The sequence below is a fragment of the Synechococcus sp. FACHB-909 genome, assembly GCF_014698945.1.
Taxonomy (GTDB): Bacteria; Cyanobacteriota; Cyanobacteriia; order PCC-6307; family Cyanobiaceae; genus Cyanobium.
This window is the reverse complement of sequence record NZ_JACJTY010000003.1, coordinates 163,256-272,779: the sequence shown is the minus strand read 5'-3', so window position 1 is coordinate 272,779 and position 109,524 is coordinate 163,256. Positions and strand designations below refer to the sequence as shown.

Genomic DNA, 109,524 nt, shown 5'->3' with positions numbered 1-109,524 from the left:
GGATCCGGCGGGGTGATGGCGGGCGGTTCGGGTTGGTCGCTCATGGCAGGCGGGGGGGCAAGGCGGCGGAGGGCTCGGGCGGGGTGCGCGGTCACGGGGACCCGGGTTGAGGGGGAGCGGGCTCAGGGGGGGACGGGGGCGGCAGACGCCGCTCCAGCTCCTCCCGCAGGGCCGTGGCGTCGAAGAGCATCGGCAGCAGGTGGATGCTCTTCTGCTCCCGGAAATAGAACAGCACCGGCAGGGCCGGCCACCAGACCCGCCAGCCGATCCAGGCGTCGTAGGGGAAGCGGCGGATCACGGTGTCGCCGCGGGACACCAGCAGGGCGTCGGCCGCAAAGCGCAACCGCAGCAGGGCCGTCTGCAGCAGCAGGAACAGCCCCATGATCCCCATCGCCAGGGCCGGCCAGAGCGCGGCGCTCCACAGGGGCCGCAGGCCCAGGACGGCGCCCGCCAGCGTCAGCAGCCCGAGCGGCACCCAGGCCCGGGGGCTGAGCACCACCGCGTCCGCGTCGCTGCCGCCGGGGGCGGCGCTGGCCGGAGGGGGGGAGGGGGCGAAGGTCATTGGCCGAAGAGCAACTGGGTGAGCAGCACGTCCACCAGGGCGACGCTGACGAGAATCATGACCACCGCGCCGGTGGTGCTGGCGCCCACCTCCTTGGGCCCCCCCCGGGTGGTGAGCCCCCAGCCGCAGGCGATGACGGCGATCATCAGGCCGAAGACCACGGCCTTGAGCAGCATCGAGGGCAGGTCGTCGGGTTCCATCCAGACCCGCACCGAGTTCCAGAAGACGGAGGGAGGAATGCTGTACAGCAGGGTGCTGCTCACCTGGCCCGACCAGATCGCCATCCAGAAGAACAGCAGGCACTGCACCGGCGCCATCACCACCATGGCCAGCACCCGCGGCACCACGAGGTACTCCACCGGGTCGGTGCGCAGCATCGTGATGGCGTCGATCTGCTCGGTCACCTTCATGGTGCCCAGCTGGGCGGCGTAGGCGGTGGCCACCTTGCCGGTCAGCAGGGTCGCCGTGAGCAGGGGGGCGATCTCCCGTGAGAGGCCAAGGGCGAGCAGTCCCCCCACGGCGGCGCTGGCCCCCTGCTTGGAGAGTTCGGCCGCCACCTGGATGTTGAACACCGTGCCGGCCGCCAGGGCCGTGATCAGCACGATCAGGAAGCTGCCCGGCCCGGCCTCCAGCAGCTCCTGGACCAGGTCGACCATGCCGATGCGGCCGCGGGCGATGGCGCTCACGGCCTGACCGCCGATCATCAGGCTGGCGCCCAGCCGCTGCAGCCAGCGCGGCGCCTTCATGGCGCCGAGGGCGTCAGGGTCTCCGGCTCGGGGCCCCGCTCCGGCCAGCGGCGCATCACCACCAGGCCCAGCACCACCAGCAGCGCCGGGATCAGGCCCATGCACATCCGGATCGCCAGCAGGGCGCTGTCCGGCTGCAGGATGCCCTTGGCCGCCTGGTAGCCGCTCAGGCTCATCAGGTTGCCGAAGAAGAACAGGGCCAGGCTGATGCAGATCTTCTGGGTGAACACCATCCAGGCGCTGTAAAGCCCGGCGGGCTTCTCCGGATCGGCATCGATGGCATCCGGCAGCAGGGCCCAGGGGATCAGGTAGGCGGTGGAGGCCCCCAGGCCGACGATCAGGATCGTCACCACCAGGGCGGTGAGACGCACCAGGTTGGAGGCCGAGGCGGTGGGGCCGATGGCGGCATCGAGGGGCACCAGCAGCATCGCCATCACACAGGCGGCGATCCAGAGGGCGGTGCCCCAGTGCAGGGCCGTCAGGCGACCGCGGTGGCGGGCGATGGCGGTCCAGAGCTGGAGCCCCACCAGGGTGCTGACCTGGAACGGCAGCAGGATCCAGTTGCTCCAGCCCTCCGGCAGCCGCATCACCACCGGCAGGAAGATCAGCGCCGCCGTCTGCATGATCTGCAGGGCGCACCAGAGCAGCAGGTACAACCCCAGGACCATCTGGAAACGACCGTTGCTGCCCACCCGGGCCAGGAGCCGCCGGGTGGTGCCCCGCTGGCTGGTGGGTCGCTGGCAGTGCCGCGCCGCCGGGGCGATGCCCCAGCCGCAGAGCAGGGTGGAGCAGGTGATCAGCACCCCCGAGAAGATCCCCACCTGCAGGTAGCTGTCGGGGTTCTGGTGATCCTTGAGCAGCACGCCCCCCAGCACGATCCCCACCAGGCCGGCGATGATCGATCCGGTGAAGCGGGCGCTGTTGAGCCGGGTGCGCAGGTTGACGCTGGTGGTCAGTTCCGCCGCCAGGGCGGAATAGGGAAGGTTGACGCAGGTGTAGAGGGTGTTGGCCACCATCGAGATCGCCACGAACACGGCGAACCGGACCCAGAGCCCCCCCGGCGGCAGCCACCACATCAGGGCCATGGCGAAGCCGAGCGGAACGGCGCTGCCCAGGATCCAGGGCAGCCGGGGCCCCCAGGAGCTGCGGGTCTTGTCGCTCAGCCAGCCCACGACCGGGTCGTTGATGGCATCCCAGAGCCGGGCCGTCATCAGCACCAGCCCGGCCATCCAGGCCGGCAGCCCCGCCGCCGAGGTGTAGAAGATGAAGAGGTAGAAGCCGATCAGGGAGGCCGCCATGCCGGTGCCGGCGTCCCCCATGCCGTAGGCCAGCAGCACCCTGCGGCGTTCACCGGCGGGAAGGTCCGCCGTATCCACTACGCCATCCGCCACACCCGACGGCAGGCCCGGCGCTGCCGGTGGCGGGGAGGACGGTGTGGGGGTGGTCAAACCTGGAGGGGCTCCGGTGGTGGTCGTCCGGTTGTGATCGTCCGGCGGAGGTCGGCCGCAGCAGGTCGGCCGGTGCAGGTCATAATGCTGCAGCCGGTTCCAGGGAGCCAGTTCCAGGGAACCAGTCGCCAGTACTTCTGTACTGCTGCGGGCGTAGTTTAGTGGTAAAACCTCAGCCTTCCAAGCTGATGATGCGGGTTCGATTCCCGCCGCCCGCTTGCTCCTCCGCCGGAGCCCCCACGGCAGGCCCAGCCTGAGCTTCCGTGTCCTCCAGCAGCGGGGTTGCCACCAGCAGCATCAGGCTGCGGCTCTCCAGGGGCGCCGTCGGCAGCAGCCAGGGATCGGCTTTCGCCGGCAGGTCGTGGTCGCCCGGGATGGCCGTGTCGATCACCCGCCGCCAGCCCGCGGCCTGGGCCGGCAGCTGGAACTGCATCGGCTGGTAGTAGGCGTTCATTCCGCACCAGAGCAGGGGGCCGAGGCTGGCGTCATGGAGGCTCCAGGCCAGGCAGTGGGACCAGCTGGCCCAGTCGGGTTTGCCCAGCTCGAGGCCGTGCCACTCCCGCCAGAGGGGCAGGCTGCCGGCGCCCCGGGCCGGGCCGGCAGGGGCCGGGGCCAGGGGCAGTTCCTGGTTGAGCAGGGGAGCGAGCCGCTGACGCAGCTGGATCAGGCGCCGCAGGAAGCGGCGCAGGGCCATGTCCCCGGCGTCCGGCTGCCAGTGCATCCACCCCAGGGGGTTGTTCTGGCACCAGGTGTTGTTGTTGCCCCCCTGGCTGCGTCGCACCTCATCGCCCATCAGCAGCATCGGCACCCCGGGGGCCAGCAGCAGGGAAGCCAGCAGGTTGCGCAGCTGCCGGTCCCGCAGGCCATTCACGCCGGCGTCGCTGCAGGGACCCTCCACGCCGTGGTTCCAGCTGTTGTTGTGGTTGTCCCCGTCGCGGTCGTTCTCGCCGTTGGCCAGGTTGTGCTTGCGGTCGAAGCTGACCAGGTCCGCCAGGGTGAAGCCGTCGTGGGCGGTGAGGAAGTTGATCGTGCGGCCCACCGGAGAGGGCTGGCCGTTGAACAGATCCGGATTGCCTGACAGGCGCTGGCTCAGGGTCCAGGTGCTGCGGTCGTCCCCCTTCCAGAAGCGGCGTACATCGTCGCGGAAGCGGCCGTTCCAGCTGGCCACCCGCCGGGCCGGGAAGTCGGCGAGCCGGTAGAGGCCGCCGCAGTCCCAGGGTTCGCTCACCACCTTCAGATCGCTGAGATCGGGATCCGCCTCCATCTCCTCGAACAGGGGGGGCGCATCGAGGGGGGCCAGGGCCTCGCCCCGGGTCAGGGCGATGCCCAGATCGAAGCGGAAGCCGTCGATGCCCAGCTCCGTGCTCCAGCAGCGCAGGGACTCCAGGATCAGGCGCCGCACCAGGGGGCGGTTGGCGGCGATCGTGTTGCCGCAGCCGCTGACATCGAGGTAGTCGCCCCTGGCCGTCTGGTGGTAGTAGAGGGCGTCGCCGAACCCCCGCCAGCTCAGGGTGGGGCCCTCCTGGTTGCCTTCGCTGGTGTGGTTGTAGACCACATCCAGAATCACCTCCAGGCCGGCCTGGTGGCAGGCGGTCACCAGCTGGCGCACCTCGTTCCGGCCCTGCAGCGGGTCGCCGTCGACCAGGTAGGCCGGATGGGGGGCCATCCAGCTGACGGGGCTGTAGCCCCAGTGGTTGAACCGCCCGGCGGGGGCATCCTGGGGATCGAAGGCCATCACCGGCAGCAGTTCGATCGCCGTCACCCCCATCGACTGGAGGTAGGGCAGGGTGTCGATCAGCCCCAGCAGGGTTCCCTGCCGTTCCGCCGGCACCGGACAGCCGGCGCCCCGGGTGAAACCGCCCACGTGCAGCTCGTAGATGACGCTCTTCTGCCAGGAATGGCGCGGCCGGGGGGCGGCGTCGAAGTCGAACCGGTCCCGCTCGGTGACCACCCCCTTGAGGCAGGCGGAGGCATTGGGGACGGCGCCGACGGCGGCGCCCCGCTGGTAGACGTCCCAGCCGGTGATCGCCCTGGCGCAGGGATCGAGCAGCACCTTGGAGGGGTTGAAGCCATGGCTCCCGGGCTGGATCGGGCCGAACACCCGGTAGCCGTAGCAGCAGCCGATGCCGAGCCCTTCCACCTCCACATGCCAGTGCTCACCGGAGCGGTGGGCGGGGTCGAGCTCGATCACCTCCAGGGGCTCCCGGGCGGCCCCGTCCGCGAAGATCAGCAGCTCGATGCGGGTGGCCAGGGGGGCCACCACGGAGAAATTGACGCCCCGGCGGGTGACGGAGGCCCCCAGTGGCCAGGGATGTCCGATCCGGGTCGCCGACAAATCACTGGCCTGGGTTCCGCCCAGGCTACGCCGGGCCTCCGGAAGCTGCCGCCGGGGGTTCAATGGGGCGATGAACCCTTCCCCCGCCGCTCTGCTGCCGTCCGAGGAGGGCCGTCCGCCCCTGCCGGTCCGGCCGGGGCTGTGGCTGTTCGCCCCCAGCCGCGAGAGCCAGGGGGGCAGCGCCTGGCTGCTGGAGGCCGCCGGCGCCGACCTGCTGATCGACTGCCCCGCCTACACCCGGGCCAACCTGCGCTTCCTGGCCGGGCGCCCCCGCCATCGGACGGCCGGGAACGGGCCGCCACCGGCCTGGATCGTGCTCACCGGCCGCGGCGGCCACGGCCGCTGCCGCCGCCTGCAGCAGGCTCTTGGATGGCCGGTTCTCGTCCAGGAACAGGAGGCCTACCTCCTGCCCGGTGTGGATCCGCTGCACACCTTCGCCGCGGAACACCGGCTGGAGCCCGACGTGCGGCTGCTCTGGACGCCGGGGCCCTCCCCGGGCGCCTGCGTCGTGCATGTCGCCCCGGCGGCGGGGGACGGCCTGGGCGGGCTGTTCTGCGGCCGGCTGCTGGTTCCGGTGGCGCCGGCCCGCGTCGCGCCCCTGCGGCAGCGGGGCACGTTCCACTGGGGGCGCCAGCTTCGCAGCGTCGAGCGTCTGCGCCGCTGGCTGCCGCCCGGCTCCCCCGGCTGGATCGCCAGCGGCGCCGGACTGGGGGCCCTGAGGGGGCCGAAGCTGGTGGAGCAAGGTGCCGCCCTGCTGGGGGACCTGGATCTGGAGTCCCTGACGCTGCAGCCCCCGGGGGGCGGGCTGGAGGTCGCCCCCATTACCACGGAACACCCCACTGCGGGCCTCCCGCCCCCCAAACCGCTGTCATGAGTGGACTTCTCCTGTTGCGGCCCTGCCGCAACGCCCATACGATTGGCGCGCTGAACGCACCGGGCGGTCGGGGACTTCCGATTCGCCTCCACCACTCGACGACCCGAACCCCGCCATCGCCACCTACCCGGAGGCTTCCCCCGAACAATGAACAAAGCTGATCTCGTCAACATCGTCGCTGCCCGCACGGAGCTCACCAAGACCGACGTCTCCCTCGTCGTCGATGCCGCCATCGAAACCATCGTCGATTCGGTGGTCGAGGGCAAGAAGGTGTCCATCCTCGGTTTCGGCTCCTTCGAGCCCCGTGAGCGGTCCGCCCGTCAGGGTCTGAATCCCAAGACCGGCGAGAAGATCAAGATCCCCGCCAAGCGCGTGCCCGCCTTCACCGCCGGCAAGCTCTTCAAGGACAAGGTCCAGGGCTGATCCCCAGCGGCCGCACTCCTGGCATGACGACGGCCTCAGGGGTTTCCACACCTCCCCTGCGGCTGCCCCTCCATCTCCAGGAACGCCTCGCCGCGGGACTGGAGCTCAGGCGGCAGGGCTACCGCACCCGTTTCGCCCCCTCCCCCACCGGTCCCCTGCACCGGGGCAACCTCCGCACCGCCCTGATCGGCTGGCTCGAAGCCCGGCTGAGGGGCGGTGTTTGGCTGTTGCGCATCGATGATCTCGACGGGCCCCGCAACCGGCCGGGCGCCGAGGCCTCGATCCTCGACGACCTCCGCTGGCTCGGTCTGGAGTGGGATGGTCCCGTGGCCCGGCAGAGCGACCACCGCGGCATCTACGCCACCGTTCTCTCGGCCCTGCGCCAGGCAGGACGGCTCTATCCCTGCCGCTGCAGCAGGCGGCTGCTGGCCGATGTTTCCGCGCCCCACGGGGCGCTGGCGGTGTATCCGGGCTACTGCCGGAATCGCCCGCCCCTGTGGGGCCCCCAGGCCGGGCGGCTGCCCAGCTGGCGTCTGCACCTGGAGCCCGGCGCCCTGCGCTGGCAGGAACGCTGCGGGTCCGCTGGCGGCCAGGACGGCCCCGCCGACGTGGGAGACGTGGTGCTGCGCCGGGCCGACGGGGTGGTGGCTTACCACCTGGCCACAGCCGTGGATGAGCTGCTGATGGGCATCAGCGAGGTGGTGCGAGGGGAGGATCTCTGGCCCTCCACCGGGGCCCAGGTGGCCGTGATGGCCGCCCTCGGCGCCGACCCGCCGTCCTATGCCCATGTGCCCCTGTGGCGGGATGGCCAGGGGGAGCGGCTGAGCAAGCGGGAGGGGGCCGAGGGGCTGGCCGGTCTGCGGCGCCGGGGCCTGGATGCCCCCGGGGTGATCGGGGCCCTGGCCGCCAGCCTCCACCTGGTGCAGACGGGCAGCCGGCTCAGTGCCCGCGAGCTGGCGGACGGCCTGAGCCTCGAGGTCCTGCAGGGTTGCCTGCGCCGGGGGCAGGGCGCCAAGGCTTAAGGAAGATTTCGGGATCCAGGGGGTCTGGGCGAGGCACAGTGAGGAGATGAAAACAAACCCCTGCGAACCGGCCACGGCTGCCCAGGTTCCTGCCCCCGTGTCGAGGGGCCAGTCCCTCGGTCAGAGCCGATGTCCCCAGTGCGGCGGCAGCGGCCTGCTGCGCATCGATGATCAGCGTTACCGCACCTGCCTCGACTGCCTCGGCCAGGGCCGCTCCCCGGCCATGGGGGGCGAAGGGGTCCTCTTCCGGATGGTCACTTCGAGGTCCGTTTCTTCCGCCAGATGAAGAAAGCGGCGGTGGCCACCACCACGGCCAGGGGCGCCGCCGTCAGCAGCAGCAGGATCACGGCCGTCCAGTCGGTGTACATCGGTGCGGGTGTTGAAGCGGTGCCATCATCCCAGCAGATGCCCCCTCCGGTGATGGCCGACGCTCCCCAGCCCAGCGACGTTTCCCGGCCCGGCTTCGGGGTCCGGGCGGGCTCCCTGGCCGGCTTCCTGCTGCTCGTCCTGGTGGGGGGAGCGGGCAGGGCCCTGGCGAACGTGCAGTTCGAGAATTGCGTCACCGGCGCCGATGGGTCGATCACCTGCGACACGGTGCCCACCGGCAACACCCTGATGAATGACGTGGACGCACGCTACGGCTTGCTGCAGAACGCCAGTCCCGGCTGGAGTGAATTCGAGCCCTACCAGGGCTATGACGATGACTTCGGTGGCAATGAGACATGAGCGGCCGGAACGGTCAGGTTGCAACGACATGTGGCGCCCCCTCGCGGCCAGCGGGTCCTCTGGAGTAGTTCAGAAGGGTCACTCACGGGGGTTGTGATGCATTTCTGGGCGCCCGAGATCGATCCGGCCCATCCCCTGGAATGCACCCAGGCCGAGCGCTATGTGCTGCAGCGTCTCTCTGACGGTTCCTACGTCTCCATCCGTCCCGACGACCAGGGCCTCGGGGACGTGAGCGAACCGACCTCGGCCTATCTGTTCCATACCCACGAGGCGGCCGTGCGCGCCGCCGGTGAACTCAATCGCCTCGGCGGTGACGACTTCGACGTGGTGAAGGTGGAGTGGCCCATCGCCCTCTGCTGAAGCCGCCACGGGTTGGCGTTGGTTCGTGGCATCAATCGGCAGGGCGCCATGGGCAGATCCTCCAATGGCGACAAGCGACGAAACCTTTATAGTGTGAGTCGAAAGGTCTTTCCTACTTCCGATGCTTACCGGATCTGATCTCCTGGCCAAGGTCAAGGAACTGGGCGATGTCTCGAAATCCGATCTGGTGCGTGGTTGCGGCTACGTCAGCACCAAGAAGGACGGGGCGGAACGTCTGAATTTCACGGCCTTTTACGAGGCTCTGCTGGAAGCCAAGGGCGTCAGCCTGGGCGAAGGCGGTGGCAAGGGTGCCTCCAAAGGTGGCCGCAAACTCAGCTACGTGGCCACCGTCCAGGGCAACGGCAATCTTCTGGTGGGCAAGGCCTACACCGCCATGCTCGATCTGCAGCCCGGCGATGAATTCGAGATCAAGCTCGGCCGTAAGCAGATTCGCCTGATTCCCGCCGGCTCCACCGAAGACGACGACTGAAGCTTCAGCCCGTCCCGGCGGGTGATGACCGTTTTCTCTGGCGATCGCAGGCCACCAGGAACGCCGTCACCCGTTCGCCCCAGTTCACCACCACCAGCAGGTTTCGGGGTGATCGCGCAAACCCCTGCTGTGACAGCACGGCGAACTGGTTGAGGTCGTCGTGGCTGACCAGGGGCCGCTGACCCTCCAGGCCCTTCCAGGCGCCCAGGAAAGTCTCCCCCTCGAGGGCGCGGCAGCGGGCATAGGCCTCGCCCACGTCGACCCCCCGGCGTCGCAGCCGCACGAAGGCATCCAGATCCGGCCCGAGATGCTCGATCCAGCGTCCCAGGTCCCCGACGGCCACCACCTGGCTGCGGTCCTGGCCTGCGGCCTGCAGCAGCAGGGCCGTCGTCGCCAGCGACCATGCCGGCTCCGCCAGCAGGCGTTCGGCGGCCAAGCAGAGGGCCCCGTGGTGGCTCTCAAGCAGCCGTTCATGCCGGGCCTTCAGATCATCCATGGCCGTTCAGGGCAGCGCTGGAGTGGCCAACGATGGTGGGGAGATCCCGTCGCCGCAAGCGGGCGCGTCGGAAGGCTCAGGACCGCCGGCTGGCAACGGGAGCGAGGGGAGCGAAGAAGCCGGTGATCGGATTTGAACCGACGACCTACTGATTACGAATCAGTTGCTCTACCCCTGAGCTACACCGGCATCGGCCAAGAAATTAGCATTCGTCGGATCACCACCTGCTGGGCACCACTCCATGGGATCCGACCCGAACAGATCCCTGGATCCGGCGCTGCGCCAGCGTCTGCTCAACGAAGCGAGGACGCCCTGGCGGGGGCTCAGGCGGGCCCTGTGGTTCGCCCTGGTGGCCTCCGCCGGGCTGGGTCTGGCCACCATGGCCCTGCGGGCCTCCGCCGGCTCTGAGGTGGCCTCAGCCGATCTCCTGATCCAGGTCGGCGCCTTCGGCCTCTTCGGGGGGCTGCTCTGGTTCGACCGCAACCGCTCCGACAGCTGAGGGCTCGACGGCTGAGGGCTCGGCGTCTGGGACCTCGGGCGCCTGGGTTTCCGGTGGCGGCTCAGGCGTCTGCGCTTCCGGTGGCGACTGGGCTGGGGGTGGCTCCTGGGCTTCTTCTGGCGGCGTCGCTTCGGGCGGCATCACCGCCTCGGCCAGCTTCAGGGGCTCGGGCAGCAGCAGGGGCAGGCCCAGGCAGAGGCGCTGCTGCTCCAGTTCCTCCAGGCTGAGGGGGCGGGTGGCGGCCACGACCTCGGGGCTGCGGCTCAGCAGCCACAGGGACTGGATCAGCTGCTGCCACTGCCACAGCATCACCACCAGCAGCAGGGCCGCCAGCAGCAGGGCCACCAGGCGCGGGCAGGAGGCGAAGGGGGTGAGGGGCGCGGCCACGGCGGCATGGCCATCGATCCACCACAGCAGGGGCAGGGCGAGGGCGGCGCCTCCGGCGGTGGCCAGGGCCAGCCCCGGGGCCGCCTGGAGCCGGCTCAGCCGCCGCTGCAGCTCCCGGCGGCCCCGCAGCGGGGTCTGCAGCAGCAGCAGCGACCAGACGTCGGCGGGACGGCGGGCCAGCAGCAGGGAGGGGGCCAGGGCGCCGATCGCCCAGCAGAGCAGCCGCTCCAGGCCCGGCAGGGGGCCCGGGTCGCTCCCGGCCAGGATCAGCAGCAGCAGCAACGCCTCGAGCGGCAGCACCCCGAGGGCGATCAGCTGGAGCCAGAGCAGCGGCTCGCCGCGGGGCGTCACGGGATCAGGTGCTGAGGGTCCGGCGCTGGGTGACCAGCTTGAAGGCCTCGACCCGATCCTTCTCCTGCCAGCCGGTGAACCGATCGCAGCCGATGCCGCATTCGAAGCCGGTGGCCACCTCCTTGACGTCGTCCTTGTTGCGCCGCAGCGAGTCGAGGTCGCCTTCGTAGACGAGCTCCTTGCCGCGGTGGACGCGGATGCGGCAGTTGCGCTGCAGCTTGCCGTTGGTGACGTAGCAGCCGGCCACGGCGCTCTTGCCGATCGTGAACACGGCCCGCACCTCCGCCTCGCCCAGGCTCTCCTCCACCATCTCGGGCTCCAGCAGGCCCTCCATGGCCATCTGGATGTCCTCCAGGAGCTTGTAGATGACGTCGTAATCGCGCACATCCACCCCGGTGGCATCGGCGGCGCGCTTGGCACCGGAGGCCATCGAGGTGTTGAAGCCCACGATCACGGCGCCCGAGGCGGCCGCCAGGTCGACGTCCGTTTCGGTGATCTCGCCCGGTGCCGACAGCAGCACCCGCACCTGAACCTCCTCCTGGGGCAACTGCTCAAGGGATCCGAGGATCGCCTCGACGCTGCCCTGCACATCGGCCTTGAGGATCAGGTTGAGCTCCTTGAGCTCGCCTTCGCTGGCCTGGCCCGACATCGACGCCAGGGACACCCTTCGGGAGGCCATCTGCTGGGCCAGGCGGGTGGCCCGGGCCTCGGTGGCCCGGTCGCCGACGACCGCCCGGGCGCTCTTCTCATCGGCGTAGACCTCGAACTCGTCGCCGGCGGTGGGCACCTCGCTGAAGCCCAGGGCCTCCACGGCGCTCGACGGGCCGGCCTGCTTCACCCGCTTGCCGGTGTCGTCGACCATCGCCCGCACCTTGCCGAGGATCGGACCGGCCGCCAGCACGTCGCCGGCCTTGAGGGTGCCGTTCTGGATCAGCAGGGTGGCCACCGGACCCTTGGCCTTGTCGAGGTGGGCCTCGATCACCGTGCCGCGGGCCATCCGGTCGGGGTTGGCCTGCAGGTCCTCCACTTCGGTGACCAGCAGGATCATCTCCAGCAGCTTGTCGATGTTCTCCCCCTTGATGGCGCTCACGGGGACCATGACGGTGTTGCCGCCCCAGTCCTCGGCCACCAGATCGAGACCGGAGAGCTCCTGTTTGACCCGGTCGGGCTGGGCCCCTTCCTTGTCGATCTTGTTGATCGCCACCACGATCGGCACCTCGGCGGCGCGGGCGTGGCTGATCGCCTCCAGGGTCTGGGGACGGACGCCGTCATCGGCGGCCACCACCAGCACCGCCACGTCGGTGACCTTGGTGCCGCGGGCCCGCATGGCGGTGAACGCTTCGTGGCCCGGGGTGTCGAGGAAGGTGATCTTGCGGTGCTCGTCGCCGTGGGGCACATCGACCTGGTAGGCGCCGATGTGCTGGGTGATGCCGCCGGCTTCCCCGGCCGCCACGCGGGTCTTGCGGATGGCGTCGAGCAGGCTCGTCTTGCCGTGGTCGACGTGGCCCATCACGGTCACCACGGGCGGGCGCCGGATCAGGTGCGCCCTGTCGCTCTCCTCGATCATCTCCACGGTCTTCTTGGCCGCGGCCTCGACGTCGTCCTCGAGGACGGGCACGCCGAACTCCTCGGCCACCGTCTCGATCGTGTGCAGGTCGAGGGTCTGGGTGACGGTGGCGCTGATCCCCTTGAAGAACAGGGATTTGATGATCTCGGAGCTCTCCACGCCGAGGCGGTCGGCCAGCTCCTGCACCGTGAGGTTGCCCTCCGGCACGATCAGCATCTCGGGCCGCTGGGCCTTGGCTTCGCGGGAGGCCCGCAGCTCCATCGCCCGGCGCCGCTGGCGCTGGCGGGTGGTCTCCTTCTTGCGCTTGCGCACGGCCACCGTGGGCTTGGCAGCGGTGCCAGGAGCGGAGCGGGGCTTGGCCGGGCGGGCCAGGCTGGCCTGGAGCACCAGGGCTTCCTGCTCGCCGGCGTAGCCGCCGGTTTCGGCGGTGAGGGCATCATCGTTTTCGCCGATGATGTGCACCTTGGTGCGCTGTTTCTGCGGGGTGCGGCTGCGCAGGGCCTCGAGCTTGGCGCTGTCGTCCCAGTCGGGCCGCCGGGCACCGGGGGCACGGGCGCCGGCCGGCGTGGGCGGCCGGAAGCCGGGGCGGCGGGGGGCCGCCGGCGGGGTGGCGGTCGGGCGGGTGACGCCCTCCGTCTCACCACCGGCCTCGGTGCCGCCTTCGCTGCGGTCGGGCCGGCGCGGCGGCGGAGCGGTGGGGCGACCGGTGGGCTTCTGGAGCTGCATCAGCTCGCCGGGGGCCATCGGCTTGCGCATCCCCGCGGGGATGCCCGGGCGGCCGGGGGCCGCCGGACGACCCGGGGCCGAGGTGCCGGGACCCGCCGAGTCGCGGCGGATCGGCTTGCCGACCAGTTCGAGCGGGGTGGGGCCGGGCCGTCCTGGGGCCGAGCCGGCCCTGGCGCCGGCGCTGCCGGGACGGATCGGTGCCGGGGCACCGGGCCGTTGGGGACGGGCCGAGGGTGGGGCGGGCCGGCTGCTGGTGGGGCCGCCCTGGCCGGGCTGTGGCCGCCCGACGAGCTGGGGCCGGGTGGCGGGCGGCCGGGTCGGGGTGCCGGCCTGGACGGGCCGGCCCGGAGCCGGGGCCGGGGGACGCTGGGGCGAGGCGACCCGGACCGGGGGCTGGGAGGTGCGGTTGACCGGGGCCGGACTGGTGGGCTTCGGTGCCGCCAGGGGCTTGGCCGGTGGGGCCACGGAGGCCGGGCGGGCGGGTGCCGCCGGGACCGGTCGGGCCGGTGGGCCGCCGGGGGAGGGCGGCGTCGCCGCCGGGCCGGAGGCCGGGGGTGCGGCGGCGGGTTTGCCCATGATCGTGGGCGGCCGGCCGGCCGGTTTGCCGGCCTCGACAGGCCGTGGGCGCGCCGGGGCGGGTGCCGGGGCCCCAGCGGGCCTGGGCCGCGCCGCCGGGGGCTCGGGGCGGGACGGGGCCGGGGCCGGTGGCGAAGTAGCGGCCACCGGGCGGGGCGCGGGGGGCCGGCTGGCGGGGGGAGCCGGGGGTGCGGCGGCTGAAGCGGCGTTGGCCGGAGCTGGGGACGCAGCGCTGGCCCTGGGGGCGCTCACCGGAGCCGGAGCGGCCTTCTTCACCGCCAGGATCGCCTTGGCCGGGGGGGTGGGCGCCGGCGGTTCGGGCCGTGCCGGTGACGGGGTGGTGACGGTCACAGCGATCAGGGAACGGATCCGGGAGGCCTCGTCATCACTGATGGAGCTGCTGTGGCTCTTGGCCGCAATGGAGAGCTTCTCGGCGGCATCGAGCACGTCCTTGTTGTCCAGGCCCAGGTCCTTCGACAGCTCGTAGATTCTCACTTTGCCGCTGCTGGTCATTCAGAAAGGTCTCCGTACGGTGGGGCCGAAAGGACCCCGGGGCCGCACGCACGTGGCGACCATGGTTCATCTTGCCTCAGAGGTCGCGGGGCCGATCGCTCGAGACGTGCCTCGAGGCTGGCGAGGATGGCCTCGCTGACGGCGCAGCGCAGGCCGCGCTGGAGACGGCGACGGCGGCGGGCTTCCTCCAGGCAGCTCGGTTGCGGGCAGAGATAGGCCGATCGGCCCATCCCCCCATCCAGGCTCACCGTCCCGTCGGCCTGGCGCACCACACGCCAGAGCTGGGTGCGGTCGCACAGGCGGCGGCAGGAGACGCAGCGCCGCAGCACCGGCCGCCCGGTCGGCGCCGTCACCGGACGTCCTCGCCAGGGGTCTCCTCGGTGGCCTCGTCGACGGCCTCGTCGATGGGGGGCTCCGGCTGGTCGTCCGCCTCGGCTTCGGATGGGGCGACGTCCTCGCCGCCCTCTACGCCTTCCTCGCCATCACCCTCGCCGTAGGACTCATCGTCTTCCGGCAGGGGGTAGAGCTCCCGCAGGCGGGCGTCCTCCTCGGCGCGGGTGGCCTGTTCGGCCTCCAGACGGGCCTCGGCCTCGGCCTGCAGGGCCTCCTCCTCTTGGCGCTGGGCGATCAGGGTCGCCACCCTCTCGTCCTCGCTGACCTGGTCGTACTCCTGGGCATCCTTGATGTCGATCTTCCAGCCGGTGAGGCGGGCCGCCAGGCGCACGTTCTGGCCCTCCCGGCCGATGGCCAGGCTCAGCTGATCGTGGGGCACGAGCACATGGGCGTGGTGCCCTTCGGGATCCACCAGGCGCACCATCTCCACCCGCGCCGGGCTGAGGGAGTTGGCCAGGTACTGGGCCGGGTCCGGGGACCAGCGGATCACGTCGATCTTCTCGCCCCGCAGTTCGTTCACCACTTGCTGGATGCGGGAGCCGCGGGCACCGATGCAGGCCCCCACCGGATCCACTTCCCGTTCGACGCTGTCGACGGCCACCTTGGTGCGGGGGCCGACGGCGCGGGAGGGGGGGTTGGCCTCACGGGCCACGGCGACGATCCGCACCGAACCCTCCTGGATCTCGGGCACTTCGTTCTCGAACAGATAGACCACCAGGCCCGCATTGGCCCGGGAGACGAACAGCTGGGGACCGCGGCGGGGCACCTCGCTGACCTCCTTGAGGAACACCTTGAAGGTGGCGTTGGCGCGGTAGTTGTCGTTGGGCAGCTGGTCGCGGCGGGGCAGTTCCGCCTCCACCTCCGGCCGGCCCAGGCCGCTGCTGACGGCCATGATCACGCTCTGACGCTCGAACCGGATCACCCGGGCGGTGAGCACCGGATCCTCCAGGTCGGCGAATTCCTCCTGGATCATGCGGCGCTGCTGGTCCCGCAGCTTCTGGGCCAGCACCTGCTTGGTGGTGGATGCGGCCATGCGGCCGAAGTCGTCCTTCTCCGGGGTCACATCCAGCACCACCGTGTCGCCGATCTGGGCGTCCTCCGCCACCTGGCGCACTTCCTCGATGGCGATCTGGTGGTCGTCGCTCTCCACCTCCTCGACGATGATCTTGCTGGCCAGCACCCGGTAGCCCTCCTCCTCCAGATCGAGGGCCACATCGAAGTTGCTGAAGTAGTCCTCTTCGAAGGGGTCTTCGCTGATGCCCAGATAAAGGGTGCGGCGGTAACGCTCGTAGCCCTTCAGCAGCGCCTCCCGCAGGGCCGCCTCCACCACCTGGGGAGCCAGCTTCTTCTCGTCGCTGATGTCCTCGATCAGGTTGTTGAGACCGGGGAGCAGAACCAGGGCCATGAACTCGGGGGCGTGGGGGCAGGAAAGGGAACGGGGGGTGAACCGAGCGGTTCAGGAATCGGGAGGCGCCTGGGTGAGCCGCACCCGCAGCACGTCGTCGCGGGGGATGCGCAGGATGCGGCCGCGCTCGTTGAGCTGCACCACTTCGGCATCGCGGCCGAGCAGGAGGCCCATTCGCCGCACTTCTGCACCGTCAGCGTCCCGGCGGATCACCTCCACCGGAAAGCCCCGGAAGCTGACGAAATCCCGGTCGGAGTGGAGATCCTCCCCGATGCCGGGGCTGCTCACCTCCAGGACGTAGGCCATCGTCAGCAGCCCGGAGGCCTCGATGGCCTCGGCGAGGGGACCGCTCACGGCGGCACACTCATCGAGATTGACATCGCTCCCGTCGGCCCGCTGCACCCGCACGACGACCGTCAGGGGGATGCGGTGGGCCAGCACCTCGACCGACTGCACCTGGAGATGCGCCGCCTCGACCACCGGCCGAGCCAGCGTCTCCAGGTCGTCAGTGAGGGGATGGGGCAAGGACGGGCGGCGTAGGGAGAGGTCTCCCGCTGGCGGGATGGTCCGCCGCGCGCTGCAGTGTTCACTGCCCCCAACCGCCAGGCTGCCTCCCGTCAGGGGGAAGGCCGTGCGGAACAAGGGTGAGGCCCGGCGGGCACCAATTCACCCTAGAGGATTGGCCTCCGGTGGCCTCGGAATCTCCAGGATGGGAGCCTCGGCGTAGTAGTCGTTGGCGGTGACTTCGCCCCGCAGGCTGAGGTCCTGGTTGAGGCACTGGCCGCACTGGTCGGGCGTGCGCAGGTACTGACACACCCGGGCCCAGAGCTTGGCGCGGCTGCCCGGGGCCCCCTGGCTGAAGTGGACCAGGTCGTTGCCTCCGGCCATCCCCTGGATCTCCACCTTGCAGAGGGTGCAGCGCTGCCGCGTGCCGGGGGGGATCGGGGCCATGGCCTCGGGGAGGAGTGGGGGCAAAGTTAAGCCGATTCAGGTCGCGTGGTCCCGCCCCGGGCCGGCCGGAGCCGTCTCCGATGCGAATTCTTCAACTCAGCGATCCCCATCTGCTCGCCGATCCCGCCGGTCGCTGCCACGGCCGGCCGGCGCTGGCCCTGCTCCGCCACGGGCTCCGCGAGGCCCTCGGCCAGCTCCGCAGCGCCGGCGAGGCCCCTGATCTGCTGCTGATCAGCGGCGATCTCTGCGATGACGAGAGCTGGGGCGGGTACGCCCGCCTCGGGGAGCTGCTGCAGGAATTCCCGCTGCCGGTGGCCCTGCTGGCGGGCAACCACGACCACCCCGCCCTGCTGCGGGCCGACCTGGGGCGCCGCGCCGTGGTGGCTCCGGCCCTGATCCGCTGCGGCAGCGGGCAGCTGCTGCTGCTCGACAGCCACCGCAGTGGCGACACAGCCGGCGAGCTGGGCCGGCTCCAGCTGGACTGGGCGCGGCGCCGCCTGGCCGCCGGATCGGCCGATGGGGAGCGGCCCCTGGTGGTGGCGGTGCACCATCCCCCGGTGCCGATCGGCGATGCCGAGATGGATGCGATCCGCCTGCGGGACGGTGAGGCCCTGCTGGATCTGCTGCGGCCGGTGGCCGCCCTGCGGGGGCTGGTCTTCGGCCACGTCCACCAGCACTGGCAGGCGGGGTTGCCCGGGCGCCCGGCGGTGCCCCTGCTGGGCTGTCCTTCCACCCTGCGCAGCTTCGGGCCCGTGCAGCCCTGTCCCCTGGGGCGGCCGGCCGATCCCGGCGGGCGCTGGCTGGCGCTGGGGGACGACGGCGTCCTGGGGCAGCGGTTGCTGCGCTGGGCGCCATGCGACGGCCCTAGCCTCCCCTGATGCAACGTCCCTTCCCCCTGTCTTCCCTGCTCCGGCGGCTGCGGGGCCTGATGGCGGTGGCCCTGCTGCTGGTGTTCGCCGCCCTGCCCCTGCCGGCGGCGGCCCTCGAGGAGGCCCCCCCGCTCCTGACCCCCCACAGCTTCGTGGCCGACGCGGCCCGGCGGGTGGGGCCGGCGGTGGTGCGGATCGACACCGAGCGCAACGTGGCCCGGCCCCCGTTCGATCCGGCCCTGCTGGATCCCCTGCTGCGGGATCTGTTCGGCGATCCCTCCGGCAGCACGCGCGAACGCGGCCAGGGCTCGGGGGTGGTGATCGACAGCCGCCGCGCCCTGGTGCTCACCAACGCCCACGTGGTCGACAGCGTGGACCGGGTCACCGTCACCCTGGCCGATGGCCGCCAGCTGGACGGGACCGTGGTGGGCACCGACCCGGTGACCGACCTGGCGGTGGTGCGCCTCACCGGCCAGGGCAGCCTGAGCGCCGCCCCCCTGGGGGATTCCGAGGCCCTGGAGGTGGGCGACTGGGCCATCGCCCTGGGCAGCCCCTACGGCCTCGAGCGCACCGTCACCCTGGGGATCGTCAGCAGCCTGCATCGGGACATCAACAGCCTGGGCTTCGCCGACAAGCGCCTCGACCTGATCCAGACGGATGCAGCCATCAATCCGGGCAACTCCGGTGGCCCCCTGATCAACGCCGCCGGCGAGGTGATCGGCATCAACACCTTGGTGCGCTCCGGCCCGGGGGCCGGCCTGGGCTTCGCCATCCCCATCAACCTGGCCAAGAAGGTGGCCGACCAGCTCGGCGAGGGTGGCAGCGTTGTTCACCCCTACCTCGGCCTCCAGCTGGTGCCGCTCACGGCCCGGATGGCCCGCGACAACAACAAAGATCCGGATGCCCTGCTGCAGCTCCCCGAGCGGGACGGCGCCCTGGTGCAGCGGGTGCTGCCGGAAAGCCCGGCGGAGGCGGCCGGGCTGCACCGCGGCGACCTGGTGGTGGCCATCGCCGACCAGCCGGTCAATACCCCCTCGGCCCTGCTCCAGCAGGTGGAGCGGTCCCAGGTGGGACAGCCCCTGCCGCTGAAAGTGGTGCGCGGCCAGCGGGAGCTGCAGCTCTCGATCCGGCCGGCGGCCCTGCCCCAGGCGGGCTAGGAGCCAGGGGGGGCTGGACTGTCCCCCTTGCTACGGTCTGCGCCATTTCCGGCAGACCCCGATGTCCGATCTTCAGGACCGAATGAAGGAGGCCGTGGCCACGGCGGCGGTGGATCAGATCCGTGACGGCATGGTGGTGGGGCTGGGCTCGGGCTCCACGGCGGCCCTGATGATCCGGGCCCTCGGCCGCAAGCTGCAGCAGGGCGAACTCAGCGGCATCGTCGGGGTCACCACCTCTTTCCAGGGGGAGGTGCTGGCCGCCGAGCTGGGCATCCCCCTGCAGACGCTGAACGCCGTGCAGCGCATCGATCTGGCCATCGACGGCGCCGATGAGGTGGATCCCTCCTTCCAGCTGATCAAGGGGGGTGGGGCCTGCCACGTGCAGGAGAAGCTGGTGGCCCGCCGGGCCGACCGCTTCGTGGTGGTGGTGGATGCCACCAAACTGGTGGAGCGCCTCAACCTGGGCTTCCTGCTGCCGGTGGAGGTGCTGCCCGGGGCCTGGCGCCAGGTGCGGGATGAACTCACTGCCATGGGCAGCCGCGTCGAGCTGCGCATGGCCGTGCGCAAGGCCGGTCCGGTGGTCACCGACCAGGGCAATCTGGTGCTGGATGTGGCCTTCGACGGGGGCATCGACGATCCCGCCGCCCTGGAGGCAACGATCAACAACATCCCCGGGGTGCTCGAGAACGGGCTGTTCGTGAACCTCGCCGATCAGGTGCTGGTGGGTGAGGTCGTGGACGGCGAGGCCGGGGTGCGCGACTTGGCGAGGCGCTGAGCGGCTCTTCTGCTGGGCTGCCTGGCGGTTGGCCCCCAGAATGGGGCGATCCTCTGTGGGCTGGGCGAGCGGTGCCCCACGGCGACCTCAGCAAGCCGCTGCTCCAGCTTCTGGCGGAGACGGCAGAGGCGTTCATCGTCGAGCCCACGAGTGAACTGGACGCCACGATTGATCGCACCCTGGCGTCCATCGGCGGCCTGTTCGATGTGGATCGGGCCTATGTGTTCTCCCTGACGCGCTATCCGGGTTTCGCCAGCAACACCCACGAATGGTGCGCGCCCGGGGTGGAACCGCAGGTCCAGCATCTCCAGCACGTGTCGGAGGTGTCCATCGCCTGGTTGATGGGGGAAATGCGGGCGGGGCGGGCGATCAATCTCGAGTCGCTGGTCGATCTCCCCGTCGGGGCCGATGCCGAGCGTGCCCATCTCAGCTCCCAGGGCATTCAGTCGCTGCTGGTTCTTCCCCTGGTGCGGCGAGGCGAGCTGGAGGGGTTCGCGGGCTTTGACCACATCCGCGGCTGCCGCCGCTGGAGCGAGCAGGAAGTGGCCGTGCTCTCGATCGTGGTGAGCGGCTTCGCCCAGGGATTCGAACGTCGTCTGATTGACCAGCAACTGCGTCAGCTGGCCTACGAGGATCCGCTCACTCGCCTGCCCAATCGCTCCCTGCTGAGTCAGCGTCTCGGCGAGGAGCTGGAGCGGGCCAGGCGCAACGGCACCCACCTGGCGGTGGGCTACCTCGATCTGGACAACTTCAAGCCCATCAATGACAGCCACGGCCATGCCGTCGGAGACCAGTTGCTGGTGGCCGTCGCCGAGCGCCTCTGCCGTTGCCTGCGACCCGGCGACACGGTGGGCAGGCTGGGGGGGGACGAATTTGTGGTGATCCTTCCCGGCCTCAGCAGCCTGGCCGAGCTGGAGTCGCTGGGGGAACAGCTGCTCAGCGCGGTGGCCGAGCCCACGCTCATCGGCGAGACGCTCTGCGTGGCCTTGAGCACCAGCATCGGCTTCCGGCTGGTGCCTCCCGACGATGCCGATCCGGATACCTTGCTGCGCCAGGCCGACCAGGCCATGTATGCCGCCAAGCGAGATGGTCCGGGGCGGATGCACCACTTCGACGTGGAGCTGGAACGGCGCCAGTCGCTGCAGCGCTTCCGTCTGGAGCGGGTGCGCCAGGCGATCGAAGAGCAGCAGCTGCGCCTGTTCGTGCAGCCGGTGATCGATCTGGCCACCGGGCAGCTGTGCTTTGCCGAAGCCCTTGTGCGCTGGCAGCACCCCCAGCAGGGGCTGCTGTTGCCGGAGGCCTGGCTGGGCTGGATCGAGGATCAACCGGAGATCAGCCGCCTCGGAGACTGGGTGCTGGAGCAGGCCCTGCGCCACTGCTCCGCCTGGATGCGGGCAGGGCTGGCTGTGGCGGTGAGCGTGAACATGTCGGCCCGGGAGCTGCGCGATCCAGGTTTCGCGGAGCGGATCGGCGCGGCCCTGGCCCGCCATCCCGATCTGCCTGCCTCGGCGTTGAGGCTGGAGGTGCTGGAAACAGCCGCCCTGGAGGATCTGGAGCAGGTGGCCCAGAACATCGCCCACTGCCGCGAGCTGGGTGTGAGCTTTGCCCTCGACGACTTCGGCACCGGCTACTCCTCGCTCACCTACCTGCGCAGGCTGCCGATCTCCACGATCAAGATCGACCGCTCGTTCGTGGCCAGGATGTTGGTGGACCCCGCCGATCGGGCCATCGTCAAGGCCGTGGTGGATCTGGCCCATGCCTTCGGCCGCACCTGCGTGGCCGAAGGGGTGGAGACGCCTGAGCACCTGCAGGCGTTGCGGGCGATGGGCTGTGAACTGGCCCAGGGGTTCGTCATCGCCCGGCCGATGCCGGCGGAGGACCTGCCCGGCTGGAAGCTCCCGCCCTCCGCAGGCGGATGAGCAGCGGTTCGCTCAGCTGTCCGGGGCCCCGAGCCGCTGGCGCACCGATTCGGCGTGGCTGTGCAGCCCCTCGCTCTCGGCCAGGGTGACCACCGCCGGACCGGTGGCCTCCAGGGCCGCCCGGTTGAAGTGGATCAGGCTGGTGTGGCGCAGGAAGGTCTCGACGCTGAGGGCGCCGGCGAACCGGGCGGTGCCCGAGGTGGGCAGGGTGTGGTTGGGGCCGGCCAGGTAGTCGCCCACCGCCTCGGGCGACCAGGGGCCGAGGAAGATGGCGCCGGCATGGGTGATCCGATCCGCCAGGGATTCGGGATCGTCCACCAGCAGCTCGAGGTGCTCCGGGGCGAACCGGTCGCTGAGGGCCGCCGCCTCGGTGAGATCGTCGCAGACCACGATCAGGCCCCAGTCGTTGAGGGCCTGCAGGGTGATGGCGGCCCGGGGGTGCCGCTCCAGCTGGGCTTCGATGGCGGCCGGCACGGCCGCGGCCAGCGCCTCGCTGGTGGTGATCAGGATCGCCGCCGCCAGGGGATCGTGCTCCGCCTGGGCCATCAGGTCGGCGGCCACCTGGGCGGGCCGGGCGGTGTGGTCGGCGATCACCAGCACCTCGCTGGGGCCGGCCAGGGAATCGATGCCCACCGTCCCGTAGACCGCCTTCTTGGCCAGGGTCACGTAGAGGTTGCCGGGGCCGCTGATCACATCGACCGCAGGGATCGTTTCGGTGCCGTAGGCCAGGGCCCCGACCGCCTGGGCGCCCCCCACCCGGTAGACCTCCTCCACCCCGGCGCGGTGGGCGGCGGCCAGAACGGTGGCGTTCGGCTCGCCGCCGGCGCCGGGCGGGGTGACCATCACCAGCCGTTCCACACCCGCCACCCGGGCGGGAATCGCATTCATCAGCACCGTGCTGGGGTAGGAGGCCCGGCCGCCGGGGACGTAGATCCCCGCCCGCTGCACCGGGCGCCAACGGCGCCCCAGCCGCTCGCCATGGGGGCCGGTCACGGCCAGATCCGCCGGCATCTGGCGGCGGTGGAACTCCAGGATCCGGTCGTGGGCCAGGTCGAGGGCCCGGCGCAGGGGTTCGGGACAGTCGTGCCAGGCCTGGGCCAGCCGCTCGGGGGGCACCCGCAGGGGATCGGGCCGCAGGCCGTCGAAGCGCTCGCTGAAGTCGAGCAGGGCCGCGTCGCCGCGCTCCCGCACCTCGGCCAGGATCGCCGCGACCCGCGCCTCCTCCTCGCGCATCCGGCCACCCTCGGTGCGGGCGGCGATCGCTTCGAGCCGTTCGCCGGCCCGCTGGCGGTCCCGCAGGCAGGTGATCCGCAGCGCCGGCCGGACTCCATCGGCGTCACCGGTGGCGGCAGGGGCGACGGCACGGGCGGGGGTGGTGCCGGCAGGGCTGCTGCCGGTTGGGGTGGAAGCGACCACGGGGCTGTGCCGGAGGCGGAGGGCTGCCTTGAAACTAGGGCCTGGAAACGGCCGGGGCCCACACGGTAGGATCCGCGTTTGCCGAGTCAGCGCCCCTACGCCTGTGGCCAATAACAAGTCTTCGAAGAAGCGCATCGAGATCGCCGAACGCAATCGCCTGCGCAACCGCACCTACAAGTCCGCCCTGCGCACCCTGATGAAGCGCTGCCTCACCGCCTGCAGCGCCTATGGCCAGCAGCCCGGCGAGGAGGCCAAGGCCGCTGTCCAGTCCAGCATGAGCGCCGCCTTCAGCAAGATCGACAAGGCGGTCAAGGTGGGTGTGGTGCACCGCAACACCGGCGCCAACCAGAAGTCGCGTCTGAGCGTGGCGGTGAAGAAGGTGCTCGAGCCCGCCGCCGGCAGCACCAGCGCCTGAAGCCCTCCCCATGGCCGTGAGCTCCCAGCAGGCCGCCCCATCCCTGGTCGACAGCCACTGCCACATCGTGTTCCGCAACTTCGAGGCGGATCTCGACGAGGTGGCCGGCCGCTGGCGTGAGGCGGGGGTGAAGGCGCTGGTCCATGCCTGCGTGGAGCCGGCGGAGATTCCGGCGATCCGGGCCCTGGCCGATCGCTTCCCCGAACTGCGCTATGCCGTCGGGGTCCACCCCCTCGACACCCAGCACTGGCATGGCGACACCGCCGCCACCCTCGAGGCGGCGGCCCGTTCCGACGACCGGGTGGTGGCGATCGGCGAACTGGGTCTTGATCTTTTCAAGGCCACGAACCTCGACGAGCAGCTGGCGGCCCTGGGGCCCCAGCTGGACCTGGCGGTGGCCCTGGATCTGCCGGTGATCATCCACTGCCGGGATGCGGCCGAACCGATGCTCGCCGAGCTGCGCCGGCGCGAGTCTGAGGGCCGCTGCCCCCGTGGGGTTATGCACTGCTGGGGGGGCACCCCCGAGGAGATGGCCGGCTTCCTCGAACTCGGGATGTTCATCAGCTTCAGCGGCACGGTCACCTTCCCCAGGGCCGAGCCCATCCATGAATGCGCCCGGCTGGTGCCGGCCGACCGCTACCTCGTCGAGACCGACTGCCCCTTCCTGGCGCCGGTGCCCCGCCGCGGCAAGCGCAACGAGCCCGCCTACGTGGCTTCGGTGGCCGCCCGGGTGGCCGAACTCCGGGGCGAGACGCTCCACGAGGTGGCGACGACCACCACTGCCAATGCGGCCCGTCTTTTTAGGCTGCCCCTCCAGGTTGTATGATGTCTTATTGGCCTGGAAGCGGAAGCGCTCCTTTTGTCCACGACGGCATCAATTGAGTCGGCAAACCAGCAGCGAGCCCTGTAAGCGCCCCCGCCGGATCGTTCGTCCCTGTTCCAGGGGCGGACGTTTCGGCTGAGCGCCTGTTGGCATGGCCCGTCCCGCCGTCCGTCCCCGTCCAGGTCCGCCCCACCACCTCGTTCCTGCAGGTTCACCGCATGAGCAGCGCGATCCAGGTCGCCAAGACCGTCACTTACCTTCCCGATCTCGTGGAGGTACAGAGGGCGAGCTTCAAATGGTTCCTGGAGAAGGGCCTGATCGAGGAGCTGGACAGCTTCTCCCCGATCACCGACTACACCGGCAAGCTGGAGCTGCATTTCATCGGCGATCAGTATCGCCTGAAACGCCCTCGCCACGACGTGGAAGAGGCCAAGCGTCGCGATGCGACCTTCGCCTCCCAGATGTACGTCACCTGCCGCCTGGTCAACAAGGAGACCGGTGAGATCAAGGAGCAGGAGGTCTTCATCGGGGAGCTTCCCCTGATGACCGAGCGCGGCACCTTCATCATCAACGGCGCCGAGCGGGTGATCGTCAACCAGATCGTCCGCAGCCCCGGCGTCTACTTCAAGGACGAGCAGGACAAGAACGGCCGCAAGACCTTCAACGCCAGCCTGATCCCCAACCGGGGCGCCTGGCTCAAGTTCGAGACCGACAAGAACGACCTGCTGCACGTGCGCGTCGACAAGACCCGCAAGATCAACGCCCACGTGCTGATGCGGGCCATCGGCCTGTCCGACAACGACGTCCTCGACAAGCTGCGGCACCCGGAGTACTACCAGAAGTCGATCGAGGCCTCCAACGAGGAGGGCATCTCCTCGGAAGACCAGGCCCTGCTGGAGCTCTACAAGAAGCTGCGTCCCGGTGAACCCCCCTCGGTGAGCGGCGGCCAGCAACTGCTGCACAGCCGCTTCTTCGATCCCAAGCGCTACGACCTGGGCCGGGTGGGTCGCTACAAGATCAACAAGAAGCTGCGTCTCACCATCCCCGATGCGGTGCGCACCCTCACCGCCGAGGACGTCCTCTCCACGATCGACTACCTGATCAACCTGGAGCTCGATGTGGGCGGCGCCTGCCTCGACGACATCGACCACCTGGGCAACCGCCGGGTGCGCTCGGTGGGCGAGCTGCTGCAGAACCAGGTCCGCGTTGGCCTTAACCGCCTGGAGCGGATCATCAAGGAACGGATGACCGTCGGCGAGACCGAATCCCTCACCCCCGCCCAGCTGGTCAACCCCAAACCCCTGGTGGCGGCGGTCAAGGAGTTCTTCGGCTCCAGCCAGCTGAGCCAGTTCATGGACCAGACCAACCCCCTGGCCGAGCTGACCCACAAGCGCCGCATCAGCGCCCTCGGCCCCGGCGGCCTCACCCGGGAGCGGGCCGGCTTCGCCGTGCGCGACATCCACCCCTCCCACTACGGCCGCATCTGCCCGATCGAGACCCCCGAAGGACCCAACGCCGGCCTGATCGGCTCGCTTGCCACCCACGCCCGGGTGAACGAGTACGGCTTCATCGAAACCCCTTTCTGGCGCGTCGAGAACGGCATCGTCCTCAAGCAGGGCGATCCCCTCTACCTCTCCGCCGACCTCGAAGACGAGTGCCGGGTGGCCCCGGGTGACGTGCCGACCGACGCCACCGGACGCATCACCGTCGATCTGGTGCCGGTGCGCTACCGCCAGGACTTCGAGAAGGTGCCCCCCGAGCAGGTGGACTACGTCCAGCTGTCACCGGTGCAGGTGATCTCGGTGGCCACCTCCCTGATCCCCTTCCTCGAGCACGACGACGCCAACCGGGCCCTGATGGGCTCGAACATGCAGCGCCAGGCCGTGCCCCTCCTGCGCCCCGAACGGCCCTTGGTGGGCACCGGCCTGGAAACCCAGGTTGCCCGCGACTCCGGCATGGTGCCCATCACCAAGGTGAACGGCACCGTCTCCTTCGTCGATGCCACCGCCATCGTCATCCGTGACGACCAGGGCCGCGACCACACCCACTTCCTGCAGAAGTACCAGCGCTCCAACCAGGACACCTGCCTCAACCAGCGGCCGATCGTCCGCCAGGGCGATCCGGTGATCGCCGGCCAGGTGCTGGCCAACGGCTCCGCCTGCGAAGGCGGCGAGATCGCCCTCGGCCAGAACGTGCTGATCGCCTACATGCCCTGGGAGGGCTACAACTACGAGGACGCCATCCTGGTGAGCGACCGACTGGTCCAGGACGACCTCTACACCTCGGTGCACATCGAGAAGTACGAGATCGAAGCCCGCCAGACCAAGCTCGGTCCCGAGGAGATCACCCGGGAAATCCCGAACGTGGCCGAGGAGAGCCTGGGCCACCTCGATGAGATGGGCATCATCCGCATTGGCGCGTATGTCGAATCCGGCGACATCCTGGTGGGCAAGGTGACCCCCAAGGGCGAGTCGGATCAGCCGCCGGAAGAGAAGCTGCTGCGCGCCATCTTCGGTGAGAAGGCCCGCGACGTGCGCGACAACTCCCTGCGGGTGCCCAGCACCGAACGGGGCCGGGTGGTCGACGTGCGCATCTACACCCGCGAGCAGGGCGACGAACTGCCGCCGGGCGCGAACATGGTCGTGCGGGTCTACGTGGCCCAGCGCCGCAAGATCCAGGTGGGCGACAAGATGGCCGGCCGCCACGGCAACAAGGGCATCATCAGCCGCATCCTTCCCCGGGAGGACATGCCCTACCTGCCCGACGGCACCCCCATCGACATCGTGCTCAACCCCCTGGGGGTGCCGAGCCGCATGAACGTGGGCCAGGTGTTCGAGTGCCTGATGGGCTGGGCCTCCTCCCACCTCGACTGCCGCGTCAAGGTGGTGCCGTTCGATGAGATGTACGGCCCCGAGAAGTCGAAGCAGACGGTGCAGGCCTACCTCGAGGAAGCCGCCAAGCTGCCCGGCAAGGACTGGGTCTACAACCCCGCCAACCCCGGCAAGATTCAGCTGATCGATGGCCGCAGCGGCGAACCCTTCGACCAGCCGGTGACCGTGGGCTACGCCCACATCCTCAAGCTGGTGCACCTGGTGGACGACAAGATCCACGCCCGCTCCACCGGCCCCTACTCCCTGGTGACCCAGCAGCCCCTGGGCGGCAAGGCCCAGCAGGGCGGCCAGCGACTCGGGGAGATGGAGGTGTGGGCCCTGGAGGCCTACGGCGCCGCCTACACCCTGCAGGAGCTGCTCACCGTCAAGTCCGACGACATGCAGGGCCGCAACGAGGCCCTCAACGCCATCGTCAAGGGCAAGCCCATCCCCCGGCCGGGCACGCCGGAGTCGTTCAAGGTGCTGATGCGGGAGCTGCAGTCCCTCGGCCTCGACATCGCCGTCTACACCGATGCCGGCGAGGAAGTCGACCTGATGCAGGACGTCAACCCGCGTCGTAGCACCCCCAGCCGTCCCACCTACGAATCCCTCGGTGTCGCGGATTACGACGATGACTGATCGCTTGATTCACCGGCTCTGATTTCTCCGTCTCTCTCGATCACCCTGCGTCCCCGCCATGTCCAACAGCAACCTCCGCACCGAAAACCACTTCGACTACGTGAAGATCACGCTCGCTTCCCCCGAGCGGATCATGCAGTGGGGGCAGCGCACGCTGCCCAACGGACAGGTGGTGGGTGAGGTCACCAAGCCGGAAACGATCAACTACCGCACCCTCAAGCCCGAGATGGACGGGCTCTTCTGCGAGAAGATCTTCGGCCCGTCCAAGGACTGGGAATGCCACTGCGGCAAGTACAAGCGGGTGCGGCACCGCGGCATCGTCTGTGAGCGCTGCGGCGTCGAAGTCACCGAGAGCCGGGTGCGGCGCCACCGCATGGGCTTCATCAAGCTGGCGGCTCCGGTGTCTCACGTCTGGTACCTCAAGGGCATCCCCAGCTATGTGGCGATCCTGCTCGACATGCCCCTGCGGGACGTCGAGCAGATCGTCTACTTCAACTGCTACGTGGTGCTCGACAAGGGTGACCACAAGGACCTCACCTACAAGCAGCTGCTCACCGAAGACGAATGGCTGGAGATCGAGGACCAGATCTTCGCCGAGGATTCCGAGATCGAGAACGAGCCCATGGTGGGCATCGGCGCCGAGGCCCTCAAGCAGCTGCTTGAGGACCTCGACCTCGAGAAGGAGGCCGAGCAGCTCCGCGAGGACATCAACAACTCCAAGGGCCAGAAGCGGGCCAAGCTGATCAAGCGCCTGCGGGTGATCGATAACTTCATCGCCACCAACGCCCGTCCCGAGTGGATGGTGCTGGATGTGATCCCGGTGATCCCCCCCGATCTGCGCCCCATGGTGCAGCTCGACGGCGGCCGTTTCGCCACCAGCGATCTCAACGACCTTTACCGGCGGGTGATCAACCGCAACAACCGCCTGGCGCGCCTCCAGGAGATCCTCGCCCCCGAGATCATCGTCCGCAACGAGAAGCGGATGCTGCAGGAGGCCGTCGATGCCCTGATTGACAACGGCCGCCGCGGCCGCACCGTGGTGGGGGCCAACAACCGGGCCCTCAAGTCGCTCAGCGACATCATCGAGGGCAAGCAGGGCCGCTTCCGCCAGAACCTGCTCGGCAAACGGGTCGACTACTCCGGTCGTTCCGTGATCGTGGTGGGCCCCAAGCTGAAGATGCACCAGTGCGGCCTGCCCAAGGAGATGGCGATCGAGCTGTTCCAGCCGTTCGTGATCCATCGCCTCATCCGCCAGAACATCGTCAACAACATCAAGGCGGCCAAGAAGCTGATTCAGCGCGCCGACGACGAGGTGATGCAGGTGCTGCAGGAAGTGATCGAAGGGCACCCGATCCTGCTCAACCGGGCCCCGACCCTGCACCGGCTCGGCATCCAGGCCTTCGAGCCCAAGCTGGTGGATGGCCGCGCCATCCAGCTCCATCCCCTGGTCTGCCCCGCCTTCAACGCCGACTTCGACGGTGACCAGATGGCCGTGCACGTGCCCCTGGCGATCGAGGCCCAGACGGAGGCCCGCATGCTGATGCTGGCGAGCAACAACGTGCTCTCCCCCGCCACCGGCGAGCCGATCATCACCCCGTCCCAGGACATGGTGCTCGGCGCCTACTACCTCACCGCCGTCGACCGGGAGAAGGCGCAGCCCGCCTTCGGCGACCGTTCCCGCACCTTCGCCGACCTGGAGGACGTGATCGCCGCCTTCGAAGAGAAGCACCTCACCCTGCACGACTGGGTCTGGGTGCGCTTCAACGGCGAGGTGGAAAGTGACGACGAGGACAACGAGCCCGTCTCCACCGACACCCTCACGGATGGCACCCGCGTCGAGCAGTGGAAGTTCCGCCGCGACCGCTTCGATGAGGACGGCGCCCTGATCAGCCGCTACCTGCTGACCACCGTGGGTCGGGTCGTCATCAACCACACGATCATCGACGCCGTGGCCGCCTCCTGAGTTCCACCGGCCGGGCCGAGACCCGCGCCCCGTGTCTTCCGATTCCCTCCAGCCTTCTCCATCGCGCGCCTCCATGACCGCCACCCCCGCCAAGAAGATCAGCAAGAAGAGCGCCAAGGCCGCCGCCGAACTGGCGGCCGCCACCGCCGCCGCCGAACTCGCCGCCTCGGCCCTCAGCAAGCAGGCGCCGCCGTTCCGCAACCGGATCATCGACAAGAAGGCGCTGCGCAACCTGGTCTCCTGGGCCTACAAGCACCACGGCACCGCGGCCACCGCGGCGATGGCCGACGAGCTGAAGGATCTGGGCTTCCACTACGCCACCCAGGCGGCGGTGTCGATCTCGGTCGACGACCTGCGCATCCCCGGCGACAAGGCCGTCCTGCTGGAGGAGGCCGAGGAGCAGATCACGGCCACCGAGGAGCGCTACCGGCTCGGTGAGATCACCGAGGTGGAGCGCCACACCAAGGTGATCGACACCTGGACCGAGACCAACGAGCGCCTGGTGGCGGCCGTGCGCCGCAACTTCAACGACAACGATCCACTCAACTCGGTGTGGATGATGGCCAACTCCGGCGCCCGGGGGAACATGTCCCAGGTGCGTCAGCTGGTGGGCATGCGCGGCCTGATGGCTAACCCCCAGGGGGAGATCATCGACCTGCCGATCCGCACCAACTTCCGTGAGGGCCTCACGGTCACCGAGTACGTGATCTCCTCCTACGGCGCCCGCAAGGGCCTGGTGGACACCGCCCTGCGCACCGCCGACTCCGGCTACCTCACCCGCCGTCTGGTGGACGTGGCCCAGGACGTGATCGTGCGGGAGGAGGACTGCGGCACCCACCGCTTCATCCCCATCAACGCCGACGAACGGGGCCGCTTCGGCACCAAGCTGGTGGGCCGTCTGGCCGCCCAGCCCGTCGTCGACAGCGACGGCGTCGTCATCGTCGACCGCAACGGTGAGATCGACCCGGCGATTTCGGCCGCCATCGAGAAGGCGGCGATCGCCACCGTGATGGTGCGCTCGCCCCTCACCTGCGAGGCCTCCCGTTCGGTCTGCCGCAAGTGCTACGGCTGGGCCCTGGCCCACAACGAACTGGTCGACCTGGGTGAAGCCGTCGGCATCATCGCCGCCCAGTCGATCGGTGAACCGGGCACCCAGCTCACCATGCGCACCTTCCACACCGGTGGTGTGTCCACGGCCGAGACCGGCGTGGTGCGCTCGCTGGTGGATGGCGTAGTGGAATTCGGGCCCAAGGCCCGGGTCCGCGACCACCGCACCCCCCACGGCGTCGAGGCCAAGCTGGCCGAAACCGACTTCACCCTCACCCTCAAGCCCTCGGGCAAGGGCAAGGTGCAGAAGATCGACATCACCAACGGCTCGATCCTGTTCGTGGCCGATGGCGATCCCGTCGCCAACGACATCATCCTGGCCCAGATCTCCTCGGGCTCGGCGGTGAAGAAGAGCGTGGAGAAGGCCACCAAGGATGTCATCTGCGACCTGCCCGGCCAGGTGCGCTTCGAGGATGTGATCCAGCCCCGGGAGGTCACCGACCGCCAGGGCAACATCACCCACAAGGCCCAGCGTCTCGGGCGCCTGTGGGTGTTCAGCGGCGACGTCTACAACCTGCCGCCCAACGCCCTTCCCGTCGTCGAGACCGACAAGCCGGTGACCGCCGGCGATGTGCTGGCCGAGAGCCGGCTGCAGAGCGAATACGGCGGCGCCGTGCGGCTGCGGGAGTCCACCGGCGATTCCCGCGAGGTGCAGATCGTCACCGCCAGCCTCACCCTCAAGGACTGCAAGCTGGTGGGTGAATCCAGCCACACCGGCGAGAGCTGGCACCTGGAGGGCAAGGACAACACCCGCTACCTGGTCAAGACCCAGCCCGGCACCAAGATCGGCGCCGGTGAGGTGATCGCCGAACTCACCGACGACCGCTTCCGCACCCAGACCGGTGGCATGGTGAAGTTCGCCCCCGGTCTCTCGATCAAGAAGGCCCGCTCCGCCAAGCACGGTTTCGAGGTGAGCAAGGGCGGCACCCTGCTGTGGATTCCCCAGGAGACCCACGAGATCAACAAGGACATCTCCCTGCTGATGATCGAGGACGGCCAGTGGATTGAGGCCGGCACCGAGGTGGTGAAGGACATCTTCAGCCAGACCGCGGGCATCGTCACCGTCACCCAGAAGAACGACATCCTGCGGGAGATCATCGTGCGCTCCGGTGAGCTGCACCTGGTCTCCGATGCCAAGGTGCTCGGTCGCTATGGCGAGGACGGCAAGATGGTCAACCCCGGCGAGGAGATCGCCCCCGGCCTCAAGGCCGAGGCGATGAAATTCGTCGAGAAGGTCGACACTCCCGAGGGCGGCGCCCTGCTGCTGCGCCCCGTCGAGGAATACGCCATTCCCGATGCCGCCCACCTGCCCGAGCTGTCCACCGTCAAACAGACCGGCGGTCCCTCCCTGGGGCTGAAGGCCACCCAGCGCCTCACCTTCAAGGACGGCGAGCTGATCAAGTCGGTGGAAGGGGTGGAACTGCTGCGCACCCAGCTGATCCTGGAAACCTTCGACACCACCCCCCAGATGACGGTGGATGTGGAGGCGGTGGCCGACAAGCGGGCCAAGACCATCGAGCGGCTGCAGCTGGTGATCCTGGAAACCCTGCTGGTGCGGCGCGACACCCTCTCCGACGCCAGCCACGGCTCCACCCACACCGAACTGCAGGTGGAGGACGGCATGACCGTCAAACGGGGCGATGTGGTGGCCACCACCCAGATCCTCTGCAAGGAGAACGGGGACGGGGTGGTGCAACTGCCCGAGCCCGTCGTCGGTGAACCGATCCGCCGCCTGATCGTGGAACGGGCCAACGACACCCTCAGCCTCGATCTCGGCACGGCCGCCCCGATGGTGGCGGTGGGCGACCGCATCGTCGACGGCAAAGTGCTCGCCGACGGGGTGCTCTCCCCCTGCTGCGGCCAGGTGGAGGCCATCGACGGCAAGACCCTCACCATCCGTCTGGGCCGGCCCTACATGGTGTCGCCCGATTCGGTGCTGCACGTCCGGGACGGCGAACTCGTGCAGCGTGGCGATCCCCTGGCTCTGCTGGTGTTCGAGCGTCAGAAGACCGGCGACATCGTTCAGGGTCTGCCCCGGATCGAGGAACTGCTTGAAGCCCGCCGCCCGCGGGAATCGGCGGTGCTCTGCCGCAAGAGCGGCACCGTGCAGATCAAGCAGGGTGAGGACGACGATTCGATCACCGTGTCGGTGATCGAGACGGACGACGTCATCACCGAGTACCCGATCCTGCTCGGCCGCAACGTGATGGTCTCCGATGGCCAGCAGGTGAGCGCCGGCGAGATGCTCACCGACGGACCGATCAACCCCCACGAACTGCTCGACTGCTTCTTCGAGGACCTGCGCAGCCGCAAGCCCACCATGGAGGCGGCCCAGGAGGCGATCTCCAAGCTGCAGTTCCGCATGGTGACGGAGGTGCAGAACGTCTACAAATCGCAGGGGGTCTCGATCAGCGACAAGCACATCGAAGTGATCGTGCGCCAGATGACCAGCAAGGTCCGCATCGAGGACGCCGGTGACACCACCCTGCTTCCCGGCGAGCTGATCGAGCTGCGTCAGGTGGAGCAGGTGAACTCCGCCATGGGCATCACCGGCGGCGCCCCCGCCGAGTTCACCCCCGTGCTGCTGGGCATCACCAAGGCCTCCCTGAACACCGATTCGTTCATCTCGGCGGCCTCCTTCCAGGAGACCACCCGGGTGCTGACCGAAGCGGCCATCGAGGGCAAGAGCGACTGGCTGCGGGGCCTCAAGGAGAACGTGATCATCGGTCGCCTGATCCCCGCCGGCACCGGTTTCGGTGGCTTCGAGGAGGAGCTGCGCGCCGAGGCCGGGCCCCACCCCGACATCCTCGAGGAGGAGGCCGCCGGCTATCGCCGCAACCAGAACCTGCGTCCCGACTACACGGTCGAAATGCCGGCCCCGGCGGTCACCGCCGCCGTGCTGGACGACCCCTCCGAGGAGGATCTGGAGGCCACCCGCAGCCGCCACGGCATCGAAGCAGCCGCCAGCGGCTTCGCCGCCTTCGCCCGTCCCACCGCCGAGGAGGGCCTCGAGGAGGAGCTGATCGCCGATCCGGCCGCCCTCGAGGGTCTGCAGGAGGAGGGACTGCTCAGCGATGACTGATCCCGCCGTCGCCACCCCTGCCGCCCCCTCCCGGACCACCCCCGTGCCGGTGCGCCGGCTGCCGCGCTTCGGCTTCCACACCCACACCGAGCGCCTCAACGGCCGAGTGGCCATGCTGGGCTTCATCGCCCTGCTGGCGGTGGAGTGGAAGCTGGGCCACGGCCTGCTGATCTGGCCCTGATGGCCGGGCCTGCCCCCCTGCTGGGGATGGGCCAGGCGGCCCTGGAGGCCTGGGCCGGTGACCAGGGCCAGCCGGCCTTCCGGGGCCGGCAGCTGCACGACTGGATCTACGCCAGGGGGGCCCGCAGCCTCGACGCGATCACGGTGCTGCCCAAGGCCTGGCGCGAGGGCCTGGCGGCGGCCGGCACCGGCATCGGCCGCTCGGCCCTGCTGCACCGCAGCGACGCCAGCGACGGCACCACCAAGCTGCTGCTGGGCACCGCCGATGACCTCAGCCTCGAGACCGTCGGCATCCCCAGCGGCGACCGACTCACGGTCTGCGTCAGCAGTCAGGTGGGCTGCCCCATGGCCTGCCGCTTCTGCGCCACCGGCAAGGGGGGCCTGCAGCGCTCCCTGGCGGTGCACGAGATCGTCGACCAGGTGCTGAGCATCCGCGAGGCCATGGACCGGCGCCCCTCCCACGTGGTGTTCATGGGCATGGGCGAACCCCTGCTGAACACCGAAGCGGTGCTGGAGGCCATCGCCTGCCTCTGCACCGACCTGGGCATGGCCCAGCGCCAGATCACCGTCAGCACGGTGGGGGTGCCACGCAGCCTGCCCACCCTGGCGGAGCGGGCCCTGGAGCGGCTGGGGCGGGCCCAGTTCACCCTGGCCGTGAGCCTCCATGCCCCCGACCAGCGCCTGCGGGAGGAGCTGATCCCCACCGCCCACACCTATCCCCTCGAGGCGCTGCTGGACGACTGCCGCCACTACGTGGCCATCACCGGCCGGCGGGTCAGCTTCGAGTACATCCTCCTGGGGGGCGTCAACGACCATCCCCGCCAGGCCGATGCCCTGGCCCGTCTGCTGCGGGGCTTCCAGAGCCACGTCAACCTGATCGCCTACAACCCGATCGCCGAGGAGGACTTCCGGCGCCCCGCTCCGGAGGCGGTGGAGGCCTTCCGCGCCCAGCTGGAGCGGCGCCACATCGCCGTCAGCGTGCGGGCCAGCCGCGGCCTCGACCAGGACGCCGCCTGCGGCCAGCTGCGCCGCCGGCTGATGGACGCCCCGGCGGGGTGAGCGCCATTTCGATGCCGCCACGCGCTGCCACGGCCCTGGCGGTCCTCCTGGCCGGCGGACTGGCCTACGGGGCCCTGTGCGGCCTTCTGTTCCTGCGCCAGCGCTCCCTGCTCTATTTCCCCCAGCCCCGCTCCGCCGATGCGCCCGGCGAGCTGCTGGCCCTGCCGATCACAGGCGGCCCGCCGGGGGCCCGGGTGCTGGTGACGGTCCGCCACCGCCCCGGCCCGAAGGCGCTGCTGTACTTCGGCGGCAATGCCGAGGATGTGGCGGGCCAGCTGCCCCTGCTGGCGGCCGCCTTTCCGGAGCATGCCCTCTATCTGCTGCACTACCGGGGCTACGGCGGCAGCAGCGGCCAGCCCTCGGAGCGGGCCCTGTTCGCCGATGCCCTCGTCCTCTTCGACCGGGTCCGGCCCGACCACGACCAGATCGCCGTGATCGGCCGCAGCCTCGGCAGCGGCGTGGCGGTGCACCTGGCGTCCCGGCGCCCCGTCGCCCGGCTGGTGCTGGTCACGCCGTTCGACAGCATCGAGGCGGTGGCAGCCCAGCGCTTCCCCCTGGTGCCGGTGGGGCTGCTGCTCCAGGACAGGTACCGCTCCGACGAGGCGGCTCCCCGGGTCGGGGCGCCCACCCTCCTGATCGCCGCCGAACGGGACGAGGTGATCCCCCGGGCCAACACCGACGCCCTGCTGTCCAGCTTCCGGCCCGGGGTGGCGTCCCTGGTGGTGCTGCCGGTCGAGGGCCACAACGCCGTGGAGGGCTCTCCGCGCTACATCGGCCTGCTGCGCGGCGATTCCTGAGCCGTACCGGCTGGCGGGGCACCAGCCAGCCGCTGCAGCTCTTCGAGGCTCGGTGACATCGATCGGCGACGTCGATCGGTGACATCCTGAGCCTGAAACTTCACACCCGATTCTCAGCGGAATAACCTCGTGGATGAATCATTGATGCCGCTCTTTGTGCCGGAGAGAAAACTGTTTGTGGTGGATTCTGGCGCGATGGGATTCGGTCAGTATGGGCCAGCAAACTTTGTCTTCTGTGTGAGTTGCTGATGGGCTCTCCACCGTCCTTCCAGGTGATTGGCGATGACATGCAGGCCGTCGAGATTGACCTGGCCCCAGGCCAGGCAGTGATCGCGGAAGCCGGCACCCTGATCCTTCTGGAGGAGGGCATCACGTATCAGGCCCTGATGGCCGATGGGAGCGAGCCCGCCGGCCAGGGACTTCTCGGTAGCCTCAAGGGGGCCGCCAAGCGGATGGGGTCCCAGGCCGGGCTCTTTCTCACTCACTTCACCAATCTGACTCAGAACAGTCGTAAGGTTGTCTTCGGTGCGAGTAATCCCGGCAAGCTAGTCCCGGTAGAACTGCCGTCCTGGGGCGGTCAGATTCTGTGTGCAGCCAGCAGCTTTGTGTGTGCCGAGATGGGCACGAAATTGGATGCCGCCCTGGTGAAAAAACCCACCGTCGGATTCTACGGAGGATATGGTTTTATCTTGCAGAAAATCTCAGGGGATGGCCTGGTCTTCCTCCATGCCACCGGTTCCCTGTTGCGGCGTGAGTTGAAGGGTGAATCCCTGCGCATCGAGCCGGGTGCCCTGGTGGCGTTTTCCGCGGATCTGGACTATTCGATCGAGCGGGCTGGAGACCTCAAGACCATGCTGTTCGGCGGCGAAGGTCTGTTTTTGGTCACGTTGCGTGGGCACGGCAGTGTGCTGATCAACAGCCTGCCGTGGCACAGGGTCGTGCATCAGATCTTGGAGCAGGTGCCACGGCAATGAGCGTGACCGCGCCCATGAAACGGCGCGCTCAGTGCCCGTCCCGCTCGGCGCTGTAGGCGCCGCGGGCGCCCTGGCCGTTCCAGGGGGTGAGCCGCAGCATCAGCAGGAAGGCCGGCAGGGCCGCGGCGGTGGTGGCCAGGAAGAAGCCCGGCCAGCCCAGCCGCTCGGCCACCAAGCCGGCCGGGGCGGCCAGCAGGGAGCGGCTCAGGGCATAGACGCCCGAGAGCAGGGCGTACTGGGTGGCGGAGAAGCGGGGGTTGCAGAGGCTCATCAGCAGCGCCACGAAGGCGGCGCCCACCATGCCGCCGCCGATGTTCTCCAGGGCCACGGCCGTCAGCAGGGCCGGCATGCCGCCGTCGAAGCGGGCCAGGCCCCAGTAGGCAAGGTTGCCCGCCGCCCCCACCAGGGCGAACAGCCACAGGGAGCGGTTCATGCCCAGCCGGCCGAACAGCACCCCCCCCAGCACCGTGCCCACGATGGTGGCGCCGATGCCCCAGCCCGCCAGCACCGACCCCACCACCTCAGGGCTGAAGCCCTTCTGGATCAGGAACGGCACCGCCATCAGGCCGAGCAACCCGTCGGGCCAGCGGTAGAGCAGCACCAGGGTGAGCAGGGCCACGGCCCGGGGGCCGCCGCTGCGGTGCAGGAACTCCCGCGCCGGACCCAGCACCGCCTGGCGCAGGCTGGTCACCGGCACCGCCAGGGGTTCCAGCCGCGGCGCCGTGAGGGTGAAGGGCACCACCACCAGCATCAGCAGGGCCGAGAACAGGAAGGCCAGGGGCCAGTCGAAGCGGCCGGCCAAGATGAAGCCGCCGGCCCCCACCGCCAGCATCGCCGTGCGGTAGCCCAGGTTGGAGGCGGCGGCCCCGGCACCCCGCTCGAGGTCGGGCAACAGGTCGGTGCGGTAGGCATCCACGGCGATGTCCTGGGTGGCGCTGACCACCGCCAGCAGCACCGCCATCACCCCGATCGCCGTGAGGCTGGCCGGATCGCTCGACGGCCGCAGCAGGGCCATGGCGCCGATCACCGCCACCAGGGTGAGCTGCAGCACCAGCAGCCAACCGCGGCGGCGGTCCGGCCAGGGCAGGGGCCAGCGGTCGAGGGCCGGCGCCCAGAACATCTTCAGGGTGTAGGGCAGCTCCGCCAGCCCCAGCAGGCCGATCAGGCCCAGGGGGATCTGGCTGGCGGTGAGCCAGCCCTGCAGCAGCTTGGTGCCCACCATGTAGGGGGTGCCGCTGGCCACCCCCTCGGCGGCCACCGCCAGGAGGCGACGCCAGGGGCGGACACTGCTGGAGGCAGGGCTGGCCATGGCCGCTCGCGGATCGCCGAACCCTAGGGGTGACCGGTCGGACCACAATGCAGCCAGCACCCCCGTCCCTATCCCCCATGTCCTTCCTGCGCTCCACGCTGCTGCCGGTCGCGATCGTGCTGCTGTTCGCCCTGGCCCTGTTCGCCGTCAGCGCCCGCATCTGGCTGCCCGGCGACATGGCCGCCCCCGCCCCGCTGGGCTGATCCCCCGCCCCGCTGGGCTGATCCGGCGCCGCCCGGCTTTTACGATGCCTTCACCTGGATGGCTCCATGCCGGACGACGGCCTGCCCTTTCCCGAAACCACCCACGCGCTGGCCCTCGATCCGGAGGTGCTGGCCCGGGAACTGGCGCAGGAGCTCCTGGGTGATCCCCTCGATGAAATCGACAGCGTCGCCCCCTCCAGCTCCGATGTGGCCGCCGAGTGCGACCTGGGCATCGAGCTGCTGAAGGGGGGACGGGAGGAGCGCCTGCAGGGCCTGCGCATCTTCTGCGAGCACCGCGATCCCCGGGCCATTCCCCTGCTGCTGCCGCTGCTGAAGGCCGGCTGCCCGATCGTGCGGATGAGCGCCGTCTACGCCCTCGGCCGCAACCCCCACCCCCTGGCGGTGGAGCCCCTGCTGGGCCTGCTGGCGGCCGACGACAACGGCTACGTGCGCAAGGCGGTGGCCTGGAGCCTCGGCAACTACCCCGAGGCCCCGGTGCTCAACCCGCTGATCCGGGCTCTGGAGCTCGACATCGCCGCGGTGCGGCTGTGGGCGGCCAGCTCCCTGGCCGATGCCGGCGCCACCGGCGTGGCCAAGGCCGACCCCGCCGCCGCCCAGCTGCTCCTGAGCCTTCGCATCGACAGCGAGCCGGCGGTGCGCAGCAACTGCGCCTGGTCCCTGGGCCGGCTCTACACCGATCTGGTGGAGCCGCGCCAGCGGGACGTGGTGGAAGCCCTGCTGCACACGATGCTGCACGACGGCGACCCCACCGTCCGGGACGAAGCCCGCATGGCCCTCGAGCAGCTGGAACAGCCCGAGGTGCTTGAACGGCTGCAGACCCTGGTGGACGAGGGACTGATCAGCTGACGGCCGCCGGACAGCCCTGGCCGGCGGCCGCGAGCTCCGGAAATCGCGGTTAAGATCCCGGTCTCACCTGTGCAGCCCATCCGGGATGGCCCAACGCACCATCCGATTCCGCATTCGCCCCGACGGGCGCGTGGAGGAACTCGTGGAGGGCGTGCAGGGCGAGGGGTGCTCCCAGCTGACGGAGCGGATCGAGGCCCGGCTGGGCAGCGTGCAGCAACGACGCAGCACCTCGGAAGCGTTCCAGACGCCCCCCCTCGTTCTCCAGGACCCCCAGGTGGTCGTTCAGCACCACGGCCCCTGAGCCCCCGCTCCCCCTTCCCTTTCGTCCCATGTCGCACTTCAGCACCGTCAAGACCGAGCTGCGCGATCGCCAGGCCCTGGTGGAAGCCCTCCGCGACCTGGGCCACCCTCCGGCCGAGGGCACCTGCCAGGTGCGCGGCTACCGCGGCCAGACGGTGACCGCCGATCTCGCCATCCCCCAGGCCGACGGCGTCGACATCGGCTTCCGATTCAACCCCGACAGCGGCAGCTACGAGCTGGTCACCGACCTGGAGCTCTGGAAGCAGCCCATCCCGGTGGAGCGCTTCCTGGCCAAGCTCACCCAGCGCTATGCCCTGCGCACCATCCTGGCCAGCACCGTCGAGGAGGGCTTCCAGGTGAGCGAGCAGACCAACCACCAGGACGGCAGCATCGAACTGGTGGTGACCCGCTGGGACGCCTGATCCCGTGAGCGCGACGGGTCCCTCCGCCGGTCTCGACCCCGCCCTCGCCTTCCGCACCGCGGTAGCCCCCGAGTCGGCAGCCACCGGTCGGGAGCCCGTGCTGGGCGGGGCTCTGCGCCAACAGGCCGTCTGGGTCGATGAGGCCGTCTGCATCGGCTGCCGCTACTGCGCCCATGTGGCCGGCAACACCTTCGTGGTGGAACCCGACTGGGGTCGCTCCCGGGCCCTGCGCCAGGACGGCGACAGCACCGAGCGGATCCAGGAGGCGATCGACACCTGCCCCGTCGACTGCATTCACTGGGTTCCCTATGAGCAGCTGCCGGTCCTGAGGGCCCAGCTCGACGACCAGGAGATCCAGCCCCTGGGGCTCCCCTCCCATGGTCGCCGCCGCCGCACCCTGCCCCGCTCCGTCCCGCCATCGACGTGACCATCCCCAGCCGGCGTTTCGGCCGCACGGGACTGGCCATGCCGGTGCTCTCCCTGGGGGGGATGCGCTTCCAGCAGAGCTGGAGCGACCTGCCGGCCGAGGCGGTGGAGACCGGCAGCCAGGCCAATCTTGAGGCCACGCTGCGGGCCGCCATGGGGGCGGGGCTGCACCACATCGAGACCGCCCGCCACTACGGCACCTCGGAACGGCAGCTGGGCTGGTTGCTGCCCCGGCTGCCGGATCCCCGGCGCATCCTCCAGACCAAGGTGCCCCCGGCTGCGGACCCGGCCGCCTTCGAGGCCGACCTGCGGACCAGCTTCGAGCGGCTGGGCCTGGACGGCGAGGGGGGGCTGGGCGGTGAAGCGGGCCGGGTCGACCTGCTGGCCATCCACGGCCTCAACACCCCGGAGCTGCTCGATCAGACCCTGCGGCCCGGCGGCTGCCTGGCGGTGGCCCGCCGCTGGCAGGAGGCGGGCCGGATCGGCCACGTGGGCTTCTCCACCCATGCGCCGCTGCCCCTGATCCTGGAGGCGATCGCCAGCGACCAGTTCGACTACATCAACCTGCACTGGTACTTCATCCGCCAGGACAACCTGGCGGCGATCGAGGCCGCCACCGCCCACGACATGGGGGTGTTCGTGATCAGCCCCACCGACAAGGGGGGCCACCTGCACAGCCCCTCCCAGCGCCTCTGCGAGCTCTGTGCACCGCTGCATCCGATCGTCTTCAACGACCTGTTCTGCCTGTCGGCCCCCGGCATCCACACCATCAGCGTCGGCGCCGCGTCCCCCCAGGACCTGGACCTGCACCTGGAGGCGGTGGCGCTGCTGCCCAGGGCCGGCGAGCTGCTGCCGCCGATCCTGGCCCGCCTCCAGGAGGCCCGCCGGGAGGCCCTCGGGGACGACTGGCTGGCCAGCTGGGACCGGGGCCTGCCCGCCTGGGAGGACACCCCCGGCCGGATCAACCTGCCGGTGCTGCTGTGGCTGCACAACCTGCTGGAGGCCTGGGATCTGGAGGCCTACGGCCGCGCCCGCTACGGCCTGCTGGGCCAGGGCAGCCACTGGTTTCCGGGGGAGAACGCCGAGGCCCTCGATGGCGCGGTGAGCGAGGCCGAGCTGCTGGCGGTGCTGCAGGCCAGCCCATGGGCCGCCGAGATCCCAGGCCTGCTGCGGCGCCTGCGGCAGCGGCTGGGCGGTGAGGCCGTCAAGCGGCTGCAGGTGGCCTAGGCCCCTGGCGTGATGGCCCCCGGCGCGATCGGTGTTTTCTGGGGCACCCCCACGGCCCGGGGGTAGGCGGCCGGACAGGGGCCGGTCGGCCGCAGCCAGAGGCCGTGGCGCACGCCCCGGCCCGCCGGCAGGTCGCGGCGCTGCACGGGATCCACCGACGCCCGCAGCACCCCCACGGCCGCCTCCAGATCCCGCTGGTCGTCGGTTCCCCACTGGCCCCGGTAGAGCAGGGCCAGGCCGTCGGGCTTGAGCAGGGGCACCAGGTATTCGGCTACCACGGGCGCGCTGGCAACGGCGCGGGCCATGGCGCGATCGAAGCGTCCCCGGCAGTCGCGGGCGCGGCCGGTGCGCTCCACCCGTTCGCAGCGCAACCGCAGGCGACCCTCCAGCCCCAGGCTGCGGGCCATGGCCCGCACCGCCTCCAGCTTGCGACCCACCGAATCCACCAGGGTGATCCGGGCCGTGGGCAGGGCGATCGCCAGGGCCAGCCCGGGGAAACCGCCGCCGGTGCCCACGTCGATCAGCTCCAGGCCGTCCGGAACGCCGCCCGGGGCCGTGAGCAGCGGCACCCAGGGCCAGAGGCTGTCGAACACCTGGGCGATCCAGAAATCGTCGCCTTCCACGAGGCGGGTGAGGTTGACCCGGCCGTTCCACAGCCGCAGCTGCTCCTGCAGGGCCACCAGCGCCGCCAGCTGGTCATCGGTGGGGGTCCAGCCCAGCGCCTGCCAGAGGCCGGCATCGGCGGGGGGGCTGGGGTCGGGGCTGGCGGCCATCCGCTACGGCAGTGGTGCTTCTCCCTAGGATCCCTCACGCCGGGCAGGCTGCCACCGCCGCCTCAGGGACCATGTCCTCCACAGCCAAGCCCTCCACCCCCACCCACTACCAGGTGCTGCAGCTGCAGCCCACCGCCACCGACCAGGAGCTGCGCCAGGCGTTCCGGGGCCTCAGCAAGCGCTACCACCCCGACACCACCGCCCTGCCGGCGAGCGAGGCCGAGGTGGCCTTCCGGCAGTTGCGTCAGGCCTACGCCGTGTTGAGCGACCCGGCCGCCCGACGGCTCTACGACGCCGCCCTGGCCCAGCCGCCCCCCCCGGCGCCGCTGCGGCCTCCCCCGGCGCCCGTCGTCCGGCCCGTGCCGGTGCGCCGTGCCCTGTCCGGCGGCGAGTGGTTCGCCCTGCTGCTGCTGGCCCTGGCCCTGGTGCTCAGCCTGGTGCTGGGGCTCGGGGTGGCCTGGGCCCGCGGCACCGAACTGATGGCCTGGCCGAGCTGGTGGTCGGAGCTGGAGGCGGCATCAGTCCCCCCGGCCACCCTGGAGCCTGCGCCCCCGGCCCCCCTGGCTCCAGCGCCCGAGACGCCCCCGCTCCCCGAGCCGCCCGCCGCCTGACCATCCCTCCCCCTGTCGATCCGATGGCGACCCTGCCCCCCGAGCCCACCACCCCCCTCTACAACCACCCCCTGCCCGCCCTGGAGGACTGGCTGCGGCAGCTCGGGGCCAGCCAGTCGCGCAGCAATGTGGCCCACTGGGACCTGCACCGCCCCGAGTGGAGCGCCCGGATCGAGATGGACGTGGAGGAACTGCGGGTGAGCTGGCACCAGGAGGGCCGCACCACGGCACGCCAGTTCCCCTATGGGCTGTCACGGGCCGATGTGGAGGCGGCGATCCTGGCGGGCCCCTGAACCCTCGCGCCCGGACCCGGCATCCGGCGGCCGCTCAGAGGCTGGCCAGGGCCGCCCCGATCACCGCGTAGCAGTGGGCCAGCTGGTCGTCGTCGATGCACAGCGGCGGCAGCAGGTAGACCACCTGGCCCAGGGGCCGCAGGAACACCCCTCTCGCCAGGGCCTGCCGCTGCAGCCGCTGGCCGACGGGATTGAGGTAGCCGGGGGCGTCGGTGGCCACCTCGAAGGCGGCCACGCTGCCCAGCAGCCGCGGTCGCCGCACCAGGGGGTGGCGTGCCAGGGCCTCCAGGTGGGGACGGTGGCGCGCCTCGAACCCCTGGTGGCGCTCCGGCCGCTCCTGGAGCAGCTCAAGGCTGGCCAGGGCCGCGGCGCAACCCAGGGGGTTGGCGGTGAAGCTGTGGCCGTGGAAGAGGGTCAGGCCGGGGGTGGTGCCGATGAAGCCCTCGAAGATGGCTTCGCGGGCCAGGGTGACGCCCATGGGCAGGAAGCCGCCCGTGAGCCCCTTGGAGAGGGCCATCAGATCCGGGCGGATGTCCGCCCGCTGGCAGGCGAACAGGTGGCCGCTGCGGCCGAAGCCGGTCATGACTTCGTCGGCGATCAGCAGGGCACCGCTGGCACGCACCAGCGCCTCCACCTTGCGCAGGAACTCCTCCCGCACCAGGGCCATGCCGCCGGCCCCCTGAAGCAAGGGTTCGAGGATCACCGCCGCGGTGGGCGTCTCCAGCAGCTGTTCCAGCCGCTCCAGGGCCGCCGCCTCCCGCGCCTCCACCCCCTCGTCGTCCCACCAGGTGGCGGGCCAGGGGGCCCGGGCCACGGCGAACAGCAGCGGCTCGAACGCCTCCGAGAACAGGGAGCGCTCCCCCACCGCCATGGCGCCGAAGGTGTCGCCGTGATAGGCCCCATCGAAGGCGATCAGCTGCCGGCGGGGTTCGCCCCGGTTGCGCCACCACTGCCAGGCGATCTTCAGGGCCACCTCCACCGCCGTGGAGCCGTTGTCGGAGAAGAACAGGCGATCCAGCCCGCTGCAGGCGGCCAGGCGCTCGGCCAGCTGCTCGGCGGCCGGGTGGCGGAAATCGGAGAAACCCACCTGCTCGAGGCTGCGGGCCTGGCGGGCGACGGCGTCGGCGATGGCGGGCTCGGCGTGGCCGTGCAGGGTCACCCACCAGCTGCTGATGGCATCGATCAGCTGGCGGCCGTCATCCAGCTCCAGCAGGGCCCCTTCGCCCCGCACCACCCGCAGGGGCGGGTCGGCGGTGGCCACCTGGGTGAAGGGGTGCCAGAGGTGGGGATGCCAGCCGGGTCCGGTCACGGTGGGGCTCAGCGGCAGACCTCCGAACGGCGTTCGCCCTCGGTGGCGATCGGCCCGCAGTTGACCCAGCGGGTGACGCTGGTCTCGATGTCGGTGAACAGCACCAGGATGCCCGCACAGAGCGCGGCCACGGCAGCTGTCACGAGCAGATGCTTGCGGCTCATGGCTGCAGGCTACGGGCCAGACCACTGCGCTGCCATTGGCGCTCCAGACCCTTCCGGTCGAGGGGATCCAGGGGCGGCAGCTCCGCCAGCACCGGCACGCCGCCGAGGGCCGCCAGGGTGCGGGGATTGTCGAGGTGGGGGTCGCCGTTGAGCACCAGCCCGAGGACGGGGATCGAACGCCGCTCCAGGGCCTCGAGGGAGAGGAGGGTGTGGTTGAGGGTGCCCAGGCCGCTGCGGGCCACCAGCAGCACCGGCAGCCCCCAGACGGCGATCTGCTCGATCTGCAGCCAGTTGCGCCGCAGGGGCACCAACAGCCCCCCCGCCGTCTCCACCACCAGGGGGCCATCCCAGGCCGGCAGGGCCAGCCGGGCCGGATCGATGCTGAGTCCGTCCCGCTCGGCTGCCCAGTGGGGGGAGACGGGGGCGGTGAGGCGGTAGGCCTCCGGCCACACCCGTTCCGGGGGCAGCCCCAGCAGCTGCTGGACCCGGCCCGTGTCGCCGCGGTCGTCGGTGCCGCTCTGCACCGGCTTCCAATAGGTCGCCCCCAGCCCCTGCACCAGCAGGGCGCTCACCACCGTCTTGCCCACGTCGGTGTCGGTGCCGCAGACCACCAGCCTCACGCGATCCTCCGGCCCACCAGCAGCAGCACGTCCCACGAGATTGCCGCATCGGAGGGCCAGTGGCGCAGCAGGCGGCGCAGCTGGGCGGGGCTCAGGGGCGCGGTGCGGCTGCTGCCCGCGCCCAGATCGCGCAGGCGCCGCAGGGTGGCCAGGCCATTGCCGGCCGGGCGGCTGAAGCGCAGCCGTTGCTGGAGGGTGGTGGCCAGGCCGGCGCTGGCCAGGGCGCCGATCAGTTCGTCGGCGTCGGGCAGCTCCAGGGCGGTGCAGGGCACCCCGGCGGCGGCGGCGGCCTGGCGCCACTGGGGAAAGCTGCCGCGCACGGGCACCGCCAGCGCCAGCCAGCCGCCCGGGGCCAGGGCGCGCCCCCAGCGCTCCAGTTCCCGGGCCGGCGCCTCCAGCCACTGCAGCGCGAAGCTCGACACCAGCAGCCCCGCCGGCTCCAGGGCGGCGGGCAGGCCGCCGTTGAGATCCCACACCAGCGGCGGCGGGCCGGCGGTGGCGAGGGGATTGCGGGCGAGCAACTCGGGGCAGAGATCGAGCTGCAGCAATGGGCGGCTGGCGAAGCCGGGGCAGTGGTGCAGAAGGGCGCGGCTGAGCAGGCCGCTGCCGGCGCCCAGATCGGCCCGGGGGGCCTCGGGCGGTGGGGGAGGCAGGTCGCGGCAGAGGCGGGCGAGCCGCCAGGCGATGCCCCGCTGCAGGCCGGCCTGGCCCTCGTAGTCGGCGGCATGGCGGCCGAAGGCCCCGCACACCTGCAGGGGGAAGGCGGTCATGGGCCGAGGGTGCCGGTGATCCAGCGGCGCAGCTCCGCCGGCAGGGGCGCCTGCAGCAGGCAGTGGCCCGCCCCCTCGAAGCGGAGCACCTCGGCGTGGGGCAGGCGTTCGCGCAGCAGGGCCCGCGCCATGGGCCCCACGATCCGATCGGCGCCGGCCTCCACGATCAGCACCGGCACGTCCTCGGGAAAGCCGGGCGGCAGATCGGCGCAGGCCGCCAGACGCTCGAGGTCGTCGCGCAGCCGCCGCCGGCCCTCGGGCTCCACCGGCTGGCTGGCGGGGCCGTGGGGCAGGAGCTCGGGCGGATCAGGGGAGGCCGCCTTCTCCAGGAAGGCCTGCAGCATGAGCTGGGCGCGGCGGGCCGTGTCGGACTCGTCTGGCCCTTCGGCGAGCTGGGCCGCCATGCCGGCGAGGGCGGTCTGCAGCCGGCGGCCTTCGCGGCCCGGGGGCAGGAAGCGGGCGAAGCTGGCCAGCAGCACCACGGCCTCGGCCTGGGCCAGTAGCGAGGGAGGCAGCAGGTGGGGCCCCATCGAATGGCCGATCAGCAGCCGCCGGCCGCCGGGGGCCCACTGGGGATGCTCGGGCGTGCGGCCGCCGTAGCCCCGTTCGCCGCACTGCCAGTGCCAGTCCGGCGCAGCCAGGGCCTGGCGCAGCAGGTCCCAGCCCAGGCCGTCGCCGGCCCAGCCGTGCATGGCGATCACCTGCAGGGACGAAGCCGGGGCGGCCTCAGGGGGCGAGGGCATGGCGGGGGGCGAGGGGGCCGGGGCCGAGCGCGGCCAGCAGCCGCTCGAGGGAGCCGGTGGGGAGATCCTGGCGCAGCACCAGCCGCAGCCTGGCGGTGCCTTCCGGCACGGTGGGCGGCCGGATCGCCACGGTGAGCAGGCCGGCCGCCTCCAGCCGACGCTGGGCCGCCAGGGCCTCGGCGTCGCCGCCGAGCAGCAGCGCCAGGATCGGCCCGACGCCGGGGGGCCGGGGCCAGCCCGTGGCTTCGATGGCGTCGCGCCAGCGGGCGGCCCGCTCCGCCAGCTCCGCGCCCACGGCCGGTGCGGCCTCCAGGTGGCGCAGGGCCGCCAGGGCACCGGCCGCCAGCGGCGGGGCGAGGGCGGTGGTGTAGCGGAAGGCGCCGCTGCTCTGCAGCAGCCAGTCGCCCACCAGGGCGTCGGCGGCGAGGAAGGCGCCGCCGCTGCCGAAGGCCTTGCCGAAGGTGCCGCTCACGATCGCCACGGAGCTGGCGCCATGGGCGAGGCCGCGGCCGCCGGGGCCGAGCACGCCGAGGGCATGGGCCTCATCCACCAGCAGGGGCGCGTCGTGACGGAGGCAGAGGGCCGCCAGGGCGGCGACGGGTGCGCTGGTGCCTTCCATGCTGTTAAGGCTTTCGCAGAGCACCAGCAGCCGGCCAGCGGGCCGTTCGCGCCGGGCGGTGAGCAGGCGGCGTTCCAGGTTTGCGGCGTCGTTGTGGGCGAAGCGCTGCAGGCGGGCACCGCTGGCGCGCACGCCCACCAGCAGGGAGTGGTGGATGAGTCGATCGGCCAGTACCAGGGTGTGGCGATCGGCCAGGGCCGACACGGCGGCGAGGTTGGCCTGGAAGCCGCTGGGAAAGAGCAGCACCCGCTCGCGGCCGAGCCAGGCGGCCAGGGCGGCCTCCAGCTGCTGGTGGATGGGCCGGCTGCCGGTGACCAGACGGGAGGCGCCGGCCCCCAGGCCACCGGCGGCCAGTTCGGCCGCGGCGGCCGCGAGCACGGCGGGGTGGCGGCTGAGGCCGAGGTAGTCGTTGCTGGCCAGATCCAGCAGGGGGAGCGCGTCGCCGGGGGGTGAGGGCTGGAGGCTGGCGGCGGCGGCGGGCTCAAGGGTGCGCAGGGCGCGGCGGCGGGCGGCGGGCAGGGCCGCGAGGGCGTCGCGCAGCTGCCGGCGCCAGGGGGGCTCGGGGGCGGTGGGGTCGCCGCTCTCCGTGGTGGGGGGAGGAGGGATCAGGGCGGCCCGACACCAAGGACAGGGGACAGTCTGGGATGGGGGGTGGGTGAAGGCTCGGTCTGGCTGTCTCTGAACCTTTGGCGGAGCGTGACCGGGAGATGAAGACGTGCACCGCACAGGTGTAGCCCGGGATACAGGTGGTTCACGCGTCCGAGAACCAGGGACGAGCTATTCACGTCTGGGGTGGATACCCTATGGCCTGACTGTGTTTTGGCCATGCCGATGTTCGGGGCGCACCTGTGGTTCACGGAAAGGACAGGCGACTGGGGCGTGGTTATCGGAACCGTCTAATGATTAGTTAGCCTTACAGAAGACTTTTCATCATGGAGTTTAAACTAAATCCGCTTGAGATTCCATCGGATCAGCCATTTCGATTCGATCGACTCAATCGTGGGGAGTCGGTTACGACTCTTGTGTCACTAATCCAAAGTCTATCAGGCCCCTATGTGATTGCCGTCGATTCCCCTTGGGGAACAGGCAAAACTACGTTCCTCGGCTTTCTCAGGGCAGTGCTTGAGTCAAGTGGCATGGCCTGCTTATACTTTGATGCCTGGAAGACCGATTTCTCCTCGGATCCCCTCATCGCATTTCTTGGCGAGTTAAATGATAATCTTCCAGCCGCGTCAAAAGATGATACCAAGTTCAACCAGTTCTTTGGTAACGCCAAGCGAATTGCCTCCGTTCTTGCAAGGCGCGCGATTCCTGTTGCAGGGAAAATAGCCACGGCAGGGATCCTTGATCTCGATGACTTTACAGAGGAGACAATCTCAGAGTTTGTAGGTACCCAGCTGAATGACGCGGTTGACTCCTATACAGCGGAAAAGAAGCTTATTCAGTCATTTCGCGAGAATCTCTCTGCCGCCTTGGGTTTGATAGACAGTAGTCAGACTGATCGCAAGCTTATCATTGTCGTTGATGAGCTCGATAGATGCAAGCCCACATATGCAATTCAGCTTCTTGAACGCATAAAGCATCTGTTTGACCTTGAAAACGTAATCTTTATTGTGGCGCTTGACAAACAACAGCTTGGAGTGAGCTTGGGGGCCGTGTACGGCGCAGGAATAGATGCAGATGAGTACCTTAGGCGCTTCTTCGATCTTGAGTACTCTCTCCCAAAGGCAGACCCTTCAGAATTTACGAAATGTCTCTATGAGAGATTTGGTTTCGATGAATTCTTTGATGCAAGGACCCACAGTGAGCTTAGGCACGAAAAGCAACATCTTCTAGAAACCTTCGTCGCTCTGAGTCAACTACTAGGCCTCAGCCTGAGGGCGCGTGAACAGTGTTTTTCAAGGATTCGCATCGCTCTTCTCATGACCAAGGAGAATCACTTTCTGTATCCGATTCTAGTTTCAACTCTAGCCATGCTCAAGGTTGCCAATCCTTCGCTGTATCGTGGCTATGCGTTCGGGTCGACCACTTCTAGAGAAGTTATCGACTTTCTCGCTAGTAAGCCTGGCGGCAGTGAACTGCTTAACACTCACTTTGGCGCCATCATAGAGGCCTATCTTGTATTATCGAAGTCCTCCCCTCACGAAGAATGCACAGAGCTAGTAAATTACCGAGCCCTTGCTGGTGACTCAAGTATTGCCCACGAGACTCGTGAGCGTGCAAGCAGAATATTGGAGATTGCGAATCATTTATCTTCGAGGAATCGGCCTCAGCTGCGCTATGTTGTGGGCAAGCTGGAGTTGGCAGCTCAGTTTGAGAGATGAAGGCTAACATCAAGATTCAGAAGACGGGAGCAAATGATGCCCTCCCTTCGCACTGGTCTCTGCCCGCTTCTGATCTTGAGCGTTAGACATTTCATCCACCTTTAGGAGACCGCGATGGACGTTGCCGTAGTTATCGTCGAACAGCTTGACTCAAATAGCGCTCTACGCACGTTTCGGATGCAAGCAGAGCACGGCGATCAGTTGACTGTCGCATTCGCCGATGAGTACGAAGAACCTAGGAGCGGGCCATTTCACTTTCTAGACGATCTTCACGAGAGTGCGTTTCGAAATGCCTTTGCAGAGTGCAAAAGCCGCCGCGTTCCTAGTTCACGCTTTACTAGCAGTGACGGGCTCTTCCACTTTCATACTTCATGGTTAGGTATTCCGACGGAGAAGCAACGTCTAAGCTACTACGCTCTTTGCCTTCCTGAGCACGCGATCCCCACCCGAGTACGGTTTACCGATCCACGAAGCGAGCGCGAGTACAAGAAGGCTGTCGTTCGCGATGATCAACGCGAACGATATGTTTTGTACCTCGCATGCAGATCATCACACGGCGCTTTTGATTTTGCCTTGGAGGTGGACTTCCGAATCACTGCGGAAGAATTCGCGTCCTCTGAGTTCTGCGACGAAACCACAACCCCGTATGGCGCGTACGTTGACGCCTACGAGTACTTGCTTCCACACAGTGATCAGATAGTTGTTCAACAGTTCTTTTCCAAGGAGATTTCCATGGGTGATCAATACAGCGTCAGAGGGCAGGTCGGAGCCGTCGGCCCCAACGCCAAAGCCGAAAACAACACGTTCAACCAGGCATGGCCGCAAGCCGCAGCGAACCTTGACATGAAAGCCCTTGCTGCTGAACTTGCCACGCTTCGCGCTTCGATGCGACAACAAGGTACAGAAATTGAACATGACCAAGCAATTGCTAGCATTGGGGCTGCAGAGAGCGCAGCGAAGAATCAAGATGGAGCAGGGGCTTTGGGCCATCTCAAGTCAGCTGGAAAATGGGCATTTGATGTCGCGACTAAAATTGGAACTACCGTCGCTGCCAAGGCAATTCAAACTGCAATTGGTTTGTAGAAAGTGTCTAACCCTATGTTGCACCCAACGCACTCCGGCCCGCGGCCTCCGCGCGCGGGTGAACTTAAACGTTAGGAGGTCAAAAGCCAGCGCCCTAGTGAGAAACCTGCTATAAGGAAAGCCTTGACACTGCGCTTAAACATGACTCAATCCAACCCTGCCCCAGAAAGTGGAACAAAAGCCCAGGCTTTTATCGCACGCAAAGGGGCTCTCGTTATGAAGGAGTTTCATCCAATTTCAACCGTAGAGTCAGTTTATGACGGTGAAATGGAAATCGAGACACTCGTCTTTAGCGTAATGAGAGGCCACCAAGTTGATCGCACCTATGGCGTTAAGGTGACATGTAGAACCGGTGACGAGGATTACCAGCAAGATGTATCACTTGTGGACTTAGACGAATTACCCGAGCTCTTGGATGGCCTGCGTTATCTCGACGAGAAATATACACAATTGACTTCTGTCGGGATTACAGACTATACGGAATTGAATTACAGAACAAAAGGTCTCTTTAGTGTCGGATTTTATTTGCAGTTTAATTCCGTCAACCGATCTTTCGATTCGCGTGTCTTCAGCTCTTGTAATGGAGGCGAATCCTTATTTTTCGAGAGAGAAGCAATTCTACGTATACTGAACTCATTGGTATCTGCCCAGCAGTACCTTGTGACGATTTCTGAAGGATCTATTTCCAGCCGTCCCCCGCTTCCCCCTCCTCCATTGATTGGGTAATCTTATTTCTGCAAAAGGAAACAATCAAGATGTTGACGTAAAATCCCAATCGAGTTGGGGCAATCCTCCTAACATTGCCATACACCTGAGCCGCCCGAATGATCACCGCGTTTTGTGCACAACCCCTGCGGCCAGGCGATGGCGAGCGTTAGTTGCTTGAGGAATGCTTAATGATTGATGTCACAAGAGCAGAACAATTGTTTGGAATCCTCGCTGAAGTGACGGATCAGCCCCTCTATGAGGACTCTGCGCGAGCTGAGCTGAGCGCCACGCTCGCCATCACAGCTCTCGAAATCGCACGATCGGTAAGAATCCTGTGCGCAGCCGACCAGCTACTCGGCGCAACGGTCTGCCTTCGTAGCCAATTCGAGTCGCTCGTCAGAAGTGTGTGGACTTTGCACTGCGCAAGTGAGCATGAAATCAGACGTCTATCCACAAATAGTCTTACGCCTGAGACGGCGCAAGGAGCAAAAAACATTCCACTTGCCGCACAAATGCTCGAAGACCTGGAAGAGATTCCCAGTTTGAAGAATCTGATGGTCGCTCTCAATGAGTTCAAGGCCTCGGCATGGCGTCCACTAAACTCATTCGTACATGCTGGCCTTCACGCAGTGATTCACACGAAGTTCGGGTGGCCACAAGATCTCGTCGGCCAAACGTTTCGAATGAGCAACGGGCTTTGCTTGCTTGCCTTTACGCAGATCGGCTTACTCAACGGAACACCAGGGATTCAAGGAGAGATCATTGCTTTAGCAGCTAGCTTCTCCAGTGTTCTTCCAAAGTATCGCGATAGCACGTAGCATCGCCATTCACCTGAGCCACCTCCTAGTCGTAGAGAGCTATACAAATACCCCCCCTGCGGCTAGGTGATGGGAAGAGTTCAACTTGTCAAAAAAACCAGTATCTTCAGCACACTCCCACCTGATCAATAAAGCTCAGGTGTGCCTTCACCCAATAGGCACATGCTCCACAAGCACAAGCCGGCGGCCGGTCTTGGTGCTGATCATGCTCTGCCGCGGGGCTGGTCCATCGACGGCGTACTCCTCATACTCCGCGATCACTAGCTGCAGCTCTGCGCCTTCCGACTCGGGCAGGTCGATCCGCCCGTCCCAGAGCGGCGGGCGCAGCCAGAGCTGTTCCGCCCCGACCCCAAGGACCAGGGCTTCGGCGAAACGGCGTTCGGCGATCAGCTCGCGGCCCAGAGCCAGCCGTTCCGGCGCCGGCGCGAATGGTCCGCCGGCTAGCTCCCCGTCGGCGGCCACGCCGTCGCCGATCCGGGCCCAGCCGAAATCGCATCCGAGCGTGGGTTCCAGCCGTTCGAGCCACACCTCCACCACCGGTTGTGGCGACACCGGCGTCACCTGATCCACCTGCCCGCTCAGAACGTCGATTTCGGAGCGCGGCCGTACCTCGCGCGAGCGTCCGCCTGCAGGGTCGCGGCTCCGCACCCAGCCCACCTCCTCTTGGCCTTCCAGCGCGATGGCCTTCATCAGGGCCGCTGGCCGAGCGCAAGGGCAGGCGTGCCGGTGATCAACCCCTTCTCGCGCACCGGCTCCCACGGCGCCTGAGCCGCCCCCTGGGGCGGCCGCGCCATAGGATCCCCCCCATGCCCTCCAGCCCCACCGTCGGCTCCGCTGACACCACCACCGGTGGCGTGCCGTCGCTGGAGCAGCTGTTCCCCTTCCCCCTGGACGGTTTCCAGCTGGAGGCGATCGATGCCCTGAACCAGGGCCATTCGGTGGTGGTGAGCGCCCCCACCGGCTCCGGCAAGACCCTGGTGGGCGAGTACGCCATCCACCGGGCCCTGGCCCACGGCCAGAAGGTCTTCTACACGACGCCCCTCAAGGCCCTCTCCAACCAGAAGCTGCGCGATTTCCGCCACCAGTTCGGCGACGAGAAGGTGGGTCTGCTCACCGGTGATCTCAGCCTGAACCGGGAGGCCCAGGTGGTGGTGATGACCACCGAGATCTTCCGCAACATGCTCTACGCGGAGATCGACCACCTCGACGACGACCCGCTGGCCGATGTGGAGGCCGTGGTGCTCGACGAGTGCCACTACATGAACGACACCCAGCGGGGCACGGTCTGGGAGGAATCGATCATCCACTGCCCGTCGCGGGTGCAGCTGGTGGCCCTCTCGGCCACGGTGGCCAATGCCGGCCAGCTCACCGACTGGATCGAGCGGGTGCATGGCCCCACCCGGCTGATCCACAGCGACTTCCGCCCGGTCCCGTTGGCCTTCAGCTTCTGCAGCGCCAAGGGACTGCACCCCCTGCTCAACGACGAGGGCACCGGCCTGCACCCCAACTGCAAGGTCTGGCGCCCTCCGAAATCCACCCGCCGCAAGGGACCGAAGGAACCGCGGCCGCCCCAGCCGGAGGCGCCGCCGATCGGCTTCGTGGTGGCCCAGATGGCGGAGCGGGAGATGCTGCCGGCCATCTACTTCATCTTCAGCCGCCGCAACTGCGACCGCTCCGTTCGCGACCTGGCCAAGGTGTGCCTGGTGGATCCCCAGGAGCAGGCGCGCATTCGCCAGCGGCTCGACGCCTTCATGGCGGTGACCCCGGAGGCGGTGCGGGAGGGCGGCCATGCCGACGCCCTGCTGCGGGGCATCGCCGCCCACCACGCCGGCGTGCTGCCGGCCTGGAAGGAGCTGATCGAGGAGCTGTTCCAGCAGGGGCTGATCAAGGTGGTGTTCGCCACCGAGACCCTGGCCGCGGGCATCAACATGCCGGCCCGCACCACCGTGATCTCGGCCCTCTCCAAGCGCACCGAGCGCGGCCACCGGCCCCTGATGGGCAGCGAATTCCTGCAGATGGCGGGGCGTGCCGGCCGCCGCGGCCTCGACACCCAGGGCTATGTGGTGACGGTGCAGAGCCGCTTCGAGGGGGTGCGGGAGGCCGGTGCCCTGGCCACCAGCCCGGCCGATCCCCTGGTGAGCCAGTTCACCCCCAGCTACGGCATGGTGCTCAACCTGCTGCAGCGCTACGACCTGGCCAAGGCCCGGGAGCTGGTGGAGCGCAGCTTCGGCCGCTACCTGGCGGGGCTGGATCTGGCCGAGGACGAATCCCGCATCACCGAGCTGATGGCCCAGCTGGCCAGCCTGGAATCCAGCGGCGGCGAGGTGCCCTGGGACGACTTCGAGGACTACGAGAAGGTCCGCGGCCGCCTGCGGGAGGAGCGGCGCCTGCACCGGATCCTGCAGCAGCAGGCCGAGGAAACCCTGGCCCATGAGCTCACCCTGGCGCTGCAGTTCGCCAGCGAGGGCACCCTGGTGAGCGTCAAGGCGCCGGCCCTGCGCAGCCGGGTCACGCCGGCGGTGATCGTGGCCAAGGTGCCGGGATCCGGCCAGTTCCCGCTGCTGCTCTGCCTCACAGACGAGAACGTCTGGATCCTGCTGCCCTGCCACGCGGTGGTGACCCTGCACGCCGAGCTCAGCTGCCTGCAGGTCGACCAGCTGGAGCCGCCGGAGCTGCACCACGCCAACGAGCTGCGCCACGGCGACAACGCCAGCGGCGGCCTGGCCCTGGCGGTGGCGTCGATGGCCCGCCGCCACGACATGCACACCCCCCGCTACGACCTGGCGGGCGAGGTGCGCCAGCAGGGTGAGCTGGTGCAGCGGCTGGAGCAGGAGCTGGAGGCCCACCCCGCCCACCGCTGGGGCGACCGCAAGCACCTCAAGAAGCACCGCCGCCGCATGGAGGAACTCCAGGAGGAGATCGGCGAGCGGCAGCGGCTGCTGCACCACCGCGCCAACCGCCACTGGGACACCTTCCTGTCCCTGATCGACATCCTGCGCTTCTTCGGCGCCCTCGACGGCGAGGAGGGGCTGGAGCCCACCGAGGTGGGCCGCACCGTGGCGGCCCTGCGGGGCGATAACGAGCTCTGGCTGGGGCTGGCCCTGATGAGCGGCCACCTCGATGCCCTGGACCCGGCCGAACTGGCGGCGGTGCTGGAGGCCATCTCCACCGAGGTGAACCGGCCCGACCTCTGGTGCGGCTACCCGCCGCCACCGGCCTCCGAGGAGGCCCTCCATGACCTACGCAGCCTGCGGCGCGAGCTGCAGCGCCAGCAGGAGCGGGCCTCGGTGGTGGTGCCGGTGTGGTGGGAGCCGGAACTCACCGGCCTGGTCCACGCCTGGGCCCGGGGCGCCAGCTGGAATGACGTGATCGCCAACACCTCCCTCGATGAAGGCGACGTGGTGCGGATCCTGCGCCGCACCGTCGATCTCCTGGCCCAGATTCCCTACTGCGAGGCGATCAGCGAGCAGCTGCGCCGCAACTCACGGTTGGCCCTCAAGAGCATCAACCGCTTCCCGGTCTGTGAGATCGAGGATCTGCTGGCGGGCGGCAACGGCAAGCTGGATCCGGCGACTGAGAGGCCGCCGGCGGTTTAGGGGGCGGCCGCCGGGGCTGGCGGTGAAGGGCCTTTATTGGCGGAATGGCCAATACGATGCCAGTATTGGCTTGCGTCCGGACGCTGCCAATACCCTCTCCATGGCACTTCCGAACCTCTGGAGGCTCTACAACCTCCGCTCCTCGCCCTTTTTCCAGGCCACCCTGCGCCAGGACTCGGAGGCCACACCGCTCAGCCTGTTCGTGGGGCGCCGGGACGAGCGGCAACGGCTGCTCAACGCCATCGGTGGTTCCCGCAGTTCCCGTCAGGCGGTGGCGGGGAGGCCTGGCATCGGCAAGACCACCTTGGTGCAGGCCGCCAAGGCCGACGCCCTGGCTGCCGGCTACTGGACCTCAGCCGAGATCATCCCGATCACCGCGGATCTGACCAGTGAGGATCTGATCGGCCAACTGCTCGCCGGCGCCTTTGATGCCGTGCTCGCCTCCTGCCCGCAGGCGAGCGGCCCCGCCGTGGAGGCTGCGCAGCAGTTGGTGCGCACCATCCGTCTGCGCGGTGGTGGCTTCACGGTTTCGGCCGCCGGCTTTGGGGCGGGCGGCACCAGCACCCAGGCGGTCTCCTCGCCCCCCGGGGCCCTGCTGCTGGATGGACCCAGGGTTCTGCGCGATCTTCTGGCCTTTGCGCTGGAGCAGGGCGCCTCCGGTGTGGTGCTGCACCTCAACAATCTCGAGAACCTCAGTGAGGCCGATTCCACCCGTGCTGCCGATCTGCTGCGCAGCATCCGCGACCAGGCCCTGTTACTCGATGGCCTGCACTTGATCGTGGTGGGCACCACCGATGCCGTGCGCATCGTGGTGCAGAGCCACACTCAGGTGCGCTCGGTGTTCAGTGATCCGGTGGTGCTCGAACCCCTGGAGCCGCAGGAGGTTCACCAGTTGCTGGAGGCGCGCTACCGATCCCTGCGACTGGAACCGGGCCTGCCGGTGCAGGCGCCCGTGCAGGGTGCGGTGATCGATGCGTTGCATGAGCTGTTCCGAGGCGATCTCCGCGGACTGCTCAAGGCCTTGGAGGACGGCATCTCTGCCCTGCTGGGTCTGACCGGCGACGGTGAGGGCCCACAGCCGATTGACCTGGCCGACCTCACCCTCGTGCTGAGCCGTCGCTACAGACTGGAATTGCTGGACCAGCTCGGCACCACCCTCTGGCAACGGTTGGAAGCCTGGGGCGAGCGGGACCTGCAGGCGGTGCTGACCCAGGCCGACCTGGTGAAGCTCTGGGGGATCAAGCAGCCCTCGGTGTCCCAGACGTTGCAGCAACTGGTGCATTCGGGTGCCGCGGACGTGCTGCCACGCCGGGGAGGGGAACCGCTTCAGTACTTACTGACCGGCGCGACGCGGCTGGCCCTCAGCTGAAGGGCAACGTATTGGCTGATCGGCCAATACCGGCGACGTATTGGCTGTTGGCAGCCACCAGCCAATACCCCACCTGCTCGCCGCCCGCCCCCCTCAGATCCCCAGCCGCTCCCAGATCACGTCCAGATTCGCCCGGTGCAGGTCGGTGGCGAAGCAGGCCTCCAGCTGCTCGGGGCCCAGGTGGTCCGTCACCGCTGGATCGCCCGCCAGGTTGGCGCGGAAGTCGCCACCCTCGGTGTTCCAGGCGGCGTGGGCGTGGCGCTGCACGATCCGGTAGGCCTCCTCCCGGCTGAGCCCCGCCTCCACCAGGGCCAGCAGCACCCGCTGGCTGAACACGACGCCGCCGTAGACGTTCATGTTGCGGGCCATGTTCTCGGGGTACACCCCCAGCCCCTCGACCACGGCGGTCATCTCCCGCAGCATGAAGTGCAGGGTGACCGAGCAGTCGGGCAGCATCATCCGCTCCACCGAGCTGTGGCTGATGTCGCGCTCGTGCCAGAGGGCCACGTTCTCCAGGGCCGCCACGGTGTAGCTACGCAGCACCCGGGCCAGGCCGCTGATGCGTTCGCTGCGGATCGGGTTGCGCTTGTGGGGCATGGCCGAGCTGCCCTTCTGGCCCTTGGCGAAGTTCTCCTCCACCTCCAGCACGTCGGAGCGCTGCAGGTTGCGGATCTCGGTGGAGAAGCGCTCCAGGGAGGTGCCCACCAGGGCCAGGGTCTGGACGTACTCGGCATGGCGGTCGCGGCCGATCACCTGGGTGCTGGCGGTGTCGGGCTCCAGGCCCAGCAGCCGGCAGGTGATCGCCTCCACCTCGGGGTCGGTGTTGGCGTAGGTGCCCATGGCGCCGCTGATCTGGCCCACGGCCACCACCCGCTCCAGCCGCTCCAGCCGCTCCCGGTTGCGCTCGGTTTCGGCCAGCCAGCCGGCCACCTTGAAGCCGAAGGTGATGGGCTCGCCGTGGATGGCGTGGGAGCGGCCGATCATCACCGTGTCCTTGTGGGCCCGGGCCAGCCTGCGCAGGGCGTCGGCGAGGCCATCGAGCTCGGTGCGCAGCAGGGCGACCGAGGCCTTCAGCTGCAGGGCCAGGCCGGTGTCCAGCACGTCGGAGCTGGTCATGCCCACGTGGATGTAGCGGCCCGCATCACCGACGTGCTCGTTGACGTTGGTGAGGAAGGCGATGACGTCGTGGCGCACCTCCGCCTCGATCTCCAGGATGCGGGGCACCTCGAAGGCCGCCTTCTCCCGGATCGTGGCCAGCGCCTCGGCGGGCACCCGGCCCAGCTCCACGTTGGCGGCGGTGGCGGCGATCTCCACCTCAAGCCAGCTCTGGAACTTCGCTTCCTCGCTCCAGAGGCGGCCCATTTCGGGCAGGGTGTAACGCTCGATCAAGGGCCGGGCGGTGGTGAACGATCCCCCAACCTATCGAGCCGCCCCCTCCGGCTCAGGCGGCGGCGGTGAGGCGGCGGTAGGGCAGCTCCAGATGCACCATCGACCCCCAGGCCTGCTGCCGCACCCAGCAGCGGGTGCCGCGGCGGCGGATCAGCTGGAAGGGGGGCAGATCCTCCGGATGGTCCCGCAACCGCACAAAGCTGCCGGGGTGGAGCAGCTCCACCACATTGGACCCGGGGGCCGCCGTGGATCGAGGGCCAGCCATGGGAGGGAACCGGGAAAAGACTGGGGCCATCCTGCGACTGTTCCGCGCCGAACCGTCTGGCCATCGGTTTTTGTTCGGTTTGGATCGCTGTTCGGTGACAACATGCCGGTGGAGCGGCAGGACCCATGGCCGAAAAGCAGCATGGCCCGTAAGCAGCGGCTCGATCGCCGCCTGGTGGATCTGGGCCTGGTGACCAGCCGCCAGCAGGCCCAGCAGCTGATCAGGGCCGGACGGGTGCGCGGCGGTGGCGAGGTGCTCGACAAGCCCGGCACCGAGGTGGCCGAGAGCCTGCCCCTGGAGGTGGAGCAGCCGCCCCGGTTCGTCTCCCGGGGGGGCGAGAAGCTGGAAGGGGCCCTGGCGGCCATGCCGATCCGGGTGGAAGGCCGGGTGTGCCTCGACGGCGGCATCTCCACCGGCGGCTTCACCGATTGCCTGCTGCAGCACGGGGCCGTGCGGGTGTACGGGATCGATGTGGGCTACGGCCAGACGGCCTGGAGCCTGCGCACGGATGAACGGGTGGTGCTGCGGGAGCGCACCAACCTGCGCCACCTCACCCCGGAGCTGCTCTACGGCGAGGGCGATGCCTGGCCCGACCTGGCCGTGGCCGATGTGTCGTTCATTTCCCTCACCCGGGTGCTGCCGGCCCTGCGGGCCCTGCTGACGGGGGCGGGTGAGGCGCTGCTGCTGGTCAAGCCCCAGTTCGAGGTGGGCCGCCAGCGGGTGGGCAAGGGGGGCGTGGTGCGGGATCCGGCGGCCCACGCCGATGCCATCGCCACCGTGATCACGGCGGCAAGGGAGCTGGACTGGCACCCGGCGGGGCTGGTGGCGTCACCCCTGACCGGGCCCGCCGGCAACCACGAATACCTGCTCTGGCTGGTGCCGCCCGGAGCGGGTGCCGAGCCTCCCTCCGAGGACACGGACTGGTCCGGCAGGATCGCAGCCCTGGTGAAGGACACCCTGGCCGGGGCCTGAGGGGCCCACGGCCAGGGTCAGGGAGGCAGGGGCTCAGATGGCGCCGCTGTCGAGGTCGCCGGTGCGGATCCGGATCACCGAATCCACGGTGCTGATGAAGATCTTGCCGTCACCGATCTCGCCGGTGCGGGCCGCGTCCTGCACCGCCTGGACCACAGTGGCCACCCGGTCGTCGTCGACGACGATCTCGAGCTTGAGTTTCTGCAGGAATTCCACCGTGAATTCGGATCCGCGATAGCGCTCCACCTGCCCCTTCTGCCGGCCGAATCCGCGCACCTCGCTCACGGTCATGCCGACGATGCCCGCATTGACAAGGGCGATCTTCACGTCCTCGAGCTTGAAGGGGCGGATGATGGCCTCGATTTTCTTCATGGCTGTGCTGCGGTCAGGAAGGCGACGGTTGGAGTCTCTCAGAGTCCCCGCCTGAGGAGGGGACGGCTCCATTACCGCCGAGCCTTGCCGGGGTCGTCGTAACGGTTGCTACGCGAGCTCCGGGGCGCTGACGGGCGGCCGGGGCCCTTGACGTGGGCTCCGCGCCATGGGCCAGCTCCTGTACGGTCAAAAACCGTCTCCCAGTCCTGCTGACCATGGCTTCCGGTGTCGCCGACCAGCCCCAGACCGTGACCCCCCTGTACGGGGAGCGGGCCATCGCCGAGGCCCAGCTGGTCTGCTTCGCCAATCCCCGCGAGGGTCGCGCCTACGAGGTGTCCATCGAACTGCCGGAGTTCACCTGCACCTGCCCCTTCTCCGGCTATCCCGATTTCGCCGTCCTGCGGCTGCTGTATCAGCCCGGCCCCCGGGTGCTGGAACTCAAGGCCCTCAAGCTCTACGTCAACAGCTACCGCAACCGCTCCATCTCCCACGAGGAGGCTGCCAACCGGATCCTCGACGACCTGGTGGCCGCCTGCGATCCCGTCTGGATGCAGCTGGAGGCCGATTTCAACCCCCGCGGCAACGTCCACACCGTGGTGCGGGTCAGCCACGGCGAGCGCCGGCCCTGCTGAGTCAGGGCTGGGGTTCCAGCCGCTGCAGCAGCGCCGGCAGCTCGGCGGCGAAGGCCGTGAGGTTGCGGTTGCAGAGGCCCGCCACGTGCAGCCGGCCGCCGGGTCCATCGGCGATGGCCCAGAGCTGGCGGGTGGCCACCAGGCTCAGGGCACCGCCCGCCAGGGCGATGGCGAAGCCGGTGTACACCAGGGGCACGCCGGGGTCCCGTTTGAACAGGATGCCGCTGGCGGGCAGCACGCTCGCCACCCGGATCGGCAGCCCCTTCACCTCCTGGGCCTCGCCGCCGGGCACCAGCTGGGCCAGGGCCACGCCATCGGGGCCGAACACCTGCACCGGCCCCTGTTCGCTGGTGAGGCTCAGCAGCACCGGCTCGGTGCCATCGGGGCGGGTGGGCAGCACCAGCCCCCAGAGCTGGTCGCCCAGCTGGGGGAAGGTCTGCAGCGGCAGCTCCAGCACCGGACTGCGGCCCAGCTGCAGGCTGATCGTCGCCAGGGACCAGTCGGCCTGATAAAGCGTCATGCCCCGGTAGCGCAGGGGGTGGTTGACGCTGATGGCGGCTTCGGTGGTGGTGGCCGCATCGCCGGGGGTGATCAGCCGCAGGTTGGAGGAGAACTGCTCCGGCCGGCCGGCGGGATCCCGCTGGATGCGGAAGTCGTCGAGGGCCAGGGTCACCTGGGTGCTGCCGCGGCTGTCGAGCAGCTCCAGCTCCCGACCCGGGGCCAGGAAGCGCTCCAGCCGCTGGCCCCCCAGGGCGCCCCAGGCCGCCCCCACCATCAGCACCACCATGCCGGCATGGACCAGCAGGGGACCCACCCGTCCGAGCACCCCCCGGCGGGCCGCCAGGCGGTCGTCCTGACGATGGATCTGCCAGCCCGAACCGCGCAGTTCGGCCTCCAGCCGCCCGAGGCCGGCGACGGGCTCGGCGGTGACGAGGGTTTCGGCCACGCTCAGCTTGCTGAGCTGGCGGGGGCTGCGGTAGTCGATCCAGCGCAGGGAGGCCTGCAGGGCGGGCCACTGGCGGCGCCAGCTGCACAGGATCAGCGACAGGCCCAGCCAGGCGAGCAGGGCCAGGAACCAGCCACTGGAATAGACGTGATCCAGCTGCAGCTGCAGCACCCCATCCCCGTGCAGCAGCCCCAGCCAGGGGGTGGGGTCGTAGAGCTGGTGGTAGAAGGCGGCCTCCTCCTTCTGGGGAATGGCCGTGCCGATGCCGCTGGCGATGGCGATGACCAACAGCAGGCCGATCGCCAGGCGCAGGTCGGAGATCCAGGCGGCCAGGCGCTGCAGGGGGCGCCAGGGTGAGGCTGCCGTGCCGCTCATGGCAGCACCGACAGCAGGGTGAGGCCGCCGCTGGCGAGCAGCACCACGCCGCTGATCGGCGGCACCCACTGGCCCAGGCGGCGCAGCTGCAGAAGTCCGGGCAGGGAGGCGGCCACCGTGCCGGCCAGCAGCAGGGGCATCACCTGGCCGGCACCGAAGCTGGTGAGCAGCGCCATGCCCACCAGGGGCTTGCCGGCCTGGGCCATCCAGGCCAGCAGCACGGCCAGCACCGGGGTGGTGCAGGGGGTGGCGGCCAGGCCGAAGGCCAGGCCGGCCGCCAGCGGGGCCAGAGGAGCCGGCACCCGCCGACGCCAGCGCTCGGGGTCGGGCCCGGCCGGCAACGGCAACCGCAGCAGGCCCAGCAGGTTGAGGCCCATGACCACGGCCACGACGGCCACCAGCAGCGGCAGCTGGCCGGGGATGCGGCCGTAGAGGCGGCCCATCAGGCCACTGGCCAGGCCGAGCAGCACCAGGGCCGCCACGATGCCGGCCGCGAAGCTGGCGCTGCGCTGCCAGGGGGGACGCCCCTGGTCCTCAGTGCCGAAGCCGGCCAGGTAGGCCAGGGTGACGGGCAGCAGCGAGAGGGAGCAGGGGCCGAGGCTGGTGAGCAGGCCGCCGCTGAACACCACCGCCAGGGTCAGGGGGCCGGGGTGGGCCAGAGAACCCTGGAGCAGCAATTCGCTGCTGCGGGCCCAGTCGGCGAACGGCAGCCCGGGGCTGAACATGGCCGATCCAGATTTTCAGCAGGGCTCAGCCTATCGGGGCAGGCCGGGGGGCCCGCCGGCGGGGCCGGACCGGCTCGAGTCCGGAGGACTCCAGGGAGCAGCGCAGCAGCAGGCCCGCCAGGAACAGGCTGCTGAGCAGGGAGTTGCCGCCGTAGCTGATCATCGGCAGGGGAAGGCCGGTGGTGGGCATCGAGCCGCTGGCCACGGCGATGTTGAGGATCGACTGGCCCACCAGAAGGGTGGTGCAGCCGATGGCCACCAGGCGGTGCTGGTTGCTCCGGCAGGCCATGGCCACCCGCAGGCCCACGAACCCGAAGATCATCAGGAACATCAGCAGCATCACCGAGCCGACGTAGCCGAACTCCTCGGCGAAGACCGCGAAGATGAAGTCGGTGGTCTGGATCGGCAGGTACTGGAGCTTCTGGGTGGAGAGCCCGAAGCCCGAGCCGAGCACGCCCCCCGAACCGATGGCCAGCAGGCTCTGCACCAGCTGGTAGCCGTCCCCCTGGGCGACGCGCCAGGGGTTGAGGAAGGAGGTGACCCGGTCGAGCTGGTAGGGGTTGATCATGATGCTGATGCTGCCCAGCACGATCCCGCCGCCCGCGGCCCCCAGCAGCAGCGTCAGGGGCAGGCCGCCGGCCAGGGCCATCAGCCACAGCAGCAGGCCCAGCAGGGCGGCGGTGCTGAGGTTGGGCTGCTTGAGGATCAGCAGGATCACCACCCCGAAGATGCCGAGCCAGAGCAGTTTCTGGTCGAGGGCGATGCGGCGCCAGTGGGAGAAGATCACGGCCCCCTGCAGCACGATGAAGGGCTTGATCAGTTCCGAGGGCTGCAGCTGCACCGGGCCGAGCACCAGCCAGCGGCTGGCCCCGTTGACGGTGGTGCCCACCACCAGGGTGGCGGCCACCATCAGGGCCCCGACCAGAAGGGCCGGCGCGGCCAGGTGCAGCCAGCGGCGCATGGAGGTGCGCATGCCCAGCCAGAGGAGCCCCCAGCTGGCCACCAGCCAGATGGCCTGGCGCTTGACGTAATAGGCCCCGTCCCCCATCTCCCGCTCGGCCACCCACCAGCTGGCGGACGTGAGCACCAGCAGGCCCACCAGGCTCCAGAGGGCCACAAGGCCGAGCAGAAGGCGGGCTTCCGCGGGCCACTGCTGCCAGGGCAGCGGCAGGAAGCCGGCGCCGGGACGGCCGTGGAGCAGGCGGGGTGCTGGGGTGGACAAGGCCGCGGGAGGGTTCCGGGAATGGCCCATTCAGCCGTGACCGGGGTGGGTTTGTCGAGCCGCGGTGAACAATTCGCCGCCTGCGCCGCTGGCTTCGCTCGAGGGCAACAAAAAAGCCCGGCCATGGGCCGGGCGAGTGGGTGGGAACGCCGTGGCGTCCTCAGTTGCCGCAATTCTGCTGACGACGGCCGGTGGCCAGTTCCACCTTCAGGATCCTGCCGCCCTGCTTCATGATCCGCTGCTGCTCGGCGAACCAGCTGTGATAGGGCACCCACTTGGTGAAGTAGGTGTTCTGCAGCTCCCTCTGACTGCGCACCTTCTCGGGGCAGGGGATGCAGGCCGTGATCTTGAACAGGCGCATGGGTTGATCCTCGGAAAACGTGCCGTGTTGAGGGCGTTGCTGGGGATCAGTTGCCCAGGCCGGAGCTGATGTAGTCGAAGTAGACGCCCATCTCACGACCGGCATCGGGGCCGACGAGGGAGGCGGTGGCTTCCTTCATGGCCTGGATCGACTGCACCGTGGCGCCGATGGGCACACCCAGGGAGTTGTAGGTCTCCTTGAGGCCGTTCAGCACACGCTCGTCGAGGATCGACGTGTCACCGGCCAGCATGGCGTAGGTGGCATAGCGCAGGTAGTAGTCGAGGTCGCGGATGCAGGCCGCGTAACGACGGGTGGTGTACATGTTGCCGCCCGGACGGGTGATGTCCGAGTACAGCAGGGCCTTGGCGACGGCTTCTTTGATGATGGCCGAAGCGTTGGCGCTGATGGTGGCGGCGGCACGCACCCGCAGCTCACCGCTGGCGAAGTACTGCTCGAGGCGGCCCATGGAGCCTCCGTCGAGATAGAGCCCCTGGACGTCGGCCTGGTTGATGACGTTGGTGATGGCGTCTTGCATGGATCCTGGGTTTGATGGCTTTGGACGATAGGGAGGTGAAACCTCAGGAGAGGGCGCCGACCACGTAGTCGAAGTAGAAGCCGGCCTCTTCGGCATCGGAGCCGGTGAGGAGGCCCGTGGCTGCGGTCTTCATCTCGCGCACGGCTTCCGCCATGGCTTCGAGGGGAGTGCCGAGGGCGCGATACATCTCGCGGGCCCCGATGACGCCGATCTCTTCGATCGGGGTCACATCCCCGGCGACCACGCCGTAGGTGACCAGGCGGAGGTAGTAGTCCATGTCGCGCAGGCAGGAAGCCGTCATCTCTTCCCCGTAGGCGTTGCCGCCGGGGGAAACGAGATCGGGGCGCTTCTGGAAAAGCTGGCCTCCGGCCTGCTTCACGATGCGCTCCCGGCTTTCAGCCAGGACCTGGGCGACGCGCAGACGACGCTGACCTCCTGCCACGAACGACTTGATCTGGTCAAGTTCGCCAGGGCTGAGGTAGCGGGCTTCGGCGTCCGCGTTGATGATCGAGTTGGAGACGATGCTCATGCAGTTCTGCCTCGAAACAAGCGGTCACCGTGAAGGAGACCGGTATCCGGTGGGTAAGGGTGATCGGCTTGGCCGACCGTCGCATCATTCTGTGGCAAGGGCCGTCGCTCCCATGGCAGCCGGTAACAGTTCTTCACGGCGGATCGCCCCGCGAGATCCCTTGGCTTGCAACGGCTTTGGCCGGAGTTGTTATCACCGTCCAAGCGCAGCAATTGTTCATCTTTTGAGCTTGCCGTCCACGACGTCGCAAGTGCATCGACAGCCCAATCTCTCCGTCTCGTTGTAGAGACGGAGCAAAAGAAACCCCCCGGGACTGACCCGGGGGATCATCGGATGGGCCGCAGGGGCGCCTTCAGGGGTGAGTCGGGATGGCCCGGGGGCGGATCAGATCGCGCCCTTCACGGAGGGGGTGAGCCCGGCGTTGCCGCCGTAGAGGGCGGCGGTCCGGTTCACGGTCGTCAGGGGCACACCGTCCTCGGTGCCGAGGCCGCGCAGGTACGGGACTGTGTCCTGGCCGAAGGCGGTGGCGTACTCCCGGGCGCTGAGCAGTTCGCCGACAGCGGCCTGCTGGCCGGCGGTGGCGCGGGTGGCGAGGAACCGGCTGACCTCGCCCGGCATGGCGGCGCGTCCGAGCAGGGCCAGGTAGGCGGCGGAGGCGGCCCGCAGGGGGGCCATCCGCTGGAGCCGCTGCTGGAAGAGATCGCTGCCGGCGATCTGGGCCACGAACTCGGCCACCGAGAGCTGGCCGTCACGTAGCTGGGACTCGGGATCCATCTGGCGCTCGGCCGCGAAGGGCACGCGGTTGAGGAGCTGGCGGTAGACCGCCTGCACCACTTCCTGCACCTGGTTCTCGCTGGGATCGCGGAGCAGCTGCACGGGCCTGGAGAGGCTCTGACGGCGACCGAATCCCTGGGGAGCGCCCGGTCGCAGGGCCTTGGCCATGGCGCCGTCCGGGGCGGTGGCGACACCGCTCAGGAGGTTGGTGCCCACCAGGGCCTTCCAGCCACTGGCGAGGCCGATGCTGGCGGGGGCCGCGTAGCCATTGACGCTGCCGGCGCTGGAGACGCCGCTGCGCCAGACGGGGGCGCCGCCGCCGCCGGGCTGCCAGGGGGACTGGCTCCAGCTGCGGGTGGGGGCAGGGGGCTCCCGGAGGGTTCCGGGACCGCTGGGTACGCCCATGGAGGTCGACGCACTCTGGCCGCCGGCCACCTCCGCCTTCCACTGTCCGCGCACCTTGGGCCTGGCCGTCAGGTTGCGGGGGACCAGATCGCCGACGGTGCGGATCTCCTGGGACACCGGCACGGTCGGCCGTTGCAGGGGGGTGATGTCGGCAACCGTCTCGAGGGTGCGCACCAGGCCCGGGACGCGGCGGGCGTTGCGATCGGCCGGGGTGATGAAGCGTTCGTAGGGGACGGTGTCCTCGCCGAAGCAGTCGTTGTATTCGCGGCCTTCGATCATGGCGTCGACGACGCCGTAGAAGCCCTTGCGGGCGGCGGTGTCGAAGTAGGCGTTGATCTCCCAGCGACCGAAGGTGGGACGGCCGAGGATGCGGCGGTGCATCACCTCGATGGCTTTGGTGATGTAGAGGCCGCTCCAGTAACGACGGCGGAAGGCGTTGGAGCGGGCCACCTGGCGGATGAACTCCCGCAGGCTGATGTCGCCGTTCTCGAGCTTGATCTCCTCGACCTTGTTGCGCTCACCGGCGTAGCCGGCGGTGCCGAGAACCTGCACGTAGACCGCATTGATGACGGCCTGGGTGCTGGATTCGGTGCCGCGGATGCTGGGCTGGCCGCCCCGGCGGGGGGTGGAGCTGCCGCCGGTGGCGATCTGGCTCAGGCGCACCACCTTCGGCCCCACCCGGCGCGGGGTGGCCTTGCGGAACTGGGCGCTGTCCATGGGCCCGGGCTGGGCCATGCCGTTGCCGATCAGGATCCGGCGGGTGTCGTAGCTGAAGGGGGCCGGGCGGGTGGCCACCGACGCCGTGCTGGACGGGAAGATCGCCCCGTAGGTGAGGGCCAGGGGATCGTTGCCGCCGCCGTAGGGGTGCTGGTCGGCGAGGGGCTGGCGGTAGGAGGCGTAGAGGGTGATGTACTGGGGCGCCCCCTCGAACGGCGCACTGAAGCGGAAGAGGTTGCGGTTGGATCCCCAGCCGGCGCTCTCCTGGGCCTCCTCGCCGATGTCGCGGAGGTAGGGCACCGTTTCCTCACCGAAGACCCGGGCGTACTCCATGCTGTTGACCAGCGCATCGACGAGGCCGTTGAGGCCCTTGGCGCTGACGATGGCGAAGTACTGGCGGAACTCCTCGATCGAACTCACGCCGCGGCCCAGGAAGTGGCGGAAGGCGAGCTCCACAACCCGGCTGTTGGAGAAGCGGCCGTAGAACTGGCGCCGGTAGACCTTGCTGCGGCCGAGGGCGCGGATGAACTCCCGCATCGAGAGCTGGCCCTGGCGCACCTGGGTGGCCTCCACCGGGCACACCACCTGGGAGTAGCCCTTGACGATGTCCCGCTCGAACACCTGGCGGTAGGCGGCACGGATGATCTCGGCCTTCTCGGCTCCGGAGAGGCCCGGCTTCATCACGAAGCGCTGGGAGCCTTCGGCGGCAAGGGCATAGATCGCCGGCAGCTGCAGGCCCTGGTTGACGGGGCTGCCCAGGCGGGCCCGGGTGGAGGGGGTGGGGATCTCGAGCTCCTTGAGGAGCACGTTGAAGCAGTCGATCACCAGCTGGCGGGAGTCCGGCTCCCCTTTGAACAGTCCGGCGGCGGCGGCACGCATCTCCTGCAGGGCCACGTTGGTGGCGGCCAGGGAGCAGGCCTTCTCGAGCACGTCGCGGAGTCCGCGGGTGTTCACCGCCAGGATGCTGGGATCACCGGCGATCACGGCATAGCCCACGTAGCGGAGGAACCAGGCCAGGTCCCGCAGCGACTTGCGCATGCGGGCGTTGCCGTAGATCGCCACCGAGATGGGGTTGAAGCCGCTGGGCAGCACGACCCGCACGTCGGCGTCGGCCTGGACACCCTCAAGGATGCGGCCGAGCAGACCACTGCCCCCCGATCCCTGGGCGAAGGTGCGCACCGAGCGCTGGAACGCGGCCTGGTCGGCGGCGAGGGCAACGCCGTCAGCGGCGCCCACGCTCGGCGTGCTGAGGGGGGCGTCGAGATAGGAGAGGGGCGTGCCGCCGGTGAAGATCCGGTTGGCGGCCTTGGCCACGATCGCGTCGGCGTTGGCGGAGATCCGTCGGGCGGCTTCGACGCGGATCTGGCCGCTGCGGAAGAAGGTGGTCAGGGCGTCCAGTTCGCCGCCGTCGGGGAAACGGTCCTGCTGCTCCGCCTTCCGGACGCTGGAGAGCGGCAGGGTGTCGTAGCGCTGGGGGGCGACCCTGGTGCTGCCGCTGCTGGCGGTCACGGTCATGAACGAGAGCGAGCCGGGCTGGGTCACGTTACGGCTGGCCCCCTGGCCCTCCGGGGCGGGATGAACAAATGTTTGCAGCCTTCTGATGCGCTCACGCTGAACGGCGGCCGGCGCCGTGGAATGCTGCCGGAACCCGCACCAAGGCATTGATGGATCACCCCCCGGAGGCCCCGCTGGATGCCGCCACGCCGGTGGTCAGCGCCTTCTACGACCGCTTCCCCTACCCGGGGGACCCCCTCCAGGACGGCCCGCCCCCTGGATACAACTGGCGTTGGTGCGTGGACAGCGTGGTGGCGGCCGTGGACGGGGCCCTGCCGCCGCCGCCGCGGCCCTGGCGGATCCTCGACGCCGGCTGCGGCACCGGGGTGAGCACCGACTACCTCTGCCATCTCAACCCCGGCGCCAGCGTGCTGGCGGTGGACATCAGCGCCGGTGCCCTGGCGGTGGCCCGGGAGCGCACCGCCCGCTCCGGCGCCGCCGCCCAGGTGGCGGAGCTGCGCATCGAGCAGCGCAGCCTGCTCGACCTGGCGGGGGAGGGCCCCTTCGACTACATCAACTCGGTGGGGGTGCTGCATCACCTCGACCGGCCCGAGGAGGGTCTGCGGGCCCTGGTGCCCCTGCTGCGGCCGGGGGGGCTGCTGCACCTCTTTCTCTATGCCGACGGCGGCCGCTGGGAGATCCACCGCACCCAGCGGGCCCTGGCCCTGATGGGGGTGGGCACCGGACCGGCGGGACTGCGGCTGGGCCGGGAGCTGTTCGCCACCCTGCCCGAGACCAACCGCCTGCGGCGGCACCACGAGCAGCGCTGGGCCCTCGACACCGCCGCCGATGCCAATTTCGCGGATATGTACCTCCACCCCCAGGAGACGAGCTACGACCTGGAGCGCCTGTTCCGCTTCGTCGACCAGCCCGGTATCCGCTTCGCCGGCTTCTCCAATCCCGAGGTCTGGGATCCGGCCCGGCTGCTGCAGGGAGAACTGCTGGAGCGGGCCCGGGCGCTGTCGCCGGCGCAGCAGTGGGCCCTGGTGGAGAGCCTCGATCCCGACATCAGCCACTTCGAGTTCTTCCTGCGGCGCCAGGACGGCGACGGGGCGCCGGACGCCTGGAGCAGCACGGCGACGCAGGAGTGGAGCGACGCGGCCCTGCTGGCAGCCGGGGGCGAGTGCAACCGATGCCTGTGGGGCTGGCCCTCCACGGCACTGCTGGGTCCCGAGCTGCGTCCCCTGACCATCTCGGAGGAGGAGCTGGCCCTGATGGAGGCCCTGGAGGCGGCCCCGGCCGGCACGCCGATCGGGGCGCTTCCCCTGGCCCAGGGCCCCGCCGAGCGGCTGGCGGCGGCGCGGCGGCTCCTGGAGGAGCGGGTACTTCTGTTGCTTAGAGCCTGAACGGGCCGAGTGATAAAGTCCGCACGCCAAGACGGAGCCTCGTCGGTTGCAGGCTGCCCTGACCCCCTCCCCGGATGCCGTCCCCCCCATGGAGACGTCGACCGAAGAGGTCGCAGTCCATCCGACCATCGAGCCTCCCCCCCAGCCTGAACTCGCCGCCGCTCCGGCGACGGTGAACAACGGCATGGACGGTTACCTGCGGCTGCAGCGCCGGATGCTTCTTTCCACGGTCTGTGCCACCGCCCTGGCGGTGCCCCTCACGGCCCTGTGGTTCGACCTTCCCACCGCTTTCAGTCTGCTGGTGGGAGCCCTGGCGGGGCTCCTGTACCTCCGCCTCCTGGCCCGCAGCGTGACCCGCTTCGGCGTCGAAACCAAGGGGGTGGGCAAGGCCCAGCTGCTGGTGCCGGTGGTGCTGGTGGTCGCGGCCGCCAGGCTCCCCGTCCTCGAGATCCTGCCCGCCGTGCTGGGATTTCTCCTCTACAAGCCCGCTCTGATCGTTCAGGCCGTCCTCGACACCTGATCCCTTTTCAGCCGCTCCGGCGGCCCTCTACAGCCGCTCCGGCGGCCCTCTACAGCCGCTCCGGCGGCCCAGACGTTCCGCCAGGCCCTATCCCCGATGGCTCCGTTGCCCCTAGCCCTTCCCTTCGCCGCCCTCGAGGTCGGCCAGCACCTCTACTGGCAGCTCGGCAATTACAAGATCCACGGCCAGGTCTTCCTGAGTTCCTGGGTCGTGATCGGCGCCCTGCTCGCCGTGGTCGTGGTCGGCACGCGCCGCCTGGAGCGCGATCCCAGGGGCGTGCAGAACCTGCTGGAGTTCCTCTGGGATTACCTGCGCGACATCGCCCGCGAATACATCGGTGAGAAGGCCTACCGCGACTGGCTTCCCTTCATCGGCACCCTGTTCCTGTTCATCTTCGTGAGCAACTGGGGCGGGGCCCTGATCCCCTGGAAGCTGGTCCACCTGCCCAGCGGTGAACTGGGCGCCCCCACCGCCGACATCAACACCACCATCGCCCTGGCGCTGCTGGTGTCGCTGGCCTACTTCTATGCGGGCCTGAGCCGCAAGGGTTTCCGGTACTTCGAGTACTACGTGGAACCCACGCCGATCATGCTCCCCTTCAAGATCGTCGAGGACTTCACCAAGCCGCTCTCGCTCTCCTTCCGTCTGTTCGGCAACATCCTTGCCGACGAACTGGTGGTGGCGGTGCTGGCGTTCCTGGTGCCCCTGGTGGTGCCCCTGCCGGTGATGTTCCTGGGCCTGTTCACCAGCGCCATCCAGGCCCTGATCTTCGCCACCCTGGCGGCCTACTACATCGGTGAGGCCGTCCACGAGGAGCACCACTAGGTCTGCCCCTCGCCGGCCCGTCCCCCCGGTCTGGCAAACTCTCTGCGCGCAGGTCCGGCTCGATCCGGGCCCGCCTTCCCAGGTGTCCCCGGCGCAGGGTTCTCGACAAGGTTCCTTCCGCGCTTCCCCGGCGCCCCACATTTCTAACCCCACCATGGATTCCCTTACTTCCGCTGCGTCCGTCGTGGCTGCTGGTCTTGCCGTCGGTCTCGGCTCCATCGGTCCTGGCATCGGCCAGGGCACCGCTTCTGGCGGCGCCGTCGAAGGCATCGCCCGTCAGCCCGAAGCTGAAGGCAAGATCCGCGGCACCCTGCTGCTCTCCCTGGCCTTCATGGAATCGCTGACCATCTACGGCCTGGTGGTCGCCCTGGTGCTGCTGTTCGCCAACCCCTTCTCCTGATCGGAGGCCATCGCGGGGATGACAGGGCCGCCCGTTCGTTGCGGCCCTTCTCCACCCCCGGCTCCATCCACGCCTCCACCACCGCCCGCCTTATTGCCCCATGACCAGCTGGCTTCTGCTTGCCGAGGCAGGTGCGACCGCAGGGTCGCCCGAGGGAGGTCTGTTCGACCTCGACGCCACCCTGCCGCTCATGGCGCTGCAGGTGGTGATCCTCACCTTCATTCTCAACAGCCTGTTCTTCCGACCGGTCGGCAAGGCCGTCGAGGACCGTGAGGGCTACATCGCCACCAGCCGGACCCAGGCCAAGGAGAAGCTCGCCCAGGCCGAGCGCCTCGAGGCTGATCTCAAGGAACAGCTGAAGGGGGCCCGTCTCGAGGCCCAGAAGGTGATTCTGGAGGCCGAGCAGGATTCCGACCGTCTCTACCGGGAGGCCCTGGCGGTGGCCCAGGCGGACGCCATCGCCAGTCGCGAAAGCGCCCGCAGCAAGATCGATGCTCAGCGCGCCGAAGCTCTGAGCGCTCTCGAGGCCGATGCCGACAGGCTCGCCGACCTCATCGTCGACCGTCTCCTGACCGCCTCATGATCACCTCCACAATCCCGTCGCTCCTCGCGAGCCACGGCAGCTTCGGCCTCAACCTCGACATCTTCGAGACCAACATCATCAACCTGGCGATCGTCATCGCCGGCCTGACGTGGTTCCTGAGGGGCTTCCTCGGGGGCATCCTGGAGCGCCGCCGCGAGCGGATCCTGGGGGAACTCAAGGACGCCGAGGAGCGCCTGAACGCGGCCACCGCCTCCCTCGCCGAGGCCCAGAAGAGCCTGGGTGAGGCCCGCACCCGCGCCGAGAAGATCCGCGCCGACGGCAAGGTCCGCGCCGAGGCCATCCGCTTCGAGAGCGAGAAGCGCACCGTCGAGGAGATGGCGCGCCTGAAGCAGGACTCCCAGTCCGACCTGGATTCGGAGGTCTCCCGCGTCAGCCGGCTGCTGCAGCGCGAGGCCGCCGAGATGGCCATCGCCAAGGCCCTGGTCAGCCTGCCCGGTCGCCTCGATGCCAGCACCCAGGCCCAGCTGATCGATCAGTCCATTCAATCGATGGGGAACGCCTGATGCCTCTGCTCAACACCATCACCACCCCCTACGCCGACGCCTTCCTTCAGGTGTGCGACGCCAACGGCGACACCGAGGCGGTGATCGATCAGGCCCGGGCGATCCTCGCCCTCTGGCACGACTCCAGCGACCTGCGTGAGGCGATGGCCTCCCCGGTCCTCGAGGTCGAAGGCAAGAAGGCGGCGCTCGAGAAACTCTTCGGCAAGGACATCTCCCCCTCCTTCCTCAACCTGCTCAAGCTGCTGGCCGACCGCCAGCGCATCGGTTTCCTCGATGCCGTCCTGGAGCGGCTCCTGGATCTCTACCGCGAGCAGAACCAGATCGCCCTGGCCACCGTGACCTCGGCGAGTCCCCTGAGCGAGGACCAGCAGGCGCTGCTCGCCGAGAAGGCCAAGGCCGTGGCCGGCACCGACAAGGTGGAGATCAGCCTCGCGGTGGATCCTGCCCTGATCGGCGGCTTCATCCTCAGTGTCGGTTCCAGGGTGATCGACGCCAGCCTCGCCGGCCAGGTGCGGCGCCTGGGCCTGACGCTCGCCAACGTGAGCTGACGCTTCCTTCCCTCCCCCCCACTCCTCCCCACTTCATCGCCTCCCCTCCGGGGACTCCCACCCATGGTTTCCATCCGCCCCGACGAGATCAGCGCCATCCTCAAGAAGCAGATCGCCGACTACGACAAGTCGGTCTCTGTCAGCAACGTCGGCACCGTCCTGCAGATCGGTGATGGCATCGCCCGGGTCTACGGCCTCGAGCAGGTGATGGCCGGCGAGCTGGTGCTGTTCGAAGACGGCACCGAGGGCCTGGCGCTGAACCTGGAGGACGACAACGTCGGCGTCGTGCTGATGGGCGAGGGCCTGGGCATCCAGGAGGGCAGCACCGTCAAAGCCACCGGCCGCATCGCCGCCGTGCCGGTGGGCGACGCCATGCTGGGCCGGGTGGTGAACGCCCTGGGTCAGCCGATCGACGGCAAGGGTGAGATCGCCACCACCGAGACCCGCCTGATCGAGTCGATGGCGCCTGGCATCATCCAGCGCAAGTCGGTGCATGAGCCCATGCAGACCGGCATCACGGCCATCGACGCCATGATTCCCATCGGCCGGGGCCAGCGCGAGCTGATCATCGGCGACCGCCAGACCGGCAAGACCGCCATCTGCATCGACACCATCCTCAACCAGAAAGGTGAGGACGTCGTCTGCGTCTACGTGGCCATCGGCCAGAAGAACGCCTCGGTGGCCAACGTGGTGGAAGTGCTGCGTGAGCGCGGCGCCCTTGATTACACCGTGGTGGTGGCGGCCAGCGCCTCGGAAGCGGCCGCCCTCCAGTACCTGGCCCCCTACACCGGCGCGGCCATCGCCGAGTCCTTCATGTACAAGGGCAAGGCCACCCTGGTGGTGTACGACGACCTCACCAAGCAGGCCCAGGCCTACCGCCAGATGTCCCTGCTGCTGCGCCGTCCCCCCGGCCGGGAGGCCTACCCCGGCGACGTCTTCTACTGCCACAGCCGCCTGCTGGAGCGGGCCGCCAAGCTGTCCGACGCCATGGGCAAGGGCAGCATGACCGCCCTGCCGATCATCGAGACCCAGGCCGGTGACGTCTCGGCCTACATCCCCACCAACGTGATCTCGATCACCGACGGCCAGGTGTTCCTCAGCTCCGACCTGTTCAACTCCGGCCTGCGGCCCGCCATCAACGTGGGCATCTCCGTCAGCCGGGTGGGTGGCGCCGCCCAGACCAAGGCCATCAAGAAGATCGCGGGCACCCTGAAGCTGGAGCTGGCCCAGTTCGACGAACTGGCCGCCTTCTCCCAGTTCGCCTCCGACCTCGATGCCGCCACCCAGGCCCAGCTGGCCCGGGGCAAGCGTCTGCGCGAGCTGCTCAAGCAGCCCCAGTTCAGCCCCCTGATCCTGGCCGAGCAGGTGGCCGTGGTGTACGCGGGCGTCAAGGGTCTGATCGACGACGTGCCCGTGGAGCTGGTTCCCCAGTTCGCCCGCGAACTGCGTGAGTACCTCAAGAGCAGCAAGCCCGAGTACATCAGCAAGGTTCAGACCGACAAGGTGCTGAGCGACGAATCCGAAGCCATGCTCAAGGAGGCCATCCGCGAGGTCACCTCCACGATGCTGGCCGCCGCCTGAGGAATCTCCACCCATGGCCAATCTCAAGGCAATCCGTGACCGGATCAGTTCGGTCAAAAACACACGCAAGATCACCGAAGCCATGAGGCTGGTGGCCGCCGCCAAGGTGCGTCGCGCCCAGGAGCAGGTGCTGCGCACCCGCCCCTTCGCCGACCGCCTGGCCCGGGTGCTCCAGAACCTCGAATCCCGCATGGGCTTCGAGGGCGCCGATTCACCGCTGCTGGCCGAGCGCCGGCCGGTGGGCACCATCACCCTGCTGGTGGTCACCGGCGACCGGGGCCTCTGTGGCGGCTACAACGCCAACGTGATCCGCCGGGCCGAGCAGCGCTTCGCCGAGCTCAAGGGCCAGGGCTTCACGGTGGACATGGTGCTGATGGGCCGCAAGGCCATCACCTACTTCACCAACCGCTCCTACCCGATCCGGGCCACCTTCACCGGTCTAGAGCAGGTGCCCACCTCCCAGGAGGCGAACGACATCGCCAACGAAGTGCTCGCAGAGTTCCTCTCCGCCAGCACCGACCGCGTGGAGATCGTCTTCACCCGCTTCATCAACCTGGTGAGCTCCCAGCCGGTCGTCCAGACCCTGCTGCCCCTCGATCCCCAGGGCATCGCCAGCTCGGACGATGAGATCTTCCGTCTCATCACCCGGGACGGCCGACTCGGGGTGGAGATCGGCAAGGTGGAGAACGCCGAGCCGGCCCTGCAGCCCGACTTCGTGTTCGAGCAGAGCCCGGAGCAGCTGCTTAATGCCCTGCTGCCCCTCTACCTGGCCAACCAGCTGCTGCGCTCCCTCCAGGAAGCGGCGGCCAGCGAACTGGCCAGCCGGATGACGGCCATGAACAACGCCAGCGACAACGCCAAGGCGCTCGCCAAGACCCTCACCCTCGACTACAACAAGGCCCGCCAGGCGGCCATCACCCAGGAGATCCTGGAAGTGGTGGGTGGCGCGGCCGCGATGGGCTGATCGTCAGCTCCAGGTGGCCGGTGGCGGCATCCCGCTCCCGGCCCAACTGCCAGCCTTCCGGGCAGAGCAGCAAGATTTCCATGGTCGTCCGGACCCGGCTTCCGTGGCAGAGGTGGCCCCCCAGGGTGTGCCCCTCGGCGTCGGCCACCACCAGGTGCAGGTGGGCCCCATCCCTGCTGACGCTGCCCGCCAGCGTGATCACCTCCTGCGGCCCGGCCAGCATGACCCCCAGGGCCTGATCGGCGAAGCGCAGCACCGGACTCTCCAGGCTGCCGATCCCAGAGACGATGAAGCCGCAGAACTCCGGGTCCGCCTGAGCGAGCCGTTCGAGTTCGCCGCGCAGATCCACGCCCGGCGGTAGACGGAGGGGTCGGTACGGCATGGCGTGGCGGCGCCCTTCTTCAGGCGTTGGAACAGGCGCAGCGGTAACCCTTCTCGCGGAAGACCCGCAGACAGGCGTCCACCACGAGGGAGTCGTAGAGCACGCCGCGGTTTTTCTCGATTTCCCGGAGGGCGGCCTCGGTGCCCAGGCCGGCCCGGTAGGGGCGGTGGGCGCACATGGATTCCACCACGTCGGCGACGGCCACGATCAGGGATTCCGGCAGCAACTGATCGCCCGTCAGGCCGTTGGGGTAGCCACTGCCGTCCATCCGCTCGTGGTGCTCATGGACGATGCGCGCGATCGGCCAGGGGAAGGCCACGTCCTTGAGGATCTGGAAGCCGGCCTCGGCATGTTCCTTGATCAGGTCGTACTCAAGGCAGGTCAGCTTGGTGGGTTTGGAGAGAATTTCCGCCGGCACCATGATCTTGCCGATGTCGTGCACGGACGCCGCCAGCCGCAGGCCCTCCAACTCCTTCGGTGCCAGCCCCAGCTCCTCCCCGATGGCGACCGCCAGGTTGGCCACTCGCTTTTGGTGTCCGGCGGTGTAAGGGTCCCGCATCTCCGCCATCGCCCCCAGCACCGAGACGAGCTGCCGGTAGAGCAGCTCCTGTTCCCGGAGGGTGTCGATCCAGCCCGCCTCCGCCAGCTCCCTGGCAACGAGGCTGCCGAGTCGGGTGGCGATCGTGTCCAGCAGCAAGCGCTCCTCCGCCAGGAAGGGGCCTTCGCTGGCGTCATCGAAATGGTCGGTGTAACCCACGTCCACCGAGCCGTAGACCCTGTCGTTGACCCTGATCTCCGAAGACTGCACCGACTGGCAACGCTCCAGATCACCCGTCTGGTAGCGGCGGTCGCCGTGGCGGATTCTGGCGATGGCGTTGGCTGGATGCAGCCAGGCCGCCGGGATCGTGGTGACGATCTCCGCCAGCATGTCGTCGATCGTGCCCTGGCTGGTGCTGATGATGCGCTCGATCTGATGGAGGCAGTGGAGCTCCTTCATCCGCTCGATGAGGGCCTGCTCCAACGGCAGCGCCAATCCCTCGAGGGAGCTGGCCGCCACCCTCGTTTTCCTCCCGCCATGGGGCCCGTATCGCTTCCTTATCCCAGCGTCCATTGCGCCTTCACTCCCAGAGGAGCAGACAAGCACGAAGCACCTGCAACGGCGGTCGGTGCTTTTCTGTTGTCTTCACGCTACACCTGTGTCAGCGACCACGCACCTGTCTGGGGATTCCGTGGGACAACGCGGCTGCGGGGAGGAAAACGGCCTCCAGCGGGGTAGCGACCGCATGACCGACCACGCCGATCCCTTCCCGCTGCAGCAGCTGGGCCTGGGTGTCGCCGTTGGGATCGCGCTTGGGCACGCCCAGGCTTCCGTCTGCTGACACGACGCGAAACCAGGGAACGTCCAGCTTCGTGCTGTCGTCCAGCTGGCTGAGGATGTAGGCCACGTGCCTGGGCATCACCGCCAGATGCTCGCCGATGGATTGGTAGGTGGTGATCTTCGATTCGGGAATCGTCGCGACGATCCGGAGCACCTGATCCTTGATGCGGGCGAAAGCCTCGGACTTCGCCATGGGGGACTAGTTCTGGTCGCGCACGGAGATGATGACGTTACCCTTCTTTCGTCCCGTGTCGACATAGCGGTGGGCTTCCGCGATCTGATCGAACGGATAGATCCGATCGATCACGGGTTGGAACGCTCCCGCCTCCGCCAGGGCGGCAAGCGTGAGCAGATCGTCGCGTTTCACGGTCGCGGGGCCGGCGATCACGCTGCGGCCGGATGTCAGCGAGACCCACAGCCCCGTCAGCATGTCGGGCAGTCCGGCCAGCACCAGCAGCAGCCGCCCCCCCTTCCGGAGTGAGCGCCGGCAGCGAGAAAAGGGCGCCGTGCCGACCGTGTCGACAATCACGTCATAGGTTTCGCCGTTGCGGCTGAAGTCCTCCCGGGTGTAGTCGACGACCTGGGTCGCCCCCAGGGAGCGCACCAGCTCGAGGTTCGCGGAGCTGCACACCCCGGTGACCTCGGCCCCGGCGTTCCGGGCCAGCTGGATAACGGCGCTGCCCACCGCCCCGGAGGCCCCATTCACCAGCACCTTCTCGCCGGGTCGCACCCTGGCCCGGCGCAGGAAATCCAGGGCCGTCGTGCCGCCGAAGCACAGCGCGGCGGCCGTGGCGTCCGTGAGGCCGGGCGGTGTGGCCACCACCATGCCGTCCTCGGGCAGGCGGAGGTACTCGGCATGGCAGCCCATGGCCATGTCGCTGAAGGCGAAGACCCGCTCCCCCACCTGGAATCGGGTGACATCCCTGCCGATCGCAGCGACAACCCCGGCCAGCTCCGATCCGAGGATCGGCTGCCTGGGCTTTCGCAGGCCGAACACCAGCCGCATGATCAGGCCGAATCCCGTCGGCACCGTCTGGCTCCGAATCCGCCAGTCGGCCGAGGTGACCGTGGTGGTATGGATCCGGATCAGGATCTCCTTGGCCTTCGGGGTGGGTGTGGCGATCTCTCGGATCTGCAGCACCTCCGGCGGCCCGTAGCGTTCGGCGAGCACGGCCTTCATGGCAGGGGGGATCCGAGAAAGGAGGAATAGGCCCTGGAGAGGGCTTGCTTGCCGCCCGTTTCCACCACGGCGCCGTGGGCCACGATCACCCGGTCGAAGTCCCACCGCAGGAGAGCTTTCATGGCCTTGAGCAGCGCAGACCTGTCGGCGGTGGCCAGGCGCTCGAGAATGGTGGGCTCCAGGCGAGCGTAACCACCGCCGATCCGGGTGAGGCAGCGGGTGAGCCAGGGGGCGGAGGCATCGAAGTGGAAGGCGCTGTCCGTCAGGACGAGGGTCCGGCTGGGGGTGTGGCAGAACGCCACCTCGTGCAGCGGCGATGGGCCGGTGGGCCCCAGGGTGTGGAGCCCGCTGAGGCCGCACAGCAGCAATCCCGGCCATGGGGAGGGCTCTTGAGCGTTGAGCAGACGGTCCAGCTCCAGGTGGGGACACTTCTGCCTCAGGAAGGGCGGACCCCAGCTGATGGCCTGGGGAAAGCGCTGCTGGAAGGCCTGGAGATAGAGATGGTGGAAGGCGTTGGGCGCCACGATGTCGGTGACGACACCGATGGCGGCCAGTTCGATTTCGAGCTCAGGGGTTGGCTGAATCGGCGAAAGGATCACCAGCCGGTTGCTGTTCTCCAGGCGGATGACGGTCATCCGGGTGCCGATGCTCAGGCCGAAGTAGCGCTGCGGTTGTTCGGCCACCCAGAGATCATCGGCGAGGCGCCGCAGCATGGGTGTGGCGGAAGGCTTGGCCCAACCTAAGGGCCTGCGCCAAGCGGTGGCTGGCGTCAGCTGGCCGGGCGAAGAATCCGCAGCATCGCGTTACCGCCGCGCTGGAATTCGTAGGGCACCGGTTCGATCGCCACCGTGAAACCCTCGGCGCGCAGGGCTGCCGCACTCTCCTCCAGGTGGGGCGACACTTCGCCGCCCAGGGTGAGCAGCGGAAACACCCGCACCTCCCGCGCCACGCGGAGCAGCTCGAGCAGCGAGGCCCGATGGAAAGCGGCATCCAGCTGCAGGCTGTACAGAAACAGCAGATGGGAGCAGAGAGCCAGCGCGAAGCTGGCGTCGGCGAAGGGCAGGGAAGGCAGCGCGGCCTCCACATAGCGCCCCTGGGCCACACCGGTCGGATAGTCGTCCAGGAAGGTGCCCATGGCCTGCAGGCGTCGTCGGCCGAGTTCCTCGGGCGTGGGGATGGCCTCCCAGACGAAGTCGCTGTGGTTCTGCCGGATCTGTTCGATGACCTGGTCGTAGGTGGCGGCGATGCGGGAGGCGATCTCCTCCCGGCTGAAGCGATAGATCGGATCGCAGGAGATCACCGCCGTGCCCCTGCGACTGGCTTCGGCATTGAAGCTGGCCGGTCCATCCCCGCTGCCCAGGATCCGGCGCGCCAGGTCGTCCGCCGTGAGGGCGAACATGGCCCCGTACTCCTCGAAGGAGCGGCCCCAGGGGACGACCTGATCCAGGGTGAACATGGTGGAGCTGGAGAGGGACGGCGACCCAGGGAATGATGGTCCCGTTCCCGCCCGGTTCGTCCATGGCCGATGCCGCCGCCCCCGCCGCCACCCCCGCCGCGCTGGCGATCGAGTCCCTGTTCCCGATGGCCCTGGGCCGGGTGCAGCTGGCCCCCGATCCCCTCGACACCGCCCTGCTGCTGCAGCGGGCCCTGGTGCTGCGGGAGCGGGACCCCAGCGAGGAGGGGGTGGCTTGGACCGGCGATGTGCGCGGTGCCGGGGAGCTGCACCGCGACCCCCTGTTCGCCCCCCTGATCGGCCGGCTGGCGGGCCATGCCTGGGCGTATCTGGCGGCGCTGGGGTTCGATCGCCGGCGCCTGGCCCTGCACGTGCAGCGCAGCTGGCCGGTGATCAGCGAGGCCGGCGAGCAGGTGGGGCGCCACCACCACCCCAACGCCCACCTCAGCGCCATCTATTACCTCAATGGCGACGGCAGCGGCCGCAGCGGCTGCCTGCGCCTGTTCGCTCCCCGCCAAGTCAATGAGCTGGTGCCGGGGCTGGCGGTGGGCCAGGACGGGCCGATCGGGGCCGATGCCGCCCTCAACCGCCCCTGGCACGACGTGGCCCCCCGGGCGGGGCTGCTGCTGCTGTTCCCCGCGTCGGTCGACCATGCGGTGCTGCCCAACGAAGATCCCGACGACACCCGCTTCTCGCTCAGCATCGACTTCGTCCTCACGGCCCCGGCGAACGCGCCCGATCCGGGCGAGTACCTCGCCCCCCACCCCGGTCGCTGGCTGGCGATCGGGGAAGATGGGACCGAGCCGGGAGCCTGAGCCGCCCTGCCGACGCCGCCCCTCCCCGACCCCCATCCCCCGTGTCCGAGACCACCCCAGCGACCACCCCGGAGCTCCCCGTCTTCCAGATCAGCGCCAGCCTGGATGGCACCGCCTACAGCTTCCCCTGCCGCAGCGACCAGACGGTGCTGAGCGCCGCCGAGGCCGCCGGGGTGCCCCTGCCCAGCTCCTGCTGCTCGGGGGTGTGCACCACCTGCGCCGCCCTGCTGCGCAGCGGCACGGTGCACCAGCCCGATGCCATGGGCGTGAAGGCCGAGCTTCAGGCCAAGGGCTATGCCCTGCTGTGCGTCTCCTATCCCCTCGCCGACCTCGACCTGCTGGCCGGCCAGGAGGACGCCCTCTACGAGGCCCAGTTCGGTCAGTTCCAGAAGTGAGAGTCCTGGTGCCCCTGGAGCTGTGGCTGCAGGCCTGCCCCGGTCCGCTGCTGCCCCAGCTGCGGCAGGGCCTGGCGCGGGAGGCCCGCCGCCTGGCCGGTGAGGGCGCCGAGCCCCTGCGCTGGGCGATCACGGCGGTGGATCCCCACCGCGGCCTGCGGCTGGAGGGGATCGTGGTGGCGCCGGCCCCCGGCCCTTGAGCGCGGCGGCCCCGCCCCTGCCCACCCTGCTGGTGATCCCCACCGGGGTGGGCTGCGCCGTGGGCGGCTTCGCCGGCGACGGCCTGCCGGCGGCCCGGCTGCTGGCGGCGGCCAGCGGCTGCCTGATCACCCACCCCAACGTGATGAACGCCGCCTCCCTCTACTGGAGCGACCGGCGCCTGCACTACGTGGAGGGCTGGAGCCTCGACCGTTTCGCCGCCGGCGAGCTGGCCCTCGCTCCGGTGCCCAGCCAGCGGGTGGGCGTGCTGCTGGATGCGGGCATCGAGGCGGAGCTGCTGCTGCGCCACCGCCAGGTGATCGATGCCTGCCGCGCCAGCCTGGGGCTGGCGATCGGTCCGGTGCTGAGCAGCGACGTTCCCCTGGAGGTGAGCCTCTCGATCGGGCCCAGCGGCAGCAGCTGGGGCACCATCGGCCGCCCCGACGCCCTGCTGCGGGCCGGAGAAGCGCTGCTGGCGGCCGGGGCCACGGCCATCGCCGTGGTGGCCCGCTTCCCCGACGAGCCCGGCAGTGACGCCCTGGCGGCCTACCGCCACGGCACGGGGGTGGATGCCCTGGCCGGGGCGGAGGCGGTGATCAGCCACCTGCTGGTGCGCCACCTGGGGGTGCCCTGTGCCCATGCCCCCGCCCTGGCGCCCCTGCCGCCCGACCCCGGGCTGGATCCGCGGGCGGCGGCCGAGGAGCTGGGCCACACCTTCCTGCCCTGCGTGCTGGTGGGCCTCAGCCGGGCCCCCTCGCTGCGGCCCGAGCCAGCCAGCGGCAACGGGCTGCTGCACGGCGCCGATGTGGGGGCGGTGGTGGCGCCGGCGGGAGCCCTGGGGGGGGAGGCGGTGCTGGCCTGCGCCGAGCGGGGCGTGCCCGTGATCGCCGTGGAGGGGAACCCCTGCCTGCTCCAGGTGGGTGGCGAGGCCCTGGGGCTGCCGGTGATCCCGGCTGCCAGCTACGCCGAGGCGGCCGGAATCGTGCTGGCCCTGCGGGAAGGCCTTGATCCTGCGGCCCTGCGGCGCCCCCTGGCCCAGACCATGGGCCGGGGCTGAGGGGGCTCAGGGTTCGCCCAGGAAGTCCCGCTTGCCCAGCTCCACGCCGTTGTGGCGCAGGATGTCGTAGGCGGTGGTGACGTGGAAATAGACGTTGGGCAGCACGAAGAACAGCAGGAAGCTCTGGCCGCTGAAGCGGAGGGTCTCGCCGCGGATCGGCAGTTCGATCGCCTTGGTTTCGGTGCCATCGATCTGCTCGGGGGTGAAGGCCTCCAGGCTGGCGAGGGTCGTCTCGATGCGGCCGATGAGGTCGCCGAAGCCGGCTTCGTTGTCTTCCATGGAGGCGCTTTCCACCCCGGCAAGCCGGGCCAGGCCGCGGCGGGCGATGTCGGTGGCGATCTGCACCTGGCGCACCAGGGGGAACATGTCGGGGTAGAGGCGGGCCTGCAGCAGCACCGCCGGATCGATCCCCTTGGCTTCGGCGTGGGCGGCCGCCTTGGCCAGGATCTCCGCCAGGTTGCGCAGGCTGCGGGCCATGGGCGGAACGGCCGCCTCGAACATCGAGAGGGTCATGGCTGGGGCGGGGGCCGGGGGCAGGCGAAGCGGACTGTAGGCCGGTCGAGCGGGTGGCCCGGCAGCGGCGATGAGCAGAAACACTCAGCCGGTTTCCCCCCTAAGGCGGACCGATTGCGAGTTAAGCTCTCTGCGATCGCTGCTCCGGGCGGCGCGTCGTCAAGTCGTTCTTCACACATTCACATGGCTGTCATCGAAAAGGTCCCCAGCGTCGTCTTCAAGACCCGTGTGCGCGATGAATCCGTGCCCGGCCCCAACCCCTTCCGCTGGCAGGACCTGACCACCGACGACATCTTCAAGGGCAAGAAGGTGGTGGTCTTCTCCCTCCCCGGTGCCTTCACCCCCACCTGCTCCTCCAACCACCTGCCCCGCTACGAGGCCCTGTACGAGGAGTTCAAGGGCCTGGGTGTCGACAGCATCGTCTGCGTGTCCGTCAACGACGCCTTTGTGATGTTCCAGTGGGGCAAGCAGGTGGGCGCCGACAAGGTGTTCCTGCTGCCCGACGGCAACGGTGAGTTCAGCCGCAAGATGGGCATGCTCGTCGAGAAGGACAACCTGGGCTTCGGTGCCCGCTCCTGGCGCTACTCGATGCTCGTCAACGACGGCACCGTCGAGAAGATGTTCGTGGAGCCCGGTCTCGAGGACAACTGCCCCACCGACCCCTTCGAGTGCTCTGACGCCGACACGATGCTGGCCTACCTGAAGGGCACCGCCCCCGCCGGCGTCTCCGCCCCCAGCCGCGAATTCGTCGGCTGAGGCCTCGCCACCGCTGATCAGATCGCCCCCGACTCCTGCAAAGGAGCCGGGGGCTTCCCGTTTTCGGGAGGATGCCCCAACGGCGAAGCGTCGCCAGCATGGGCCCATCAGCCGGGGGCGGACGAGACGGTGAGTGACGGGATCGGCACCACCAGCTTCCGTTTCCGCCCCCAGGGTCCCGGCCGCTTTTTCGTGGCGGCGTTCCTGTCGTTCTGGCTGTGTGGCTGGCTGGCGGGGGAGATCTTCGCCCTCTGGGTCCTGTGGCGATTGCTGGGAGGCGGGCTGGCCACCGGCCAGTGGGCCCTGCCGGCGGTTCTGTTTCTACTGGTGTGGCTCAGCCTCTGGAGTGTCGGCGGCGCCGTTGCCCTGCGACAAGTGCTGGGCGCTCTCTGGTCGGAGGATCGACTGGTGCTCGGGGCGGATGGCAGTCTCGTGCGCGAGGCCCATCGCGGACCCTTCCGCCGCCGCCGGGCCCTGCCCGGCCGGGAGATCCGTCAGTTCCAGGTGCGCGGTGCGGGCGTCTGGGGTGGGCCGCTGGTGGCCGAGCTGCCCGGACGCAGCCTCGAGATCACCCGGCTCGGCAGCCTGCGGGAGCGGCAGGAGGCGGCCGATCAGCTCAACCGGCGGCTGGGCCTGCGCCCCCTCGCCGAAGACCCGGCCGATGGCCCGGGCCAGGCCCAGAGCCATATCCCCGCGGTGCCGGTCCTGCCGGCGGGCTGGCAGGAGCTCACCCCCTCCTTCGGCAGTGCGCTGCTGGTGCCCGACCAGGCCCTGCGGCGGCAGCAGCGCCGCGTGATGGGCCTGGCCAACCTGGTGCTGTGGGGGCTGCTGGCCCTGCTGCTGCGGGGCGGCCCCGCCGGGCCGGTCTTCTGGGTCCTGGGGATTCCGCTGGCGCTGCTGGCCCTGGCCGGCGGCTGGGGCCAGCTGTGGCTGGCCTTCGGGCGCCTGGAGTGGCGGCTGGAGCCACGGGTGCTGGTGCTGCAGCGCCGTTTCGGCCAGCGCCTGCGCACCCTGGGGGAAGCCCGGGCCCTGGAGCTGGTCGAGCTGGTCGATTCCGAAGGGGACCGCTCCTACCGCCTCCAGGCCCTCCGCCCCCCCGATCCGCCCCTGCGGGTCGACGACCACGCCACCGATCCGACCCCCCTGCGCCACCTGGGGGCCTGGCTGGCGATGCGCTCCCACGTGCCCTTCGACGACCGGGTGCCCAGCGAGGAGCAGCGGCGCCGGCAGCGGCGCGCCGAGATGGAGAGACTCCGCCAGCAGCTGGCCGGCTCCGGGCGGCTGGGGCGCTGGGCGGCCCGGCAGCTGGAGCGGGCCGAGGCGGCCGGGGCCGAAGCGGCCGCGCGGCGGCCGGACACCTGATGGGCCCGGATCCTGCGGGGATCAACCATCCGCTGGCAGCAAACATCTGCCGGGGATCCATTGCTTCTCCCGGTGCCAACGGTGGCGCCGTCACGGTGGCTGAACCAGGAAAGTCGACTAGCATTTTTTTTGTGATCTCTACAGATTTGCCGCAGAAGGGCTGCTTCACCCCAGTGCTTCTGCCCCGGATCTGCATCACGCCCCATGGAGATGGTGAACGGTTTCGATGGGCTTTTCCGACACGTTTCCTTTCCTGCATCCGGTTTCCCGGCAGAGAAAACGCAAAAAGGTGATCAGCGATACTGCCGTTAACTGTGAACCTCTTCTGGAGAGGTTGACGGCGATGGCTGAGCCCCGGACTTCTCCCCTTCCCGACGCCTCCTTGGCGGCTGCGGGTGCGGCGGCCGGCCTCCAGCCGATCCTCGACGCCCTGCCGGACCCGTTCCTGCTGCTGCGGCCCGAGCGGGTCTCCGGCGGCGCCATCCACGATTTCATCTGCACCTATGCCAACGGGGCGGCCTGCCGTCTCCATGGCCACCAGCTCGACCGGATCGTGGGGGCCCGGCTGCTGGATCTCCATCCGTCCCGGTGCCCCAGCGGCCTGTTCGAGCAAGGTGTCCGGGCCTTCGAGGCGGGCCAGACCGTGGAGGTTTCAGCCCCCGGCCGGCCGGGCGATGTCCCGGTGGCCCCACGGACCCTGCGGCTGTTCCCCGCCGGCGGGTGGCTCTGCTGCCTCTGGAGCGGGGCGAGCGAACCGGCCGACCTGCGCCGACGGCTTTCGGAGCTCGACCACAGCCAGCGCCACGACGCCGTCTCCGGCCTGGCCGTCCGCAGCGTCGCCCTGGCCCGGATCCGCCAGGCCCTCGATCGCCAGGCGGGCACCGGCTCGATCCTGGCGGTGCTCAGCATCGGCGTGGACGGGCTCACCCCGGTGAACGATGCCCTTACCCATGCCGGCGGCGACCAGCTGATCGCCTTCCTGGCGGGGAGGATCGTCCGGGAGATCGGCGAGCCGGACCGGGTGGGCCGCGGCACCGGCGATGAATTCATCGTCCTGCTCAGTGATCTGGCCTCCGCGGCCGAGGCCGCCCACACGGCCGAGAGGATCCTCACGGCCTGCCGGGCGCCGATCACCATCGGCGGGCAGCCCATCGATCCCACCGTGAGCATCGGCATCGCCACCACCGCCGGCGGCGCCCTCCCCGACGAGCTGCTGCGGGATGCCAGCCTCGCCATGCGTCAGGCCAAGGCCCGGGGCCGCAACTGCTTCGCCCTGCTCGACGACGCCCTGGCCACCGAGGCCCACACGCGCCTGCTGTTCGCGGCCGAGATCCAGCGGGGGCTGGTGATGGAGGAGTTCGCCGCCTGGTTCATGCCGATCGTCTGCTTCGCGAGCGGCGAGGTCACCGGCTACGAGGCCCTGGCCCGCTGGGTGCGCCCCGATGGCATCGACGTCACTCCCGCCGAGTTCCTGCCCTGCGCCGAGCGCCGCGGCCTGATCGCCCGGATCGACCAGCTGGTGCTGCGCCAGGCCCTGGCGGCCCTCTCGCGGCTGCCCGAAGGCCTCACCATGGCGGTGAACGTCTCGGCGGCCACCCTCGCCCAGCCCGATCACCCCGAGCTGGTGGCCGAAGCCCTCGAGGCCGCCCGGGTGAGCCCGGATCGGCTGCATCTGGAGGTCACCGAGACGGCCCTGCTCAGCGTCACCGACCGGATCCGGCAGCAGATGGAGCAGCTCGCCGGCCGTGGGGTCCGCTGGTACGTGGATGACTTCGGCACCGGTTACTCCTCGGTCAGCCATCTCCGGGATCTGCCCATCGCCGGGCTGAAGCTGGACCGTTCCTTCACCTGTGCGATGCGGGCGAAGGACACCAAGAGCCTGCGGCTGTCCCAGGCGTTGGTGGGGGTGGCCGAAGGCCTGGAGCTCGACACCGTGGCCGAGGGGGTGGAAACCATCGAGGAGGCCCGTCTGCTCACCTCCCAGGGCTGGCTGCGGGGCCAGGGCTGGCTCTACGGCAAGGCGGCTCCCCTGGCGCCGTAGGGCCCTGCCGGCCGGAGCTGATTCAGCCCAGTTCGGCGCAGCAGGCCGCGAAGGCCGCCGCCGGGTCGGCGGCGCCGCTGATCGGGCGACCGATCACCAGCTGGCTGGCGCCGGCCGCCACGGCCTGTGCCGGTGTCATCACCCGCCGTTGATCGGCCGTCTCACTGCCGGCGGGGCGGATCCCGGGGGTCACCAGGGCGAAGGGCCGGGGATGGGCGGCCCGCAGCCGGGCCACCTCCAGGGGGGAGCAGACCGCACCGGTGAGGCCCGCCGCCGCCGCCAGCGCCGCCAGCTGGCCCGCGTAGGTCTCCAGCGGTGCTTCGATGGCCAGTTCGCAGCGGAAGCGGTCGGGATCCCAGCTGGTCAGCACGGTCACCGCCAGCAGGGTGGGGGCGCCCAGTCCCTCCTCGGCGGCGCCCTCCACGGCCGCGGCCTGGGCGGCGGCGAGGGCCTCGCTGCCGGCGCAGGCGTGCACGGTGATCAGCTCCGCCCCCAGCCGGGCGGCGCTGCGGCAGGCGCCGGCCATGGTGGCGGGGATGTCGTGGAACTTCAGATCCAGGAACACCCGCAGGCCCCGCCGCCGCAGCTCCCGCACCACCCCTGGCCCGGCGGCCGTGAACAGCTCCAGGCCCACCTTCACCCAGCGCAGCTCCGGAACCGCCGCCACCAGGGCCACGGCCTCCTCGGCCGTGCCGCGGTCGAGGGCGAGGATGATCCGATCGGCCGGGTCAAGGGCGGGCTCCATGGCCGTGGCGGGGCGTGCGGCGTCCGCCATCAGGCCACCAGCCGCCGGAAGGTTTTCCGGCCCAGCTGCAGCACCTTGCCGTCGAGTTCCTCGGCGCTGGCGAACTCCTGGTTGGGGTCGCTGAGCTTTTCGCCGTCGAGCTTGACGCCGCCCCCCTGGATCTGGCGCCGCCCCTCGCTGCTGCTGGCGCAGACCTGCAGGGCGCTGAGCAGGTAGAAGGCCTTCAGCGGGAAGGCCAGCCCGGCCAGGGAGGCTTCGGGGACGCTGTCCGCCTGGAGGCCGTCCCCAGCCCCCCCCGCTCCGGCGAGGCCGGCGCCCACCAGCCCGGCCGCATCCCCCTGGGCCTGCAGGGCCGCGTCGCGCCCGTGGCGGCTGGCGGTGACCTCCAGGGCCATGGCCTTCTGCCGCTCCCGGGGGTTGGTGGGCAGGGCCGCCGTGTCCAGATCGGTCAGCAGGGTGAGGTAGTCCTCCACCACCGCGTCCGGCACCTTCTCGAGCTTGGAGTACATCGACAGGGGGTCCTCCATCAGCCCGACGGTGTTGCCCAGGCTCTTGCTCATCTTCTGCACCCCGTCGAGGCCGGGCAGGATCGGCAGCAGCAGCCCGAACTGGGGCCGCTGGCCGAAATGCCGCTGCATGTCGCGCCCCATGGCCACGTTGAACTTCTGGTCGGTGCCGCCCAGTTCCAGGTCGGCGGCGACGGCCACCGAGTCGTAGCCCTGCAGCAGGGGATAGAGGAACTCGTGCAGGCTGATGGGTGTGCCCGAGCCGTAGCGGTTGGCGAAGTCCTCCTTGGCCAGCATCTGGCCCACGGTGCTGATGCCCAGCAGCTCGATCACCTGGGGCAGCGCCAGGCCGGCGAGCCACTCGGAGTTGCGTCGCACCTCCAGCCGGCCGGGGGTCTCGAAGTCGAGCAGGGAGCGCTCGGGGGGCTGGCCCTGGCCCAGCTGGGCCAGGTAGGTGGCGGCATTGGCCTCGACCGCCGCCGCGTCCAGCTGCACGCGGGTGCTGCTCTTGCCGGTGGGATCGCCGATGCGGGCCGTGAAGTCGCCGATGATCAGCACCGCCGTGTGGCCGGCGTTCTGGAAGGCGCGCAGCTTGCGGAACAGGAGGCTGTGGCCGAGGTGGATGTCGCTGCCGGTGGGATCGATGCCCAGCTTCACCCGCAGGGGCCGCCCCTGGCGTTCCGCCTCCGCCAGCCGGGCCTCGAGCCGCTGATCCGGGTCGGGATCCTTGCCGGCGGGGAACAGGTCAGCCATGCCCCGGGCCAGGGCGTCGGCCAGCGGCGGCACCGTCAGCGGCGCTGCCTGTTTCGCGTGCTCCGCTTCCCCCATCGACACCAGCCGCCTGCCTGGGGGGGATGGTAGGCAGCCGTGGTGCTCCGCTCGCTCAGCCCAGCAGGGCCACCACATCGGCCGCGGCCCGCTCGCCACTGGCCACCGCACCCTCGAAGAAGCCCGGCCAGCGCTCCGCCACCTCCGTGCCGGCCCAGAACACCCGGCCGTGGGGCCGCAGCAGGGCGTCGCCGCTGCCGGTCCACAGCCCGGGGGGCATCCAGCTGGCAAAGGCGCCGCCGACGAAGGGCTCCCGCGGCCAGTCCTTCTCGACGTAGTCGAGCGGCTCCAGCGCCATCGGGCCGAAGTAGGCGGCCAGATCCTCCAGGACCGCCGCCCGGCGCTGCTCGGCGTCCAGGGTCGACCAGCGCCCGTGGCGGTGGCCCGCCACGAAGGCGGCGATCACCCCCAGACCGGTTTCGGGATCGGAGCTGTCGGCGCAGAGTTCCACCCAGGGGCGATCGCCGATGCCGATGCCGGCCAGTCCGGCCTCCCGCCACCAAGGGCTGCGGTAGGCGACCAGCACCTTGGCGCAGCGGCCCATGGCCATGCCCTCCTGGAGGGCGAGCCGATCGGCCGGCAGCTCGGGCGTGAAGCGGATCGCGCCCGCCATCGCCGGTGGCATGGCCACGATCACCGCCCGGCAGCGGTGGCTGGCGTTGTCGGTGGTCACCGTGATGGCGCCCTGCGCGCCGGGGCCGGCGGGACCCTTGCTCTGGTGGATGGCCCGCACGGGCTCCCCCAGCACCAGGGCGTCCCCCAGGCCTTCGGCCAGCAAGGCCGGCAGCTGGCCGGCACCGCCGTGGATCAGCTCCTCCTCGGGGTGGTCGCCCTGGGAGGCCGTGCGCTGCCCCCAGGCCACGTGCAGCAGCGACACCTGCTCCGGCTCCGCCGGCCCGAGAAAACCGACGGCCCGGCAGAAGTAGGCGAAGTACCAGGCGGCGAAGGGGGTGTGGGTGTGGGCCTCGATCCAGTCCTGGAAGCTCAGCCGGTCAAGGGCGTCGGCGTCGGGATGGTGATGGGGATGGCCCTCCGGCAGGGACGCCACCAGCTCCTGGAACCGCTCCAAGGCCTGCATCGCGTCTTCCCAGTCCGCCCTGGGCACGGAGGGCGGCTGCCCCTCCGGGAACCCCTGGAAGAAGCCGCTGAAGGTGCAGCGATGGGAGCCGAAGCAGAGGACCGTCTCACCGTCGTGGGGGGAGGGGAAGCGGCGCAGGCCGTGCTCCTCGAGGAGGGAGCGGAAACGGGAGTGGGTGGCGCCCACCCACTGACCGCCCAGGTCGATCCAGGCGGCGGGCTGGCCCCCGGCTGGCCCGGCCCCCGCCACGTTCAGGGGCGCCCGCACCATGCGGCCGCCCACGGCCGGCGCCGCCTCGATCAGCTGCACCGTCAGGCCGGCCCTGCGCAGGTCCCTGGCGGCCACCACCCCGGCCAGCCCCGCTCCGACGACGATGACGTCCTTCACTCCGGATCAGCCCGCCGCATCGAGCTGGCCCTTCATCCGCTCGAGGGTGAGGGTCATCTGTTCGAACATCTTCTCGGGGGTGAGGCCGAACTGGCCCAGCTGGGTGCGCAGCTGCTCGACGGTGAGCTTGGCCTGGAAGTCCTCGGAGAGTTCGAAGCGCTTCATGAACACCTGATAGCGCTCCATCATCTCCTCCATCCGCTCGATGTACAGCTTCTTGCCCTCGCGGTCGAACTTGCCGTATTCACTGCCCAGCTGCATCAGCTGCTGGTAATCGCTGAACAGCCGCTTCGCTTCGTCCTGGACGATCTCGGAGTCGAAGAAAGCCATGGGGACGTCTGCTCCGGACTGCGGGAGAGATCGATTCTGCAGAGAGCGGGCACCCCTGGGGAGTGCGGATCCACGTATCGCGGTGCCCGGCCCGCCATGGCCGATACCGAAATGGAGCCGATTCCCTTGTGAGGATGACTGGCCCCCATCGCTGGGGTGTCCCCGCCGCTGCGCCCGTGGACCTCACCCCCCTGCTGCCCCAGGTGCGTGACGACCTCAGCCGGGGACTGGCGCTGCTCAACGGTGTCCGGCTGGTGCTGTGCCTGGGCAGCCGGGCCCAGATCACCCTGCTGATGGGCACGCCCGCCCGGATCCTGGGGGCCGCCACCACCGCCGCCGAGGGGCTCGCCCAGGTGCGCCGCCATCGACCCGCCCTGCTGCTGGTCAGCGACCGGCTGGAGGAGGGCTGCGGCGTCGACCTGGTGGTGCAGGTCAAGGCCCGCCACCCCGAGGTCCGCACCCTGCTGCTGGTGACCCAGGAGCACCGCTTCGCCCGGATCCGCCAGGCCCTGCAGGCGGGCTGCGACGGCATCGTGTCGGAGTCGCGGCTGCTCGGCTCCGGTCTCCAGGCCCTGCATGCCGTGCTCAGCGGCGACCTGTACCTCGACCGTGCGCTGGTCGGGGCGGTCCTGGCGGACCAGGAGCCCGGCGGCGACGCCGCCGAGCCGCTCAGTGCCCGGGAGCGGCAGGTGCTCGAGCGGGTGGTGCACGGCCTGACGAACCACGAGATCGCCGGGGAGCTGATGGTTTCCGTCGACACCATCAAGACCCACGTCCGCAACGTGCTGCTCAAGCTGCGGGTCCGGGGCCGGATCCAGGCGGTGGTGATCGGCCTGCAGCTGGGCCTGGTCGACTGGCCCCGACCGGGAGGCACCCGCTAGTTTCAGGCCCGACGTGCGCGCGCTTGGGCCTCCATGGCAGGACGCCACTGGCTGGATCCCCTGGCCCGCCGCCTGCTGGAGGCCACCGGCCAGCTGCCGCCGCTGACGCCATCACCGCCGCAGCCAGGGGCCGCCGGGACTGGGGTCGCCGGGATGGGCGCTGAAGAAGCCGTCGAGCGGGAACTGCTCTCCCTCAAGCTGGCCCTGAACCCGGCGCTGCGGTTCCGGGATGGGGCCGAGGTGCGCCAGGCGGCTGCCCTGGGCTGGAGCCTCGAGGTCAACCTCGCCGAGGCCGGCGACTGGCTGCGGCTGCCCGGCTGCCCCCCTGAGCTGGTGGACCGGCTGACCCGGCTTCAGGGCGAGGGTCAGCAGTGGTCGGGCCCCGGGGATCTGGCCGCCGGGCTCCAGGTGTCCTCCGCCCAGGTGGGGATCTGGCTGCCGGTGCTGCGCTTCCGGCGCCGGGGCCAGCCCAGGCCTGCGCCCTTGCCGCCGCCACTGGCGATCAACCAGGCCTCCGAACGGCTGCTGCAGGAGCGGCTCGGCCTGGGGCCGGAGCGCTGCCGCTGGCTGCTGCAGGAGCGGGCCCGCCAGCCCTTCCGGGACCTGGCCGATCTCCAGCACCGCCTGGAGATCTCCCCCGAGCAGGTGGAGCGCTGGATCGGCCGGTTCCGCTACGACGCCGCCCCGGGGCCGGTGCTGCCCCCGGCCCCGGGGCGGGCCCGATGAGCCGGCAGGGGGAACTGTTTCCGGCGGCGGCGGTGGCCGGCGCCCCGCTGCCTGCTTCGCTGCCCCTGTGGCGGGAGCAGCTGCTCGCCTGGCAGGCCCGACTCGCCGACCATCAGGCGCCGCTCTATGCCGCCACCGGTGCCGCCGCCGCTGCCGCCGCCCCCCTCCAGCAGGGGCAGCTCTTCCCCGTCCCCGCCGACCCCGGCGATCCCCTGGAGCAGGCGCGGCGCCTCGATCCCCTCAGCCTCAGCCCCCAGAGCCTGTCCTTCTGGCGCTGGCCCCGGCTTCCCCAGCAGGGGGCGGCCCTCTATCTGGTGATGGATCGCCCGCCCCAGCTGTCGCTGCCCCTGTTGCTCTACGTCGGCGAGACGGGCCGGGCCGACCAGCGCTGGAAGGGCGACCACGACTGCAAGGACTATCTGGCGGCCTACGGCGAGGCCCTGGCGCGGGCTGGCCTGGAGGCGCGGCCGAGCATCCGCTTCTGGTCGGACGTGCCGGCGGCGGTCGCCCCCCGCCGGGCCCTGGAGCAGGCCCTGATCCGGCGCTGGCTGCCCCCCTTCAACAAGGAGACGCGGGACCGCTGGGCCACCCCGTTCACGGCCGATCCCGCCTGAATTCCAGGGCTGGCCTGGCTACGATCACTGGTCGCCTGCGCTGGGTCCATGGAGTTTCGCTGTCTTGCCGTCGACCGGGACGGCCAACGTCCCCTCACGGAGAGCTGGACGGGGGACACCCTGGTGGTGGGTCTCTTCGCCGGCGGCGGCAGCGGCGACGGGCGGGACCTGGTCGAGGAGCTGGTGGGGGAAGCCCTCAAGGGCTGGCTGCAGCGCCGCCGCTTCGAGGCCAAGAGTGGCCAGACGATCACCCTGGAGCGGCCCGGCGGCACCCCGGCGACGCTGATCCTGGTGGGCCTGGGGGATCCGGCCGAGTTCGGGCTGGACGCCCTGCGCCAGGCCGGTGCCGGTGCGGCCCGCACGGCCGCCAGCGCCGGTGCCGAGGAGCTCGGCCTGTGGTTCCCGCTGGAGGGGCTCGAGCCGGCGGCGGCGGCGGCGGCGATGGCGGAGGCGGTGCGGCTCGGCCTCTATGACGACCAGCGTTTCAAGAGCGAGGCCGAGCCCCGCCCCCTGCCGGCCCGGGTGACCGTGCTCGGGCTGGGGGAGGCCGCGGCGGCGGGCCTGGCCCATGTGGCAGCCACCTGCAGCGGCGTGGAACTGGCCCGGCGGCTGGTGGCGGCTCCGCCCAACAAGGCGACCCCCCAGTCGCTGGCCGACGAGGCCGCCGCCATCGCCGACGCCTTCGGGCTCGAGCTCAAGGTGCTGGAGCGGGCCGACTGTGAGGCCCTCGGCATGGGGGCCTACCTGGGGGTGGCCCAGGGCTCCGACCTGCCCCCCAAGTTCATCCACCTCACCATCAGGCCCACCGGAGAGGTGACCAGGCGGGTGGTGCTGGTGGGCAAGGGGCTCACCTTCGATTCCGGCGGCTACAACCTCAAGACGGCCGGCTCCCAGATCGAGATGATGAAGTACGACATGGGCGGCAGCGCCGCGGTGCTGGGGGCGGCCCGCGCCATCGCCGAGATCCGTCCCGCCGGCCTGGAGGTGCACGTGATCGTGGCCAGCTGCGAAAACATGATCAGCGGCGGCGCCATCCACCCGGGTGATGTGCTCACCGCCTCCAACGGCAAGACCATCGAGATCAACAACACCGACGCGGAGGGGCGCCTCACCCTGGCCGATGCCCTCGTCTACGCCTGCGGCCTGGAGCCCGATGCCATCGTCGATCTCGCCACCCTCACCGGCGCCTGCGTGATCGCCCTGGGCGAGGAGATCGCCGGACTCTGGTCCCCCAGTGACGGCCTGGCCGAGGCCCTGATCGCCGCCGGCACGGCCGGTGGCGAGGCCCTCTGGCGCATGCCCCTGCGCGGCTCCTACAAGAAGGGGCTCAAGAGCCACGTCGCCGACATGAAGAACACCGGCCCGCGGCCCGGGGGCTCGATCACCGCCGCCCTCTTCCTGCAGGACTTCGTGACCCGGGGGCTGCCCTGGGCCCACCTCGACATCGCCGGCACCGTCTGGAGCGACAAGGCGAGGGGGCTCGATCCGGCGGGGGCCACCGGCTTCGGGGTGCGCACCCTGGTGGCCTGGCTGGTGGCGGGCGCCGCGGTCTGAACGGCAGCGCCGCCGTCCCCGGCGGCTTTGGCGGCCGGAGCTTGCGGCCTAGGTTTGCTTCCAGACCAGACAACGCATCGCCCCATGGCCGTTCACAAGATCCGCTGGTACGTGAAGGCCCAGCTCGGTGTGCTCCTGCTCCCCGCCGGGCTCTGCCTGTTCGGGGAGGGGGTGATCCGCAAGGGCATCCAGACCTGGTCAGCCCTGGCGGCAGCGGCCGACCAGGGGCAGTCGCTGCCGGAGGCCGGCCCCTGGGTCTGGTACGGGGCCCTGGGCCTGATCCTGATCAACGCCGGGGTCGGACTGATGATCGAGAGCGGCCTGCTGCGTGGCTATCCCCGCACTCCGCCGCGGGCCTGAGCCACCCCTCAGACCGCCACCGGCTCGGTGTCGCCCCTGCCGGGGATGTGGGCGTGCAGTTCGGCGGGGGATTCCAGGCGGTGGATCTGCCAGGTGGCCTTGTCACCGAAACGGGCCTGGAGCTTGTCGAGATCGTCGGACGCCTGCCTCGGGCTCGCGTAGGGCCCGATGTGGCGCGTCTGCAGACCGTCCCGGATGGTCAGCAGATACATACAGAAGCCCTCCGGTGATGGAACAAACGCTAAGGCATTTTCCCGGTCGCGACAGGGGGGGAAGGGCTGTTCGGATTCCCCTGCGGCTGATCGGCATCACCGCCGATGTACGCCCTGCCAAAGGCCCGTCAGAAGGGCTCCGGCGCTGGCTCAGCCGCCCTGCCAGCGCTGGCTGGTGCGGGCCCGCCGGCCCCAGACCGTGTCCAGGCGCCGGTCGCGGCCGCAGGACCAGCGGTAGTAGTTGTACCGGACGCCGTTCCGCTTGGCGTAGTTCTGGTGGTAGCCCTCCGCCGGCCAGAACTTCGCCAGGGGCCGGATCGTCACTTTGATCGCCGCCGCCGGCTTGCCCAGCTCCCGGGCGGCCGCCACCAGGCTGTTGCGGGCCTCCACGGCCTGGTTGGCGCTGGTGGTGAAGATCACGGGCCTGTAGGAATCGCCGCGGTCGCAGAACTGGCCGCCGCCGTCGAGGGGGTCGATGTTGCGCCAGTAGGCCCGCAGCAGGGTGTCGTAGCGGATCTCGGTGTTGTCGAAGCGCACCCGGACCACCTCCTGGTGGCCGCTTCCGCCGGCCGAGACCTGTCGGTAGGTGGGGTTGGCCCCCTTGCCGCCGCTGTAGCCGCTCTCCACGTCGAGGACCCCGGGGAGCACCTCCAGATCGTGCTCCAGGCACCAGAAGCAGCCGCCGGCCAGCACGGCCTCCTCGGTGGCCGCCAGGGCCGGTGCCACCGGCCCGCCGAGGGCGAGCAGCAGCCCCAGCAGCAGCGCGATCAGTCGCATGGCGTGTGTCCCGAGAACGGTTCGAGGATGGCCGTCGCCGCCCGGCGGGTGACGCCCGGCTCCCCCAGCTTCTGCCGCAGCCGAACGTAGCCCTCCTGCACCCGCTCCCGTGCCCCGGAGGCGGGATCGAACAGGGGCAGAAGGGCCGCCAGGATGGCGTCCGGGGTGAAATCGTCCTGGAGCAGTTCCGGCACGAGCCGTTCCTCCAGCACCAGGTTCACCGGGGAGATGTGGGCCACGTTGAAGTGGATCACATGTTTCGCCAGGAACGCCGTCGGCCGGCTCACCCGGTAGCCGGTCACCTGGGGCACCCCCCGCAGGGCCAGTTCCAGGTTGGCCGTGCCGGATTTGGTCAGGGCGGCGTCGGCCGCGGCACAGATCAGGGGCCGCAGGGCATCGGCCTCACCGGCCGGGATCACCCGCACCGCCGTGGCTCCGGCCGCCCGCATGGTCTCGGCCAGGACCGCCTCGAACCCCGGCAGGCCGGCGGGAAGCAGCACCTGCAGGTCGGGATGCTGCCGCTGCAGCAGGGCCACCGCAGCGGCCATCGGCGGCAGCACATAGCGCAGCTCCTGCCGCCGCGAGGCCGGCAGCATCAGCAGCACCGGCGCCTCCGCCGGCAGGCCCAGCCGCTGGCGGGCGTCCTGCCGGGAGGGGCGCTGCTGCAGGGTGTCGATCAGGGGATGGCCCACCCAGGTGACCTGGGCGCCGCGTGCGGCGTAGAAGCTGGCCTCCTCCGGGAAGATCGCCAGGATGCGGTCGGTGAAACCGATCAGCCTGGTGGTGCCGCCGTCGCCGAGGCGGAAGGCCCACTCCTGGGGAGCGATGTAATAGGTGATGGGCACATCGGGGTACAGCCGCCGCAGGCGCAGGCCCAGGTTGACGTTCGCCCCCATGTAGTCGATCAGGACCACCGCATCGGGGGGGTGCTGCTTCAGCCAGCGCCGCACCCTGGCCTGCAGCTTGAGGGTGGGAATGACCAGCGGGATCGGTTCCCACAGGCCGATGGCCCCGAGCTTGGTGGTGTCCGCGAGGAGCTGGGCCCCGGCCCGCTCCATCCGACTCCCCCCGAGCGCCACCACATCGAGGGGCAGGGAACGGCGGGCCGCCTCCTCGTGCAGGGCCTTGACCAGCAGGGAGCCCTGCAGATCACCGGAAACCTCCCCGGTGCTGACCAGCAGTCGCACCATCAGCGCTGGGCCGGCAGCGGTCCGCGCCGGCCCGGCCCCACCGAGGCCTCCAGAAAGGCGCACAGCTCATCGGCCGCGGCCAGCAGGGGGCGCTCCCGGGCCTGGCGCAGGGCGGCGGCCAGCACCAGGTCGCTGCGGTAGATGAGGGTCCAGAGATCCTGCAGCTGGCGGAACTGGGCGCCGTCGTCGAGCTGGGCCATGCCGCTGCGGCGCAGCCCGACGCGGTTCAGTCCCCGGATGCGGCCGGGGTGGCCCTCCACCGTCATGAACGGGGGCACGTCCCGGTCGATGCGGCTCATGCCGCCCACCATCGCCAGGCTGCCGATGTGGACGAACTGGTGGATGCCGAGCACGCCGCCGATCACGGCCCGCTCACCGATCACCACGTGGCCCGCCACCGCCACCCCGTTGGCGATGACGATGCGGTCGGAGAGCTGGCAGTTGTGGCCGATATGGCTGTAGGCCATCAGCAGGTTGCCGTTGCCCAGCACGGTCCGCTCGCCCTCGGCGGTGGCGCGGTTGATGGTCACGCACTCCCGGATCGTGTTCTCATCGCCCATCACCACTTCGGTGGGGGCGCCGCCGTACTTGAGGTCCTGGGGCTCAAGGCCGATGCAGGCCCCCGGGAAGATCCGGTTGCCCTTCCCCATCCGCACCCGCCCGTCGATCACCACGTGGGGACCGATGCGGCTGCCCTCGCCGATCTCCACCTCCGGACCGATCACCGCATAGGGGCCGATCTCCACACCGGAGGCCAGCCGGGCCCTCGGATCGACCAGGGCGGTGGGATGCACCGATGTCGTCATGGCTGCACTCGACATCGCGTCAGTCCACGAGCGAGAACATCAGCTCGCCGGAGCAGACCCGCTCGCCATCGACGGTGGCGGTGGCCTGCACCTTGCCGAAGCGCTTGCGCTTGAGGCTGAGCAGTTCGCAGGTGATCAGCAGCTGGTCGCCGGGAACGACGGGCCGCCGGAAGCGGACCCCGTCGATGCCGGCGAAGACGAACAGCCCCTTGGGCAGATCCGGCATCTGGGTGACGATCAGGCCGCCCACCTGGGCCATGGCCTCGACGATCAGCACTCCCGGCATCAGGGGCCGGCCGGGGAAATGGCCCTGGAACTGCGGTTCGTTGAAGGTGACGTTCTTCAGGGCCACCGCCCGCTGGCCGGGGACGTACTCGATGACCCGATCCACCAGGGCGAAGGGATAGCGATGGGGCAGCAGGTTGAGGATCTGTTCGCTGCTGAGCACCACGGACCGGGCCGTGTCCGCAGCGGGGCCCGCGGGCGTGGCGGGGGCAGCGGCCGTGGCGGCCTCGGGAGCGGCGGAGGGAAGAACGGTCAAGGATTCAGTGGGTCGGTACGGGTACGGGCAGGCGGGGCGCCTGGGCCGCAAGGGCCGCGGCCATGGCGGTGTGCAGGCCATGGGAACCGCGGTAGGCAAAGACGTGGGCCGTCGGCAGGCCCACCAGCGCCAGATCTCCCAGCAGGTCCAGCAGCTTATGGCGCACCGGTTCGTCGGCGAAGCGCAGGGGTGGATTCACCCAGTGGTCCCCGTCACAGACCAGGGCATTGTCGAGGGCGCCGCCGCGGATCAGGCCCGCCGCCAGCAGCTGCTCCACCTGCTCCCGGAAGCCGAAGGTGCGGGCCGGCGCGATCTCGGACACGAAGCTCTCGGGGGTGAGATCGAGGGCATAGAGCTGGCGGCCGATGGCCGCCTGGGGAAACTCGATCGCCGCCGCCAGCCGCAGCCGGTCGTTGGGCAGGGCGGCCACGAAGCCCAGCCCCTGGCCGAGGGTGAGGGGCAGCGGGGGCAGCGGGGGCTCGATGCGCTCGCCCCGTTCGCTGAGGCCCGCCTCGGCGATCGCTTCCACCCAGGGCAGGCCGGAGCCGTCGAGCAGGGGGATCTCCTCCCCGTCCACCCACAGTTCCGCCTGGCTCACCCCGGTGCCGGCCAGGGCCGCCAGCAGATGCTCCACCGTCGCCAGGCGGCGATCGCCGAGCTGCAGGCAGGTGCAGAGGCGGGTGTCGCTGACCTGGGTGGGGCCGAGACGCTGCAGGGGGCGTTCCGGGGCATCCAGCCAGCCCAGCCAGTAGCCGGGCCGCTCCGAGGGGCCGAGGCGGACCCGGGAGATGGCGCCGCTGTGCAGCCCGACCCCGGAGCGCTCCACGCTGGAGCGCAGGGTCCAGGCCTGGCGATAGTCGCTGGGCCAGCTGGTCACTAGAACTTCCAGCCCACGCCGAGGTTGAAGCGCCACTCGCCGGTGAAGTCCTGGCTGGCCACCTCCAGGCGCAGCGGGCCGACGGGGGTGGTGACGATCAGGCCGGTGCCGATCGAGAAGCCGGAACCGGGCTTGTTGAGCAGGCCGCCGAGGTTGCCCGGCACCTTCGTCTGGCTGCCGAAGGTGGTGCCGCCGTCGATGAACAGCTCGCCGCTGACGATGCTGAACAGGGGGAAGCGGTATTCGATCGTGGCCTCGCCGAAGCTCCGGCCGACGCCGAGATCGCAGTCGAAGTAGCCCCGCACCGAGTTGCCGCCGCCCAGGCAGAAGGCTTCGTAGGGCGGCAGGTCGCCGATCACCGTGCCGGCGGACACCTGGAAGGCCAGGGCCTGCTTGCAGTCCTCCGTCTCGCCGGCCTTCGGCCGGCAGCCCTTGTAGAACTTCAGCCAGCGCACCGGGATGTAGTGGGTGAAGCTGCCCCGGATCCGGTTGAAGGTGGGGGAATCGGGGCCCACCGAGAAGAACTGCTCGGTGCCGATGCTGAGGAAGTTGCCCTGGGTGGGGTTGCGGGGATCGTTGAGGGTGCTCATCGTCGCCGCCAGCCGCAGGCCCACCAGCTGGTTGCGGGCGGCGCAGTTGTAGGCCAGGCAGATGAACGAACTGGTGGGGGCGGCCAGCAGCGAGGTGGCTTCGTTCGGGGTGGCCAGAGCGAAGCGGCGGGAGGTGCCGGAGAAGTCCATCGGCGTGGCCACCTGGCCGGTCAGCCCCAGCAGCACCGTCCAGGGCGCCCGCTTGAAGGGGTTGCCACCGTTGAGGGGACGCACGAACTGGACGTTGGCCCCGACGCGCTGGATCAGCACGCTGTTGCCGTCGAACTGGAACCAGCTGAGGTTCTGGCCGCTGGTCTCGGCGGCGATGCGGGCCGCCGTCACCGACGGGAAGACGTCGAGGAGGGGGTTGAACGGCGAGAAGATGTTGTAGGCGACCTGGGTGCCCGGGGCCTGATAGAAGTCGGAAACGGTGAAGAAGTTGCCGTTGTTCTGGCTCTGGAACACCTGGGGGGCGTCCCGGCTGACGAAGGCCTTGAAGCGGAAGGCGGTCCGGTACTTGTCCCCCTTGATCCAGGGGTCGCTGAAGGAGATGTCGGCCAGGCCGCCGAACTGGCCGTAGGTGAAGCTGGTGGAGAGGTCCCAGGCCCGGCCGAACAGGTTGCTGTCCTGCACCTGGATCTGGCCGAAGACGCCCTGGCTCTGGCTGTAGCCCAGACCGCCGGAGAGGGAGCCGGTCGACTGCTCGACGACCCCCAGCACGATCACCACCGAGCCGGGATCCTCCGGTTCAGGGCGCAGGGTCACCTTGACGTCGCTGAACAGGCCGGTGCCGTACAGGCGCTTGAGGTCGTCCTCCAGGTTGCGGCGGTTGAAGATCTCGCCGGTCTTGATGGAGATCTCCCGGGTGATCACCCACTCCTTCGTCTTGCCCTTGATCGGCTGGCCCTTGTCGTTGGTGGCCGATCCCTCCTTGTTGAGGAACTGGACCTCCACGCCCTTCACCGTGCCCTGGCGCACCAGCAGCTGCACGTCGCCGTCGGGTCCGATCCGGGAGGGGCCGGTGACGCGGGCCAGGGAGAAGCCCTGGTCGGCGTACCACTTCTGCAGCTCCTGCATGCGGCCCTGCAGGGTCACCAGGTTGAGGGTCTTGCCGTAATCGCTGGCGAAGGTGTCCTGCACCACCGTTTCCGGCACCTTGGCGTCGGCCGGATCCAGGCTCACCTTGGTGAGCACGGGGTTGGGCACCACCGAGACCACCAGCCGCACCCCCAGGGGGCCGTCCTGGGGCTGGATCCGCACGTCGGAGAACCAGCCCGTGGCATAGATGGCCTGCAGGTCCGTTTCCAGCTCGCTGCGGGTGATGGCGTTGCCAGGGGTCACCGCCATGGCGGCATAGGCCGCCAGCTCGAGACGCTCACGCTCGGGATGGTCGGCCAGGCCTTCGATCACCACCTCGCTGATCAGCACCCGGGGTTCGGTGGAGGCCGAAGGGGTGGGGGCCGGGCCCAGGGAGGGCTTGCCGGGCCGGTCGTCGCGGGCGGCGGGGGGGCTGGGCGTGGCGCCGGGGGTGGCGGCCGGTGCCGGGGCGGCCGCGGGGGCCGGTGTGGCTGCGGGGGCGGGCGTCACCGGGGTCGCCCCGGCCGGCGGGGTGCCGTCCGCCGGGCCGGCGAAGGGATCGGCGCCGGCCTGGGCCACGGGACCTGCGGGGGCCTGGCCCTTGCCGGGGGGACTTTCGGCGGCCCGGGCCTGGCCGCCGGCCAGGAGCAGGGCCACGAGCAGGGGCAGGGAGGCGGTCGCCGCCCGGGGCGTGACGCTTCGAAGGATGTGGGGCCTGCCGAGGCGAACGCCAATCATGGATGTCGTCTGCAGAGCGGCCAGGCCGCAAATTCCGCTGACCTTACCCGTAGACCCGCGCTTCGGGACAGACCCCTTGGACCCGTTTGAGGACCTCCCCGTAGGCCTCGACAACGCCGCCCAGGTCCTGGCGGAATCGGTCCTTGTCCAGGATCCGCTCCTGGGCATCGCTCACGGCCCGGTTCCAGAGCCGGCAGGTGTCGGGGCTGATCTCGTCCGCCACCACCAGTGCGCCGTCGGCGGTGAACCCCAGTTCGATCTTGAAATCCACCAGTTCGAGCTCCACCCGGGCGAAAAGTTCGCGCAGGGCGTCGTTGACCCGGAAGGCCAGTTCCCGGATCGCCCCCAGCTGGTCGGGCGTGAGCAGCTGCAGGCGCTCCAGCCGCGCTTCGCTGAGCAGCGGATCCCCCAGGGCGTCGTCCTTGTAGTACAGGTCGAGCAGGGGCGGATCCAGGGGGGTGCCTGCCAGGATCGGCATCTGGCGGCAGAGGGAACCGGCGGCCACGTTGCGCACCACCACCTCCACCGGCACCACCCGCACCGGCCGCACCATCATCCAGTGGTCCCCCTGCAGACCCAGGTAGTGGGTGGGCACCCCAAGCCGCTCGAGGTGCTCGAACAGCAGGGCGGAGATGCGGCAGTTCAGGGCCCCCTTGCCCAGGAGCTGGGCCTTCTTGAGGGCATTGAAGGCCGTGGCGTCGTCCTTGTACTCCACCGCCACCAGGTCGTCCTGGTCCGTGGCGTACACCCGCTTCGCCTTGCCTTCGTAGAGGAGGGGGCCGGTGGCAGGGGAGAGGGTCATGGGGCAGGGGAAGGGGTCGGGGCCGGAGTAGGGGTCGGGGCCGGGGTCGGAGTCGGGTCCGGCACCGCAAGGTCGGCGGCGTGGCCGCCCGGATCCCGGGGGGAGCGCAGCCGGATCTCCAGCTGGCGGGTGCGCGACGCCGCCGCCGGATCCTCGCGCCGCCAGCGCCATTCGCCGTAGGCGTCGTCGATGCGCCCGCTGAGCCGCAGGCGCCTGGCCACGGCCCGCTCGGAGGGCAGGGCGGCCTGGGTGTCCAGCAGCTCGGCCACCAGCCCCCAGGCCTTCGCCGCCGCCGCCTGCTCCAGGGCCGCCTCCAGCAGGGCCTCCCGCTGGGACGCCGGCAGCTCCGCCAGCAGACCCACCGCCTGCTGCAGCCGCAGAGCCCCGCCCAGGCCGCCCTGGCGGGCCCGGACCAGCAGTTCGCCGCCGACCCGGGCGAAGCCCCTCGATTCCAGGTGCAGGGCCAGCAGCTCCAGGGCCGAGCGGCTGATCACGGTGCCATCCTCCCGGCGCTGCAGCGGCAGGGCGATGCCATCGAGGGACGTGCCGCTCTCCTTCCGCAGCCGTTCCAGGGCCAGGGCCGCCCGACGGTGGTCCAGTCCGGCGGCGGCGGCACGCCACTGCAGTTGCAGCCACTGCACCCGCTCGGCTCCGGCAGCCGGGCCGTAGCGGTTGAGCACGTCCATGGCCTCGCTGGGCGCCCGGCAGCTGAGCAACACGTCGGCGTTGGCCAGCACGACCTCCAGGGGCTGGGGTGCCGGATGCAGCGTCAGCAGCCGCTGCTGCAGCTGCCGAAGCCGCTCGAGCTGATCGGCCTCGGCGCTCTGCCGGCAGGCCACGTCGATCTGCTCCAGATCCCCGTCGCGGAGCAGGTCGGCGAACTCCTTGTCGGTGAGGAGGGGCGGCCGCTCCTCGACGGCCTCCCCCGTGGGTTCCGCCGGCCCGCTGGGGCTGGCTTCAGTGGCGGTGGTCGCCGCTCCCGCTGGGGCGGGTTTTGTCACCGCCGCCTCCGGCCCAGGGGCCGCGGCACGGGCTGCCGCCGGCCCGATCCCCGGGAGCAGACCCATCAACGCCAGGGCTCCGAGGCCGCCGAGAACGGACCAGCCGCGGCCCAGCCGGGGCGCCGGCGGGACGGGGGTCGGCCCGGATCCGCTGGGCGGCACGGCAGTCGAGGCGGCGGTCGGGGAGAATGGCAAAGGGGAGTGGCAGCAAGGCTGGTGAGGGCGACCGGTGCAGCACCCGTGCCGGCGCACAACCTAGGGGAGCTCTCCACCCCGATCCACCCCCGTTCTGCTTCCCCTCCGCCCCATGGCCCCGTTGACCGCTTCCGACGCTTCCCTCCCGTCCCCGGTGCCGGCCCGGATCCTGGTGGTGGGCGGCGGTGGCCGCGAGAACGCCCTGGGCTGGGCCCTGGCGCGCTGCCCGGGGGTGGAGCAGGTGCTGGTGGCGCCCGGCAACGGCGGCACCGCCGCCCTGGCGGGCTGCGGCCAGCTGGCCATCGCCGAAACCGACCATGGCGCCCTGGCGGCGGCCTGCCATGCGCACGCCATCGACCTGGTGGTGGTGGGACCGGAGGCGCCCCTGGCGGCCGGCCTGGCGGACCGGCTGCGGGCGGAGGGGCTGGCGGTCTTCGGTCCCGGGGCCGACGGGGCCCTGCTGGAGGCCAGCAAGCGCTGGGCCAAGGACCTGATGCAGGAGGCGGGCGTGCCCACGGCGGGCTACTGGGCGGCGACGGATCGCCAGCAGGCCCTGGAGGCCCTCGAACGCCATGGCCGCCCCCTGGTGGTGAAGGCCGATGGCCTGGCCGCCGGCAAGGGCGTGACGGTGGCCGACAGCCTCGAGCAGTGCCGCGACGCCATCGAGGAGGTGTTCGCGGGCCGCTTCCAGAGCGCTGCCCCCGGGGAAGCCGCCGCCGCCCCCTCCCTGGTGCTGGAGGAGCGCCTGCACGGCCCGGAGGTGTCGGTGTTCGCCCTCACCGATGGTCGCTCCATGGTGCTGCTGCCTCCGGCCCAGGACCACAAGCGCATCGGCGAGGGGGACACGGGCCCCAACACCGGCGGCATGGGGGCCTACGCCCCGGCCCGGCTGCTGGACGCGGCGGGACTGGAGCAGGTGCGCCAGCTGGTGCTGGAGCCGATCCTGGCGGCCCTGCGGGCCCGGGGCATCGACTACCGCGGCGTGATTTTCGCCGGCCTGATGCTCACCGAGGCCGGCCTGCGGGTGATCGAGTTCAACTGCCGCTTCGGCGATCCGGAGTGCGAGACCCTGATGCCCCTGCTCGGCCCGGAACTGGCCCGGGTGCTCCTGGCCTGCGCCACCGGCCGCCTGGAGGAGGCCCCCCCGCTGACGATCGCGCCGCGCTGCAGCGCCTGCGTGATCGCGGCCGCCGAGGGCTATCCCGGCGAGGTGCGTCGCGGCGATGCGATCCACGGCGATCTGGGGGACGCCCCCGATCGGCAGCTCTTCCATGCCGGCAGCCGCCGCACCGAGGCGGGCCCCGTGGTCACGGCGGGCGGCCGGGTGCTGGCGGTGGTGGCCCAGGCCGACGACTTCGACACGGCCTTCGAGCGGGCCTATGACGGCCTGGAACGGGTGGGTTTCGAGGGCATGGTCTACCGCCGCGACATCGGCCACCAGGTGCGGTCGCAACGCCCGGCCCTGCCATGACCCGCTCCGTTTCCGGTCCCACCCTGGGCGGCAGCGAGGACGCCGGAGCCTTCAGCCTCTGGCGGGCGCGGCTGCAGCGCTGGTGGGCGGAGTTCAGCCTCCAGACCAAGCTGCTGGCGGTCGCCACCCTCGTGGTGAGCCTGCTGATGACGGGCATCACCTTCCTGGCCCTCAACGGCATCCAGCGCGATGCCCGCATGAGCGACACCCGCTTCGCCCGGGATCTCGGGCTGCTGCTGTCGGCCAACGTCACCCCCCTGGTGGCGGAGGGCAACGACCGGGAACTGGCCTCGGTGGCCGAACGCTTCTGGCAGTCCAGCCGCAGCCTTCGCTACATCTTCTTCGCCGATTCCGACGGGGTGATCTACCTCGGCATCCCGATGGGCGGCAGCACCGGCATGGGCGAGCGCGTGCTCAGCCGGCGCCTGGAGCTGCCGGCCGACATCCAGCGCCGCCCCGACAACCCCCTGATCCGCCAGCACCTCACCCCTGACGGCCAGGTCACCGACGTGTTCGTGCCGATGGTGAGCGACGGCCGCTACCTGGGGGTGGTGGCCCTGGGCATCAACCCCAACGAGACGCTCCTGGCCAGCGCCGCCCTCACCCGGGAGGTGACGGTGGCGGTGTTCATCTCGATCTGGGTGCTGGTGATCCTGGGCTCGGTGTTCAACGCCCTCACCATCACCCAGCCGGTGAAGGAGCTGCTGCGGGGGGTGCGATCGATCGCCGGGGGCAACTTCGAGACCCGCATCGCCCTGCCGGTGGGGGGAGAGCTCGGTGAACTGCTCAACGGCTTCAACACCATGGCCTCCCAGCTGGAGGTCTACAAGGCGGCCAACATCGAGGAGCTCACCGCCGCCCAGGTGAAGCAGCAGTCGCTGATCGCCACCATGGCCGATGGGGCCGTGCTGCTCGATGCCGAGGGGCGGATCGTGCTGGCCAACCCCACCGCCCGCCGCCTGTTCCGCTGGGAGGGCCGCAACCTGGAGGGCAGCGAGCTGGCCGCCGAACTGCCGGACCGGCTGGCGATGGAACTGCACGATCCCCTGGAGAGCCTGATCATCAGCGAGCGGGACACCACCGAGGTGCGCTGCAGCTTCGGGGATCCCCCCCGCACCCTGCGCATCGTGCTCCAGTCGGTGCGGGATGCCAGCGGCGAGAGCCTCAAGGGCATCGCCATGACGATCCAGGACCTCACCCGGGAGGTGGAGCTGAATGCGGCCCAGAGCCGCTTCATCAGCAACGTGTCCCACGAGCTGCGCACCCCCCTGTGCAACATCAAGAGCTACGTGGAGACGCTCCATGACATGGGCGACCTGCTCAGCGCCGAGGAGCAGAAGGAGTTCCTGAGCATCGCCAACGCCGAGACCGACCGCCTCTCGCGTCTGGTCACCGACGTGCTCGACCTGTCACGGCTGGAGTCCGACCGGGTCTGGCAGCTGGAGCCCATGGACCTGGCCCCGGCGATCGAGCAGACCCTGCGCACCTACCGGCTCAACGCCGAGGAGAAGGGGGTGATGCTGCTGTTCGCCGGCGATCAGCACCTGCCCCGGGTGCGGGGCAACTGGGATCTGCTGCTGCAGGTGTTCGACAACCTGGTGGGCAACGCCCTCAAGTTCACCCGCAGCGGCGGCCAGCTGCTGCTGCGCGCCTACCCCTGGCCCGACCACTGCCCGCTGGATCCCGACGGCGAAGCCGAGCACCATCCCTCCTGCACCCTCACCTCGCGCCTGCCGCGGCTGCGGGTCGAGATCGCCGACACCGGCTGCGGCATCTCCGAGGCCGACCAGGCGCGGATCTTCGAGCGCTTCTTCCGGGTCGAGAACGCCGTGCACACCGAAGCCGGCACCGGGCTGGGGCTCTCGATCGTGCGGGGCATCCTCGAGAAGCACGGCAGCCAGGCCCGGATGGCCAGCGAGCCCGGGGTGGGCACCACCTTCTGGTTCGACCTGCCCCTGGAGGAGGCCGACGGTGATGAACTGCGGGTCCAGGCGGAGCGCTCCGCCTCCCTGGCGGAGATCGAAGCGGAGCGAAGGATCCCCGCCTAGTTCGGGATGGTCTTGACCACGCGGGCGCCCCTGGAGCCCCCGATCGGCTTCAGCTCTCGCCGTCGACGCTGCGCATGATCCGGCCCAGGTCGGCACGTTCGTCGGTGGTGATCCGATGGGGAACGCCGCTGATGATGCGCTCGAAATTGGCGAAGGAATCCTTGATCTCCGGCCCGTTGCCGGTGATCACGAATTCCCGGATGCCCTTGTCGTGCCAGGAGCCGCGCATCTTGAACACGTTCAGGGCCCGGGCCATTTCACCGCGGATCTCCACATACTGCAGCAGCAGAATGGTGTCGGTGATGGTGGAGATGTGGGAGTCGGTGATCGAATGGCTTCCCATGAACTCCTCGGAGGTGTTGGTGAAGAAGCCAGCGATTTCCTCCTGTTTGGCATAGCCCGTCACCCCGATCACGAACTGCCGGAAGGCGTTGTGGCTGACACCCCGAGCCAGGGCGGAGAGGGAATCGATCGCCATCCGGGACGGCTTGAACTGGCTGATCTCCGTCTTGATGATCTGCAGGTGATCCTCAAGGCCGGTGGATTCCGGATAGGCGCAGATGATCTTGAGCAGGCCGTCCTGCTCCATCTGCTCGAAATCGATGCCCCAGCTGGTGGCGTTGCGCAGCAGCTGGGAGCGGGATTCCTCGTAGGCGAACAGGATCGCCCGCTCCTTGCTGCGGCAGGCGTCCTCCACGAACTTGCTGACCAGCAGGGTCTTGCCGGTGCCGGTGGCGCCGGTCGCCAGGATGATGGAGTCCTTGAAGAAGCCCCCGCCGCACATCTCATCGAGACGGGGAACGCCGGAGCTGAGGCGCACGTTGGAGGACCGCTGGGTGAGGCGCATCGCCCCCAGAGGGAACACGCTGATCCCGTGGGCGCCCATGGTGAAGGGGAACTCCCCCTTCATGTGGGTGGTGCCCCGGAGCTTGAGCACTTCCACCGTGCGCCGCCGCCGTTCGCCCTCCAGCACGTTGCGCAGGATCACGACGTTGTCGGAGACGAACTCCTCGACGCCGTAGCGGGCGATGGCGCCGTATTCATCGACCCGTTCGGTGGTCATCACCGTGGTGACGCCGATCTCCTTGAGCCGGGCGATCAGCCGGAAGATCTCCCGGCGTACCACGGAGATGGCGTCGTACTGCTG

111 protein-coding genes, 2 tRNA genes and 1 pseudogene (2 of these 114 only partly in view) are annotated in these 109,524 nt (G+C 69.8%); 60 read left to right on the top strand and 54 right to left on the bottom strand.

Annotation, left to right across the window (positions count from 1 at the left end; all coding sequences use genetic code 11):
• The 4 genes in view from H6G99_RS07540 to H6G99_RS07525 are tightly spaced (at most 47 nt apart) and all read right to left on the bottom strand, a layout consistent with a single transcriptional unit that may run on beyond the window.
• Window positions 1–44 carry the start of a DUF3086 domain-containing protein gene (locus tag H6G99_RS07540; RefSeq protein WP_190610792.1) on the bottom strand. Its footprint begins 907 nt before the window's first position, so 44 of the gene's 951 nt are visible here — the first part of the coding sequence; its start codon is at window positions 42–44; its stop codon lies off the left edge, out of view.
• A gap of 47 nt (window positions 45–91) precedes the next feature.
• The gene (locus H6G99_RS07535; RefSeq protein ID WP_094587230.1) at window positions 92–562 is read right to left on the bottom strand and encodes a DUF3119 family protein; all 471 of its coding nucleotides are present in this window, start codon (window positions 560–562) and stop codon (window positions 92–94) included.
• Complete coding sequence (locus H6G99_RS07530; RefSeq protein WP_094587228.1) at window positions 559–1,308, bottom strand: MlaE family ABC transporter permease; 750 nt, start codon at window positions 1,306–1,308, stop codon at window positions 559–561. The genes H6G99_RS07535 and H6G99_RS07530 overlap by 4 nt, the downstream gene beginning before the upstream one ends.
• Window positions 1,305–2,756: an MFS transporter gene (locus H6G99_RS07525; protein WP_094587226.1), complete on the bottom strand. Its 1,452-nt coding sequence runs from the start codon at window positions 2,754–2,756 to the stop codon at window positions 1,305–1,307. The genes H6G99_RS07530 and H6G99_RS07525 overlap by 4 nt, the downstream gene beginning before the upstream one ends.
• A 147-nt stretch (window positions 2,757–2,903) precedes the next feature.
• On the opposite strand from H6G99_RS07525, the gene H6G99_RS07520 reads away from it, so the two are divergent.
• Window positions 2,904–2,974 (top strand) — tRNA-Gly (locus H6G99_RS07520).
• On the opposite strand, the gene H6G99_RS07515 is transcribed toward H6G99_RS07520, so the two are convergent.
• A complete protein-coding gene (locus H6G99_RS07515) occupies window positions 2,929–5,091 on the bottom strand; it encodes a glycogen debranching protein (RefSeq protein ID WP_190610845.1) in 2,163 nt (720 codons plus the stop codon). The two genes, H6G99_RS07520 and H6G99_RS07515, sit on opposite strands and share 46 nt — an antisense overlap.
• Window positions 5,092–5,161: 70 nt before the next feature.
• Here H6G99_RS07515 and H6G99_RS07510 point away from each other — a divergent pair, with 70 nt between their 5' ends.
• The 6 genes from H6G99_RS07510 to H6G99_RS07485 all read left to right on the top strand — a co-directional run bounded on the left by H6G99_RS07510 (window position 5,162) and on the right by H6G99_RS07485 (window position 8,986).
• A complete protein-coding gene (locus H6G99_RS07510) occupies window positions 5,162–5,965 on the top strand; it encodes an MBL fold metallo-hydrolase (protein ID WP_190610791.1) in 804 nt (267 codons plus the stop codon).
• A gap of 147 nt (window positions 5,966–6,112) precedes the next feature.
• Entirely contained in the window at window positions 6,113–6,388 is a 276-nt protein-coding gene (locus tag H6G99_RS07505; protein WP_015110525.1) for an HU family DNA-binding protein, read from the top strand.
• 56 nt (window positions 6,389–6,444) lie between these two features.
• On the top strand, window positions 6,445–7,410 hold the full coding sequence (gene gluQRS, locus H6G99_RS07500) for a tRNA glutamyl-Q(34) synthetase GluQRS (protein WP_190610843.1): 966 nt from the start codon (window positions 6,445–6,447) through the stop codon (window positions 7,408–7,410).
• Between the two features lie 420 nt (window positions 7,411–7,830).
• On the top strand, window positions 7,831–8,136 hold the full coding sequence (locus H6G99_RS07495) for a lactate dehydrogenase (protein WP_233134047.1): 306 nt from the start codon (window positions 7,831–7,833) through the stop codon (window positions 8,134–8,136).
• Window positions 8,137–8,232: 96 nt separating this feature from the next.
• Window positions 8,233–8,496 carry a hypothetical protein gene (locus tag H6G99_RS07490; protein ID WP_094587222.1) on the top strand — a complete coding sequence of 88 codons (264 nt, stop codon included), beginning with the start codon at window positions 8,233–8,235 and terminating at the stop codon, window positions 8,494–8,496.
• Window positions 8,497–8,617: 121 nt separating this feature from the next.
• Window positions 8,618–8,986 (top strand): AbrB family transcriptional regulator, encoded by a 369-nt coding sequence (locus H6G99_RS07485; protein ID WP_094587220.1) that lies wholly within the window; start codon window positions 8,618–8,620, stop codon window positions 8,984–8,986.
• Between the two features lie 4 nt (window positions 8,987–8,990).
• Here H6G99_RS07485 and H6G99_RS07480 read toward each other — a convergent pair whose 3' ends face one another.
• Together H6G99_RS07480 and H6G99_RS07475 are read right to left on the bottom strand one after the other, a co-directional pair.
• On the bottom strand, window positions 8,991–9,482 hold the full coding sequence (locus H6G99_RS07480; protein ID WP_190610789.1) for a hypothetical protein: 492 nt from the start codon (window positions 9,480–9,482) through the stop codon (window positions 8,991–8,993).
• A gap of 117 nt (window positions 9,483–9,599) precedes the next feature.
• Window positions 9,600–9,671: transfer RNA gene (locus H6G99_RS07475), tRNA-Thr, on the bottom strand.
• Between the two features lie 52 nt (window positions 9,672–9,723).
• On the opposite strand from H6G99_RS07475, the gene H6G99_RS07470 reads away from it, so the two are divergent.
• The gene (locus H6G99_RS07470) at window positions 9,724–9,981 is read left to right on the top strand and encodes a DUF3493 domain-containing protein (protein WP_094587216.1); all 258 of its coding nucleotides are present in this window, start codon (window positions 9,724–9,726) and stop codon (window positions 9,979–9,981) included.
• Here H6G99_RS07470 and H6G99_RS07465 read toward each other — a convergent pair.
• The 6 genes and pseudogenes from H6G99_RS07465 to nblD form a co-directional block, all read right to left on the bottom strand.
• The gene (locus tag H6G99_RS07465; protein WP_190610787.1) at window positions 9,898–10,719 is read right to left on the bottom strand and encodes a low-complexity tail membrane protein; all 822 of its coding nucleotides are present in this window, start codon (window positions 10,717–10,719) and stop codon (window positions 9,898–9,900) included. The two genes, H6G99_RS07470 and H6G99_RS07465, sit on opposite strands and share 84 nt — an antisense overlap.
• Window positions 10,720–10,723: 4 nt before the next feature.
• Window positions 10,724–14,101 (bottom strand): translation initiation factor IF-2, encoded by a 3,378-nt coding sequence (gene infB / locus H6G99_RS07460; RefSeq protein WP_190610785.1) that lies wholly within the window; start codon window positions 14,099–14,101, stop codon window positions 10,724–10,726.
• A gap of 101 nt (window positions 14,102–14,202) precedes the next feature.
• Window positions 14,203–14,454, bottom strand: a pseudogene (locus tag H6G99_RS07455) (YlxR family protein); the annotation flags it as partial.
• On the bottom strand, window positions 14,451–15,899 hold the full coding sequence (gene nusA / locus H6G99_RS07450; protein WP_190610783.1) for a transcription termination factor NusA: 1,449 nt from the start codon (window positions 15,897–15,899) through the stop codon (window positions 14,451–14,453). The gene nusA and the pseudogene H6G99_RS07455, both read right to left, overlap by 4 nt.
• Window positions 15,900–15,950: 51 nt before the next feature.
• Window positions 15,951–16,424: an LSm family protein gene (locus H6G99_RS07445; protein ID WP_094585521.1), complete on the bottom strand. Its 474-nt coding sequence runs from the start codon at window positions 16,422–16,424 to the stop codon at window positions 15,951–15,953.
• 141 nt (window positions 16,425–16,565) lie between these two features.
• Window positions 16,566–16,850, bottom strand: a complete 285-nt coding sequence (gene nblD, locus H6G99_RS07440) for an NblD family protein (protein WP_190610782.1) — start codon at window positions 16,848–16,850, stop codon at window positions 16,566–16,568.
• Between the two features lie 80 nt (window positions 16,851–16,930).
• On the opposite strand from nblD, the gene H6G99_RS07435 reads away from it, so the two are divergent.
• The 4 genes from H6G99_RS07435 (at window position 16,931) to H6G99_RS07420 (ending at window position 21,570) form a co-directional block, all read left to right on the top strand.
• Entirely contained in the window at window positions 16,931–17,728 is a 798-nt protein-coding gene (locus H6G99_RS07435) for a metallophosphoesterase (protein ID WP_094585523.1), read from the top strand.
• Window positions 17,728–18,876 (top strand): trypsin-like peptidase domain-containing protein, encoded by a 1,149-nt coding sequence (locus H6G99_RS07430; RefSeq protein WP_094585524.1) that lies wholly within the window; start codon window positions 17,728–17,730, stop codon window positions 18,874–18,876. Before H6G99_RS07435 ends, H6G99_RS07430 begins: the two co-directional genes overlap by 1 nt.
• Window positions 18,877–18,937: 61 nt before the next feature.
• On the top strand, window positions 18,938–19,651 hold the full coding sequence (gene rpiA, locus H6G99_RS07425; protein WP_094585525.1) for a ribose-5-phosphate isomerase RpiA: 714 nt from the start codon (window positions 18,938–18,940) through the stop codon (window positions 19,649–19,651).
• Between the two features lie 71 nt (window positions 19,652–19,722).
• Window positions 19,723–21,570, top strand: a complete 1,848-nt coding sequence (locus H6G99_RS07420; RefSeq protein WP_094585526.1) for a putative bifunctional diguanylate cyclase/phosphodiesterase — start codon at window positions 19,723–19,725, stop codon at window positions 21,568–21,570.
• A 12-nt stretch (window positions 21,571–21,582) separates the two neighbouring features.
• Here the strand turns inward: H6G99_RS07420 and hisD are convergent, their stop codons facing one another.
• On the bottom strand, window positions 21,583–22,884 hold the full coding sequence (gene hisD / locus H6G99_RS07415; RefSeq protein WP_094585642.1) for a histidinol dehydrogenase: 1,302 nt from the start codon (window positions 22,882–22,884) through the stop codon (window positions 21,583–21,585).
• Between the two features lie 205 nt (window positions 22,885–23,089).
• Here hisD and rpsT point away from each other — a divergent pair, with 205 nt between their 5' ends.
• The 9 genes from rpsT (at window position 23,090) to H6G99_RS07370 (ending at window position 36,895) form a co-directional block, all read left to right on the top strand.
• Window positions 23,090–23,401 (top strand): 30S ribosomal protein S20, encoded by a 312-nt coding sequence (gene rpsT, locus H6G99_RS07410; protein WP_190610780.1) that lies wholly within the window; start codon window positions 23,090–23,092, stop codon window positions 23,399–23,401.
• A gap of 10 nt (window positions 23,402–23,411) precedes the next feature.
• Window positions 23,412–24,227 (top strand): TatD family hydrolase, encoded by an 816-nt coding sequence (locus H6G99_RS07405; RefSeq protein WP_094585528.1) that lies wholly within the window; start codon window positions 23,412–23,414, stop codon window positions 24,225–24,227.
• A 215-nt stretch (window positions 24,228–24,442) separates the two neighbouring features.
• Window positions 24,443–27,733 (top strand): DNA-directed RNA polymerase subunit beta, encoded by a 3,291-nt coding sequence (gene rpoB / locus H6G99_RS07400; protein ID WP_094585529.1) that lies wholly within the window; start codon window positions 24,443–24,445, stop codon window positions 27,731–27,733.
• A 58-nt stretch (window positions 27,734–27,791) separates the two neighbouring features.
• Window positions 27,792–29,696 (top strand): DNA-directed RNA polymerase subunit gamma, encoded by a 1,905-nt coding sequence (locus H6G99_RS07395; protein ID WP_190610779.1) that lies wholly within the window; start codon window positions 27,792–27,794, stop codon window positions 29,694–29,696.
• A 73-nt stretch (window positions 29,697–29,769) separates the two neighbouring features.
• Window positions 29,770–33,885: a DNA-directed RNA polymerase subunit beta' gene (locus H6G99_RS07390; protein WP_094585531.1), complete on the top strand. Its 4,116-nt coding sequence runs from the start codon at window positions 29,770–29,772 to the stop codon at window positions 33,883–33,885.
• The gene (locus tag H6G99_RS07385; RefSeq protein ID WP_190610777.1) at window positions 33,878–34,066 is read left to right on the top strand and encodes a CAB/ELIP/HLIP family chlorophyll-binding protein; all 189 of its coding nucleotides are present in this window, start codon (window positions 33,878–33,880) and stop codon (window positions 34,064–34,066) included. The genes H6G99_RS07390 and H6G99_RS07385 overlap by 8 nt, the downstream gene beginning before the upstream one ends.
• Entirely contained in the window at window positions 34,066–35,124 is a 1,059-nt protein-coding gene (rlmN, locus tag H6G99_RS07380) for a dual-specificity RNA methyltransferase RlmN (RefSeq protein WP_190610775.1), read from the top strand. The genes H6G99_RS07385 and rlmN overlap by 1 nt, the downstream gene beginning before the upstream one ends.
• An 11-nt stretch (window positions 35,125–35,135) precedes the next feature.
• Window positions 35,136–35,921: an alpha/beta hydrolase gene (locus H6G99_RS07375; protein WP_190610774.1), complete on the top strand. Its 786-nt coding sequence runs from the start codon at window positions 35,136–35,138 to the stop codon at window positions 35,919–35,921.
• Between the two features lie 248 nt (window positions 35,922–36,169).
• Window positions 36,170–36,895: an AIM24 family protein gene (locus H6G99_RS07370; protein ID WP_190610772.1), complete on the top strand. Its 726-nt coding sequence runs from the start codon at window positions 36,170–36,172 to the stop codon at window positions 36,893–36,895.
• 28 nt (window positions 36,896–36,923) lie between these two features.
• On the opposite strand, the gene H6G99_RS07365 is transcribed toward H6G99_RS07370, so the two are convergent.
• A complete protein-coding gene (locus H6G99_RS07365; protein ID WP_190610771.1) occupies window positions 36,924–38,204 on the bottom strand; it encodes an AmpG family muropeptide MFS transporter in 1,281 nt (426 codons plus the stop codon).
• Between the two features lie 77 nt (window positions 38,205–38,281).
• Here H6G99_RS07365 and H6G99_RS16335 point away from each other — a divergent pair, with 77 nt between their 5' ends.
• The 6 genes from H6G99_RS16335 (at window position 38,282) to H6G99_RS07340 (ending at window position 41,649) form a co-directional block, all read left to right on the top strand.
• Window positions 38,282–38,407, top strand: coding sequence for a DUF8624 family small hydrophobic protein (locus tag H6G99_RS16335; RefSeq protein ID WP_015110553.1), 126 nt, complete (start codon window positions 38,282–38,284; stop codon window positions 38,405–38,407).
• Between the two features lie 66 nt (window positions 38,408–38,473).
• Window positions 38,474–39,274 carry a HEAT repeat domain-containing protein gene (locus H6G99_RS07360; protein WP_190610769.1) on the top strand — a complete coding sequence of 267 codons (801 nt, stop codon included), beginning with the start codon at window positions 38,474–38,476 and terminating at the stop codon, window positions 39,272–39,274.
• Window positions 39,275–39,359: 85 nt separating this feature from the next.
• Complete coding sequence (locus tag H6G99_RS07355) at window positions 39,360–39,575, top strand: DUF2997 domain-containing protein (protein ID WP_015110555.1); 216 nt, start codon at window positions 39,360–39,362, stop codon at window positions 39,573–39,575.
• 28 nt (window positions 39,576–39,603) lie between these two features.
• The gene (locus H6G99_RS07350) at window positions 39,604–39,996 is read left to right on the top strand and encodes a DUF1257 domain-containing protein (protein WP_190610768.1); all 393 of its coding nucleotides are present in this window, start codon (window positions 39,604–39,606) and stop codon (window positions 39,994–39,996) included.
• A 4-nt stretch (window positions 39,997–40,000) separates the two neighbouring features.
• On the top strand, window positions 40,001–40,423 hold the full coding sequence (locus H6G99_RS07345; protein ID WP_190610767.1) for a ferredoxin: 423 nt from the start codon (window positions 40,001–40,003) through the stop codon (window positions 40,421–40,423).
• Between the two features lie 38 nt (window positions 40,424–40,461).
• Window positions 40,462–41,649, top strand: coding sequence for an aldo/keto reductase (locus H6G99_RS07340; protein WP_190610842.1), 1,188 nt, complete (start codon window positions 40,462–40,464; stop codon window positions 41,647–41,649).
• On the opposite strand, the gene H6G99_RS07335 is transcribed toward H6G99_RS07340, so the two are convergent.
• Window positions 41,646–42,422: a 16S rRNA (guanine(527)-N(7))-methyltransferase RsmG gene (locus H6G99_RS07335; RefSeq protein WP_190610765.1), complete on the bottom strand. Its 777-nt coding sequence runs from the start codon at window positions 42,420–42,422 to the stop codon at window positions 41,646–41,648. The genes H6G99_RS07340 and H6G99_RS07335 overlap by 4 nt on opposite strands.
• A 71-nt stretch (window positions 42,423–42,493) precedes the next feature.
• Here H6G99_RS07335 and H6G99_RS07330 point away from each other — a divergent pair, with 71 nt between their 5' ends.
• Window positions 42,494–43,033: a J domain-containing protein gene (locus H6G99_RS07330; protein WP_094585541.1), complete on the top strand. Its 540-nt coding sequence runs from the start codon at window positions 42,494–42,496 to the stop codon at window positions 43,031–43,033.
• 23 nt (window positions 43,034–43,056) lie between these two features.
• Complete coding sequence (locus tag H6G99_RS07325; RefSeq protein ID WP_190610764.1) at window positions 43,057–43,326, top strand: DUF3143 domain-containing protein; 270 nt, start codon at window positions 43,057–43,059, stop codon at window positions 43,324–43,326.
• A 34-nt stretch (window positions 43,327–43,360) separates the two neighbouring features.
• On the opposite strand, the gene bioA is transcribed toward H6G99_RS07325, so the two are convergent.
• Genes bioA through H6G99_RS07295 form a run of 6 tightly spaced genes read right to left on the bottom strand, consistent with a single transcriptional unit; the run spans window position 43,361 to window position 48,091 of the window.
• A complete protein-coding gene (gene bioA, locus H6G99_RS07320; RefSeq protein WP_190610762.1) occupies window positions 43,361–44,635 on the bottom strand; it encodes an adenosylmethionine--8-amino-7-oxononanoate transaminase in 1,275 nt (424 codons plus the stop codon).
• 8 nt (window positions 44,636–44,643) lie between these two features.
• Complete coding sequence (locus H6G99_RS07315; RefSeq protein ID WP_181280039.1) at window positions 44,644–44,799, bottom strand: hypothetical protein; 156 nt, start codon at window positions 44,797–44,799, stop codon at window positions 44,644–44,646.
• Window positions 44,796–45,419: a dethiobiotin synthase gene (gene bioD, locus H6G99_RS07310; protein ID WP_190610760.1), complete on the bottom strand. Its 624-nt coding sequence runs from the start codon at window positions 45,417–45,419 to the stop codon at window positions 44,796–44,798. The genes H6G99_RS07315 and bioD overlap by 4 nt, the downstream gene beginning before the upstream one ends.
• Window positions 45,416–46,189, bottom strand: a complete 774-nt coding sequence (locus tag H6G99_RS07305) for a methyltransferase domain-containing protein (protein ID WP_190610759.1) — start codon at window positions 46,187–46,189, stop codon at window positions 45,416–45,418. The genes bioD and H6G99_RS07305 overlap by 4 nt, the downstream gene beginning before the upstream one ends.
• Window positions 46,186–46,932, bottom strand: coding sequence for an alpha/beta fold hydrolase (locus H6G99_RS07300; RefSeq protein ID WP_190610757.1), 747 nt, complete (start codon window positions 46,930–46,932; stop codon window positions 46,186–46,188). Before H6G99_RS07300 ends, H6G99_RS07305 begins: the two co-directional genes overlap by 4 nt.
• Window positions 46,916–48,091 (bottom strand): aminotransferase class I/II-fold pyridoxal phosphate-dependent enzyme, encoded by a 1,176-nt coding sequence (locus tag H6G99_RS07295; RefSeq protein WP_190610840.1) that lies wholly within the window; start codon window positions 48,089–48,091, stop codon window positions 46,916–46,918. The genes H6G99_RS07300 and H6G99_RS07295 overlap by 17 nt, the downstream gene beginning before the upstream one ends.
• A 392-nt stretch (window positions 48,092–48,483) precedes the next feature.
• Here H6G99_RS07295 and H6G99_RS07290 point away from each other — a divergent pair, with 392 nt between their 5' ends.
• The 4 genes from H6G99_RS07290 (at window position 48,484) to H6G99_RS07275 (ending at window position 52,484) form a co-directional block, all read left to right on the top strand.
• The gene (locus H6G99_RS07290) at window positions 48,484–49,875 is read left to right on the top strand and encodes a KAP family P-loop NTPase fold protein (protein WP_286191046.1); all 1,392 of its coding nucleotides are present in this window, start codon (window positions 48,484–48,486) and stop codon (window positions 49,873–49,875) included.
• Between the two features lie 114 nt (window positions 49,876–49,989).
• On the top strand, window positions 49,990–50,958 hold the full coding sequence (locus H6G99_RS07285) for a hypothetical protein (protein WP_190610754.1): 969 nt from the start codon (window positions 49,990–49,992) through the stop codon (window positions 50,956–50,958).
• A gap of 141 nt (window positions 50,959–51,099) precedes the next feature.
• Entirely contained in the window at window positions 51,100–51,684 is a 585-nt protein-coding gene (locus tag H6G99_RS07280; protein ID WP_190610752.1) for a hypothetical protein, read from the top strand.
• Window positions 51,685–51,854: 170 nt separating this feature from the next.
• A complete protein-coding gene (locus H6G99_RS07275; protein WP_199297029.1) occupies window positions 51,855–52,484 on the top strand; it encodes a DUF6988 family protein in 630 nt (209 codons plus the stop codon).
• 147 nt (window positions 52,485–52,631) lie between these two features.
• Here H6G99_RS07275 and H6G99_RS07270 read toward each other — a convergent pair whose 3' ends face one another.
• Window positions 52,632–53,174, bottom strand: coding sequence for a hypothetical protein (locus tag H6G99_RS07270; RefSeq protein WP_190610751.1), 543 nt, complete (start codon window positions 53,172–53,174; stop codon window positions 52,632–52,634).
• A gap of 116 nt (window positions 53,175–53,290) precedes the next feature.
• Between H6G99_RS07270 and H6G99_RS07265 the strand changes: the two genes are divergently transcribed.
• Together H6G99_RS07265 and H6G99_RS07260 are read left to right on the top strand one after the other, a co-directional pair.
• A complete protein-coding gene (locus H6G99_RS07265) occupies window positions 53,291–56,080 on the top strand; it encodes a DEAD/DEAH box helicase (RefSeq protein ID WP_286191045.1) in 2,790 nt (929 codons plus the stop codon).
• Window positions 56,081–56,180: 100 nt separating this feature from the next.
• Complete coding sequence (locus H6G99_RS07260; protein WP_190610749.1) at window positions 56,181–57,449, top strand: ATP-binding protein; 1,269 nt, start codon at window positions 56,181–56,183, stop codon at window positions 57,447–57,449.
• A gap of 93 nt (window positions 57,450–57,542) precedes the next feature.
• Here H6G99_RS07260 and purB read toward each other — a convergent pair whose 3' ends face one another.
• Together purB and H6G99_RS07250 are read right to left on the bottom strand one after the other, a co-directional pair.
• Window positions 57,543–58,838, bottom strand: a complete 1,296-nt coding sequence (purB, locus tag H6G99_RS07255) for an adenylosuccinate lyase (RefSeq protein WP_190610748.1) — start codon at window positions 58,836–58,838, stop codon at window positions 57,543–57,545.
• 52 nt (window positions 58,839–58,890) lie between these two features.
• Window positions 58,891–59,103 carry a hypothetical protein gene (locus tag H6G99_RS07250; protein WP_190610747.1) on the bottom strand — a complete coding sequence of 71 codons (213 nt, stop codon included), beginning with the start codon at window positions 59,101–59,103 and terminating at the stop codon, window positions 58,891–58,893.
• Between the two features lie 141 nt (window positions 59,104–59,244).
• Here H6G99_RS07250 and H6G99_RS07245 point away from each other — a divergent pair, with 141 nt between their 5' ends.
• Window positions 59,245–60,075: a TlyA family RNA methyltransferase gene (locus H6G99_RS07245; RefSeq protein WP_190610745.1), complete on the top strand. Its 831-nt coding sequence runs from the start codon at window positions 59,245–59,247 to the stop codon at window positions 60,073–60,075.
• A gap of 33 nt (window positions 60,076–60,108) precedes the next feature.
• Here H6G99_RS07245 and H6G99_RS07240 read toward each other — a convergent pair whose 3' ends face one another.
• Window positions 60,109–60,447 carry a P-II family nitrogen regulator gene (locus tag H6G99_RS07240; protein WP_015110582.1) on the bottom strand — a complete coding sequence of 113 codons (339 nt, stop codon included), beginning with the start codon at window positions 60,445–60,447 and terminating at the stop codon, window positions 60,109–60,111.
• Between the two features lie 215 nt (window positions 60,448–60,662).
• Here H6G99_RS07240 and queF point away from each other — a divergent pair, with 215 nt between their 5' ends.
• A complete protein-coding gene (gene queF, locus H6G99_RS07235; RefSeq protein WP_190610744.1) occupies window positions 60,663–61,079 on the top strand; it encodes a preQ(1) synthase in 417 nt (138 codons plus the stop codon).
• Window position 61,080: 1 nt separating this feature from the next.
• On the opposite strand, the gene H6G99_RS07230 is transcribed toward queF, so the two are convergent.
• From H6G99_RS07230 to H6G99_RS07200, 7 genes are all read right to left on the bottom strand, one after another.
• On the bottom strand, window positions 61,081–62,400 hold the full coding sequence (locus H6G99_RS07230; protein WP_094585559.1) for a cytochrome c biogenesis ResB family protein: 1,320 nt from the start codon (window positions 62,398–62,400) through the stop codon (window positions 61,081–61,083).
• A complete protein-coding gene (locus tag H6G99_RS07225) occupies window positions 62,397–63,125 on the bottom strand; it encodes a cytochrome c biogenesis CcdA family protein (protein ID WP_094585560.1) in 729 nt (242 codons plus the stop codon). Before H6G99_RS07225 ends, H6G99_RS07230 begins: the two co-directional genes overlap by 4 nt.
• Before the next feature lie 25 nt (window positions 63,126–63,150).
• Window positions 63,151–64,377, bottom strand: coding sequence for an FtsW/RodA/SpoVE family cell cycle protein (locus H6G99_RS07220; protein WP_094585561.1), 1,227 nt, complete (start codon window positions 64,375–64,377; stop codon window positions 63,151–63,153).
• Between the two features lie 130 nt (window positions 64,378–64,507).
• Entirely contained in the window at window positions 64,508–64,708 is a 201-nt protein-coding gene (locus H6G99_RS07215) for a rod-capping linker protein CpcD domain-containing protein (RefSeq protein WP_015110587.1), read from the bottom strand.
• A gap of 46 nt (window positions 64,709–64,754) precedes the next feature.
• Window positions 64,755–65,243 carry an allophycocyanin subunit beta gene (apcB, locus tag H6G99_RS07210; protein ID WP_094585562.1) on the bottom strand — a complete coding sequence of 163 codons (489 nt, stop codon included), beginning with the start codon at window positions 65,241–65,243 and terminating at the stop codon, window positions 64,755–64,757.
• 43 nt (window positions 65,244–65,286) lie between these two features.
• A complete protein-coding gene (gene apcA / locus H6G99_RS07205; protein WP_015110589.1) occupies window positions 65,287–65,772 on the bottom strand; it encodes an allophycocyanin subunit alpha in 486 nt (161 codons plus the stop codon).
• 384 nt (window positions 65,773–66,156) lie between these two features.
• Window positions 66,157–69,183, bottom strand: a complete 3,027-nt coding sequence (locus H6G99_RS07200) for a phycobilisome rod-core linker polypeptide (RefSeq protein WP_190610742.1) — start codon at window positions 69,181–69,183, stop codon at window positions 66,157–66,159.
• A gap of 149 nt (window positions 69,184–69,332) precedes the next feature.
• Here H6G99_RS07200 and H6G99_RS07195 point away from each other — a divergent pair, with 149 nt between their 5' ends.
• From H6G99_RS07195 to H6G99_RS07155, 9 genes are all read left to right on the top strand, one after another.
• Entirely contained in the window at window positions 69,333–70,568 is a 1,236-nt protein-coding gene (locus H6G99_RS07195) for a class I SAM-dependent methyltransferase (protein ID WP_190610741.1), read from the top strand.
• 88 nt (window positions 70,569–70,656) lie between these two features.
• A complete protein-coding gene (locus tag H6G99_RS07190; protein ID WP_286191044.1) occupies window positions 70,657–71,088 on the top strand; it encodes an ATP synthase subunit I in 432 nt (143 codons plus the stop codon).
• Between the two features lie 96 nt (window positions 71,089–71,184).
• Window positions 71,185–71,913, top strand: a complete 729-nt coding sequence (gene atpB, locus H6G99_RS07185) for a F0F1 ATP synthase subunit A (RefSeq protein WP_094585565.1) — start codon at window positions 71,185–71,187, stop codon at window positions 71,911–71,913.
• Between the two features lie 154 nt (window positions 71,914–72,067).
• A complete protein-coding gene (gene atpE / locus H6G99_RS07180; RefSeq protein WP_015110594.1) occupies window positions 72,068–72,313 on the top strand; it encodes an ATP synthase F0 subunit C in 246 nt (81 codons plus the stop codon).
• A gap of 100 nt (window positions 72,314–72,413) precedes the next feature.
• Window positions 72,414–72,896 carry a F0F1 ATP synthase subunit B' gene (locus H6G99_RS07175; RefSeq protein WP_190610738.1) on the top strand — a complete coding sequence of 161 codons (483 nt, stop codon included), beginning with the start codon at window positions 72,414–72,416 and terminating at the stop codon, window positions 72,894–72,896.
• On the top strand, window positions 72,893–73,420 hold the full coding sequence (locus tag H6G99_RS07170; protein ID WP_190610737.1) for a F0F1 ATP synthase subunit B: 528 nt from the start codon (window positions 72,893–72,895) through the stop codon (window positions 73,418–73,420). The genes H6G99_RS07175 and H6G99_RS07170 overlap by 4 nt, the downstream gene beginning before the upstream one ends.
• Window positions 73,420–73,968, top strand: coding sequence for an ATP synthase F1 subunit delta (atpH, locus tag H6G99_RS07165; RefSeq protein ID WP_094585568.1), 549 nt, complete (start codon window positions 73,420–73,422; stop codon window positions 73,966–73,968). The genes H6G99_RS07170 and atpH overlap by 1 nt, the downstream gene beginning before the upstream one ends.
• A gap of 63 nt (window positions 73,969–74,031) precedes the next feature.
• Window positions 74,032–75,549: a F0F1 ATP synthase subunit alpha gene (gene atpA / locus H6G99_RS07160; RefSeq protein WP_094585569.1), complete on the top strand. Its 1,518-nt coding sequence runs from the start codon at window positions 74,032–74,034 to the stop codon at window positions 75,547–75,549.
• Window positions 75,550–75,562: 13 nt separating this feature from the next.
• A complete protein-coding gene (locus tag H6G99_RS07155) occupies window positions 75,563–76,513 on the top strand; it encodes a F0F1 ATP synthase subunit gamma (RefSeq protein ID WP_094585570.1) in 951 nt (316 codons plus the stop codon).
• Here H6G99_RS07155 and H6G99_RS07150 read toward each other — a convergent pair.
• The 6 genes from H6G99_RS07150 to H6G99_RS07125 form a co-directional block, all read right to left on the bottom strand.
• Complete coding sequence (locus tag H6G99_RS07150; protein ID WP_190610736.1) at window positions 76,464–76,895, bottom strand: PPC domain-containing DNA-binding protein; 432 nt, start codon at window positions 76,893–76,895, stop codon at window positions 76,464–76,466. The genes H6G99_RS07155 and H6G99_RS07150 overlap by 50 nt on opposite strands.
• Window positions 76,896–76,914: 19 nt before the next feature.
• Entirely contained in the window at window positions 76,915–77,952 is a 1,038-nt protein-coding gene (locus H6G99_RS16555) for an HD-GYP domain-containing protein (RefSeq protein WP_199297028.1), read from the bottom strand.
• A gap of 142 nt (window positions 77,953–78,094) precedes the next feature.
• Window positions 78,095–78,466 carry an MGMT family protein gene (locus H6G99_RS07140; RefSeq protein WP_190610733.1) on the bottom strand — a complete coding sequence of 124 codons (372 nt, stop codon included), beginning with the start codon at window positions 78,464–78,466 and terminating at the stop codon, window positions 78,095–78,097.
• Between the two features lie 6 nt (window positions 78,467–78,472).
• Window positions 78,473–79,453, bottom strand: coding sequence for an NAD(P)-dependent alcohol dehydrogenase (locus tag H6G99_RS07135; protein ID WP_190610731.1), 981 nt, complete (start codon window positions 79,451–79,453; stop codon window positions 78,473–78,475).
• Window positions 79,450–80,166, bottom strand: a complete 717-nt coding sequence (locus H6G99_RS07130) for a DUF4336 domain-containing protein (protein ID WP_190610730.1) — start codon at window positions 80,164–80,166, stop codon at window positions 79,450–79,452. Before H6G99_RS07130 ends, H6G99_RS07135 begins: the two co-directional genes overlap by 4 nt.
• A gap of 56 nt (window positions 80,167–80,222) precedes the next feature.
• On the bottom strand, window positions 80,223–80,909 hold the full coding sequence (locus H6G99_RS07125) for an SAM-dependent methyltransferase (RefSeq protein ID WP_190610728.1): 687 nt from the start codon (window positions 80,907–80,909) through the stop codon (window positions 80,223–80,225).
• Between the two features lie 62 nt (window positions 80,910–80,971).
• On the opposite strand from H6G99_RS07125, the gene H6G99_RS07120 reads away from it, so the two are divergent.
• Genes H6G99_RS07120 through H6G99_RS07105 form a run of 4 tightly spaced genes read left to right on the top strand, consistent with a single transcriptional unit; the run spans window position 80,972 to window position 83,371 of the window.
• Window positions 80,972–81,721 (top strand): TIGR02466 family protein, encoded by a 750-nt coding sequence (locus H6G99_RS07120; RefSeq protein WP_190610727.1) that lies wholly within the window; start codon window positions 80,972–80,974, stop codon window positions 81,719–81,721.
• A 41-nt stretch (window positions 81,722–81,762) separates the two neighbouring features.
• Window positions 81,763–82,116: a 2Fe-2S iron-sulfur cluster-binding protein gene (locus H6G99_RS07115; protein ID WP_353617192.1), complete on the top strand. Its 354-nt coding sequence runs from the start codon at window positions 81,763–81,765 to the stop codon at window positions 82,114–82,116.
• 8 nt (window positions 82,117–82,124) lie between these two features.
• Window positions 82,125–82,316 (top strand): DUF8621 family protein, encoded by a 192-nt coding sequence (locus H6G99_RS07110; RefSeq protein ID WP_190610725.1) that lies wholly within the window; start codon window positions 82,125–82,127, stop codon window positions 82,314–82,316.
• Complete coding sequence (locus H6G99_RS07105; protein WP_190610724.1) at window positions 82,313–83,371, top strand: DUF3326 domain-containing protein; 1,059 nt, start codon at window positions 82,313–82,315, stop codon at window positions 83,369–83,371. Before H6G99_RS07110 ends, H6G99_RS07105 begins: the two co-directional genes overlap by 4 nt.
• 6 nt (window positions 83,372–83,377) lie before the next feature.
• On the opposite strand, the gene H6G99_RS07100 is transcribed toward H6G99_RS07105, so the two are convergent.
• Window positions 83,378–83,884, bottom strand: coding sequence for a DUF1993 domain-containing protein (locus tag H6G99_RS07100; protein WP_190610722.1), 507 nt, complete (start codon window positions 83,882–83,884; stop codon window positions 83,378–83,380).
• A gap of 183 nt (window positions 83,885–84,067) precedes the next feature.
• On the opposite strand from H6G99_RS07100, the gene H6G99_RS07095 reads away from it, so the two are divergent.
• From H6G99_RS07095 to H6G99_RS07085, 3 genes are all read left to right on the top strand, one after another.
• Window positions 84,068–84,640, top strand: coding sequence for a peroxiredoxin (locus H6G99_RS07095; RefSeq protein ID WP_094585579.1), 573 nt, complete (start codon window positions 84,068–84,070; stop codon window positions 84,638–84,640).
• Between the two features lie 129 nt (window positions 84,641–84,769).
• Window positions 84,770–86,002 (top strand): hypothetical protein, encoded by a 1,233-nt coding sequence (locus H6G99_RS07090; RefSeq protein ID WP_190610721.1) that lies wholly within the window; start codon window positions 84,770–84,772, stop codon window positions 86,000–86,002.
• A 343-nt stretch (window positions 86,003–86,345) separates the two neighbouring features.
• Window positions 86,346–88,043 carry a sensor domain-containing protein gene (locus tag H6G99_RS07085; protein ID WP_190610719.1) on the top strand — a complete coding sequence of 566 codons (1,698 nt, stop codon included), beginning with the start codon at window positions 86,346–86,348 and terminating at the stop codon, window positions 88,041–88,043.
• Window positions 88,044–88,065: 22 nt separating this feature from the next.
• Here H6G99_RS07085 and pyrF read toward each other — a convergent pair whose 3' ends face one another.
• The 4 genes from pyrF to H6G99_RS07065 form a co-directional block, all read right to left on the bottom strand.
• Window positions 88,066–88,818 (bottom strand): orotidine-5'-phosphate decarboxylase, encoded by a 753-nt coding sequence (gene pyrF / locus H6G99_RS07080; RefSeq protein WP_286191043.1) that lies wholly within the window; start codon window positions 88,816–88,818, stop codon window positions 88,066–88,068.
• On the bottom strand, window positions 88,818–90,047 hold the full coding sequence (gene tyrS, locus H6G99_RS07075; protein ID WP_190610835.1) for a tyrosine--tRNA ligase: 1,230 nt from the start codon (window positions 90,045–90,047) through the stop codon (window positions 88,818–88,820). Before tyrS ends, pyrF begins: the two co-directional genes overlap by 1 nt.
• Before the next feature lie 130 nt (window positions 90,048–90,177).
• Window positions 90,178–91,587, bottom strand: coding sequence for a flavin monoamine oxidase family protein (locus tag H6G99_RS07070; RefSeq protein WP_190610717.1), 1,410 nt, complete (start codon window positions 91,585–91,587; stop codon window positions 90,178–90,180).
• 6 nt (window positions 91,588–91,593) lie between these two features.
• Window positions 91,594–91,917, bottom strand: coding sequence for a DUF1825 family protein (locus H6G99_RS07065; protein ID WP_094585584.1), 324 nt, complete (start codon window positions 91,915–91,917; stop codon window positions 91,594–91,596).
• A 176-nt stretch (window positions 91,918–92,093) separates the two neighbouring features.
• On the opposite strand from H6G99_RS07065, the gene H6G99_RS07060 reads away from it, so the two are divergent.
• The 5 genes from H6G99_RS07060 to H6G99_RS07040 all read left to right on the top strand — a co-directional run bounded on the left by H6G99_RS07060 (window position 92,094) and on the right by H6G99_RS07040 (window position 96,052).
• Window positions 92,094–92,798, top strand: coding sequence for a response regulator transcription factor (locus H6G99_RS07060; protein WP_158219534.1), 705 nt, complete (start codon window positions 92,094–92,096; stop codon window positions 92,796–92,798).
• Window positions 92,799–92,831: 33 nt separating this feature from the next.
• Window positions 92,832–93,524, top strand: coding sequence for a ComEA family DNA-binding protein (locus H6G99_RS07055; RefSeq protein WP_190610716.1), 693 nt, complete (start codon window positions 92,832–92,834; stop codon window positions 93,522–93,524).
• Entirely contained in the window at window positions 93,521–94,138 is a 618-nt protein-coding gene (locus tag H6G99_RS07050; protein WP_094585587.1) for a hypothetical protein, read from the top strand. The genes H6G99_RS07055 and H6G99_RS07050 overlap by 4 nt, the downstream gene beginning before the upstream one ends.
• Window positions 94,139–94,186: 48 nt before the next feature.
• Complete coding sequence (locus H6G99_RS07045) at window positions 94,187–95,692, top strand: leucyl aminopeptidase (RefSeq protein WP_190610714.1); 1,506 nt, start codon at window positions 94,187–94,189, stop codon at window positions 95,690–95,692.
• 84 nt (window positions 95,693–95,776) lie between these two features.
• The gene (locus tag H6G99_RS07040) at window positions 95,777–96,052 is read left to right on the top strand and encodes a hypothetical protein (protein WP_094585589.1); all 276 of its coding nucleotides are present in this window, start codon (window positions 95,777–95,779) and stop codon (window positions 96,050–96,052) included.
• 8 nt (window positions 96,053–96,060) lie between these two features.
• Here H6G99_RS07040 and H6G99_RS07035 read toward each other — a convergent pair whose 3' ends face one another.
• The 9 genes from H6G99_RS07035 to H6G99_RS06995 form a co-directional block, all read right to left on the bottom strand.
• A complete protein-coding gene (locus tag H6G99_RS07035) occupies window positions 96,061–96,264 on the bottom strand; it encodes a hypothetical protein (protein WP_094585590.1) in 204 nt (67 codons plus the stop codon).
• 150 nt (window positions 96,265–96,414) lie between these two features.
• Entirely contained in the window at window positions 96,415–97,041 is a 627-nt protein-coding gene (gene msrA, locus H6G99_RS07030) for a peptide-methionine (S)-S-oxide reductase MsrA (RefSeq protein ID WP_094585591.1), read from the bottom strand.
• On the bottom strand, window positions 97,032–98,231 hold the full coding sequence (lpxB, locus tag H6G99_RS07025) for a lipid-A-disaccharide synthase (protein ID WP_190610713.1): 1,200 nt from the start codon (window positions 98,229–98,231) through the stop codon (window positions 97,032–97,034). The genes msrA and lpxB overlap by 10 nt, the downstream gene beginning before the upstream one ends.
• Window positions 98,231–99,037, bottom strand: a complete 807-nt coding sequence (gene lpxA, locus H6G99_RS07020) for an acyl-ACP--UDP-N-acetylglucosamine O-acyltransferase (protein WP_190610711.1) — start codon at window positions 99,035–99,037, stop codon at window positions 98,231–98,233. Before lpxA ends, lpxB begins: the two co-directional genes overlap by 1 nt.
• A gap of 19 nt (window positions 99,038–99,056) precedes the next feature.
• On the bottom strand, window positions 99,057–99,485 hold the full coding sequence (gene fabZ / locus H6G99_RS07015; RefSeq protein ID WP_094585651.1) for a 3-hydroxyacyl-ACP dehydratase FabZ: 429 nt from the start codon (window positions 99,483–99,485) through the stop codon (window positions 99,057–99,059).
• 97 nt (window positions 99,486–99,582) lie between these two features.
• A complete protein-coding gene (gene lpxC, locus H6G99_RS07010; RefSeq protein ID WP_190610710.1) occupies window positions 99,583–100,455 on the bottom strand; it encodes a UDP-3-O-acyl-N-acetylglucosamine deacetylase in 873 nt (290 codons plus the stop codon).
• Entirely contained in the window at window positions 100,455–102,860 is a 2,406-nt protein-coding gene (locus H6G99_RS07005; RefSeq protein ID WP_190610709.1) for a BamA/TamA family outer membrane protein, read from the bottom strand. The genes lpxC and H6G99_RS07005 overlap by 1 nt, the downstream gene beginning before the upstream one ends.
• Window positions 102,861–102,903: 43 nt before the next feature.
• Window positions 102,904–103,662: a phosphoribosylaminoimidazolesuccinocarboxamide synthase gene (gene purC, locus H6G99_RS07000; RefSeq protein ID WP_190610708.1), complete on the bottom strand. Its 759-nt coding sequence runs from the start codon at window positions 103,660–103,662 to the stop codon at window positions 102,904–102,906.
• A complete protein-coding gene (locus H6G99_RS06995; RefSeq protein WP_190610853.1) occupies window positions 103,659–104,825 on the bottom strand; it encodes a hypothetical protein in 1,167 nt (388 codons plus the stop codon). Before H6G99_RS06995 ends, purC begins: the two co-directional genes overlap by 4 nt.
• Before the next feature lie 145 nt (window positions 104,826–104,970).
• Between H6G99_RS06995 and purD the strand changes: the two genes are divergently transcribed.
• Together purD and H6G99_RS06985 are read left to right on the top strand one after the other, a co-directional pair.
• A complete protein-coding gene (gene purD, locus H6G99_RS06990; RefSeq protein WP_190610706.1) occupies window positions 104,971–106,329 on the top strand; it encodes a phosphoribosylamine--glycine ligase in 1,359 nt (452 codons plus the stop codon).
• Window positions 106,326–108,377 carry a HAMP domain-containing sensor histidine kinase gene (locus H6G99_RS06985; protein WP_094585599.1) on the top strand — a complete coding sequence of 684 codons (2,052 nt, stop codon included), beginning with the start codon at window positions 106,326–106,328 and terminating at the stop codon, window positions 108,375–108,377. Before purD ends, H6G99_RS06985 begins: the two co-directional genes overlap by 4 nt.
• Window positions 108,378–108,426: 49 nt before the next feature.
• On the opposite strand, the gene kaiC is transcribed toward H6G99_RS06985, so the two are convergent.
• Window positions 108,427–109,524: the 3' portion of a circadian clock protein KaiC gene (gene kaiC / locus H6G99_RS06980; RefSeq protein ID WP_094585600.1), read on the bottom strand. 447 nt of this gene lie beyond the right edge of the window; 1,098 of the gene's 1,545 nt are visible here — the last part of the coding sequence; its start codon lies beyond the right edge, outside the window; the stop codon is at window positions 108,427–108,429.

Bases quoted from the DNA above. Each gene is read 5' to 3' on its own strand.
- H6G99_RS07535 (WP_094587230.1), bottom strand. From the start codon at position 562: ATGACCTTCGCCCCCTCCCCCCCTCCGGCCAGCGCCGCCCCCGGCGGC.
- H6G99_RS07530 (WP_094587228.1), bottom strand. From the start codon at position 1,308: ATGAAGGCGCCGCGCTGGCTGCAGCGGCTGGGCGCCAGCCTGATGATC.
- H6G99_RS07510 (WP_190610791.1), top strand. From the start codon at position 5,162: ATGAACCCTTCCCCCGCCGCTCTGCTGCCGTCCGAGGAGGGCCGTCCG.
- H6G99_RS07505 (WP_015110525.1), top strand. From the start codon at position 6,113: ATGAACAAAGCTGATCTCGTCAACATCGTCGCTGCCCGCACGGAGCTC.
- H6G99_RS07495 (WP_233134047.1), top strand. From the start codon at position 7,831: ATGGCCGACGCTCCCCAGCCCAGCGACGTTTCCCGGCCCGGCTTCGGG.
- H6G99_RS07490 (WP_094587222.1), top strand. From the start codon at position 8,233: ATGCATTTCTGGGCGCCCGAGATCGATCCGGCCCATCCCCTGGAATGC.
- H6G99_RS07485 (WP_094587220.1), top strand. From the start codon at position 8,618: ATGCTTACCGGATCTGATCTCCTGGCCAAGGTCAAGGAACTGGGCGAT.
- H6G99_RS07480 (WP_190610789.1), bottom strand. From the start codon at position 9,482: ATGGATGATCTGAAGGCCCGGCATGAACGGCTGCTTGAGAGCCACCAC.
- H6G99_RS07470 (WP_094587216.1), top strand. From the start codon at position 9,724: ATGGGATCCGACCCGAACAGATCCCTGGATCCGGCGCTGCGCCAGCGT.
- infB (WP_190610785.1), bottom strand. From the start codon at position 14,101: ATGACCAGCAGCGGCAAAGTGAGAATCTACGAGCTGTCGAAGGACCTG.
- nusA (WP_190610783.1), bottom strand. From the start codon at position 15,899: ATGGCCCTGGTTCTGCTCCCCGGTCTCAACAACCTGATCGAGGACATC.
- nblD (WP_190610782.1), bottom strand. From the start codon at position 16,850: ATGGCCCCGATCCCCCCCGGCACGCGGCAGCGCTGCACCCTCTGCAAG.
- H6G99_RS07435 (WP_094585523.1), top strand. From the start codon at position 16,931: ATGCGAATTCTTCAACTCAGCGATCCCCATCTGCTCGCCGATCCCGCC.
- H6G99_RS07430 (WP_094585524.1), top strand. From the start codon at position 17,728: ATGCAACGTCCCTTCCCCCTGTCTTCCCTGCTCCGGCGGCTGCGGGGC.
- rpiA (WP_094585525.1), top strand. From the start codon at position 18,938: ATGTCCGATCTTCAGGACCGAATGAAGGAGGCCGTGGCCACGGCGGCG.
- H6G99_RS07405 (WP_094585528.1), top strand. From the start codon at position 23,412: ATGGCCGTGAGCTCCCAGCAGGCCGCCCCATCCCTGGTCGACAGCCAC.
- rpoB (WP_094585529.1), top strand. From the start codon at position 24,443: ATGAGCAGCGCGATCCAGGTCGCCAAGACCGTCACTTACCTTCCCGAT.
- H6G99_RS07395 (WP_190610779.1), top strand. From the start codon at position 27,792: ATGTCCAACAGCAACCTCCGCACCGAAAACCACTTCGACTACGTGAAG.
- H6G99_RS07390 (WP_094585531.1), top strand. From the start codon at position 29,770: ATGACCGCCACCCCCGCCAAGAAGATCAGCAAGAAGAGCGCCAAGGCC.
- H6G99_RS07385 (WP_190610777.1), top strand. From the start codon at position 33,878: ATGACTGATCCCGCCGTCGCCACCCCTGCCGCCCCCTCCCGGACCACC.
- rlmN (WP_190610775.1), top strand. From the start codon at position 34,066: ATGGCCGGGCCTGCCCCCCTGCTGGGGATGGGCCAGGCGGCCCTGGAG.
- H6G99_RS07375 (WP_190610774.1), top strand. From the start codon at position 35,136: ATGCCGCCACGCGCTGCCACGGCCCTGGCGGTCCTCCTGGCCGGCGGA.
- H6G99_RS07370 (WP_190610772.1), top strand. From the start codon at position 36,170: ATGGGCTCTCCACCGTCCTTCCAGGTGATTGGCGATGACATGCAGGCC.
- H6G99_RS07365 (WP_190610771.1), bottom strand. From the start codon at position 38,204: ATGGCCAGCCCTGCCTCCAGCAGTGTCCGCCCCTGGCGTCGCCTCCTG.
- H6G99_RS16335 (WP_015110553.1), top strand. From the start codon at position 38,282: ATGTCCTTCCTGCGCTCCACGCTGCTGCCGGTCGCGATCGTGCTGCTG.
- H6G99_RS07360 (WP_190610769.1), top strand. From the start codon at position 38,474: ATGCCGGACGACGGCCTGCCCTTTCCCGAAACCACCCACGCGCTGGCC.
- H6G99_RS07355 (WP_015110555.1), top strand. From the start codon at position 39,360: ATGGCCCAACGCACCATCCGATTCCGCATTCGCCCCGACGGGCGCGTG.
- H6G99_RS07350 (WP_190610768.1), top strand. From the start codon at position 39,604: ATGTCGCACTTCAGCACCGTCAAGACCGAGCTGCGCGATCGCCAGGCC.
- H6G99_RS07340 (WP_190610842.1), top strand. From the start codon at position 40,462: ATGCCGGTGCTCTCCCTGGGGGGGATGCGCTTCCAGCAGAGCTGGAGC.
- H6G99_RS07335 (WP_190610765.1), bottom strand. From the start codon at position 42,422: ATGGCCGCCAGCCCCGACCCCAGCCCCCCCGCCGATGCCGGCCTCTGG.
- H6G99_RS07330 (WP_094585541.1), top strand. From the start codon at position 42,494: ATGTCCTCCACAGCCAAGCCCTCCACCCCCACCCACTACCAGGTGCTG.
- H6G99_RS07325 (WP_190610764.1), top strand. From the start codon at position 43,057: ATGGCGACCCTGCCCCCCGAGCCCACCACCCCCCTCTACAACCACCCC.
- H6G99_RS07315 (WP_181280039.1), bottom strand. From the start codon at position 44,799: ATGAGCCGCAAGCATCTGCTCGTGACAGCTGCCGTGGCCGCGCTCTGT.
- H6G99_RS07305 (WP_190610759.1), bottom strand. From the start codon at position 46,189: ATGACCGCCTTCCCCCTGCAGGTGTGCGGGGCCTTCGGCCGCCATGCC.
- H6G99_RS07300 (WP_190610757.1), bottom strand. From the start codon at position 46,932: ATGCCCTCGCCCCCTGAGGCCGCCCCGGCTTCGTCCCTGCAGGTGATC.
- H6G99_RS07290 (WP_286191046.1), top strand. From the start codon at position 48,484: ATGGAGTTTAAACTAAATCCGCTTGAGATTCCATCGGATCAGCCATTT.
- H6G99_RS07285 (WP_190610754.1), top strand. From the start codon at position 49,990: ATGGACGTTGCCGTAGTTATCGTCGAACAGCTTGACTCAAATAGCGCT.
- H6G99_RS07280 (WP_190610752.1), top strand. From the start codon at position 51,100: ATGACTCAATCCAACCCTGCCCCAGAAAGTGGAACAAAAGCCCAGGCT.
- H6G99_RS07275 (WP_199297029.1), top strand. From the start codon at position 51,855: ATGATTGATGTCACAAGAGCAGAACAATTGTTTGGAATCCTCGCTGAA.
- H6G99_RS07270 (WP_190610751.1), bottom strand. From the start codon at position 53,174: ATGAAGGCCATCGCGCTGGAAGGCCAAGAGGAGGTGGGCTGGGTGCGG.
- H6G99_RS07265 (WP_286191045.1), top strand. From the start codon at position 53,291: ATGCCCTCCAGCCCCACCGTCGGCTCCGCTGACACCACCACCGGTGGC.
- H6G99_RS07260 (WP_190610749.1), top strand. From the start codon at position 56,181: ATGGCACTTCCGAACCTCTGGAGGCTCTACAACCTCCGCTCCTCGCCC.
- H6G99_RS07250 (WP_190610747.1), bottom strand. From the start codon at position 59,103: ATGGCTGGCCCTCGATCCACGGCGGCCCCCGGGTCCAATGTGGTGGAG.
- H6G99_RS07245 (WP_190610745.1), top strand. From the start codon at position 59,245: ATGGCCCGTAAGCAGCGGCTCGATCGCCGCCTGGTGGATCTGGGCCTG.
- H6G99_RS07240 (WP_015110582.1), bottom strand. From the start codon at position 60,447: ATGAAGAAAATCGAGGCCATCATCCGCCCCTTCAAGCTCGAGGACGTG.
- queF (WP_190610744.1), top strand. From the start codon at position 60,663: ATGGCTTCCGGTGTCGCCGACCAGCCCCAGACCGTGACCCCCCTGTAC.
- H6G99_RS07230 (WP_094585559.1), bottom strand. From the start codon at position 62,400: ATGAGCGGCACGGCAGCCTCACCCTGGCGCCCCCTGCAGCGCCTGGCC.
- H6G99_RS07225 (WP_094585560.1), bottom strand. From the start codon at position 63,125: ATGTTCAGCCCCGGGCTGCCGTTCGCCGACTGGGCCCGCAGCAGCGAA.
- H6G99_RS07220 (WP_094585561.1), bottom strand. From the start codon at position 64,377: ATGGGCCATTCCCGGAACCCTCCCGCGGCCTTGTCCACCCCAGCACCC.
- H6G99_RS07215 (WP_015110587.1), bottom strand. From the start codon at position 64,708: ATGCGCCTGTTCAAGATCACGGCCTGCATCCCCTGCCCCGAGAAGGTG.
- apcB (WP_094585562.1), bottom strand. From the start codon at position 65,243: ATGCAAGACGCCATCACCAACGTCATCAACCAGGCCGACGTCCAGGGG.
- apcA (WP_015110589.1), bottom strand. From the start codon at position 65,772: ATGAGCATCGTCTCCAACTCGATCATCAACGCGGACGCCGAAGCCCGC.
- H6G99_RS07200 (WP_190610742.1), bottom strand. From the start codon at position 69,183: ATGACCGTGACCGCCAGCAGCGGCAGCACCAGGGTCGCCCCCCAGCGC.
- H6G99_RS07195 (WP_190610741.1), top strand. From the start codon at position 69,333: ATGGATCACCCCCCGGAGGCCCCGCTGGATGCCGCCACGCCGGTGGTC.
- H6G99_RS07190 (WP_286191044.1), top strand. From the start codon at position 70,657: ATGGAGACGTCGACCGAAGAGGTCGCAGTCCATCCGACCATCGAGCCT.
- atpB (WP_094585565.1), top strand. From the start codon at position 71,185: ATGGCTCCGTTGCCCCTAGCCCTTCCCTTCGCCGCCCTCGAGGTCGGC.
- atpE (WP_015110594.1), top strand. From the start codon at position 72,068: ATGGATTCCCTTACTTCCGCTGCGTCCGTCGTGGCTGCTGGTCTTGCC.
- H6G99_RS07175 (WP_190610738.1), top strand. From the start codon at position 72,414: ATGACCAGCTGGCTTCTGCTTGCCGAGGCAGGTGCGACCGCAGGGTCG.
- H6G99_RS07170 (WP_190610737.1), top strand. From the start codon at position 72,893: ATGATCACCTCCACAATCCCGTCGCTCCTCGCGAGCCACGGCAGCTTC.
- atpH (WP_094585568.1), top strand. From the start codon at position 73,420: ATGCCTCTGCTCAACACCATCACCACCCCCTACGCCGACGCCTTCCTT.
- atpA (WP_094585569.1), top strand. From the start codon at position 74,032: ATGGTTTCCATCCGCCCCGACGAGATCAGCGCCATCCTCAAGAAGCAG.
- H6G99_RS07155 (WP_094585570.1), top strand. From the start codon at position 75,563: ATGGCCAATCTCAAGGCAATCCGTGACCGGATCAGTTCGGTCAAAAAC.
- H6G99_RS07150 (WP_190610736.1), bottom strand. From the start codon at position 76,895: ATGCCGTACCGACCCCTCCGTCTACCGCCGGGCGTGGATCTGCGCGGC.
- H6G99_RS07140 (WP_190610733.1), bottom strand. From the start codon at position 78,466: ATGGCGAAGTCCGAGGCTTTCGCCCGCATCAAGGATCAGGTGCTCCGG.
- H6G99_RS07135 (WP_190610731.1), bottom strand. From the start codon at position 79,453: ATGAAGGCCGTGCTCGCCGAACGCTACGGGCCGCCGGAGGTGCTGCAG.
- H6G99_RS07130 (WP_190610730.1), bottom strand. From the start codon at position 80,166: ATGCTGCGGCGCCTCGCCGATGATCTCTGGGTGGCCGAACAACCGCAG.
- H6G99_RS07125 (WP_190610728.1), bottom strand. From the start codon at position 80,909: ATGTTCACCCTGGATCAGGTCGTCCCCTGGGGCCGCTCCTTCGAGGAG.
- H6G99_RS07120 (WP_190610727.1), top strand. From the start codon at position 80,972: ATGGCCGATGCCGCCGCCCCCGCCGCCACCCCCGCCGCGCTGGCGATC.
- H6G99_RS07100 (WP_190610722.1), bottom strand. From the start codon at position 83,884: ATGACCCTCTCGATGTTCGAGGCGGCCGTTCCGCCCATGGCCCGCAGC.
- H6G99_RS07095 (WP_094585579.1), top strand. From the start codon at position 84,068: ATGGCTGTCATCGAAAAGGTCCCCAGCGTCGTCTTCAAGACCCGTGTG.
- H6G99_RS07085 (WP_190610719.1), top strand. From the start codon at position 86,346: ATGGCTGAGCCCCGGACTTCTCCCCTTCCCGACGCCTCCTTGGCGGCT.
- pyrF (WP_286191043.1), bottom strand. From the start codon at position 88,818: ATGGCGGACGCCGCACGCCCCGCCACGGCCATGGAGCCCGCCCTTGAC.
- tyrS (WP_190610835.1), bottom strand. From the start codon at position 90,047: ATGGCTGACCTGTTCCCCGCCGGCAAGGATCCCGACCCGGATCAGCGG.
- H6G99_RS07065 (WP_094585584.1), bottom strand. From the start codon at position 91,917: ATGGCTTTCTTCGACTCCGAGATCGTCCAGGACGAAGCGAAGCGGCTG.
- H6G99_RS07055 (WP_190610716.1), top strand. From the start codon at position 92,832: ATGGCAGGACGCCACTGGCTGGATCCCCTGGCCCGCCGCCTGCTGGAG.
- H6G99_RS07050 (WP_094585587.1), top strand. From the start codon at position 93,521: ATGAGCCGGCAGGGGGAACTGTTTCCGGCGGCGGCGGTGGCCGGCGCC.
- H6G99_RS07045 (WP_190610714.1), top strand. From the start codon at position 94,187: ATGGAGTTTCGCTGTCTTGCCGTCGACCGGGACGGCCAACGTCCCCTC.
- H6G99_RS07040 (WP_094585589.1), top strand. From the start codon at position 95,777: ATGGCCGTTCACAAGATCCGCTGGTACGTGAAGGCCCAGCTCGGTGTG.
- H6G99_RS07035 (WP_094585590.1), bottom strand. From the start codon at position 96,264: ATGTATCTGCTGACCATCCGGGACGGTCTGCAGACGCGCCACATCGGG.
- msrA (WP_094585591.1), bottom strand. From the start codon at position 97,041: ATGCGACTGATCGCGCTGCTGCTGGGGCTGCTGCTCGCCCTCGGCGGG.
- lpxB (WP_190610713.1), bottom strand. From the start codon at position 98,231: ATGGTGCGACTGCTGGTCAGCACCGGGGAGGTTTCCGGTGATCTGCAG.
- lpxA (WP_190610711.1), bottom strand. From the start codon at position 99,037: ATGACGACATCGGTGCATCCCACCGCCCTGGTCGATCCGAGGGCCCGG.
- H6G99_RS07005 (WP_190610709.1), bottom strand. From the start codon at position 102,860: ATGATTGGCGTTCGCCTCGGCAGGCCCCACATCCTTCGAAGCGTCACG.
- purC (WP_190610708.1), bottom strand. From the start codon at position 103,662: ATGACCCTCTCCCCTGCCACCGGCCCCCTCCTCTACGAAGGCAAGGCG.
- purD (WP_190610706.1), top strand. From the start codon at position 104,971: ATGGCCCCGTTGACCGCTTCCGACGCTTCCCTCCCGTCCCCGGTGCCG.
- H6G99_RS06985 (WP_094585599.1), top strand. From the start codon at position 106,326: ATGACCCGCTCCGTTTCCGGTCCCACCCTGGGCGGCAGCGAGGACGCC.